Annotated in this window: 105 protein-coding genes and 2 tRNA genes (2 of these 107 only partly in view); 20 read left to right on the top strand and 87 right to left on the bottom strand. The window is 67.6% G+C overall.

Annotation, left to right across the window (positions count from 1 at the left end):
• From AC0J5J_RS02085 to AC0J5J_RS02070, 4 genes are all read right to left on the bottom strand, one after another.
• Window positions 1–441: the 5' portion of a hypothetical protein gene (locus AC0J5J_RS02085; protein WP_474899252.1), read on the bottom strand. The gene continues 111 nt to the left of window position 1, outside the view; the window shows 441 of its 552 coding nt (coding positions 1–441); the start codon lies at window positions 439–441; the stop codon falls past the left edge of the window.
• A 798-nt stretch (window positions 442–1,239) separates the two neighbouring features.
• A tRNA-Ile gene (locus AC0J5J_RS02080) sits at window positions 1,240–1,313 on the bottom strand.
• A gap of 95 nt (window positions 1,314–1,408) precedes the next feature.
• Window positions 1,409–2,758 carry a glycosyltransferase gene (locus AC0J5J_RS02075; protein WP_474899251.1) on the bottom strand — a complete coding sequence of 450 codons (1,350 nt, stop codon included), beginning with the start codon at window positions 2,756–2,758 and terminating at the stop codon, window positions 1,409–1,411.
• A gap of 82 nt (window positions 2,759–2,840) precedes the next feature.
• Window positions 2,841–3,755, bottom strand: a complete 915-nt coding sequence (locus AC0J5J_RS02070) for a DMT family transporter (protein WP_134423215.1) — start codon at window positions 3,753–3,755, stop codon at window positions 2,841–2,843.
• A 40-nt stretch (window positions 3,756–3,795) separates the two neighbouring features.
• Between AC0J5J_RS02070 and def (AC0J5J_RS02065) the strand changes: the two genes are divergently transcribed.
• Window positions 3,796–4,362: a peptide deformylase gene (gene def / locus AC0J5J_RS02065; protein ID WP_134423213.1), complete on the top strand. Its 567-nt coding sequence runs from the start codon at window positions 3,796–3,798 to the stop codon at window positions 4,360–4,362.
• Between the two features lie 17 nt (window positions 4,363–4,379).
• Here def (AC0J5J_RS02065) and AC0J5J_RS02060 read toward each other — a convergent pair whose 3' ends face one another.
• From AC0J5J_RS02060 to recO, 15 genes are all read right to left on the bottom strand, one after another.
• On the bottom strand, window positions 4,380–5,282 hold the full coding sequence (locus tag AC0J5J_RS02060; protein WP_474899249.1) for a sensor histidine kinase: 903 nt from the start codon (window positions 5,280–5,282) through the stop codon (window positions 4,380–4,382).
• A 64-nt stretch (window positions 5,283–5,346) separates the two neighbouring features.
• Window positions 5,347–5,419: transfer RNA gene (locus tag AC0J5J_RS02055), tRNA-Asn, on the bottom strand.
• Window positions 5,420–5,483: 64 nt separating this feature from the next.
• A complete protein-coding gene (locus tag AC0J5J_RS02050) occupies window positions 5,484–6,491 on the bottom strand; it encodes a D-isomer specific 2-hydroxyacid dehydrogenase family protein (protein ID WP_474899247.1) in 1,008 nt (335 codons plus the stop codon).
• The gene (locus AC0J5J_RS02045) at window positions 6,475–7,380 is read right to left on the bottom strand and encodes an ATP-binding cassette domain-containing protein (RefSeq protein ID WP_474899245.1); all 906 of its coding nucleotides are present in this window, start codon (window positions 7,378–7,380) and stop codon (window positions 6,475–6,477) included. The genes AC0J5J_RS02050 and AC0J5J_RS02045 overlap by 17 nt, the downstream gene beginning before the upstream one ends.
• A 5-nt stretch (window positions 7,381–7,385) precedes the next feature.
• A complete protein-coding gene (locus AC0J5J_RS02040) occupies window positions 7,386–9,074 on the bottom strand; it encodes an ABC transporter ATP-binding protein (protein WP_474899243.1) in 1,689 nt (562 codons plus the stop codon).
• Window positions 9,071–10,147, bottom strand: coding sequence for an ABC transporter permease (locus AC0J5J_RS02035; RefSeq protein ID WP_474899241.1), 1,077 nt, complete (start codon window positions 10,145–10,147; stop codon window positions 9,071–9,073). The genes AC0J5J_RS02040 and AC0J5J_RS02035 overlap by 4 nt, the downstream gene beginning before the upstream one ends.
• 1 nt (window position 10,148) lies before the next feature.
• Window positions 10,149–11,237 carry an ABC transporter permease gene (locus AC0J5J_RS02030; protein WP_474899239.1) on the bottom strand — a complete coding sequence of 363 codons (1,089 nt, stop codon included), beginning with the start codon at window positions 11,235–11,237 and terminating at the stop codon, window positions 10,149–10,151.
• A gap of 95 nt (window positions 11,238–11,332) precedes the next feature.
• Window positions 11,333–12,970: an ABC transporter substrate-binding protein gene (locus AC0J5J_RS02025; RefSeq protein WP_134423199.1), complete on the bottom strand. Its 1,638-nt coding sequence runs from the start codon at window positions 12,968–12,970 to the stop codon at window positions 11,333–11,335.
• 171 nt (window positions 12,971–13,141) lie between these two features.
• Window positions 13,142–15,004: a DNA primase gene (dnaG, locus tag AC0J5J_RS02020; protein ID WP_474899237.1), complete on the bottom strand. Its 1,863-nt coding sequence runs from the start codon at window positions 15,002–15,004 to the stop codon at window positions 13,142–13,144.
• Window positions 15,005–15,083: 79 nt separating this feature from the next.
• A complete protein-coding gene (locus AC0J5J_RS02015; protein WP_134423195.1) occupies window positions 15,084–16,334 on the bottom strand; it encodes a deoxyguanosinetriphosphate triphosphohydrolase in 1,251 nt (416 codons plus the stop codon).
• A complete protein-coding gene (gene dusB / locus AC0J5J_RS02010) occupies window positions 16,327–17,499 on the bottom strand; it encodes a tRNA dihydrouridine synthase DusB (protein WP_134423193.1) in 1,173 nt (390 codons plus the stop codon). The genes AC0J5J_RS02015 and dusB overlap by 8 nt, the downstream gene beginning before the upstream one ends.
• Before the next feature lie 45 nt (window positions 17,500–17,544).
• Window positions 17,545–17,685: a hypothetical protein gene (locus AC0J5J_RS02005; RefSeq protein WP_166785446.1), complete on the bottom strand. Its 141-nt coding sequence runs from the start codon at window positions 17,683–17,685 to the stop codon at window positions 17,545–17,547.
• Window positions 17,682–18,341 carry a DsbA family oxidoreductase gene (locus tag AC0J5J_RS02000; RefSeq protein WP_134423191.1) on the bottom strand — a complete coding sequence of 220 codons (660 nt, stop codon included), beginning with the start codon at window positions 18,339–18,341 and terminating at the stop codon, window positions 17,682–17,684. Before AC0J5J_RS02000 ends, AC0J5J_RS02005 begins: the two co-directional genes overlap by 4 nt.
• 136 nt (window positions 18,342–18,477) lie before the next feature.
• Entirely contained in the window at window positions 18,478–19,296 is an 819-nt protein-coding gene (locus AC0J5J_RS01995; RefSeq protein ID WP_134423189.1) for an isoprenyl transferase, read from the bottom strand.
• Window positions 19,293–20,015 carry a DNA repair protein RecO gene (recO, locus tag AC0J5J_RS01990; RefSeq protein ID WP_134423187.1) on the bottom strand — a complete coding sequence of 241 codons (723 nt, stop codon included), beginning with the start codon at window positions 20,013–20,015 and terminating at the stop codon, window positions 19,293–19,295. Before recO ends, AC0J5J_RS01995 begins: the two co-directional genes overlap by 4 nt.
• Window positions 20,016–20,092: 77 nt before the next feature.
• Here recO and AC0J5J_RS01985 point away from each other — a divergent pair, with 77 nt between their 5' ends.
• Window positions 20,093–20,791 (top strand): trimeric intracellular cation channel family protein, encoded by a 699-nt coding sequence (locus AC0J5J_RS01985; RefSeq protein WP_241972595.1) that lies wholly within the window; start codon window positions 20,093–20,095, stop codon window positions 20,789–20,791.
• Window positions 20,792–20,901: 110 nt separating this feature from the next.
• On the top strand, window positions 20,902–21,642 hold the full coding sequence (locus tag AC0J5J_RS01980; RefSeq protein WP_474899236.1) for a hypothetical protein: 741 nt from the start codon (window positions 20,902–20,904) through the stop codon (window positions 21,640–21,642).
• 123 nt (window positions 21,643–21,765) lie between these two features.
• Here AC0J5J_RS01980 and leuA read toward each other — a convergent pair whose 3' ends face one another.
• The 9 genes from leuA to hrcA all read right to left on the bottom strand — a co-directional run bounded on the left by leuA (window position 21,766) and on the right by hrcA (window position 30,800).
• Entirely contained in the window at window positions 21,766–23,538 is a 1,773-nt protein-coding gene (gene leuA / locus AC0J5J_RS01975; protein WP_134423185.1) for a 2-isopropylmalate synthase, read from the bottom strand.
• A 156-nt stretch (window positions 23,539–23,694) separates the two neighbouring features.
• On the bottom strand, window positions 23,695–24,597 hold the full coding sequence (gene era, locus AC0J5J_RS01970) for a GTPase Era (RefSeq protein ID WP_134423183.1): 903 nt from the start codon (window positions 24,595–24,597) through the stop codon (window positions 23,695–23,697).
• Window positions 24,590–25,906 (bottom strand): hemolysin family protein, encoded by a 1,317-nt coding sequence (locus tag AC0J5J_RS01965; protein ID WP_474899234.1) that lies wholly within the window; start codon window positions 25,904–25,906, stop codon window positions 24,590–24,592. The genes era and AC0J5J_RS01965 overlap by 8 nt, the downstream gene beginning before the upstream one ends.
• Window positions 25,903–26,370, bottom strand: a complete 468-nt coding sequence (ybeY, locus tag AC0J5J_RS01960; protein ID WP_474899232.1) for an rRNA maturation RNase YbeY — start codon at window positions 26,368–26,370, stop codon at window positions 25,903–25,905. The genes AC0J5J_RS01965 and ybeY overlap by 4 nt, the downstream gene beginning before the upstream one ends.
• A complete protein-coding gene (locus AC0J5J_RS01955; RefSeq protein ID WP_241972627.1) occupies window positions 26,367–27,383 on the bottom strand; it encodes a PhoH family protein in 1,017 nt (338 codons plus the stop codon). The genes ybeY and AC0J5J_RS01955 overlap by 4 nt, the downstream gene beginning before the upstream one ends.
• Before the next feature lie 67 nt (window positions 27,384–27,450).
• Window positions 27,451–27,825 (bottom strand): HIT domain-containing protein, encoded by a 375-nt coding sequence (locus tag AC0J5J_RS01950; RefSeq protein WP_134423175.1) that lies wholly within the window; start codon window positions 27,823–27,825, stop codon window positions 27,451–27,453.
• A gap of 20 nt (window positions 27,826–27,845) precedes the next feature.
• Window positions 27,846–28,586: a 16S rRNA (uracil(1498)-N(3))-methyltransferase gene (locus tag AC0J5J_RS01945; RefSeq protein ID WP_474899230.1), complete on the bottom strand. Its 741-nt coding sequence runs from the start codon at window positions 28,584–28,586 to the stop codon at window positions 27,846–27,848.
• A gap of 6 nt (window positions 28,587–28,592) precedes the next feature.
• Window positions 28,593–29,711, bottom strand: coding sequence for a molecular chaperone DnaJ (gene dnaJ / locus AC0J5J_RS01940; protein ID WP_134423171.1), 1,119 nt, complete (start codon window positions 29,709–29,711; stop codon window positions 28,593–28,595).
• A 66-nt stretch (window positions 29,712–29,777) separates the two neighbouring features.
• Complete coding sequence (hrcA, locus tag AC0J5J_RS01935; RefSeq protein ID WP_134423169.1) at window positions 29,778–30,800, bottom strand: heat-inducible transcriptional repressor HrcA; 1,023 nt, start codon at window positions 30,798–30,800, stop codon at window positions 29,778–29,780.
• Window positions 30,801–30,967: 167 nt separating this feature from the next.
• On the opposite strand from hrcA, the gene AC0J5J_RS01930 reads away from it, so the two are divergent.
• Together AC0J5J_RS01930 and AC0J5J_RS01925 are read left to right on the top strand one after the other, a co-directional pair.
• The gene (locus AC0J5J_RS01930; protein ID WP_474899228.1) at window positions 30,968–31,414 is read left to right on the top strand and encodes a DUF4870 domain-containing protein; all 447 of its coding nucleotides are present in this window, start codon (window positions 30,968–30,970) and stop codon (window positions 31,412–31,414) included.
• A gap of 38 nt (window positions 31,415–31,452) precedes the next feature.
• Complete coding sequence (locus tag AC0J5J_RS01925; RefSeq protein WP_134423165.1) at window positions 31,453–31,827, top strand: DUF4870 domain-containing protein; 375 nt, start codon at window positions 31,453–31,455, stop codon at window positions 31,825–31,827.
• A 92-nt stretch (window positions 31,828–31,919) separates the two neighbouring features.
• Here AC0J5J_RS01925 and hemW read toward each other — a convergent pair whose 3' ends face one another.
• The 3 genes from hemW to lepA are packed head-to-tail and all read right to left on the bottom strand — an operon-like array spanning window position 31,920 to window position 35,650.
• Complete coding sequence (hemW, locus tag AC0J5J_RS01920) at window positions 31,920–33,146, bottom strand: radical SAM family heme chaperone HemW (RefSeq protein WP_474899226.1); 1,227 nt, start codon at window positions 33,144–33,146, stop codon at window positions 31,920–31,922.
• A 4-nt stretch (window positions 33,147–33,150) separates the two neighbouring features.
• Window positions 33,151–33,798, bottom strand: coding sequence for a DUF1990 family protein (locus AC0J5J_RS01915; protein WP_474899224.1), 648 nt, complete (start codon window positions 33,796–33,798; stop codon window positions 33,151–33,153).
• Window positions 33,799–33,802: 4 nt separating this feature from the next.
• On the bottom strand, window positions 33,803–35,650 hold the full coding sequence (gene lepA / locus AC0J5J_RS01910; RefSeq protein ID WP_134423159.1) for a translation elongation factor 4: 1,848 nt from the start codon (window positions 35,648–35,650) through the stop codon (window positions 33,803–33,805).
• A 107-nt stretch (window positions 35,651–35,757) separates the two neighbouring features.
• Here lepA and AC0J5J_RS01905 point away from each other — a divergent pair, with 107 nt between their 5' ends.
• The 3 genes from AC0J5J_RS01905 (at window position 35,758) to rpsT (ending at window position 38,296) form a co-directional block, all read left to right on the top strand.
• On the top strand, window positions 35,758–37,023 hold the full coding sequence (locus AC0J5J_RS01905; protein ID WP_474899223.1) for an HNH endonuclease: 1,266 nt from the start codon (window positions 35,758–35,760) through the stop codon (window positions 37,021–37,023).
• 144 nt (window positions 37,024–37,167) lie between these two features.
• On the top strand, window positions 37,168–37,914 hold the full coding sequence (locus AC0J5J_RS01900) for an alpha/beta fold hydrolase (protein ID WP_474899221.1): 747 nt from the start codon (window positions 37,168–37,170) through the stop codon (window positions 37,912–37,914).
• A 118-nt stretch (window positions 37,915–38,032) separates the two neighbouring features.
• Window positions 38,033–38,296 carry a 30S ribosomal protein S20 gene (gene rpsT, locus AC0J5J_RS01895; RefSeq protein WP_104100003.1) on the top strand — a complete coding sequence of 88 codons (264 nt, stop codon included), beginning with the start codon at window positions 38,033–38,035 and terminating at the stop codon, window positions 38,294–38,296.
• Between the two features lie 103 nt (window positions 38,297–38,399).
• Here rpsT and AC0J5J_RS01890 read toward each other — a convergent pair whose 3' ends face one another.
• The 8 genes from AC0J5J_RS01890 to AC0J5J_RS01855 form a co-directional block, all read right to left on the bottom strand.
• Window positions 38,400–38,738, bottom strand: coding sequence for a YciI family protein (locus tag AC0J5J_RS01890; protein WP_474899220.1), 339 nt, complete (start codon window positions 38,736–38,738; stop codon window positions 38,400–38,402).
• 56 nt (window positions 38,739–38,794) lie between these two features.
• On the bottom strand, window positions 38,795–39,838 hold the full coding sequence (gene holA, locus AC0J5J_RS01885) for a DNA polymerase III subunit delta (protein ID WP_474899218.1): 1,044 nt from the start codon (window positions 39,836–39,838) through the stop codon (window positions 38,795–38,797).
• A gap of 41 nt (window positions 39,839–39,879) precedes the next feature.
• Window positions 39,880–42,441: a ComEC/Rec2 family competence protein gene (locus AC0J5J_RS01880; RefSeq protein ID WP_474899217.1), complete on the bottom strand. Its 2,562-nt coding sequence runs from the start codon at window positions 42,439–42,441 to the stop codon at window positions 39,880–39,882.
• 105 nt (window positions 42,442–42,546) lie between these two features.
• Window positions 42,547–43,140 carry a DUF2238 domain-containing protein gene (locus tag AC0J5J_RS01875; RefSeq protein ID WP_474899215.1) on the bottom strand — a complete coding sequence of 198 codons (594 nt, stop codon included), beginning with the start codon at window positions 43,138–43,140 and terminating at the stop codon, window positions 42,547–42,549.
• Entirely contained in the window at window positions 43,137–43,997 is an 861-nt protein-coding gene (locus AC0J5J_RS01870) for an endonuclease/exonuclease/phosphatase family protein (protein WP_474899214.1), read from the bottom strand. The genes AC0J5J_RS01875 and AC0J5J_RS01870 overlap by 4 nt, the downstream gene beginning before the upstream one ends.
• A 63-nt stretch (window positions 43,998–44,060) precedes the next feature.
• Window positions 44,061–44,789: a helix-hairpin-helix domain-containing protein gene (locus tag AC0J5J_RS01865; RefSeq protein WP_474899212.1), complete on the bottom strand. Its 729-nt coding sequence runs from the start codon at window positions 44,787–44,789 to the stop codon at window positions 44,061–44,063.
• Window positions 44,790–44,880: 91 nt separating this feature from the next.
• Window positions 44,881–47,463, bottom strand: a complete 2,583-nt coding sequence (leuS, locus tag AC0J5J_RS01860) for a leucine--tRNA ligase (RefSeq protein WP_474899211.1) — start codon at window positions 47,461–47,463, stop codon at window positions 44,881–44,883.
• Between the two features lie 77 nt (window positions 47,464–47,540).
• Window positions 47,541–49,049, bottom strand: coding sequence for an anthranilate synthase component I family protein (locus AC0J5J_RS01855; RefSeq protein ID WP_474899209.1), 1,509 nt, complete (start codon window positions 49,047–49,049; stop codon window positions 47,541–47,543).
• 121 nt (window positions 49,050–49,170) lie between these two features.
• Here AC0J5J_RS01855 and AC0J5J_RS01850 point away from each other — a divergent pair, with 121 nt between their 5' ends.
• A complete protein-coding gene (locus tag AC0J5J_RS01850) occupies window positions 49,171–49,782 on the top strand; it encodes a hypothetical protein (RefSeq protein WP_474899207.1) in 612 nt (203 codons plus the stop codon).
• Window positions 49,783–49,841: 59 nt separating this feature from the next.
• On the top strand, window positions 49,842–50,498 hold the full coding sequence (locus AC0J5J_RS01845) for a DedA family protein (protein WP_134423135.1): 657 nt from the start codon (window positions 49,842–49,844) through the stop codon (window positions 50,496–50,498).
• A gap of 28 nt (window positions 50,499–50,526) precedes the next feature.
• Here the strand turns inward: AC0J5J_RS01845 and cydC are convergent, their stop codons facing one another.
• From cydC to AC0J5J_RS01825, 4 genes are read right to left on the bottom strand one after another with little or no spacing between them, the layout of a single operon-like run.
• Entirely contained in the window at window positions 50,527–52,251 is a 1,725-nt protein-coding gene (gene cydC / locus AC0J5J_RS01840) for a thiol reductant ABC exporter subunit CydC (RefSeq protein ID WP_474899205.1), read from the bottom strand.
• Window positions 52,244–53,899 carry a thiol reductant ABC exporter subunit CydD gene (gene cydD, locus AC0J5J_RS01835; RefSeq protein WP_474899203.1) on the bottom strand — a complete coding sequence of 552 codons (1,656 nt, stop codon included), beginning with the start codon at window positions 53,897–53,899 and terminating at the stop codon, window positions 52,244–52,246. The genes cydC and cydD overlap by 8 nt, the downstream gene beginning before the upstream one ends.
• A 5-nt stretch (window positions 53,900–53,904) precedes the next feature.
• Entirely contained in the window at window positions 53,905–54,921 is a 1,017-nt protein-coding gene (cydB, locus tag AC0J5J_RS01830; protein ID WP_474899201.1) for a cytochrome d ubiquinol oxidase subunit II, read from the bottom strand.
• 9 nt (window positions 54,922–54,930) lie between these two features.
• Window positions 54,931–56,343, bottom strand: coding sequence for a cytochrome ubiquinol oxidase subunit I (locus tag AC0J5J_RS01825; RefSeq protein ID WP_134423127.1), 1,413 nt, complete (start codon window positions 56,341–56,343; stop codon window positions 54,931–54,933).
• 95 nt (window positions 56,344–56,438) lie between these two features.
• On the opposite strand from AC0J5J_RS01825, the gene AC0J5J_RS01820 reads away from it, so the two are divergent.
• Window positions 56,439–56,825, top strand: a complete 387-nt coding sequence (locus AC0J5J_RS01820) for a BlaI/MecI/CopY family transcriptional regulator (protein ID WP_134423125.1) — start codon at window positions 56,439–56,441, stop codon at window positions 56,823–56,825.
• Window positions 56,826–56,859: 34 nt separating this feature from the next.
• Window positions 56,860–57,798 carry a M56 family metallopeptidase gene (locus AC0J5J_RS01815; protein ID WP_134423123.1) on the top strand — a complete coding sequence of 313 codons (939 nt, stop codon included), beginning with the start codon at window positions 56,860–56,862 and terminating at the stop codon, window positions 57,796–57,798.
• Window positions 57,799–57,812: 14 nt separating this feature from the next.
• Here the strand turns inward: AC0J5J_RS01815 and AC0J5J_RS01810 are convergent, their stop codons facing one another.
• The 5 genes from AC0J5J_RS01810 to AC0J5J_RS01790 form a co-directional block, all read right to left on the bottom strand.
• A complete protein-coding gene (locus AC0J5J_RS01810) occupies window positions 57,813–58,604 on the bottom strand; it encodes an ABC transporter substrate-binding protein (protein ID WP_474899200.1) in 792 nt (263 codons plus the stop codon).
• Window positions 58,605–58,735: 131 nt separating this feature from the next.
• The gene (locus AC0J5J_RS01805) at window positions 58,736–59,476 is read right to left on the bottom strand and encodes an ABC transporter permease (protein WP_474899198.1); all 741 of its coding nucleotides are present in this window, start codon (window positions 59,474–59,476) and stop codon (window positions 58,736–58,738) included.
• Window positions 59,473–60,159, bottom strand: coding sequence for an ABC transporter permease (locus tag AC0J5J_RS01800; protein ID WP_474899197.1), 687 nt, complete (start codon window positions 60,157–60,159; stop codon window positions 59,473–59,475). The genes AC0J5J_RS01805 and AC0J5J_RS01800 overlap by 4 nt, the downstream gene beginning before the upstream one ends.
• Complete coding sequence (locus AC0J5J_RS01795; protein ID WP_474899195.1) at window positions 60,156–61,010, bottom strand: ABC transporter ATP-binding protein; 855 nt, start codon at window positions 61,008–61,010, stop codon at window positions 60,156–60,158. The genes AC0J5J_RS01800 and AC0J5J_RS01795 overlap by 4 nt, the downstream gene beginning before the upstream one ends.
• A gap of 92 nt (window positions 61,011–61,102) precedes the next feature.
• Window positions 61,103–61,756 (bottom strand): TetR/AcrR family transcriptional regulator, encoded by a 654-nt coding sequence (locus tag AC0J5J_RS01790; protein WP_134423113.1) that lies wholly within the window; start codon window positions 61,754–61,756, stop codon window positions 61,103–61,105.
• A 234-nt stretch (window positions 61,757–61,990) separates the two neighbouring features.
• Here AC0J5J_RS01790 and AC0J5J_RS01785 point away from each other — a divergent pair, with 234 nt between their 5' ends.
• On the top strand, window positions 61,991–63,016 hold the full coding sequence (locus AC0J5J_RS01785) for an App1 family protein (protein ID WP_474899193.1): 1,026 nt from the start codon (window positions 61,991–61,993) through the stop codon (window positions 63,014–63,016).
• 13 nt (window positions 63,017–63,029) lie between these two features.
• Here the strand turns inward: AC0J5J_RS01785 and AC0J5J_RS01780 are convergent, their stop codons facing one another.
• Genes AC0J5J_RS01780 through hisD form a run of 3 tightly spaced genes read right to left on the bottom strand, consistent with a single transcriptional unit; the run spans window position 63,030 to window position 65,914 of the window.
• Window positions 63,030–64,067 (bottom strand): quinone-dependent dihydroorotate dehydrogenase, encoded by a 1,038-nt coding sequence (locus tag AC0J5J_RS01780; RefSeq protein WP_474899191.1) that lies wholly within the window; start codon window positions 64,065–64,067, stop codon window positions 63,030–63,032.
• A gap of 8 nt (window positions 64,068–64,075) precedes the next feature.
• The gene (gene nrdR / locus AC0J5J_RS01775; RefSeq protein ID WP_474899189.1) at window positions 64,076–64,588 is read right to left on the bottom strand and encodes a transcriptional regulator NrdR; all 513 of its coding nucleotides are present in this window, start codon (window positions 64,586–64,588) and stop codon (window positions 64,076–64,078) included.
• Between the two features lie 12 nt (window positions 64,589–64,600).
• Window positions 64,601–65,914, bottom strand: a complete 1,314-nt coding sequence (gene hisD / locus AC0J5J_RS01770) for a histidinol dehydrogenase (protein WP_474899188.1) — start codon at window positions 65,912–65,914, stop codon at window positions 64,601–64,603.
• Window positions 65,915–65,986: 72 nt separating this feature from the next.
• On the opposite strand from hisD, the gene AC0J5J_RS01765 reads away from it, so the two are divergent.
• Window positions 65,987–66,529 carry a flavin reductase family protein gene (locus AC0J5J_RS01765; RefSeq protein ID WP_134423103.1) on the top strand — a complete coding sequence of 181 codons (543 nt, stop codon included), beginning with the start codon at window positions 65,987–65,989 and terminating at the stop codon, window positions 66,527–66,529.
• Here AC0J5J_RS01765 and AC0J5J_RS01760 read toward each other — a convergent pair.
• The 22 genes from AC0J5J_RS01760 to AC0J5J_RS01655 all read right to left on the bottom strand — a co-directional run bounded on the left by AC0J5J_RS01760 (window position 66,526) and on the right by AC0J5J_RS01655 (window position 91,684).
• The gene (locus AC0J5J_RS01760) at window positions 66,526–67,308 is read right to left on the bottom strand and encodes a lysophospholipid acyltransferase family protein (protein ID WP_134423101.1); all 783 of its coding nucleotides are present in this window, start codon (window positions 67,306–67,308) and stop codon (window positions 66,526–66,528) included. The two genes, AC0J5J_RS01765 and AC0J5J_RS01760, sit on opposite strands and share 4 nt — an antisense overlap.
• Window positions 67,309–67,762: 454 nt before the next feature.
• The gene (gene dnaE, locus AC0J5J_RS01755) at window positions 67,763–71,230 is read right to left on the bottom strand and encodes a DNA polymerase III subunit alpha (RefSeq protein WP_134423663.1); all 3,468 of its coding nucleotides are present in this window, start codon (window positions 71,228–71,230) and stop codon (window positions 67,763–67,765) included.
• A 107-nt stretch (window positions 71,231–71,337) separates the two neighbouring features.
• Window positions 71,338–72,258 carry an RluA family pseudouridine synthase gene (locus AC0J5J_RS01750; protein ID WP_134423097.1) on the bottom strand — a complete coding sequence of 307 codons (921 nt, stop codon included), beginning with the start codon at window positions 72,256–72,258 and terminating at the stop codon, window positions 71,338–71,340.
• Between the two features lie 8 nt (window positions 72,259–72,266).
• A complete protein-coding gene (gene lspA, locus AC0J5J_RS01745) occupies window positions 72,267–72,785 on the bottom strand; it encodes a signal peptidase II (RefSeq protein WP_474899186.1) in 519 nt (172 codons plus the stop codon).
• Window positions 72,786–72,813: 28 nt separating this feature from the next.
• Window positions 72,814–73,443, bottom strand: coding sequence for a DivIVA domain-containing protein (locus tag AC0J5J_RS01740; protein ID WP_134423093.1), 630 nt, complete (start codon window positions 73,441–73,443; stop codon window positions 72,814–72,816).
• Between the two features lie 140 nt (window positions 73,444–73,583).
• Entirely contained in the window at window positions 73,584–73,883 is a 300-nt protein-coding gene (locus AC0J5J_RS01735; RefSeq protein WP_474899184.1) for a YggT family protein, read from the bottom strand.
• An 8-nt stretch (window positions 73,884–73,891) separates the two neighbouring features.
• Window positions 73,892–74,446 carry a cell division protein SepF gene (locus tag AC0J5J_RS01730; RefSeq protein ID WP_134423089.1) on the bottom strand — a complete coding sequence of 185 codons (555 nt, stop codon included), beginning with the start codon at window positions 74,444–74,446 and terminating at the stop codon, window positions 73,892–73,894.
• A gap of 35 nt (window positions 74,447–74,481) precedes the next feature.
• Window positions 74,482–75,189 (bottom strand): YggS family pyridoxal phosphate-dependent enzyme, encoded by a 708-nt coding sequence (locus AC0J5J_RS01725; protein ID WP_474899182.1) that lies wholly within the window; start codon window positions 75,187–75,189, stop codon window positions 74,482–74,484.
• Between the two features lie 13 nt (window positions 75,190–75,202).
• On the bottom strand, window positions 75,203–76,381 hold the full coding sequence (gene ftsZ, locus AC0J5J_RS01720) for a cell division protein FtsZ (RefSeq protein ID WP_474899180.1): 1,179 nt from the start codon (window positions 76,379–76,381) through the stop codon (window positions 75,203–75,205).
• 140 nt (window positions 76,382–76,521) lie between these two features.
• Complete coding sequence (locus AC0J5J_RS01715; RefSeq protein WP_474899179.1) at window positions 76,522–77,625, bottom strand: cell division protein FtsQ/DivIB; 1,104 nt, start codon at window positions 77,623–77,625, stop codon at window positions 76,522–76,524.
• Between the two features lie 13 nt (window positions 77,626–77,638).
• Window positions 77,639–79,036, bottom strand: coding sequence for a UDP-N-acetylmuramate--L-alanine ligase (murC, locus tag AC0J5J_RS01710; RefSeq protein ID WP_474899177.1), 1,398 nt, complete (start codon window positions 79,034–79,036; stop codon window positions 77,639–77,641).
• A gap of 57 nt (window positions 79,037–79,093) precedes the next feature.
• Entirely contained in the window at window positions 79,094–80,182 is a 1,089-nt protein-coding gene (locus AC0J5J_RS01705; RefSeq protein ID WP_474899175.1) for a UDP-N-acetylglucosamine--N-acetylmuramyl-(pentapeptide) pyrophosphoryl-undecaprenol N-acetylglucosamine transferase, read from the bottom strand.
• Entirely contained in the window at window positions 80,179–81,399 is a 1,221-nt protein-coding gene (ftsW, locus tag AC0J5J_RS01700) for a putative lipid II flippase FtsW (RefSeq protein ID WP_474899173.1), read from the bottom strand. The genes AC0J5J_RS01705 and ftsW overlap by 4 nt, the downstream gene beginning before the upstream one ends.
• Before the next feature lie 73 nt (window positions 81,400–81,472).
• Window positions 81,473–83,014: a UDP-N-acetylmuramoyl-L-alanine--D-glutamate ligase gene (murD, locus tag AC0J5J_RS01695; RefSeq protein ID WP_134423077.1), complete on the bottom strand. Its 1,542-nt coding sequence runs from the start codon at window positions 83,012–83,014 to the stop codon at window positions 81,473–81,475.
• Window positions 82,996–84,090 (bottom strand): phospho-N-acetylmuramoyl-pentapeptide-transferase, encoded by a 1,095-nt coding sequence (mraY, locus tag AC0J5J_RS01690; protein WP_134423075.1) that lies wholly within the window; start codon window positions 84,088–84,090, stop codon window positions 82,996–82,998. The genes murD and mraY overlap by 19 nt, the downstream gene beginning before the upstream one ends.
• Window positions 84,087–85,499 (bottom strand): UDP-N-acetylmuramoyl-tripeptide--D-alanyl-D-alanine ligase, encoded by a 1,413-nt coding sequence (locus AC0J5J_RS01685; protein ID WP_474899171.1) that lies wholly within the window; start codon window positions 85,497–85,499, stop codon window positions 84,087–84,089. Before AC0J5J_RS01685 ends, mraY begins: the two co-directional genes overlap by 4 nt.
• Window positions 85,500–87,044 carry a Mur ligase family protein gene (locus tag AC0J5J_RS01680; protein WP_474899169.1) on the bottom strand — a complete coding sequence of 515 codons (1,545 nt, stop codon included), beginning with the start codon at window positions 87,042–87,044 and terminating at the stop codon, window positions 85,500–85,502. It lies immediately after the preceding gene.
• 13 nt (window positions 87,045–87,057) lie between these two features.
• A complete protein-coding gene (locus AC0J5J_RS01675; RefSeq protein WP_474899168.1) occupies window positions 87,058–88,785 on the bottom strand; it encodes a peptidoglycan D,D-transpeptidase FtsI family protein in 1,728 nt (575 codons plus the stop codon).
• A gap of 168 nt (window positions 88,786–88,953) precedes the next feature.
• Window positions 88,954–89,574: a cell division protein FtsL gene (ftsL, locus tag AC0J5J_RS01670; RefSeq protein ID WP_474899166.1), complete on the bottom strand. Its 621-nt coding sequence runs from the start codon at window positions 89,572–89,574 to the stop codon at window positions 88,954–88,956.
• Window positions 89,571–90,524, bottom strand: coding sequence for a 16S rRNA (cytosine(1402)-N(4))-methyltransferase RsmH (gene rsmH, locus AC0J5J_RS01665; protein ID WP_134423067.1), 954 nt, complete (start codon window positions 90,522–90,524; stop codon window positions 89,571–89,573). The genes ftsL and rsmH overlap by 4 nt, the downstream gene beginning before the upstream one ends.
• Before the next feature lie 96 nt (window positions 90,525–90,620).
• Window positions 90,621–91,052: a division/cell wall cluster transcriptional repressor MraZ gene (gene mraZ, locus AC0J5J_RS01660; protein ID WP_134423065.1), complete on the bottom strand. Its 432-nt coding sequence runs from the start codon at window positions 91,050–91,052 to the stop codon at window positions 90,621–90,623.
• Between the two features lie 254 nt (window positions 91,053–91,306).
• On the bottom strand, window positions 91,307–91,684 hold the full coding sequence (locus AC0J5J_RS01655; RefSeq protein ID WP_134423063.1) for a DUF3040 domain-containing protein: 378 nt from the start codon (window positions 91,682–91,684) through the stop codon (window positions 91,307–91,309).
• A gap of 72 nt (window positions 91,685–91,756) precedes the next feature.
• On the opposite strand from AC0J5J_RS01655, the gene AC0J5J_RS01650 reads away from it, so the two are divergent.
• Window positions 91,757–92,869, top strand: a complete 1,113-nt coding sequence (locus AC0J5J_RS01650) for a polyprenyl synthetase family protein (RefSeq protein ID WP_134423061.1) — start codon at window positions 91,757–91,759, stop codon at window positions 92,867–92,869.
• Window positions 92,870–92,902: 33 nt separating this feature from the next.
• On the opposite strand, the gene AC0J5J_RS01645 is transcribed toward AC0J5J_RS01650, so the two are convergent.
• Window positions 92,903–93,247 (bottom strand): DNA-binding protein, encoded by a 345-nt coding sequence (locus tag AC0J5J_RS01645; RefSeq protein ID WP_134423059.1) that lies wholly within the window; start codon window positions 93,245–93,247, stop codon window positions 92,903–92,905.
• A 144-nt stretch (window positions 93,248–93,391) separates the two neighbouring features.
• Between AC0J5J_RS01645 and AC0J5J_RS01640 the strand changes: the two genes are divergently transcribed.
• Together AC0J5J_RS01640 and pknB are read left to right on the top strand one after the other, a co-directional pair.
• Window positions 93,392–94,702 carry a LysM peptidoglycan-binding domain-containing protein gene (locus AC0J5J_RS01640; protein ID WP_474899164.1) on the top strand — a complete coding sequence of 437 codons (1,311 nt, stop codon included), beginning with the start codon at window positions 93,392–93,394 and terminating at the stop codon, window positions 94,700–94,702.
• Window positions 94,703–94,790: 88 nt separating this feature from the next.
• Complete coding sequence (pknB, locus tag AC0J5J_RS01635) at window positions 94,791–96,734, top strand: Stk1 family PASTA domain-containing Ser/Thr kinase (RefSeq protein ID WP_134423055.1); 1,944 nt, start codon at window positions 94,791–94,793, stop codon at window positions 96,732–96,734.
• 197 nt (window positions 96,735–96,931) lie between these two features.
• On the opposite strand, the gene AC0J5J_RS01630 is transcribed toward pknB, so the two are convergent.
• The 3 genes from AC0J5J_RS01630 to AC0J5J_RS01620 all read right to left on the bottom strand — a co-directional run bounded on the left by AC0J5J_RS01630 (window position 96,932) and on the right by AC0J5J_RS01620 (window position 100,060).
• Entirely contained in the window at window positions 96,932–98,302 is a 1,371-nt protein-coding gene (locus AC0J5J_RS01630) for a class II 3-deoxy-7-phosphoheptulonate synthase (RefSeq protein WP_420898522.1), read from the bottom strand.
• A 93-nt stretch (window positions 98,303–98,395) separates the two neighbouring features.
• Window positions 98,396–99,085: a lysophospholipid acyltransferase family protein gene (locus AC0J5J_RS01625; RefSeq protein ID WP_474899162.1), complete on the bottom strand. Its 690-nt coding sequence runs from the start codon at window positions 99,083–99,085 to the stop codon at window positions 98,396–98,398.
• Window positions 99,086–99,112: 27 nt separating this feature from the next.
• Window positions 99,113–100,060: an ROK family glucokinase gene (locus AC0J5J_RS01620; RefSeq protein WP_134423051.1), complete on the bottom strand. Its 948-nt coding sequence runs from the start codon at window positions 100,058–100,060 to the stop codon at window positions 99,113–99,115.
• Window positions 100,061–100,235: 175 nt separating this feature from the next.
• Here AC0J5J_RS01620 and AC0J5J_RS01615 point away from each other — a divergent pair, with 175 nt between their 5' ends.
• Window positions 100,236–102,068 carry an AMP-dependent synthetase/ligase gene (locus AC0J5J_RS01615; RefSeq protein WP_474899161.1) on the top strand — a complete coding sequence of 611 codons (1,833 nt, stop codon included), beginning with the start codon at window positions 100,236–100,238 and terminating at the stop codon, window positions 102,066–102,068.
• Window positions 102,069–102,223: 155 nt separating this feature from the next.
• Here the strand turns inward: AC0J5J_RS01615 and def (AC0J5J_RS01610) are convergent, their stop codons facing one another.
• The 3 genes from def (AC0J5J_RS01610) to AC0J5J_RS01600 form a co-directional block, all read right to left on the bottom strand.
• Window positions 102,224–102,715, bottom strand: coding sequence for a peptide deformylase (gene def / locus AC0J5J_RS01610; RefSeq protein WP_134423047.1), 492 nt, complete (start codon window positions 102,713–102,715; stop codon window positions 102,224–102,226).
• A gap of 77 nt (window positions 102,716–102,792) precedes the next feature.
• On the bottom strand, window positions 102,793–104,115 hold the full coding sequence (locus AC0J5J_RS01605) for a MinD/ParA family ATP-binding protein (protein ID WP_474899159.1): 1,323 nt from the start codon (window positions 104,113–104,115) through the stop codon (window positions 102,793–102,795).
• Between the two features lie 35 nt (window positions 104,116–104,150).
• Window positions 104,151–107,555, bottom strand: a complete 3,405-nt coding sequence (locus AC0J5J_RS01600; RefSeq protein ID WP_474899157.1) for a pyruvate carboxylase — start codon at window positions 107,553–107,555, stop codon at window positions 104,151–104,153.
• 77 nt (window positions 107,556–107,632) lie between these two features.
• On the opposite strand from AC0J5J_RS01600, the gene AC0J5J_RS01595 reads away from it, so the two are divergent.
• Window positions 107,633–108,439 (top strand): ParA family protein, encoded by an 807-nt coding sequence (locus AC0J5J_RS01595; RefSeq protein WP_134423658.1) that lies wholly within the window; start codon window positions 107,633–107,635, stop codon window positions 108,437–108,439.
• Window positions 108,440–108,506: 67 nt separating this feature from the next.
• Here AC0J5J_RS01595 and AC0J5J_RS01590 read toward each other — a convergent pair whose 3' ends face one another.
• The 5 genes from AC0J5J_RS01590 to ku all read right to left on the bottom strand — a co-directional run bounded on the left by AC0J5J_RS01590 (window position 108,507) and on the right by ku (window position 111,896).
• Entirely contained in the window at window positions 108,507–109,058 is a 552-nt protein-coding gene (locus tag AC0J5J_RS01590; RefSeq protein ID WP_474899155.1) for a MerR family transcriptional regulator, read from the bottom strand.
• A 112-nt stretch (window positions 109,059–109,170) separates the two neighbouring features.
• Window positions 109,171–109,869 carry a transcriptional regulator FtsR gene (gene ftsR / locus AC0J5J_RS01585; RefSeq protein ID WP_474899153.1) on the bottom strand — a complete coding sequence of 233 codons (699 nt, stop codon included), beginning with the start codon at window positions 109,867–109,869 and terminating at the stop codon, window positions 109,171–109,173.
• A complete protein-coding gene (locus AC0J5J_RS01580) occupies window positions 109,869–110,282 on the bottom strand; it encodes an FHA domain-containing protein (protein ID WP_134423657.1) in 414 nt (137 codons plus the stop codon). The genes ftsR and AC0J5J_RS01580 overlap by 1 nt, the downstream gene beginning before the upstream one ends.
• A gap of 88 nt (window positions 110,283–110,370) precedes the next feature.
• Complete coding sequence (locus AC0J5J_RS01575; RefSeq protein WP_277613075.1) at window positions 110,371–110,985, bottom strand: CDP-alcohol phosphatidyltransferase family protein; 615 nt, start codon at window positions 110,983–110,985, stop codon at window positions 110,371–110,373.
• Window positions 110,986–111,032: 47 nt separating this feature from the next.
• Entirely contained in the window at window positions 111,033–111,896 is an 864-nt protein-coding gene (gene ku, locus AC0J5J_RS01570) for a non-homologous end joining protein Ku (protein ID WP_474899151.1), read from the bottom strand.
• Window positions 111,897–111,964: 68 nt separating this feature from the next.
• Between ku and AC0J5J_RS01565 the strand changes: the two genes are divergently transcribed.
• Entirely contained in the window at window positions 111,965–114,445 is a 2,481-nt protein-coding gene (locus tag AC0J5J_RS01565) for an ATP-dependent DNA ligase (protein WP_474899149.1), read from the top strand.
• Window positions 114,446–114,581: 136 nt separating this feature from the next.
• Here AC0J5J_RS01565 and AC0J5J_RS01560 read toward each other — a convergent pair whose 3' ends face one another.
• Together AC0J5J_RS01560 and AC0J5J_RS01555 are read right to left on the bottom strand one after the other, a co-directional pair.
• Window positions 114,582–115,034, bottom strand: a complete 453-nt coding sequence (locus AC0J5J_RS01560; RefSeq protein ID WP_134423035.1) for an NUDIX domain-containing protein — start codon at window positions 115,032–115,034, stop codon at window positions 114,582–114,584.
• A 146-nt stretch (window positions 115,035–115,180) separates the two neighbouring features.
• Window positions 115,181–115,343 carry the 3' portion of an adenine phosphoribosyltransferase gene (locus tag AC0J5J_RS01555; protein ID WP_134423033.1) on the bottom strand. 365 nt of this gene lie beyond the right edge of the window, so 163 of the gene's 528 nt are visible here — the last part of the coding sequence; the start codon falls outside the window, past its right edge — the gene reads right to left on this strand; its stop codon occupies window positions 115,181–115,183.

Here is a 115,343-nt window from a genome sequence, read left to right as displayed (position 1 = left end):
GGTCGCGTCCAGCATCGTGTCGATGCGGCTCTTCATCTGTTCCGCGGCTGCCGCCCTGTCATCAGAGGACAGAGTGCTGTCGGAGTCGAGATTGGTCCTGAGCTCCGAGACCATCGCGTCCTTGAGTTCAGAAACCGATTTGCCCTGAGCTTCGGTGACATCCGCGAGGGACTCACCCGACTGCAGCCGCTCCTGCAGCTCCGTCTGGCTCAGACCGAGGTAACTAGCGACTGCGATCATGGGCGAACTCTGTCCGAATCCCATGCCGGCCATGTGACCGGTCTCGTGGTCGCCAACTGTTGACGCGGTCGTCGATGACGCCTGGGGAATCGTCTCATCACCGGTTGAGGCCTGCGCGGCGGTAACACCACCAGTGACAAGCGCCCCGACAAGCCCGAGTCCTGCAATACCAGCGGTCATGTTCTTCCGATTCAATTTCATCAGTCTCAACACCCTTCACGTTCAGCCACCAAGTTGGTGTCTACACACCAGCATGCAGACCGCGCATGAAGCTCCAGCCTCCGAGAGTGTGAAGGTTTGATGAAACGCCCTGACCTGGCTCCAACTGCTCCGCCCAGCCCCCTGCCGAACTGGTGAATCCTGCGGCCGTGCACCTGGCTACCGACCTCAACTCACGGAGCTCGAGATCAAGCAAGATGAGCCATTCACGGGCCGAGAGCACACTAGGGCATCCCCGACCACCCCAACCGGGTCGTGCATGTCATCGACGAGCGGCCAGATCCGTCGGGCGCGGCCGAACAAACGTCACATAAACGTTGTGCGCTTGCCGCCTCAGTGGGTTCAGGAATTCTTGACTCGCCGACCTGCACCAATACCAACGAAATTTCGTTTACTTGAGGAACATCAGCAGGCGCCGCTCAACAACAAACAGTGCGTTTTGGCCGAGAACGCCCAAGTTTTCGGGGCCACCCACGATCCTCGCCAGATCCCCCCAGGCGGCGAACTCCCGGAACGTCAGGCTGGCGGATGCTGCGCGGCCCCATGCGAAACAGCCAACGCAGGATCCGACAGGAGGTCCTGGCGGCCATAACCCAATCAATAAACGGTGCATGTACGTGGGGACCATGGAGTCGGGCCTAAGCCGCGAAGACAAGAGTCCCTGTTCAGTGGGTGTTTCCCTGTCGGGCCGAGAGACTTGAACCCACATCCAAGTACAAAACGATTCGAATCTCGAAACGCATGCGAATTTGAAAGTGCCGATCAACGCATATTTTAATGTAGGGCGGCCGGGACTTGAACCCGGGACCGACGGATTATGAGTCCGCTGCTCTAACCAGCTGAGCTACCGCCCCAAACGCGCATCTGGTAGATGCGCAGAACAACTGTCGGTGATCGAGGAGATCACCGGGTCCCACGATACAGGCCCGCGAATGGCTCGACTGCGCAGCTACTCCCCCGACTGCGCGGCAGCCTCTGATGCCACAGCGTCGATCGTCGGCTCACCGCGATACAGCGACTCAAAGGTACTCAGAGTGCGGTTGATGTCGTGCGCACCAATAAGGCGAAGTGACTCGCGTTTGAGGGCGTCCAGGTCGTCCGGTGCGGCAGTCAACACGGTCGTCAGCTTGTCCGCGAGATCCTGGGCATTACCGGGTTCAAACAGGTAACCGTTCTGGCCGTCGTGCACAAGATGCGGCAGAGCCATGGCGTTGGCCGCCACGATTGGCAGGCCCGAGGCCATTGCCTCCATGGTCGCGATGCTCTGCAGTTCCGCGATCGATGGCATCGCGAAAACAGTTGAGCGGGTGTAGGCGGTCGCCAGCTCGGCATCCGTCACATAACCGGTGAACGTGACCCGACCGCTCAGCCCCAGGGTCTGCGACAGGTTCTCCAGGTTGCGCTTCTGGTCCCCGCCGCCCACGATCTCGACCTTGACGTTCAGATCGGCTGCAAGCAGAGCAATGGCATGAAGCAGCACATCGATCTGTTTCTCGCCGGTCACGCGGCCGACAAAAAGGATGCGATTCTCGGAGCGGGGCGCGAAGCTCGGCACATAGTTGTGAGCATTGATGCCGCAGGAGATGGCCAGCACGCCCTCGAGACCGGTGTAACGCTCGAGGAACTGCGCGGCGCGCAGGGTCGGCGTCGTCACGGCCTCGGCCCGGCCGAAGGTGCGCCGAGCCGCACGCCATGCGCCCTTGATGATCCGATCGTGCAACCCCTTGGGCACCAGGGTGAACTCGAGCATGTTCTCCGGCATGAAATGGTTCGTGCCGATGATACGGATTCCCCGCTTCGCCGCCTCGATCGTTACGGCACGGCCCACCATGATGTGAGACTGGAAGTGCACGACATCCGGCTTGAAGGTGTCGAGGATGCGGCGGGTCTCCCGCGGGATGAACCACGGCAGCGCGTAACGCAGCCAATCGTGCGGGTACCAGCGCCAGCTCTGCAGACGGTGCACGACCATCGGCTGGCCCTCGTGGACCTCGGTCCAGGTGCCGAACTTGCGCGATGCGGCCGGCGCCATGATCTGTACCTCGTGACCGCGGGCCACCATCCCGGCCGCTAGACGCTCAGCGAAGCGCGCCGCACCGTTCACGTCCGGGGCGAAGGTGTCCGCCGCGATCAGGATCCGGAGCGGCTTCTTGGACACCGGCGCACTGAGGGTCGACTCGCTCGGCAAATCGGTCGAATCTGACAAAAGACACTGTCCCAACGTATGTGAGCCGGAGTTCGTCATCCGGCAGGTATTCATGTTTTCGACGGCGCGTACGCTGACGAGGTCTTCTAGCACCTTATTCTAAACCGTTCCCACAAACCCCATTGCGGCAACGGCGCGCCAGCCCCGATGCCAGTTGGGGCGGTCAGGTGATTGGTCAGTCGGTGGTGAGCGGGTGGTATCGGGCCAGCAAGAACACCCCGACGATCGCGATGACACCGGCCACGATGAAGGCGATGGCAGCCCAGGCCGGAGCCTGTTCCACCTCGCCCAGAACGATGATGCCGATCCCGACGGCGATCAGCGGATCAATAACGGTGAGCCCGGCGATCACCAGGTCGGGCGGGCCGGACGAGTAGGCATTCTGCACAAAGTAGGCACCGAGAGCCGCAGCCAACAGCAAACCCAGCACGCAGATCAGGGTCAGCCACTCGAAATTGCCGTTCTGGGTACGGTTGATGACGACCTTCGCCAGGGTCGCGACGAAGCCGTAGAGCACGCCGGCGCCGACGATGTAGAACATGGCTTTGAACCGGCTGCGCAGGAAGACGAAGGCGGCCGCGAAGAGCAGCAGAACGACGCCCAGCACGATCAGGATGGTGATCAGTTTTCGGTCGGTGACGGGCTTGTCCACGGCGGTGAAAGCGGCCACGGTGACGAAGAGGCCGACCCCGCCGACGCACATGGCGATTGCGATCTTCGATGCCCGGTTGACCGGGACCCGCGTGATCCGAGCGTTGAGAATCGATGTGATCACCAGAGCCACGGCACCGAGTGGCTGAACCATGATGATGGGGGCGAAGGCCAGGCTGGAGAGCTGGAACACGATCGCCAGGCCCAGCATGAGCGTGCCGAACACCCAGGATGGCCGGGCCAGCAACAGCATGAGCTGACGCGGATTGAGCCCGCCGGTGACCTCCACGGTATTCGCTTCGACTTTGGTCACCCCGCGGTGCTGGAATTGAGCGCCCAGCGACAGGAAGACCGCGCCCACCAGAGCAAGTGGAATCCCGATGGCCTGACGCGGGTTGATGGCGATTTCCGTTGCCAGGTCGGTCAGGTCAGGGGTCACCCAACGACCCTATCGAGAACCAGCCCGATATCCTTGGTGAATGGCCGTTCGTTCGATAGTTATTTCAGGAGATCCCGTTCTCCACTCCCCCGCTCTTCCCGTCGTGGATTTCGACGATGACCTGCGAGAACTCGTGCAGGACATGTACGAAACGATGGACACCGCGCCTGGCGTCGGCTTGGCGGCGACGCAGGTGGGTGTGCCGCTTCGGCTGTTCACCTACAACTTCCTCGACGACGACGACCACCTGTGGCGCGGCGTTGCGATCAACCCCGAACTGTGGATCACCCCGGTTCCCGCGGGTGAGGCCGACGAGGACGAGGACGTCGAGGGCTGCCTGTCCTACCCGGGCGAGCGCTTCCCGCTCCTGCGCTCACCGTCCGCGATCCTGCGTGCAGTGGACCTCGAGCAGAAGCCATTCGAGATCCACGCCGAAGACTGGCTCGCGCGCATCTTCCAGCACGAGTACGACCACCTGGACGGCACCCTGTACGTGGACCGGCTGGAGCACTTCTATGCGAAGATCGCCACCAAGATCACCCGCAAGCGGGGCTGGGGCGTTCCCGGACTCGGCTGGATGCCCGGCGTCGACAACCTCGAAGACTGATCACCAGGGTCACCAGGTCAGCCGCGGGCGAGATCGACGCCGTGGATGCCGTTGTGAAAGCGCAATGACGGGAAGATCGCCGAGACCGTGAAGCCCACGCCGGGCACGGTCCCCGCGTTGAAGATGCCCCCGAACATCTCGGTGCGCTCGCGCATCTGAGTGATGCCTGCCCCGGAGATGCTGCCACTGAGCGCTTTGAGGTCGTCGTCGATCGTGTACGCGGTGCGGGCGGCGAAATCCGCGGCGTCGGCGCTGTTGCGGCGGGCGGCCGCACGGATGCCGTCATCGGCCACCAGCAGCGTCAGCCCGTCCTGGGTCCAGGTGAACGTGACCCGGGCCTCCGTGCCCACCCCGCCATGGGTGAGCGAGTTGGCCAACGCATTCTGCAGAATGCGGAAGATCGCCAATTCGGCGCCTGGTTTGAGCGGAAACCGTTCACCGGTCTCGGTGAAGTCCACAGTCACGCCGGCATCGCGCATCACCCGGAACAGGTCGCGCGCCGATTGCAGGCCCGGCTGCGGTGTGGCACCGGATTCGCCCTCGCGCACGATCGTCAGCACGCGGCGCATGTCCGCCAGGGCGACCCGGCCGTCCTCGACCATCGCCGTCGCCACGCGAACGGCGCTGGACGGGTCGCTCTCGGCCGTATACCGGGCACCCTCGGCACGGGTGACCAGGCGGGCCACGGAGAGTACGGCGACATCCTGCAACTCCCGGATGATGCCAAGCCGGCCCTGCTGCTCGGCGAGGGACAGTTGAAGGTCGATGCGCATCCGCTCTGCCGCGGTGCGGTCGAAGACCACGCGCCGGGCCCGGAACATGGTGACCAGCCAGAGGGCCAGCAATACCAGGACGAGGGCGATCAGAACGTTGCTCAGATTAAGCCAGGACTCCACGGATGCCGCCTTTGCTGCTGCCACGTCGCACGGGAATGAACGGGATACAAAAAAGGCCACCAGGGGTGGAGCCCTTGGTGGCCTTTCGCTCCCCGACTTGGACTCGAACCAAGAACCTGCGCATTAACAGTGCGCTGCTCTGCCAATTGAGCTATCGAGGAATGCTGCGTTTACAACTCTGCTACTTTATCAAAAGTTGGCGATCTGCCAAATCGAGGCCGGTCGTCAGTAGCCGAGTCGGGGGTCGACGACCCCGACGAACCGCCCGTCTTCAAGGAAAGCACCCACATTGAGTCGAATCCGCTCGGCCAGAAGCGGTGCGGTCATCTCGGGCGTGTCGGCCGAATGCGGCGTGATCAGGCACCTCGGCTCGGTCCACAGCGGATGTCCCGGCGGCAGCGGCTCCGGATCGGTTACGTCGAGTGCCGCCGCCGCGATCATCCCCTCAGCGAGGGCGGCCACCAGAGCGTTGGTGTCGACGAGTGGGCCGCGCGCGATGTTCACGAGCACCGCGTCGGGGCGCATCAACTCGAGCTCGACCTGGCCGATCAGGTGCCGGGTGCCGCCCGTCAGCGCGGCCGCGATCACAACCACGTCGCTCGTTCGGAGCACGCGCGGCAGGTCCGCAGTCTCCACCGTGAGTTCGGCGCCTGGCACCGGTTCGCTGCTGCGCCGAACGACTGTCACGTGGGTGCCGAAAGGCGCGAGCAGCCGGATCAGTTCACGGGCGATCCCTCCGGCGCCGATGACGGTCACGTTCAGACCGTAGAGCGAGCGGCCCTCCGAACGGGTGCTCCACGTGGAGGCTCGCGCACGCTTGGGCAGCACACGCAGCAGAGCCAGGGTCAGGGCGAGGGCATGCTCGGCCACGGGCTGCGCATAAGCTCCCTTCGCGCTCGTCCAGAGCAGGTCGGTGCGGTCCATTCCGCCCAGCACCTCACTGAAGGCGTCGACGCCGGCCCACGGCAGCTGGACCCAGCCGATGCCCGGATGCTTCTCCAGGGTGGCCCGCAGTTCCTCGGCCCGGCCATAGTCCAGCCAGATCAACCCGCGGGTGTCGCCGGAGAGCTCGGCGAGGGTTCCACCGGCATCATGCACGGCACGAGCGAAGGCGTCGCCGGGCCGAGGGAGGATCGTGATCGGGCCCGGGGCCGGCCGGCGCCCCGCCGGCAGCGCCGAAACCTCGTCCGAAAGCACGGCCTGGTGCTGCACGGGCTCAGTTCTCGCTGACATGTTCACCGGGCTCGCTCTCATAGTCGTACTCGTCGTCGTCGTCGCTCTCGTCCTCGTCGCTCGCCGGGTCTCCCAGAAGCGCTGCGGCCAGGCCGGCCACATACGGATGCCGCGGGTCGTCGAACACCTCGTCGATCGTGCCCAGCCCCACCAGGATTCCCTGGTGCAGCACGGCGATGCGGTCAGCCACCCGGCGCAGGACGTTGAGATCGGAGCTGATCACCAGCGCCGAAAAGGCCCGCTCCCGCTGCAACTCGCCGAGCAGGTCGACGACGGCGTCCCGCACGGTGGCATCGACGCCGGCCGTGGGCTCGTCCGCGATCAGCAGCGCCGGACCGAACACGAGCGCCCGTGCCAGGGCCACCCTCTGGCGCTGCCCGTTGCTGAGCTCATAGGGGAACTTGGTGAGCACCGTCAACGGCAGGCGCACCGAGTCGACCATGGTGGCCACCAGGGTCTCCAGCTCAGCCCGGTCGTACCGTCGGTCCCGGTCGAGAACAGGTTCGGCCACGATCTCCGCCACCGTCAGGGTCGACGGCAGCGTGGCCGCGGCGTCCTGAGCCAGATGCCCGACCCCGAACGTGAGCCGGGACAGTTTGCGCCGACGGATGCCGCGCATCCGGTACCCCTGCACCGTCGCCTCTCCCCCGGTGATCTGAGGCCGCACATCCCCGCCGCCGCGCCCCGTGAACGCGGCCCCGGACAGCACCCGGGCCAGCGTGCTCTTACCCGAGCCGCTCTGGCCGAGCAGACCGAGAACCTCACCGGGTTCGAGTCGCAGGGTGAGGCCGTGAACTGCCACGAACGCGCCACTGGCACCGTGGGGCGGGTATTCGATCGTCAGGTCGCTCGTGGAGAAAGCAGGTATCGGTGCGGCGCCGCGGGTCATGATGTCTATCCTGCCGCACGCAACCGGCGAAGCCCCTCCCGACGCAGGGCCTGCTCGGCCGGGTCCGGAACGGGCAGGGATGCGAGGAGCCGCTGGGTATACGGATCCTGGGGCGCGCCGAGCACCTCGGCGCTCGTGCCCTCCTCGACCAGTTTGCCGCGGTAGAGCACCGCGATCCGGTCCGCCACGAGGTCCACGACGGCCAGGTCGTGGCTGATGAACAGCGCTGCGAAGCCGAATTCACGCTGGAGTTCCGCGAAGAGCTCCAGCACCCGCGCCTGCACGGAGACGTCCAGTGCGCTGGTGGGCTCGTCGGCGATGAGCAGGGGCGGTTCCAGGGCGAGCGCCCTGGCCAGGCTGGCCCGCTGACGCTGGCCGCCGCTGAGCTCGTGCGGGTAGCGGTCGCCGTAGGCGCGCGGCAACTGCACGGCCTCGAGGAGTTCGTCGACGCGCTTGCGGGCGGCGACGGCGTTCTTCGCCCGGCCGTGCACGACGAGGGGCTCGGCGACGCAGTCGGCAATGGTCAGCAGCGGGTTGAAGCTCGACGCCGGGTCCTGGAACACGAAGCCGATATCACTGCGGTACTTCTTGAACGCGCGTTCTTTGAAGCCGTTCATCTCGTGGCCGAGGACGGTGAGGGATCCCCCCGTCACGCGGGTCAGACCAGCGATGGCCCGGCCGATCGTGGTCTTGCCGGACCCGCTCTCCCCGACCAGGCCGAGCACCTCCCCGGGACGGATCAGGAAGCTCACCTCGTCAACGGCTGTGAAACCGGCCCGGCCGAGCCGGCCGGGGTATTCGACCCAGAGCCGGTCGGCGACGACGACGGGGGCCTGCTGCTCCCAGTCACGCGTGCGGGCGCTCGCCCGGGCAGCGGCGTGAACGACGCCCTGGCCGACGTGCGGCACGGCCGCGAGCAGCTTCTTCGTGTAGTCGTTCTGCGGGGAACTGAAGAGCGTCTGAACCTCCGCCTCCTCGACGACCTTGCCCTGGTACATCACGGCGACCCGGTCGGCGAGATCGGCAACCACGCCCATGTTGTGCGTGATGAGCACAATGGCCGCACCGAATTCGTCCCGGCACCGGCGCAGCAGGTCGAGGATTTCGGCCTGCACGGTCACGTCGAGGGCCGTGGTCGGCTCGTCAGCGACGATCAATCCGGGGTCGAGCACGAGGGCCATGGCGATCACAACGCGCTGCTTCTGACCACCGGAGAACTGGTGCGGGTAGTAGTCGACACGAGTCTGCGGGTCGGGGATGCCGACCCGGCCGAGGATCTCGATGGCTTTCGCACGCGCCTCCCGGCGCCCGACCTGGCCGTGCGCGCGAATTCCCTCCATGATCTGCCAGCCCACGGTGTACACGGGGTTCAGAGCGGTCGACGGTTCCTGGAAGACCATGGACACGTCCGAGCCGCGCACCTGACGCAGTTGCTTGGTGCTCAGCGAGATGATGTCGCTCTCGCTCGAGCCGTCCTTGCTGCTGAGGATGACGGCGCCCGACGCGGTCGCCGTCTCCGGCAACAGCCCCAGGATGGTCTTGGCGGTCACGGTTTTGCCGCTGCCGCTCTCACCGACGATGGCGAGCACCTCTCCGGGGGCAACCCGGAGGGTCACACCGTCGACGGCGCGCACGGCCCCCGCGTCGGTGGCGAAGGAGATGCCGAGGTCGGTGATGGTGAGTACGTCGGTCATGATCCGGCCTCGAGTCCGTCGGAGGGATGGGTGGCGGCGCCTTCGAGGCCGTTGAGGCCGCCGGGGCCTGCCGCCAGGGTGCCGCCGGGTACGACCGAGGTCTGGGCGACGACGCCGGCCGCCTGGGCGACGGCGCGGCGACCGCGCAGCCGCGGGTCGGCCAGGTCGTTGAGGCTCTCGCCCACGAGCGTGATGCCGAGCACCACGAGAACGATGGCCAGGCCCGGGAACAGAGCCGTCCACCAGATTCCGCTGGTCACGTCCGAGAGCGCCCTGTTCAGATCGAAGCCCCACTCGGAGGCGGCGGTCGGTTCGATGCCGAAGCCGAGGAAGCCCAGACCGGCGAGGGTCAGGATCGCCTCCGACGCGTTCAGGGTGAAGATCAGCGGAAGGGTGCGGGTGGCGTTGCGCAGCACGTGGCGGAACATGATGCGGGTGTTGCTGGCGCCCAGCACGCGCGCGGATTCCACATAGGCCTCGGCCTTGATGCGCACCGTCTCGGCCCGGATCACCCGGAAGTACTGCGGAATGAACACCACGGTGATGGAGATGGCCGCCGCGAAGACGCCGCCGATCAGGTTCGACTTTCCGCCGGAGATGACGATCGACATCACGATGGCGAGCAGGAGGGACGGGAACGCGTAGACGGCGTCGGAGACGACCACCATGATGCGGTCGAACCAGCCGCCGAAGTAGCCCGAGACCAGTCCGAGGAACACTCCGGCGAAGATCGACAGCACCACGGCGACGATGATCACGAACAGGGCGGTCTGGGCACCCCACAGCACGCGGGAGAGCACGTCGTAGCCGCTCACGGTGGTACCGAGCGGATGCGATCCGCCGGGTGGCTGCTGGGCCCCGAAGGCGCCGTCGGCGTCGCGCAGCTGGCTGTACCCGTAGGGGGCCAGCACGGGGGCGAAGATGGCCGTGAGCACGAACAGGGTGGTGATGATCAGCCCGGCGATCAGCATCCCGCGCTGAAGTCCCATGCTCTGCCGGAGCTGGTGCACGACCGGGACGCGGGACCACAGGCTGCGCTTGGGCGTGGTCGCGACGGATGTGAGGTCGCTCATCTCAGTACCTCACCCTCGGGTCGATCAGCGCGGCGATGATATCCACGACGAAGTTGGTCAGGGCGACGATCACCGCGAGCAGCGCGACGATTCCCTGCACGGCGACGAAGTCCCGCGCTTTGAGGAACTCGGAGAGCATGAAGCCCAGGCCCTTCCATTCGAAGGTGGTCTCGGTCAGCACGGCGCCGCCGAGCAGCAGGGCGATTTGCAGACCGATCACGGTGATGATCGGAATCAGCGCCGGACGGTAGGCGTGCTTGCGCACGAGACGGAACTCGCTGACCCCCCGGGAGCGGGCGGCGTCGACGTAGTCGGTGCCGAGAGTGCCGATGACGTTGGTGCGCACGAGGCGGAGGAAAACGCCCGCCGTGAGCAGCCCCAGGGCCAGGGCGGGTAGAACCGCGTGCTCGAGCACGTCGATGAGCACGGCCGGATCGCCGGTCATGATGGCGTCGATCGTGTAGAGGCCGGTCTCATTCGGCAGCAGCTGCATCTGCAGTTCGGCACCGGTGGAGGCTCGGCCGGAGACGGGCAGAACGTCCAGCCAGACCGCGAAGACGAGCTTGAACAGCAGCCCGGAGAAGAACACCGGGGTGGCGTAGCAGAGGATCGCGAAGACGCGCAGGAAGGCGTCCGGGGACTTGTCGCGCCAATACGCGGCGACCATGCCCAGCGGGATCCCGACGATGAACGCGACAAGGAGGGAGTAGAAGACGAGCTCCAGCGTGGCGAGACCGTAGGTCAGCAGGATCTCGGACACCGGACGGTTGGTGCTGATGGTGGTGCCGAAGTTACCCGTGAAGATCTGGCCCAGGTATTCCACGTACTGCACGAAGATGGGCCGGTCATAGCCGGCCGCCGAGATGCGTTCCGCGAGCTGTTCCGGACCGAGTCGGCCGCCGAGGGCGGCCGTGATCGGGTCGCCGGTCGTGCGCATCAGCCAGAACACCATGGAGACCAGGATGAAGATGGTGGGGAAGATCAGCAGGAACCGGATCAGGATGTACCGACCGATCCCGCCGTCCGATGCGGGGCGTTTCTTGCGGCCCGGCGCCCGAGGGGGCGCGGATCGCGTGGTCACAGAGGTCATTCCTGCCTAACGAATGCACTAAGCGGGGGCACCCAGCGCGCACGCTGCTGGATGCCCCCGGCTGTCAGATTAGAGAAACTCTAACGAAGGATGCTCTAACCCTTCGCCAGCGCCGCGTACCGGAACTTGAACGACGCGTCGAGCGTGTCTTCGGTTCCGGTCACATCGGTGCCGGTGACGGCGACCTGGGCACCCTGGAGCAGCGGCACGGTCGACAGCTGCGCGGCGACCTTGTCCTGGATCTCCTCGATGATCGCGGTGCGCTCACCGGGGTCGGTCGTGACGGCCTGCTTGAGGATCAGGGCGTCGACCTCGGGGTCGCTGTAGTGGTTCTTCAGGAAGCCGCCTTCGAGGAAGAACGGGGTCAGGTAGTTGTCGGCGTCGGAGTAGTCCGGGAACCAGCCGAGCTGGTAGACCGGGTAGACATCCGTGGTGCGGTCCTTGGAGTACTGGACCCACTCGGTGGTCTGCAGGTTGACAGTGAAGAGGCCCGATGCTTCCAGCTGGTCCTTCACGAGGGCGTATTCGTCGCCGGACGAGGGTCCGTAGTGGTCGTTGCTGTACTGGAGGTTCAGCTCGACCGGCCCGGTCACCCCGGCGGCGTCGAGGGTGGCCTTCGCCTTGTCGACGTCGGGGGCACCCTCACCGTCGCCGTAGAGGGTCTTGAGGGACTCGGTGGCACCGGTGAGTCCGGCGGGCACGAAGGAGTACACCGGGGTGTAGGTGCCCTTGTAGACCTGCTTGGCGATCTCTTCGCGGTCGACCAGGTCGGCGACGGCCTGGCGCACGGCGAGGGCCTTGGCCGGGTCGGCCTCGGCGGTCTTCGCACCGTAGGGCTGGGTGTCGAAGTTGAAGGTGATGTAGCGGAGCTCGCCGCCGGGGCCGTCGACGACCTTCACCTGGTCGTTTCCACGCAGGTCCTCGATGTCGGTGGCCGACAGGCTGCGGAACGCAACATCGATGTCACCCTGCTGCACTTCGAGCTTCAGGTTGGAGGCGTCGGCGTAATACTTCACGTTGACGACGTCGGTCTTGGCAGCGCCCAGGAGACCCTCGTAGTCCGGGTTGGCCTTGTAGCCGACCAGGTTGTTGAAGTCGTAGCTGGTGATGACGTACTGGCCGGCGAACGCGTTCGCGTCGACGATGTCCTGGTCGGGCGTGAGCTCGGTGGCCGAGAACGAGTCCTCGTCGACGATCGGGCCGGCCGGGCTGGACAGGATCTGCGGGAAGATCTGGTCGTCCGCCTGCTTGAGCGTGAAGACGACGGTGGTGTCGTCGGGGGCCGCGACGCTGTCCAGGTTGTAGAGCAGCGAGGAGGGGCCGTTGTCGTCGGCGATGGCGAGCTGGCGGTCGAACGTGAACTTGACGTCCGAGGAGGTCAGGTCGTTGCCGTTGGCCCACTTCAGGCCAGGCTTGAGGGTGACGGTGTATTCGGTCGGGCTGGTGAACTCGGCGGCCGTGGCGATGTCGGGCTCCACGTCGGGGCTTCCGTAGGGCGTGTTCATCAGGAACGGGAAGACCTGGTTCTGCACGGCGAACGAACCGTTGTCGTAGGAACCGGCCGGGTCGAGCGACGTGATCTTGTCGGTCGTGCCGATCGTGATGGCGTCGCCACCCGAGGTGGTCTCGCCGTCTGTCCCGCCGGCGGAGCAACCCGCCAGGGTCAATGCGGCGGCAGCGACGACCGCTGCGGCACTGAGCCCTCTCGCGCGTGAAGTGGATGAGAATGCCATAGCCGTGAGCCTCTTCCTCTAGGAAACCGATGCCGGGACGCACGAATCGTGCACGGCCCCGCATTGCTGTAGGAAAAGAATTAGCACAGAATGCCCGGTCGACCGGCTCAATGACAGGCATCTTTATCGAGCTGCAACGTGCGCCGGCCCGGTGGGCGAACGCTGGGCGCCCTACTCCTCGCGAAGATTGCGGCGTTCGGCCTCGACCCGCACCAGCTCCCGCTGAAGCGCCACGTACACCTCGCGGTTGGTGGCATCCGCTCGCTGCAGGCGCCCCAGGAGCTCTGCTTTCTGGCGCAGCAGGTCGCTGTGGATCAACGCCACCGTGATGTCGCGCACGTACCGGGCGACCTCGCGTTCGGAGCGTTCGGGCAGGGACGCCATGGCCAGCTCCTTGACCAGGTTCTCCACGGGCGGCGGAACCTCAGCGACGATGCGGTCGAGCCAGTCGGCGGCATCGTGGTGCGGCACGGTGGCCGCGATGGCGTCACGCACCAGGGCCAGAGTGGTGTTCGCGAACGTGGTCTGCACGGCCCGTTGGATCAGGTCGACGCCGACCAGCGTCGGGCGCTGGAGCATGGCCATCAGGCCGTCGCGTTCCATCCGGGTGACCGGGTCGGTGGCCAGGTCGAGCATGGAGAACGGTTGCTCCCGGGGCGCGGGTTCGTCGGCGCCGGTCTGCCGGGTCGTTGTGGTGGTACCTGACGAGCGGGAGCGTGAGACGGCGGCGGAGACGGCCTTGCCGACCTCGCCGAGTTCCATGCCGAGCATGCGGGCCAGCTCGTGCGTGTAGCCGGGGCGCAGGGCCGGGTCGCGGATGTCTCCGACGATCGGCGCCGCGGCGCGGAGGGCAGCCACACGACCCTCCACCGTGTCGAGGTTGTACTGCCCGAGCAGCTGCCGGATCATGAACTCGAACATGGGCTTCTTCGAGTCGATCAGCCGGCGCACGGCGTCATCGCCGCGGTGCAGCCGCAGGTCGCAGGGGTCCAGCCCCTCGGGGGCGACGGCCACGTACGTCTGCGCGGAGAAACGCTGCTCTTCACTGAACGCGCGCATGGCGGCCTTCTGACCGGCGGCATCCGGGTCGAACGTGAACACGACCTCGCCGACCCCGCTGTCGTCACCCAGCACCCGGCGGAGCACCTTGATGTGGTCGACCCCGAAGGATGTCCCGCAGGTGGCGACCGCAGTCGTCACCCCGGCGAGATGGCAGGCCATGACGTCGGTGTACCCCTCGACGACGACGACCTGGTGTCCGCGGGAGATGTCCCGTTTGGCCAGGTCCAGGCCGTACAGCACCTGAGCCTTGTGGTAGATCGGCGTCTCGGGGGTGTTCAGGTATTTGGGTCCCTTGTCGTCGTCGAGAAGGCGGCGCGCCCCGAAGCCGATGGTCTGACCGGTGATGTCCCGGATCGGCCAGACCAGCCGGCCCCGGAAACGGTCGTACACGCCACGGTCGCCACTGGAGACCAGGCCGGACAGGGTGAGCTCCTCGGTGGAGAACCCCTTGCCGCGCAGGTGGTTGGTGAGCTCGTCCCAGCTCTTCGGGGCGAAGCCCACGCCGAACCGCGCGGCCGCCAGGGAATCGAAGCCGCGCTCGCCGAGGAAGGTGCGCCCGACCAGCGCGCCGGGGCTGCCGAGGCGCTCCACGAAGAAGTCGGCGGCCGCCTGGTTGGCGGCGTACAGGCGCGCCCGGTTGGTGTGGTCGGGTGCCTCTCCGGCCCCGCCCTCGTAGTGCAGTTCGATGCCGACCCGTCCGGCCAGTCGTTCGACGGCCTCGCTGAAGCTGACGTGGTCCATCTTCTGCAGGAAGGAGTAGACGTCGCCGCTCTCGCCGCAGCCGAAGCAGTGGTAGAAACCGACCTGCGGACGCACGTGGAAGCTCGGACTGCGCTCGTCGTGAAAGGGGCACAGACCCTTCATCGAGCCGACGCCGGCGGACTTGAGGCTCACGTAGTCGCCGACGATGTCGGCGATGTTGGTGCGGGCCTTGACCTCTTCGATGTCATTTTGTCGAATCAGGCCTGCCATAGCTGAATGTTAGTCCTGCCCGTGTCGGTATTCGGTGCCGTGCTGTCGTTCTGTGCGGTGCTGTCGTTCGGTGCAGGCCTCAGCGCTTCACCAGTCGTTCGTACCAGGCCAGCGCCGACTGGTCGGTGAGGCTGGCGACCTGGTCGACGACGACACGTTTGCGGGCCGCATCGTCGGCGGCCGCGTGCCAGTCCTCCTGGTAGCCCGGGTCGAGATGCTGGTCGCCGGTGGCGTGCAGGGTGCGCGCCAGAAGAGTGAGCACCTGGCGCTGCTCCACATAGATGGGTTTGCGGGTCTGGCGGGTCATCACGAAGGTCGCCACGATGCCCTTGAGCACGGCGATTTCCGCTTCCACCTCCCGGGGCACTTCCACGTGGGCGCCGAATCGGTTCAGGTGCGCTCCCGGGTTCGCCTCCCGGGTGGCGCGCACGGCGGCTCCGCTGAACCGCCCGATCAGCTGGCTCGTCAGGTTCTTGAGCCGGCCCTGGTCGTGCCGGCTGCCGGTCCAGCTCTCCAGCCACGCGTTGAGGGAATCGAGTCGGTTGAAGGCGTCCGCGAGGTCGTCCTCCGTCAAGCCGTCGCCGGTCCACTCGGTCATCGTGGCGAGGAGCTCGTCGTGGTCGGCTCGGCTGCTCAGCAGGGCCACGTCGATGTAGCCGTTCACGACGGCGTCTTCGAAGTCGTGCACGGAGTAGGCGATGTCGTCGGAGAGGTCCATGACCTGGGCCTCGATGCTGAGACGGCGTTCGGGCGCGCCGGTGCGCATCCACTCGAAGGCCCCACGGTCGTCGGGGTAGAAACCGTACTTGGCGCGTCCGCTCGGATCGGCCACCGAGGAGTCGGCCGGCCACGGGTACTTGCAGCTGGCGTCGAGGCTCGCCCGGGTGAGGTTCAGCCCGTAGCTGCGTCCGTCCCTGCCGAAGACCTTGGGCTCGAGGCGGGTGAGCAGGCGCAGGGTCTGCGCGTTGCCCTCGAACCCGCCGATGTCAGCGGACCAGGTGTTGAGCGCCTTCTCACCGTTGTGACCGAAAGGCGGGTGCCCGATGTCGTGCGCCAGGCAGGCGGTGTCGACGATGTCCGGATCCAGGCCCAGCCGCAGGGCCAGTTCGCGCCCGACCTGCGCCACCTCGAGGGAATGGGTGAGCCGGTTGCGCGCGAAGTCGAGCCCGGCGGCAGGGCTGAGCACCTGCGTCTTGGCTGCCAGACGGCGCAGGGCGCTCGAGTGCAGCAGGCGGGCCCGGTCGCGCGCGAAGTCGCTGCGTCGGGAGTCGTGTTCCTCAGGCAGCCAGCGTTCCTCATCGTGACTGGTGTAGCCGGTCTCGTTAGCCACCGCTGGTGTCCCCTTCGCCTTCGGTCAGATGGGCGCGCTCCGCCGACACGAGCTCCTGGGAATCGAGCCAGTGCTCAGGCAGTGAGGTCTTTTTCGGGGTTCCCGCGCGACCGCGCGGGCCCTCGGCGCCGACGCCCGGGTACTCCTGGTCCCCGTCGAGCGTGCCGAGCAGATCGTCGAGCTGGGCGAGGGAGACGACCGAGGCCAGGCTGGCCCGCAGGTCACCGCCGACCGGGTAGCCCTTGAAATACCAGGCCACATGCTTGCGGATGTCCCGGCAGGCCCGCTCCTCGCTCTCGAAGAACTCGGTCAGGAGAACGGCATGGCGGCGGAAGGCATCGGCGACCTGTCCCAGGGTGGGCTCGATCTTGGCGGCCGGGGTACCCGATGCGTCGCCGCGGAAGGCGGCGGCCAGGTCGCCGAACAGCCACGGGCGGCCCAGGCAGCCGCGGCCGACGACGACGCCGTCGCATCCGGTTTCCGCGACCATGCGCAGGGCGTCCTCGGCGGACCAGATGTCGCCGTTGCCGAGCACGGGCACGCTGGTGATGGTGTTCTTGAGGGTCGTGATGGCGGACCAGTCGGCCTGTCCGGAGTAGAACTCGGCGGCCGTGCGGGCGTGCAGGGCGATGGCTGCGACACCGGCGCCTTCGGCCGCTTTGCCGGCTTCCAGGTAGGTGAGATGGTCGGAGTCGATTCCCTTGCGCATCTTCACGGTCACGGGCACGGGCCCCGCGGCCGTCACGGCCGCTTCCACGATCTGGCGGAACAGTCCCAGTTTCCAGGGCAGGGCGGCGCCGCCGCCCTTCCGGGTGACCTTGGGCACGGGGCAGCCGAAGTTCAGGTCGATGTGGTCGGCACGGTCTTCGGCCACCAGCAGCGTGACGGCGTCGGCGACGGTCTTCGGGTCGACCCCGTAGAGCTGGATGGAACGCGTCTTCTCGCTCTCGTGGTGGTTGATCAGGCGCATCGACTCGGTCGTGCGTTCCACCAGGGCGCGGGACGTGATCATCTCGCTGACGTAGAGGCCCGCGCCGAACTCGCGGCACAATCTGCGGAACGCCGTGTTGGTGATTCCGGCCATCGGCGCGAGAACGACGGGCACGTCGAGCGTGAGCGGGCCGATCTTGAGGGGCGCCGGGCGGGTATCGGTTACAGAAGTCATCCGCTCAATTCTCCCCCACGTCGGCACGCCCTGCGAACGGCTCAGTCAGATGCCGCAGGAGCCGCCGCCGCAGCAGCCGCCGGCGTCGGGCTGGCCGAGCAGTTCGATCGTGGGAACGGAGGATGCCTCGGCGGGGGCGTCCGGGGTGGCGGGGGTGATGGTGGTGGTGTCGGATACGGTGCTCATTTGTTCTTCTCCTCGGATTTTTCGGTGTGCGCCTGGCGGAGTGCCTGCGCGAAGGTGTCGGGGTCCTGGGCGCCGGAGATGCCGTACTTGCCGTCGATGACGAAGAAGGGCACCCCCTGGATGCCGTAGGCGGTGGCCTGGGCGACATCGGCCTTGACGTCCGCGAGGAAGTCGTGGGCGGTCAGGGCGCGCACGACGTCGCCCCGGTCGAGTCCGATTTCGGCGGCGAGGTCGGCGAGGTCGTCGATCCGGCCGACGTGGCGGCCGTCGACGAAGTAGGCCTTGAGGAGGCGTTCCTTCATGTCGAGCTGACGTCCGTGCGCCTTCGCGTAGTGCAGCAGCTCGTGGGAGATGACGGTGTTGGTCTGGTGCACCGAGTCGTAGTCGTAGTGCAGGCCGACGCTCTCGGCGATACCGGTGACGCGCTCGAGCATCAGCTCGACCTCGGCGACCGGCAGGCCCTTGCGCTGGCTCAGGTAGTCGACGGGGCTGCCGTCGAAGTCGACCGGGGTATCGGGTGCGAGTTCGAAGCTGTGGTATTCGACCTCGACGTTTCCGTCGAACAGGGCCGCCCCGGCCTCGAACTTGCGCTTTCCGATGTAGCACCAGGGGCACTGCACGTCGGACCAGATGTCTACTTTGATTGTTTCGCTCACGGTGAGGGCAACCGGCGGAGGGTGTGGGTCTATTCCCGGGATCTCGACAAGCTCGATCACCGCGGGCGCTCGAGCACCGCGGGCGCTCGATCACCGCGGGCGCTCGAGCACCGCGGGCGCTCGATCACCGTGGCGGTCAGAGCGTCGGGGTGTCGACGGCGCCGCCGTAGCGGCGGTTGCGGGACGCGTAGAGCTCGATCGCGTGCCACAGGTCGACGCGGCTGAAATCCGGCCAAAGCGTGTCCAGGAACACCATCTCGGCGTAGGCGCTCTGCCAGAGCATGAAGTTGCTGGTGCGCTGCTCCCCCGAGCTGCGCACGAACAGGTCCACGTCAGGCAGATCCGGCGTGTACAGGTGACGCTGGATGGACTTCTCGGTGATGCCGGAGGGCTTGAGCCTGCCCGCGGCGACGTCCTCAGCCAGCGCGCGAACGGCATCCGCGATCTCGGTGCGCCCGCCGTAGTTCACGCACATGGTGAGGGTGAGCACGTCGTTGCCCCTGGTCAGCTGTTCGGCGAACTGCAGCTCCTTGATGACGGATGCCCACAGCCGCGGCTTGCGCCCGGCCCACCGCACGCGCACCCCCCACTCGTTGAGCTGGTCGCGCCGGCGGTGCAGCACATCACGGTTGAAGCCCATCAGGAAGCGCACCTCGTCGGGTGAGCGCTTCCAGTTCTCGGTGGAGAAGGCGTAGACGCTCAGGTGTTTGACGCCCATCTGGATGGCGCCGGCGACCACATCGAGGAGGGCGGCTTCCCCAGCCTTGTGGCCCTCCACCCGCGGCAGTCCGCGCGCGTTCGCCCAGCGTCCGTTGCCGTCCATCACGACGGCCACGTGTTCGGGCACGACCTTCTTCGGCAGGGCCGGCGGGTACAGGCCCGTCCAGTCCAGGGGCTTGAACGGGACCGCGTCCTTATGGGTGAACGGCTTCTGGCCGAAGGGGTTGGGGTTCATCGACTCACGTGCTCCAATGATCGAAGGCCGCGCCCGAGGTGCCACTGCGTGTACGCGGCGACGACTCCGGTGGCCTGTGCTCTGGTTCGGTCGGGGGCGGACTGGGCGTGTTCCCAGTCCCCGGTCAGGAGGGAGCCGAGCAGGGCGATGGTTGCGGGATCGAGCCGGGGCGACCCGGGGGCGGCGCAGTCGTCGCAGACGATCCCGCCGACCTGCACGACCATCGCCGAGTGGGCTCCCACGGCGCCGCACCGGGCACAGTCCTGGAAGCTGGGGGCCCATCCGGCCATGGACAGGGCTCGAAGCAGGTAGGAGTCCAGCGTCAGGCCGGCGCCGTGCTCCCGGCGGGACAGCGACCGCAGGGCACCCACGAGAAGCAGGTATTGCTGCAGCGACCCCTCCGCCTCGGTCAACTTGTCGGCCGTCTCGACCATGGCGCTGGCCGCGGTGTAGCTCGGGTAGTCGGCGGTGATCAGAGCGCCGTAGGAGCCGATGGACTCCGCCTGCGTGATCACGTCGAGGCTGCGCCCCTCGTAGAGCTGCACATCAGCGACCATGAACGGCTCCAGGCGAGCCCCGAATTTGGACGCGGTGCGGCGCACCCCTTTGGCGACCGCCCGCACCTTTCCGTGCTGGCGGGTGAGCATGGTGACGATACGGTCGGCTTCGCCCAGCTTCTGGGTGCGCAGCACGACGACTTCATCACGGTAAACAGGCACCCTAGGATTCTCCCACCCGGAGGGCCCTGCGACGTCCTCCGCGCCGACGGTCGCCCGTTTCAGTGGTTTCATTAGGGGTGCCCTCCACCTCGTTCTTCATTCCCCTCTGGCTCGACCTCACGGCCGTCGCGATCGGAGCGATCCAGGGGGCCATGTTCGCCGGACGGTTCACCGACCGTCGCTTCGACCTGCTCGGGATCGCCCTGATCGGCGTCACCGTGGGGCTCGGCGGTGGACTGCTGCGTGACATCCTGCTGGGCGGTGTGCCGGCCGCGCTGCAGAGCAACTGGTATCTGCCGGTCTGCGCAGGGGCGGCTCTGCTCGGGATGCTGCTGCAGAGCCTGTTCAACCGGCTGGGCCCGTTCATCATCGCGCTCGACGCGGTCACGATCGGGCTGTTCGGCGCCCTGGGCACCAGCAAGGCGCTGGCCGCGGGCCTGCCGGAGATCCCGGCCCTGTTCGTCGGGGTCATCACCGCCGTGGGTGGGTCGGCCCTGCGGGACATGATGCTGAACGTGCCGATCGCGGTGATGCACGTCGGCTCCTTCTACGCGGTGGCGGCCGGAGTCGGCAGCGGCCTGCTCGTGGTGCTGTTCCTGCTGCAGGTGCCCATCACCATCGCCGGGATCGCCTGCGTCGTGGTGACGACGGTCATCCGGGTACTGGCCGCGCGGTACGGCTGGAGCCTGCCGCAACAGCGCGCGATCGGCAGCTGGCCGCGGTGGCGACGCGAGAATATCGTCGCCTTCCGGCGGCGCCGGGGCCGCGGGGCGTGACCTTCGAGGCAGCCTGAAACTGGTGCGACAAACGACGGATTCTGCACTCGCCTTTCACTCGCTCCCGGGTGAGACTAATGAGAAGAACTCACGTCATTTGGAGGATCCTCATGAACATGCTGAAGGGCAACGTGCCCGATTCGATGCCGGATGTGATGCCGGTCCTGTCCCGAGGCAAGCACAGGAACCCGCGCTCCGGCGCCTGTTTCATGGAGTTCGCCTCCTATCTGTCCGGTGAAGCCTGGAGCGACCATCCGGCCTGCACGCATCCCCTTCTCGCCTCCGTGGCCCGGATGGTGAACGACTGCACCTCGGACACCGCCCGGGCCCGGCTGGTCCCGCTGATCCCCTCAGTGATCGGGCTTCGCGGCGACGACGCGCGCGTGCGACTGCTGATCGCGTTGCGCGCGGCCACATCAGCCCTTCCGGTGACCAGCGCTGACCACCAGCGGGCTCTGGCCGTGGGCATCCTCAATTGCGAACGTCACCTGACCGCTCCCGACGGGACGATCCCCGAGGACGTGGCCGAACGCATCCGCGTCTCCTTCGATTCCGCGCCGGACACCGAGCGCTGGGCGCGGGAGTTCATCGCTTCGATGGGGTCCTGGTCGCGGAGCAAGTTCACGGACCGCACGGCGGAGACCATCATCCGGGTGTCGGTGCAGGGCATCGCCGAGGCGTGCGTGCCCGACCCGGACGGCCAGCTCTATGACCTCCTCGCCGGTGCGATCGACGACTGCACGATGGTGCTGAACCCCATGCCCGAGGCCCGACCGGCCCTGCCGACCGCGAAGCCGACCCACGTCGCTCCGGCGCAACGGACCCGGGCGACCGACACGGCGCGACTCTGATCAGAGCATCGTCCGGGCGCAACACGGAATCGCCGTTCCGGCCGAGTGTCTCCCCCAGGGGTGACACTCAACCGGAACGGCGATTCTCAATTCAGGGCGATTCTCAATTCAGGTGCGGAGGGTTCAGGCGGTCGCGTCGGCCAGGGTGCGTGCAGCGGACTCGGCACGGATGCCGCGGTTGACCGCCGAGACGACCGATTTGAGTGACGCCGTGGAGATGTCCGCGTCGATGCCGACACCCCAATAGCGCTTGCCGTTGACGTCGAGTTCGACGTAGGCCGCGGCGAGGGCGTCGCCGCCGGCGGACATGGCGTGCTCCACGTAGTCGTAGAGCGTGATGGCGATTCCACGTTCGGCCATGACGCCGAGGAATGCGGCGATCGGACCGTTGCCCGAACCGACCGCACTGGCGACGCTGGTGTCGTCGCGCAGGTCGACGGACAGCTCCACCGAACCGGAAAGGTCACTCGACGTGCGCGTGGCGTGCAGCTCGAATCGGCCCCACTTCGCATCGGGCGTGGTCTGGCTGGCCGGCAGGTACTCGTCGTTGAAGATCTCCCAGATCTGCTCGCTCGTGACCTCGCCACCCTCCTGGTCGGTCTTGGACTGCACGACGCCGGAGAACTCGATCTGCAGTTTGCGCGGCAGGTCGAGCGCATGGTCGGTCTTGAGCAGGTAGGCCACGCCACCCTTGCCCGACTGTGAGTTGACCCGGATCACCGCTTCATAGCTGCGGCCGAGGTCCTTCGGGTCGATCGGCAGGTACGGGACCGCCCAGACCAGGTCATCGACGCTGCAGCCCTGCGTGGCGGCATCCGCGGCCATGGCCTCGAAGCCCTTTTTGATGGCGTCCTGGTGCGAACCGCTGAACGCCGTGAAGACCAGGTCGCCGGCCCAGGGGCTGCGCTCGGGCACGGGCAGCTGATTGCAGTACTCCGCCGTGCGCTTGACCTCATCGATGTTGCTGAAGTCGATCTGCGGGTCGATGCCCTGCGTGAACAGGTTCACGCCCAGAGCGACCAGGTCGACGTTGCCGGTGCGTTCGCCGTTGCCGAACAGGCAGCCTTCGATGCGATCCGCGCCGGCCAGGTAGCCCAACTCCGCGGCCGCGATGGCGGTGCCGCGGTCGTTGTGCGGGTGCAGGGAGATGAGCACGTTCTCGCGGTGGGCGAGGTGGCGGCCCATCCACTCGATCGAGTCGGCGTAGACGTTCGGCGTGGCCATCTCGACGGTTGCGGGCAGGTTGATGATGACCTTGCGCTCGGGGGTGGGCTCGAGGATCTCGAGGACCTGGTTGCAGACGTCGACGGCGAATTCGAGCTCGGTGCCGGTGTAGCTCTCCGGGGAGTACTCGTAGTAGACCGTGGTGCCGGGAACGGTGGCCTCGGCCGCACGGCACAGGCGTGCACCAGCCAGGGCGATGTCGATGATGCCCTGCTTGTCCTCGCGGAACACGACCTCGCGCTGCAGCACACTGGTGGAGTTGTACAGGTGCACGATGGCCTGCCTGGCGCCGGCGATCGACTCGTAGGTGCGCCGGATCAGGTGCTCGCGCGCCTGGGTGAGCACCTGGATGGTCACGTCGTCGGGGATGGCGTTGTCGTCGATCAGGCTGCGCACGAAGTCGAAGTCGGTCTGGCTGGCCGACGGGAAGCCGACCTCGATCTCCTTGTAACCCATCCGCACCAGCATGTCGAACATGATGCGCTTGCGCTCGGGGCTCATCGGGTCGATCAGCGCCTGGTTGCCGTCGCGCAGGTCGACGGCGCACCAGCGCGGCGCCGCGGTGATGTGCTTGGTCGGCCAGGTGCGGTCGGGCAGTTCGACCCGGAACTGCTCCTGATACGGGCGGTACTTATGGATCGGCATCCGGGATGCGGTCTGGTTGTTCTTCATGATCTGTGATCTCCTCGCGAATGGTGGGTAGCCAACGACGAACTCCGCGACGAGGGAGGCCTCAGATTAGGACTCGTCGCGGCAGCGAAGAAGGAGCGCACCGAAAAACATAAGTGCAGGCTACCACCCTCCGCCGGGAGGATCACCCCCTGGCTTCTAGAAGCCGAGGCGTCCGAGCTGTTTCGGATCGCGCTGCCATTCCTTGGCGACCTTGACCCGGAGGGAGAGGAAGACCCGCTTGCCCACGAGAGGTTCGATCTGCTTGCGGGCGCGCATGCCGACATCCTTCAGCCGGCTGCCCGACTTGCCGATGATGATCCCCTTCTGGCTGTCGCGCTCGACGAACAGGTTCGCGTAGATCTCCACGAGTTCCTGGTCGTCGCGCTCGATGATGTCGTCGATGGTCACGGCGATCGAGTGCGGCAACTCGTCGGTGACGCCCTCGAGCGCGGCCTCGCGGATGTACTCGGAAATGCGCGACTCGAGGCTCTCATCGGTGACCGCGTCGGCCGGGTAGAGCGGGGCATCCGACAGGGGCAGCAGGCGCAGCAGCTCCGCGCTGAGGATATCGAGCTGGATGCGGCTGGTCGCCGAGATCGGCACGATCGCCTCCCAGTCGCGCAGCTGCGAGACCGCGAGGAGCTGGTTCGCGACGCTGGTCTTGGAGGACATGTCGATCTTGGTGACGATGGCCACCTTCCTGGCACGCGGGAAGTTGTCGAGCTGCTCGTTGATGAACTTGTCGCCCGGGCCGATCGGCTCGTTGGCCGGGATGCACAGGCCCACCACGTCAACACCGGACAGGGTGGACTGCACGAGGCTGTTCAGTCGCTCGCCGAGCAGGGTGCGCGGCTTGTGGATGCCGGGGGTGTCGACCAGGATCAGCTGGCCGTTCTTCTGGTGCACGATGCCACGGATGGCGCGCCGGGTGGTCTGAGGCTTCGACGACGTGATCGCGACCTTCTCCCCCACCAGTGCGTTCGTCAGGGTGGACTTGCCCACGTTGGGGCGTCCGACAAAGGACACGAATCCCGCTCGGAATCCATCTTGTTCAGTCATGACCGTTCACTCTCTCATCGTCCGACACTCCGAGGAATGCGTTCTGCGCGTCAATCAGCGCTTGGTCTCGTTCAACCAGCACGGTGCTGATTCGTTTGCGGCGGCCCTCGGTTCGTTCGGCGGTGAGGATCAACCCGCTGGTCTTCGCGACCGAGCCCGCGACCGGGAGCCGGCCGAGCGCCTTGGCCAGCAGGCCACCCACCGAGTCGACCTCGTCGTCGTCCAGTTCCAGGTCGAACAGTTCGCCGAGTTCGTCGACCGGGAGCCGGGCGCTCACCCGGAAGCGACCGTTGCCGAGGTCTTCGACCTCCACGACGTCGCGGTCGTACTCGTCGGAGATATCCCCCACGAGTTCCTCGATCAGGTCCTCGAGGGTGACAAGTCCAGCGATCCCACCATACTCGTCGACCACCATGGCGAGGTGGTTCGACTCGAGCTGCATCTGACGGAGCAGGGCATCGGCCTTCTTCGATTCGGGCACGAACACGGCGGGGCGCTCCAGCTCGCGCACCGTGAGGCTTTCCACGTTGGGTGGACGTTCGTAGACGAGACGGGCCACATCACGCAGATACAGGATGCCCGTGACGTCGTCGACCTCACCGTCGATGACCGGCACCCGGGAGAAACCCTTGCTCAGGAAGAGCCCCATCGCCGCACCGAGCGATGAGTCGGCCTCGATGGTGACCATGTCGGTGCGCGGGATCATGATCTCGCGAACGACGGTCTCGTTGAACTCGAAGATGGAGTGGATCAGTTCCCGGTCGTCCTCCTCGAGCACGTCGAGCTCGGTCGCCTCGTCGACCATGCTGAGCAGCTGGTCCTCCGACGTGAACGTGGCCAGGCGGGTACGCCCGGGCGTGACCCGGTTGCCGAGAGCCACGAGCGCGTTCGCGATCGGCCCGAGCAGCACCCGGAGGAAATGCACCAGAGGTGCGGTCGCGGCGAGCAGCTCCACCGGGTGAGCCCGGCCCACGCTGCGCGGACTGGCGCCGACGAGAACGAACGAGACGGCCGTCATCAGCAGGGAGGACAGCAGCAGTGCCAGCCACAGCTCCTCGATCGTGGTCGCGAAGACGAGGGTGACCAGCACGGCCGCCGTGGTCTCGGCGATGATCCGCACGAAGCTGATCGTGTTCAGGTGCGCCCCGGTGTCCGCGGCGATCGCCGTCAGGGAGCGTCTGGCCCGCGACTTCGCGGCCAGGTCCGAGATGTCGGCCCGGGACTGAATGGTGATGGCGGAGTCCACCGCGGCCATCAGACCGCCGAAGGCGACCAACAGGACGGCCGACGTGAGAAACCACCCGATCATCGGTCGCGAAGTCGTTCCTGCAGGGCGAAGCCGATCAGGATGTCGCGCTGGATGCCGAACATTTCCTTCTCTTCGTCGGGTTCCGCGTGATCGAACCCGAGCAGGTGCAGCACACCGTGCGTCGTAAGCAGGAGCAGCTCCTCGAGGGTGCTGTGCCCGGCGGTTTCGGCCTGCCCCTGAGCCACCTGCGGGCAGAGCACGATGTCGCCCAGGAGGCCCGGAGGGGTGAGGGCGTCTTCGGTGCCCGGCCGCAGTTCATCCATCGGAAAGCTGAGCACGTCGGTGGGGCCGGGCTCGTCCATCCACTGCACGTGCAGCTGTTCCATCGCACCCTCGTCGACGAGCACGATGGCCAGTTCCGCGTCGGGGTGCACATGCATGGAGTCCAGAGCGTAGGCCGCGAGACGCAGGATGGTGGCCTCATCGACCGCTATGGTCGATTCGTTGTTGATTTCGATGCTCAAGAGGATCTCCGTTTCGGAAGGCGTTCGCGGGGAGTGTTGGGGCGACCGGGCCCGCGATTGGCGAATTCACGCGCCTGATCGCTTTCGTAGCGGTCGGCCTGCTTCTGCGCGTCGTACTCGGTCCAGGCGTCGACGATGCGGCCCACGAGAGAATGCCGCACGACGTCGGCACTGGTCAGGCGCACGAAACGGATGTCGTCGACCTGGTCGAGTACGCGGCTCACCAGGCGCAGCCCGCTGGAGCCGGCCGGCAGGTCGATCTGGGTCACGTCCCCGGTCACGACCATTTTCGAGCCGAAGCCGAGCCGGGTGAGGAACATCTTCATCTGCTCAGGGGTGGTGTTCTGCGCCTCGTCGAGCACGACGAAGGACGAATTGAGCGTGCGACCGCGCATATACGCCAGCGGGGCCACCTCGATGGTTCCGGCGGCCAGCAGCTTGGGCACGAGCTCGGGGTCCATCATCTCGTTCAGGGCGTCGTAGAGCGGGCGCAGGTACGGGTCGATCTTGTCGGTGAGACTGCCCGGCAGGAAGCCGAGGCGTTCCCCGGCCTCGACGGCCGGACGGGTGAGGATGATGCGGTCGACCTCTTTGCGCTGCAGCGCCTGCACTGCCTTCGCCATCGCCAGATAGGTCTTGCCGGTGCCGGCCGGCCCGATGCCGAACACGATGGTGTCGGAGTCGATGGCGTCGACGTACTGCTTCTGGCCGAGGGTCTTGGCCCGGATGCTCTTGCCCCGGGAGCTGAGGATGGCCGGGCCGAGGCGTTCGGACGGGCTCGTGGAACTGTCCTCGTGCAGCATCCGTGCTGATGTGCTGACCTCGGATTCGGCGAGGTCACGGCCGCCGCGCACCATCAGCAGCAGCTCTTCGATCAGGCGGCGGGCGGCCTCGACGTGCTCGGTCGCACCGGTGAGGGTGATCTCGTTGCTGCGCACGTGCACACTGACGCCGGGGTGTTCCTTCTCGACGGTGGCGAGCAGCCGGTCATCGGCTCCCAGCAGGCGCACCATGGCGACGCCGTCGACCGTGATGCGCGCCTCGGCCTGGCCGGGCTCGCTCGAACCGGGGAGCTGGGACTCAGCGGAAGCCAAGCGTGCCCTCCTCGAGGGTGCCGCCCGCTGCCTGCGGGGCGAGCAGATGGGCGTGCACGTGGAAGACGGTCTGGCCGACGGTTTCACCGGTGTTGAAAACCAGGCGGAACTGGCCGTTGGACAGTGTGGCGGCAAGGCCACTGGCCACGGCGACGATTTCGGCGAGCAGGCCGGGGTCCCCCGCGGCGAGCTCGACCACGTTGGCGTACTCGGAGGTCTTCGGTGTGATCACCACGTGCACGGGGGCCTGCGGGGCGATGTCGTTGAAGGCGATCACGCGATCGGTTTCGGCGACGATGGTCGCCGGGATCTCGCGCGAGGCGATGCGGCTGAAGATGGACGGTTCTCCGGTGGAAGACATGTCTCTATCTTAAGCGCGCGTTACCAGCGGCCGAGCGTGGCGTTCAGGATGGACAGGGCGGCCGGGCCGGCGGTGGAGGTGCGCAGCACGTTGTCGCCGAGCCGCACCCGGGTGGCCCCGGCTTGTTCGAGCAGCGTGAGCTCCGCCGGGGCGATGCCGCCCTCGGGGCCGACGACGAGCAGGATCTCCCGGTCGTCGGTGGGAGCAGCCTGCGAGGTCAGGCGTTCGGTCGCCGTGGGCTCCAGCAGCAGCATCCGGGTCGTGCCGGCGAGGGCGGCCAGCGCTTTCGTGCTGGCCAGTTCGCCGACGGTGGGCAGCCAGGCGCGGATCGACTGTTTGGAGGCCTCGCGCACGATGCTGGACCAGCGGTCACGGCCCTTTTGGATTTTGGCACCCTCCCAGCGGGTCACCGACCGGGACGCCGCCCACGGGATGACCCCGTCGATGCCGAGTTCGGTGGCGGCCTGCACGGCCAGCTCGTCCCGGTCTCCCTTGGCGAGAGCCTGGACCAGGCTGATGCGCGGGGTCAGCAGTGCCGTCACGGTCACCGTGTCCACCCGCAGGGTGAGCTGGGTCGGCTCCGCGCCGACGACGGTGGCGGAGAGCATCAGCCCGGCCCCGTTCCCGATCTGCAGGTGTTCGCCCGGGCGCACCCGGCTGACCGTGACCGCATGCCGCGCTTCGGCACCGCCGATGGCGACCTGCGCTCCGGCCACGCAATCGGCGGCGCGGAGCGCTTCATCGATGAAGAAATGTGCCATTGACGTCTAGCCGCGGAACCGATCGCGCAGCTTCGCGAACAGTCCCTGCTGGAAGGCGCTGAGCGCGGGCGCGGGGGCCTTGTGCCGGGCCGCGAAGGCCTCGATCAGCTCCCGCTCCTTGTGGTCGAGACGCACAGGCGTGGCCACGTGCACGCCGATCTTGAGATCGCCGCGCCCGTTCCCGCGCAGGCGGGTGACTCCGCGGTCCTTGACGGTGATGACCTCGGCGCTCTGCGTGCCGGCCTTGATTTCCACGTCGATGTCGCCGTCGAGAGCCTTGACGGTGGCGGTGGTGCCCAGGATGGCATCCGTCATCGGTACCTCGAGGGTGCAGAGCAGGTCATCGCCGTCACGGCTGAAGACGTCGTGGTGGCGCACCTTCATCTCGAGGTAGAGGTCGCCGTTGGGGCCGCCGGCAGGGCCGGCCTCGCCGCTGCCGGGCATCTGCAGTCGCAGGCCGGTGTCGACGCCCGCCGGAATGTCCACGGGGACCGTGCGGCGTGCGCGCACGCGGCCCTGGCCCTGGCAGGTGACGCAGGGTGTGGCGATGATGGTGCCGTAGCCGCGGCAGGAACCGCACGGGCTGGAGGTCATCACGTTGCCCAGCAGCGACCGGACGGCACGCTGGATGTTGCCGGTGCCGTGACAGATGTCGCAGGTGACCGGGGCGGTGCCGGGCTGGCAGCAGGTGCCGCTGCAGGTGCTGCAGACGATGGCCGTATCGACCTCGAGGTCGCGGTGCGTGCCGAAAATGATCTCATCGAGGTCGAGTTCGACCCGGATCAGGGCGTCCTGGCCGCGTTCGCGGCGGGACCGGGGACCACGGGTGGATCCTCCGCCGCCGAAGAAGGTCTCGAAGATGTCGCCGAAGTTGCCGTAGTTGCCGTCGAAGCCGCCTCCCCCGCCGCCGCCCGAGCGGCCGTTGCCGCCGCGGTCGTAGTTGTCGCGCTGTTTGGCGTCGCTCAGCACGTCGTAGGCGTGCGTGACCGATTTGAAGCGCTCCGACGCATCCGCCCCCGGGTTGACGTCGGGGTGGAGCTGCCGGGCGAGCTTGCGGTACGCCTTCTTGATCTCGTCGGTCGAGGCGTCGCGTGCAACGCCGAGTACTTCGTAATGGTCAGCCAAAGCTGGCTCTCCTAGGTGTGTTTGGAAACGTGGTGATTCCACGGCCGCTGGGGCCGGTGGTCCTGGTCAATTCTCGCCGAGGAGGCGTGAAAGGTAGCGGGCGACCGCGCGAACGGCCGCCATGTTGTTCGAGTAGTCCATGCGGGTGGGGCCGAGCACGCCGAGGCGGGCCAGGTTGCCTCCCTGGGAGGAGTATCCGCTGGTGAGCACGGAGGTCTCGGCCAGCCCGAAGGGGGCATTCTCCCGGCCGATGCTGACGGAGACGCCGTGCTGGTCGGAAGCCATCTCACCGAACAGGCGCAGGAGCACGACCTGTTCTTCGATGGCCTCGAGCACCGGGAAAATGCTGCCGGTGAAGTCTTCCTCGGTGCGCACGAGGTTGGCGGCCCCGGCCATCACGAGGCGGTCCTGCCGGTTCGCGCCGACCTGGTCGCGAAGGGTTCCCGTGATCAGGTCGACGGTCTCCTGCTGCTCGAACGGGCCGGTGCCGGAGGTGCCGGTCAGGGCGCTGGCGGCCTCGGACATGGCGAGGCCGACGAGGGCCGAATTGAGCCGGGACCGCAGTTCGACCAGAACGGGTTCAGCGAGCGGGCGGGGCAGGTCGACGACGCGTTGCTCGACCCGTCCGGCATCCGTGATCAGAACGGAGAGGAGGCGCGTTTCGGACAGGGGCACCAGTTCGATGTGACGCACCTTGGCGCGGGACAGCGACGGGTACTGCACGAGAGCGACCTGGTGGGTGAGCTGGGAGAGCAGCCGTACGCTGCGGGCCAGAACCTCGTCGAGGTCGGCCGACTGGCCGAGGAAGGTTTCGATCGCCTGGCGTTGGGCTGCGGATAGCGGTCGGAGATCGGCGAGGTGATCGACGAAGAGACGATAGCCCTTGTCGGTCGGGATCCGGCCCGACGAGGTGTGCGGGGCCGCGATGAGTTCTTCCTCTTCGAGCAGCGCCATGTCGTTGCGGATGGTGGCCGCTGAGACACCGAAGGAATGCCGGTCGACGATGGACTTGGACCCGACGGGTTCGCGGGAGGCGACGTAGTCCTGGACGATCACACGAAGGACTTCGAGACTGCGGTCGGACACCATGACTCTCGCCTCCTCCGTGCGTCGTGAGTGCGTCACCGGTTGGCACTCGAAGTATGTGACTGCCAATCATACCGCGACCGGCTGAGGTTCCCCATTGCTCGCCGCTGTTTTGGAGCAGTAGCTTAGGTGTGTAGCACCCCTCCCCCTGTGCACTGAAAGGCACGATCATGAGCAATTTCACCGGTCCCGGATCCGACGATCCGAATCAGGGTCAACGACCGCCGCAGCCGCCGTATCAGCCCGCGGCCCCGGGGCCGTCGGCTCCCCTGTCGCAGGCCGAGGATCGCCAGTGGGCGTCTCTGGCCCATCTCGGCGGCATCCTTATGTTCGCGCCCGCGCTCGTGCTGTACCTGGTGTTCAAAGATCGCGGACCTCTGACCAGCGTCGAGGCCAAAGAGGCACTCAATTTCCAGATCACGCTTCTGATCGGCTACGTCGGCATCAGCATCGTGTCGACGATCATCGGCTTTCTCACCTTCGGCATCGGCAGCGTACTCGGCGGTCTCGGCTGGGTGCTGTACATCGTCGGCGTGGTCTTCTCGGTGCTCGGCTACCTCCAGGCCAAGGACGGGAACCACTACCGGTACCCGTTCGCGCTGCGCCTCGTCAGCTAACCCCGGCACTCAACACTTTTCACTCAGAAGGAGCTCCGATGTCCAATTCCACCCCACCCCCGGCCACTCCGTATTCCGCGCCGGCCCCGCTGAACCCGTCGGATGAGAAGCTGTGGGCCACGTTGATCCACATCGGCGGGATTGTCTTCTCGTTCCTGCCGGCCCTGATCGGGTACGTCGTGTTCAAGGACCGTGGCCCGTTCATCCGCGCGCACGCCGCAACCGCCCTGAACTTCCAGCTCACCCTGTTGATCGCCTACGTGGTCGGCGGGGTCCTGGTCATCGTCTTCGTCGGCTTCCTGATCCTGGCGGCTGCTTCGGTACTGGCGATCGTGTTCAGCATCATGGCCGCTCTGGCCGCAAACCGGGGTGAGTACTACACGTATCCGCTGTCGATCAAGTTCGTGAACTAGGGGTCTCGACAAGCTCGACCACCGGGGCGGCTCGACCACCGCGGCGGCTCGACCACCGGGGCGGCTCGACCACCGCGGCGGCTCGACCGCGATCAGTCGGCGAGCAGGCGCCGCACGACAGCATCCGCCAGAAGGCGTCCTCTTCGGGTCAGTTCGACCGAACCGGAGAGGGCTGCCCTCGCGTCGATGAGCTCGTCGGCGATCAGCCCGGCCACCTCACGGCGCCCGAGCGGACTCAGCGAGTCGATGCGGATGCCCTCGCGGATGCGGGTGAGCAGCAGCACCCGCTCCACCTCCTGGGTGGCGGCATCAAGGGTCTCCCGGCCGGCGGCCGGTGAGTCGCCCGCGCGGATCCGGTCGCCGTAGGCCGACGGATGCTTGACGTTCCACCAGCGCACTCCACCGATGTGGCTGTGCGCCCCGGGGCCCACGCCCCACCAGTCCTGGCTGCGCCAGTAGGCGAGGTTGTGCCGGGAGCGGTGCGCGTCATCCGTCGCCCAATTGCTGACCTCGTACCAGCCGTAGCCGGCCTGAGACAACAGGTCGTCGGCCAGCTCGTAGAACTCGGCCTGCACGTCGTCGTCGACGGGCGCCAACTCGCCGCGCTTGATCTGGCGGGCCAGCTTGGTGCCCTCCTCGACGATGAGGGAATAGGCGCTGATGTGCGTGGGAGCCTGGCGGATGGCGTGCTCGAGGCTGGTGCGCCAGTCGAGCAGGGTTTCCCCCGGTGTGCCGTAGATCAGGTCGAGGGACACGTCGAGGCCGGCCTGGCGGGCCCACTGCACGACCAGCGGGACCCGCTCGGGGTCGTGGGTGCGCTCGAGGGTGGCCAGGACGCTCGGTACGGCGGACTGCATGCCGAAGGACACCCGGGTGAAGCCGGATTCGGCGAGGCGGCCGAGGTAGGCGGCGTCGACGGAGTCGGGGTTCGCCTCGGTGGTCACCTCGGCACCGGGCGCGATCCCCCAGGTGGAGCGCACGGCGTGCAGCATGCGCACCAGGTCGTCGGCCGGGAGCAGCGTGGGGGTGCCGCCGCCGAAGAAGACGGTCGCCGCCGGGCGTGCGGGCACGCCTGACTGCTCCAGGATGCGGCCGGCACCCTCCACCTCGCTGATCGCCTGACCGGCGTAGTCGTGCTGGGAGGCGCCGCGCAACTCGGTGGCGGTGTAGGTGTTGAAGTCGCAGTACCCGCAGCGCACGCGGCAGAACGGCACGTGCAGGTAGACGCCGAAGTCGCGTTCGGCGGCTCCGACGGCGGCCGATGCCGGCAGCAGACCGTCGCGGGGCGCGGGGTCGCCGAGGGGAAGGGCACTGCCCATCCGGCTAGACCGCGCCAATCGGGTGCAGGGCGCGCAGGTAGCGGGCGGTGATCTTGGACTGCTGCCGGCGCACGAGCGGCCAGCCGAGGCGGTAGAGCCAGGTGCTGGGCCGGGAGAACGCGCGGACGGTGAGCCACACCGAGTCGTCGTCGCGCTTGTCGACGACGAAGGCTTCCTCGCCGCTGGCGGGATGCCCGGCCATGGTGCCGTAGGCGAAGCCGACGCGGTCGGGCTCGTCGACCACGTAGACCACGCGCACGGGGGCGTCGATCGTGAAGGGTCCGAACTTGGTGGTGAGGTGGGCGGACATGCCGTTCACAATGTAGGGCGTGCCGTCCTCGGCGAAGATGGCCTCGTCCGGGGCCGACTTCTGGTCACGGACTGCCTGACCGTCGGCGTCGAAGACGAGCCCCGTGTACTGCTGGCCGGTGCCGTCCAGAAGATCGGTGACGGTCATACCGCTGCCGCGCTGCACACCCCACGTCATCAGTGACTTGGAGGCAAGCTGGAAGCGTTCCTCACCGCTGCCGAGGCGCACGGTGCGTTCGATGGGCCGGTAGCCCTTGGGTGGGTAGCGGAGCAGGTCGGGGGCGAGGGTGCCACCGATCGACGCGTAGGTGACGGCGGTATCCGTGAAGGTGGAGCGACGCATCCGTCTACTTCTTCTTCGGGGGCTCGTCGCCGGACAGTGCTGCGATGAACGCTTCCTGGGGTACCTCGACCCGGCCGACCATCTTCATGCGCTTCTTGCCCTCTTTCTGCTTCTCCAGCAGTTTGCGCTTGCGGGAGATGTCGCCGCCGTAGCACTTGGCGAGAACGTCTTTACGGATGGCGCTGATCGACTCGCGCGCGATGATGCGGGCACCGATCGCGGCCTGGATGGGCACATCGAACTGTTGCCTGGGGATGAGCTTGCGCAGGCGCCCGGTCATCAGCACGCCATAGTCGTAGGCCTTGTCGCGGTGCACGATCGCGCTGAACGCGTCGACCTGCTCGCCCTGCAGCAGGATGTCGACCTTGACCAGGTCGGCCTCCTGCGAGCCGATGGGCTCGTAGTCGAGCGAGCCGTAACCCGCCGTGCGGCTCTTCAGGTTGTCGAAGAAGTCGAACACGATCTCGCCGAGCGGCATCGTGTAGCGGATCTCGACCCGGTCCTCACCCAGGTAGTCCATGCCGAGCAGGGTGCCGCGGCGGCTCTGGCAGAGTTCCATGATCACGCCGACGTAGTCCTTCGGCGCGAGGATGGCCGCCTTCACGATCGGTTCCTCGACCTTGGCGATCTTGCCGTTGGGGAACTCGCTCGGGTTGGTCACCGTGACGGACTTCTTGTCGTCGGTGGTGACCTCGTAGATCACGCTGGGCGCGGTGGTGATCAGGTCGAGGCCGAATTCGCGGTCGAGACGCTCGGTGATGATCTCCAGGTGCAGCAGGCCGAGGAAACCGCAGCGGAAACCGAATCCGAGGGCGACGGATGTCTCGGGCTCGTAGACGAGGGACGCGTCGGAAAGCTTGAGCTTGTCCAGGGCCTCACGGAGGGCCGGGTAGTCGCTGCCGTCGATCGGATAGAGACCCGAGAAGACCATGGGCTTGGGCTCGGTGTAGCCGGGCAGGGCGACGGTCGCGGGGCGAAGCGCGGTGGTGACGGTGTCACCGACCTTGGACTGGCGCACATCCTTCACGCCCGTGATCAGGTAGCCGACCTCGCCGACGCCGAGGCCCTTGCTGGGCGTGGGTTCGGGAGACGTGACGCCGATCTCGAGGATCTCGTGCGTGGCCCGCGTCGACATCATCTGGATCTTCTCGCGCGGGTTCAGCTTGCCGTCGATCATGCGCACATAGGTGACGACGCCGCGGTAGCTGTCGTAGACCGAGTCGAAAATCATCGCCCGGGCGGGGGCGGCCGGGTCGCCGACCGGGGCCGGGATGAGGCTGGTGGCCCGGTCGAGCAGTTCGGCGACGCCGACACCGGTCTTGCCGGAGACCCGGAGCACGTCGTCGGGGCTGCCGCCGATCAAGCTGGCGAGCTCCTTCGCGTACTTGTCGGGGTCAGCGGCCGGGAGGTCGATCTTGTTCAGCACCGGAATTATGGTGAGGTCGTTCTCCAGCGCCAGGTAGAGGTTGGCGAGGGTCTGCGCCTCGATCCCCTGGGCGGCGTCGACGAGGAGGATGGCTCCCTCGCACGCGGCCAGGCTACGGGACACCTCGTAGGTGAAGTCCACGTGCCCGGGGGTGTCGATCATGTTCAGGGCGTAGGTCTGGCCGTCGAGTTCCCACGGCATGCGCACGGCCTGGCTCTTGATCGTGATGCCGCGCTCGCGCTCGATATCCATCCGGTCGAGGTACTGCGCGCGCATCGAACGGTCGTCCACGATGCCGGTGATCTGCAGCATCCGGTCGGCCAGCGTGGACTTGCCGTGGTCGATGTGGGCAATGATGCAGAAGTTGCGGATGAACTCGGGCGGGGTGGCGGCCGGTTCAAGCGACGTGAGGGGTCTCGGTGACATGGTCCGGCAATTCTCCCATAGCTGGCTGGGTCCCGGTTTCGCCGCGCGCGGCCGGGCCCGTCGAAGCAGTCGGAGGGAATGTCGATGGTCGCCCGTAACCTTTTGCTATGTCCACTTCGGTTGGCACCACCCAGGAGCAGCTCGGACTCCTTTTCGACGCCGTTGCGGCGGCCGACCGGGTGATCGCACGGGCCTTCGCCATGCGGTCGGCGGCCATCGACGAGGCCCGCCGGTTCAGCGAGGCTCACGCCGGGGAGATTCCGCTCAGCCCCCGCTCCCGGTGGGACCGCGATGAGATCGCGAGCCGCGAGCTCTCCAGCGAACTCGCCGCCACCCTGCGCCTGCCGGAGCCTACGGCCCTGAATCTGCTGGCCGAGAGCCGCGCCCTGGCCGAGGAGCTGCCGGCAACGCGCGAAGCCTTGCAGGAGGGCCTGATCAGCTACCGGCACGCGCAGGTCCTCGTCGGGCAGGCCTGGTCGATCCCCGCGGAGGGCCTGCCCGACTTCGAAGCGGCCCTGCTGCCCGCTGCGCAGAATCTCACCGTGGCCAAGCTCAAGCAAAAGGCGCGGGTGCTGAGAGAACGTCTGCACCCCGAGACCATCACGAAACGGCGAGCCCGGTCCATCCTCGACCGAACCTCATGGGTACAGGCCGAACCCGACGGCATGGCGACCCTGCACCTGACGACCGGAGCCGAAATGGTGCGCTCGATCTTCACCCGTGCGAATGACCTCGCGGCCAGCCTGCAGGGCCTGGAGAAACAGCAGTGCCGGGAGAACCAGCGCACACTCACCCAGCTGCGCACCGACGTTCTCAGCGATCTGCTCATCGACGGGGTCACGCCCACCGGAGTCGGCCAGGGGGTGCGGGCCACCGTTCAGGTCACTGTTTCGGTGATGACGCTCCTCGGCCACAACGAGGAACCGGGCTACCTCGAGGGCTACGGGCCGATTTCTCCCGAGACGGCCCGGGACCTGGCGTCGCGGGCACCGAGCTTCACCCGGATTCTGACCCACCCGGAGACCGGCGTAGTGCTCTCCGTGGGACGAGACAGATACAAGGTCCCCAAACGGATGCGCCGGTTCCTGCGGCTCCGAGACGAGACCTGCCGTTTCGTCGGGTGCAATAGGTCGGCGCACGGGGCCGACCTCGACCACACCCACGACTGGCATCTTCTCGGCCAAACGGCCGTCGACAATCTTGCACACCTCTGCACGGCCAATCACGCCCTCAAATCCGAGACCCGGTGGTCGGTCGCCCAAACGCCCGGCGGCATTCTCACCTGGACCTCACCAACTGGGCGGGACTTCATCACCGAACCGGCGAACCTGCTCCCTACCGGGCCTCCCCTCGAGGAACCGCCGCCGTTCTAAGCGGTGCAGAGGCCTGGTCGAAGCGTGGCGGCTGATCTGCGCGAACCGTGTGCTGTCGCTGCTGATCTGGTGCGGTAACCCGCTCGTGTCTATCATCGGCATCGCCGTCACTCTCTAGAGCCGCCGCTCGCCGAGGAGGAACGAATGTCACGCCCCATCCCGGTTCTCTTCGTGCACGGGATCCGCACGTCGGGCACCATGTGGCGGCGACAGCTCGCCCTGGTGGGCGAGGCCGGGCGTCCGGCACTCGCGATCGATCTGCCGGGACACGGCTCGCGCATGAACGAACCGTTCACCGTGGCCGGCGCCCTGGCCGCCGTCGATGAGGGCGTCGACGCCCTCGGTGGCCGGGTGCTGCTGGTCGGGCTCTCCCTCGGCGGCTACTACGCCATCGAGTACGCCGCCCGCCACCCGCAGAAGGTGGCCGGGCTCGTCGCCGCCGGCAGCTGTGCGCGACCGGCCGGCTGGCCGCTCGACGCCTATCGTCGCCTGGCCCGGCTGATCCGCCGATTTCCCGACCACGGGTTGTGGCTCCACACCACCCTCGTGCGACTGCTCCTGCCGGCAGAGGGGGCCGCCGACACGCTGGCCGGTGGCGTTCCCCTGCAGGTGATGGATGCCGCCCTCGGCGCCACCGGCACCCTCCGCCCGCTCGACAGCCTGGCTCGATACCCGGGCCCGGTGTGGCTGGTCAACGGATCGTTCGACCAGTTCCGGCTGCACGAGCGGCGTTTCCTCGCCGCCTGCCGGAACGGCCACCTCGTGATTGTCCCCCGGGCGTCGCACCTGGTCAGCCTGGCTCAACCGGAGAGGTTTGCCGTGGTGCTGACCGGCATCCTGGATCACGTCACCGCCGACCGCCCCGGACCGATTGTCGACCTGAGCGAATAACTGGTATCGTTTCCTGTTGGCTTGCGTGTTGGGTCCCACCCCACACGATTATTGCCGTACGGCGCCCTCTACCGCCACGCGGCCCATCCGAACAAGAACCTAACGAAAGCGTATAAACGTGGCAAATATCAAGTCGCAGATCAAGCGTATCGGCACCAACAAGAAGGCCCAGGAGCGCAACAAGTCGGTCAAGAGCGAGTTCAAGCGCGCTGTGCGTGCGACGCGCCTCGCGATCGCCTCGGGCGACAAGGACAAGGCTGTTGCCAGCCTCGCCGTTGCTTCGAAGAAGCTCGACAAGGCCGTCAGCAAGGGCGTCATCCACCAGAACCAGGCCGCGAACAAGAAGTCCGCGATCGCCAAGTCGGTCAACGCCCTCGTCTAGTCACCGCCTGACCTGGCTCAGGACCATTCACCGGCCCTGACCCGCGTACACGCGCAAGCCCCCTCCGTTTCGGTGGGGGCTTTCGTGCGTCCGGGCCGTGTTTCTAGCTCGCCGGGTCAAACCCGAACTCGCGGAGCTCCTGCGAGCACCGGCACGCCTGCGCGATCTTCCTCGCCCACTCGACCGCGGCCTCCCGCGTGGGTAGCTCCAACACGGTGAACCCACCCGTGAGGTCGCTCCCCGGATAGAGATTCCTGCTCACTGTCCCGTCGGCGGAGACCAGCACAGGATCGATTCCCTCGTCTATCCCGCCGCCGAACACATAGACACCAGCAGCCTTGGCCTCCTCGATCACCGCGTGGGACTCAGCGACGACGATCGGGAACTCATCGTCGGTGAGCACCATGGCGCCGCTCGGGAAGGAGATCAGGTATTTGGTCATGTCTCGATGGTGCCCGCAGGCGTGCCGGGCCGCAACGGATGCGGATAGGCGCCGGGTCAGCTCTCGCCGCGACGGGCGATCACGCCGATGAGCCGCTCGAGCGCGAAAACGGGGTCGCGCTCGGCACCCTTCACGGCGGCATCCGTTTCGGCCAGTGCCACGACACAGCGAGCCAGACCCTCGTCGGTCCAGTTGCGCAGGTCACGCTGAGCCCGCTCGACCTGCCACGGGGCGAGACCGAACTGGGACGCCAGCTGGGCCGAACCGCCGCGCACACCGCACAGCTTGGCCATGGTGCGGATCTTCATGGCGAACGCCGCCACCACCGGGACCGGGTCGGCGCCGGAGGACAGCGCATGCCGCAGGATGACGAGCGCCTCGCCCTGATGCCCGGCGATCGCCGCGTCCGCCACCTTGAACGCGTTCGCTTCGACCCGACCGCCGTAGTAGCGGTCCACGGTCGTCTCGGTCACCTCGGCGCCGACGTCGGCGATGAGCTGCTGGCACGCCGCGGAGAGTTCGGCCAGATCGCCGGAGAACGCGGCGACCAGAGACCGCAGCGCACTGGGCGTGACCCGCTTGCCGGCCGTCTTGAACTCGGCGGAGGCGAAGTCGTGCCGGTCGGTGTCCTTCTTCAGTTCCGCACAGACGACCTCGACGGCGCCGCCGACGCCGGAACGGATCGTGTCGAGCAGCTTCTTACCGCGCACCCCACCGCCGTGCCGGAGCACCACGTAGGTGTCCTCGGCCGGGTTCTGCAGGTAGTCCAGACACTCCGCGAGGAAGGTATCACTGCACTTCTCCACCGAACTGACGCGGATCAGGCGCGGCTCGCCGAAGAGGGACGGACTGGCCATGGTGAGCAACTCTCCGGGCGCATAACTGTCGGCCTGCACATCACTGATTTCCAGACTGGGATCTTCGAGCTTGAGGAAATCGCGTAACTGCCGGATGGCACGCTCGGCCAGGAAGACCTCGGTTCCGGACACCAGGACGATCGGCGCCGGACGAACCTGGTGCCAGGCCAACTGCGGAATGGCGACCGCTTTCGAGGCGCTGCGGGGTGCGGCCCGGCCGGATGAGGCGGTTCGTGCGGCCACTCGGGAATCCTTCGGTTAGGGCTGTGCGGAATTGCTTAAGACTAGCCGGGGCCGGCGACCGCCCCGTTCTTCTCCCCTCCCTTCTCCCCGCCCTCGACCCGCTCGTTCCAGATCGTCAGCGTTCCGCCGCCCTGCGGGGCCGGCGCGACCACCAGCATCCCCTGCCGGTCGGTGCGCACAGCCTGCGTGCCGGCCGCCTCGAGGGTGGCGAGGATCTCGTCGGTGGGATGTCCGTAGCCGTTCTCGCGCCCGACCGAGATCAACCCCACCGTGGCCCTCAGGTCGGCGTAGAGCTCGGGACTCTGGTCGCCGGAGCCGTGATGGGCAACCTTGACGACGTCCACCGAACCGGGCCCTGACACCCGTCGGAGCGCATCCTGGGATTCCGCACCGAGGTCACCCAGGAACAGGGAACGGATGCCCTTCCCGTCGAAGCCGATCGTCACGCTGCCGTCGTTGCCGGTCTGCATCGACGGTGCCCCGCGCACCGGCCAGAGGATCTCCCAGCGCAGGCCGCCGAGGGTGCCGGTGTCCCCGCGAGCGGCCTCCCGGATCTCGGCCCCGCCCTCGAGGAGGGCCACGTGCAGGCGCTCATCGTCGGCGTTCTCCGGGATACCGACCAACGCCCGGTCGACCCGGCCGATCACCGCCGCGGCCCCGCCGATGTGGTCCAGGTCGTAGTGGGTCAGAACGAGAAGGTCGATCCGCTCGATGCCGAGCGTGTCCAGGCACGCTGCGAGGAGGGCCGGGTCCGGTCCCACGTCGACGAGCGCGTAACGGTCGCGGTCGCGCACCACGACCGCGTCGCCCTGCCCGATGTCGCAGGCGGCGATCTGCCAGTCCTCCGGGAAGGCCACCGCCCGGCCCACACCCGAGCCGAGCAGGGTGCCGGCGTAGCTGCCGGTGGCGAACACCAGAACGGTGATCGCCGCCATCGGCCAGAGCGCAGGGCCCTGCGTGCCACCGTGCGTGCGGTCATCCGTGCGCCCGCGCAGCACGAGCCCCACCACGGCGACGGTCAGCAGCGTCGTCACGAGCACGCCGAGCACCCCACCCAGCCAGGGCAGTCGGCTGCCGGGCAACTCCGCGCTCGTGCGGGCGATGGCCGCAATCCAGGCGGCGGGAAGCCAGGCCAGGTAGAGGACTCCCCCGGCGACGGTGGGCAGCCAGGGCAGCAGCAGGCACGCGATCAGACCGACGACGGTGGCAGCCGGAGCCGCGGGACCGGCCAGAAGGTTCGCGGGCACCCCGTAGAGCGGCAGGGTGGGGCTGAGGAGTACGAGCACCGGCTGGCAGGCCAGCTGCGCCGCCAGCGGGATGGCGATCACCGCGGAGAGCCAGATCGGCAGCCAGCGGCTCAGTAACCGGGTCAGCGGCGCGGCCAGCACGAGCAGGCCGGCCGTGGCCAGCACCGAGAGGGCGAACCCGTAGCTGCGGGCCAGCCACGGATCGGCCGCCAGCAGCAGGATCACGACCAGGGCGAGCAGCGGAACGCCGCGGCCCGGCCGTCCTGACGCGATCCCGAGCAGCAGGATCGTGGCCATCAGAGCGGCGCGCAACACGCTGGGTTCGGGCGTCACGAGTACGACGAACCCGAGCAGGGTGAGCAGCGACAACCCGATCCGGATGCCACGGCGCAGTCCCAGAAATCCGGTCAGCAGCATGACACCCGCGATCACGACGGCGCAGTTCGCGCCGGAGACGGCCGTGAGATGACTGAGCGAACTCGTCTTCATCGCCGTGTCGAGGTCCGCGCCCACGGCGCTCGTGTCGCCGATTGCCAGTCCGGGCAGCAGATCGCCGCCGTCACCCGGCAACGCCGTGGCGGCGGCGGTGAAGCCCGAGCGGAGCCCACCGGCCCAGCCGAGCCACCAGGGCGGTTGCGCGACGAGTTCGGGTGGTCCCCTGCCGAACACGAGCGCGGATGCCGCGTCCCCGGCCGCCGTGAGCCGGAGGGTGGCGTCCACCCGCACGACGCTGCCGATCTGCAGGGTCGCGGCCTCGCCATGCGCAGCCTCCGCGAATACAACGACCGGAACAGACAGCGTGCCCGCACCAGCCTGCCTCTCGGCCCCGGCCGGCTCGATGCCGGTCACGGTGCCCCGGAAGCGTACCCGCGGTGACTCAGCGGAGCCGAAACCTGCCGGTCCGAAGGATGAAGCGCCGAACGACTGCGTCTGCACGGGGATTGACGACACGGTGAGAATCACCGTCAGAGCCTCCTGACTGGCGGCGCTCTCGCGCACGGTCGGCGGCAGGCGATTGGCGCCCGCGACCGTGACGGTCGACGCCACGAGGGCGGCGGCCGCACAACAGACCAGAGCCACTGCCAGTGCCTGTACCTGTGCCTGTGCCTGTGCCTGTGCCCCCATCGGTGGCCGGCCGACCAGGCCCGACCACCGGGAATCGCCGCCTCGACGTGAACCTCGTCGTCTGTGAAAGCTTGCTCGCCACGTCACCAGCCCCAGGCACCCCGCTCCGGCCCACAGGACGGCCTGGCTGCCGGGCGCCGATTCCGGGAACGCGATGAGCAGCCAGGCCGCCAGCCACGCAGACAGGGCCGGAAGCACGAGGCGCAGGTCGATCCCGGTCATGGACTCCATGGGTGGAGGTTAGATGCGCAGGCGCGGCGCGTCCCGGGGTCTCCCGCAGCCTGTGCCCACGTCCGGAATCCGACAGGGTGGGGAGGCGGAGTTGCTCAACGCGGGTCAGTGGGGCAGGGCGCCCTGCTCGACGGACCGCCCCCTCAGGAACGACACGGTGAACCCGGCGAGCAGGGCGCCGGCGCCGCCCCAGACCAGGTCGCCGATCGTATCGACGTAACCGACGAAGATTTCCTCGTCGATGAAGGTGTGACCGAACCATTCGAATATCTCCCAGAGCACTCCGAGGGCCAATCCCAGGGCGGTTGTCATCACGACGGCCGTCAGCGTCGGGCGCGGGAGGGTGGCGGCGTCGGCCAGGACTCCAACCCTCACAAACAGCAGGTAGCACAGCGCCGCGCAGAGCCCATTGGTGAGGAAGTGCATGGGGAGGTCCCACCACCGGGTCGAGATGTAGATCTGCAGCACGCTGCTCCACACGGCCAGGAGCACAACGACGCCGAAGATTATGTCGACGCTCGGACGAACATCCAGAAGACGGGGAAGGAACATGCCGACCGACACGACCGCGAGGCTGACCCCGGCGATCGTGCCCCAGCCGAGGCCGGCAACGACGATACCGAGCAGTGCCAATACCCGCAGCCCGTCGGCGACCACCTGGGCCACTCCCGACGGCGCGCGCAGGAGGGCACGCATCATGGCCGCACCTCCGGCCGGACGGACGCGTAGCGCAGGACCGCCTGCACGGGTTCGTGATCGGAGGCGGCACGCCCCTCGAACCGGGCGGCATTGATGCCCGTAGTCATCACGTCGACTCCACCACCCACCAGGATGAGGTCGATGCGCTTGCCTCCCTCGCGGCTCCGCCGGTAGTTCGAGAAGGTACCCCACTGCGGTGTCAGGCGCTCTTCCGCCGCCTCCCAGGAGTCCCGCAGCGCTCCCTCGGCCAGTAGCGGGCGGTAGACGGCCGCACGCGCATCCGCGTTGAAGTCACCGGTCACGACGATCGCGGCCTCCGGCTCGGCCTCCCGGGAGGCGTCGACGAGGTCCAGGATGAAGTTCGCCGATTCTCGCCTCGACCGCCACGAGAGGTGGTCGAAGTGAGTGTTGAAGGCGTGCAGCCGCGCGCCCGTTGCGGTGTCCGTGAATTCGGCCGACACGACCACGCGCTGAGCCAGGTTGCCCCACGATCGGGAGCCGGCGAGGTGCGGCGTCTTCGACAGAGCCCGTTGCCGCCAATCGGTCAGTTCCAACCGGCGTGCGTCGTAGAACACCGCGCAGCTCTCATCGCCGCCGGAGGCATTGCGGCCGTGGCCGACCCACCGATAGTGCGATCCAAGGGCGTCTGCGACGAAGTCGACCTGGTCGGCCAGCGCCTCCTGCACGCCGAGGAGGGTCGGCTGCTCCGCGTCGAGGAGGCGTCGCAGGAGCTGCTTCCGGTCACCCCAGCGGTCGGGACTCCGCGGCCGGAGCGGAGGGAAGCGCCGACGGATGTTGTACGTCATCACGTGCAGGTCGGGTGCGGTCACCGGACCGATCAGGGCGCCATCCGTCATGCCGCACACGATACGCTCGCCGCACCGATGCGTCAGGTCGCCGCCGTGGCGCCGAGTGCACGCTCACACCGTGACCAGGGTGCTGAGACCCTCGAAGGTCTTCTCCCCGATACCGGTGACATTCCGAAGGTCGTCGACGGATGCGAATGGACCGTTGGCCTCGCGATAGTCGAGGATGCGCTGCGCCATGGCCGGGCCGATGCGCGGCAGGGTGTCGAGGTCGGCCAGGGTGGCCGTGTTGAGGTTGACCAGGGTCGCGGCACCGCCGGCGGCGGCACCGCCGGCGGCGGCACCGCCGCCAGATCCGGCGCCGGCAGGCGGCCCCGGCGGCAGCTCGCCGACCTGCGGCAGATAAAGCTGTTCCCCGTCGGTGAGTTTGCGGGCCAGGTTCGCCCCCGAGGGATCGGCCGTCTCGGTCAAACCGCCGGCGGCGGCCACGGCGTCCATCACCCGGGCCCCGGTGGAGAGTTCGAAGAGTCCCGGGCGCCGCACGGCGCCGAGCACGTGCACGAAGATGATCGCAGCGGACTCCGGAGCCGCCAGGGAATCGGACGGGCCACCGGCGTCGGCATCGCCCTCCGCACCGCCTGTCTGTGCTTCCCCGGAGTCGGACGGCGCCACGATCCGATGCCCGGACTGCTGCCCGACGGCTGACACGACCACGGCCGCGGCCAGCGCGAGGATCAACAGCAGCACGGCGGCGCCCACCCCGATGCGCATGCGCACGGGTGCGCGCCCCCGTGCGCCGGGGGCGAGGCGGTCGAGCGCCGCGACAACCGGGTCAGGCTCCATCCGGACAGGCTAGGCCGGTGCCCGCCTGTTCTCCGGCACGACCGGGCCCGCTGTGGGCGACGCCGGAGGGCGCCGCCCTGGGGAGGCGAGGCTAGACGGAGCGGGTGACGATGCTGACCAGTTTGGGTGCCCGCACGATCAGGTTCACGATCTCGCGGTCCCCGATCCGGCGGATGACCTCGGCCGACGTGCGCGCCAGGCGCTCCAGGTCTTCACCCGAGATCTTCGGCGACACCTCGAGACGGTCCCGCACCTTGCCGTCGACCTGCACGACAGCCGTGACCGACTCCTCCACCAACAGGGTCGGGTCGGCCTTCCGCCACTGCACGAGGGCGACACAGGGCTCATAGCCGAGGTGCTGCCACATGTCCTCGGCCGCGTACGGCGCGAACAGGTTGAGGGCCATGGCGGTGACCTCCGCGGCCTCGCGCACCGCGGCATCCGCGGCGCCGGCGCCCGTGTCGATCACCTTGCGGGTGGCGTTGACGAGTTCCATCAGGCGCGCCACGACGACGTTGAACTTGAATGACTCGACCAGGCCGGGTGCGTCGGCCAGGAACCGGTGCGTGACCCGGCGGAGGGCGGCGTCGCCGGACTTCCATTCGACGCCGGGCGCGCTGGTGACGTCACGGGCGACGCGCCAGGCGCGGGCCAGGAACTTGGCCGATCCGACCGGGGAGACGTCGGCCCAGTCGATGTCGTCTTCCGGCGGGCCGGCGAACGCCATGGTGAGGCGAACCGCATCGACGCCGAACTGGTCGACCTCCTCGGTGAAGTAGACCAGGTTGCCCTTGCTCTTGGACATCTTGGCGCCGTCGAGGATGACCATGCCCTGGTTCAGCAGGGCCGTGAACGGTTCGGTGAAGCTGACGTAGCCGAGGTCGAAGAGCACCTTGGTCATGAACCGGGCATAGAGCAGGTGCAGGATGGCGTGCTCAACGCCGCCGACGTACTGGTCGACCGGCGCCCACTTCTCGGCTTCCTTCGGGTCGAACGCCTTCGTGTCGTCGGTCGGGTTCAGGAAGCGCAGGAAGTACCAGGAGCTGTCCACGAAGGTGTCCATGGTGTCCGCGTCCCGGCGGGCCGGGGTGCCGTCGATCGGGTTGGGCACGTTGACCCAGTCGGTCGCGCCGCCCAGCGGCGACGTTCCCTTGGGCTTGAGGTCGAGGCCGTCGGTGGGCGGCAGCAGCACGGGCAGCTGGTCCTCCGGCACGGGGATCTCCGCACCGTCCTGGCCGTGGATGATCGGGATCGGCGTGCCCCAGTAGCGCTGCCGGGAGATCAGCCAGTCGCGCAGCCGGTAGTTCTTGGCTGCGCGCCCGGTTCCGGCGGCGGCCAGCTGCTCGATCATGCGTTTGACCGCGGTGTTCTTGCTCAGACCGTTGAGCGTGCCCGAGTTGATCAGGCGGCCCTCCCCGGTGAGCGCGATTCCGGTGCGGGCCGGGTCGAGCGACGGGAGCTCTTCCGTGCCGTCGATCATGTCCTGTGTGATCACGGGGATCATGCCGGTGACCGGTGCGGTCGTGTCGACGACCACGATCACGGGCAGGTCGAAGCGGCGCGCGAAGTCGAGGTCGCGCTGGTCGTGGGCCGGCACGGCCATCACGGCGCCGTGGCCGTAGTCGGCGAGCACGTAGTCAGCGGCCCAGATCGGCAGGCGTTCGCCATTGGCCGGGTTGATCGCGTAGCGCTCGAGGAACACGCCGGTCTTCTCGCGGTCGGTGGCCTGACGTTCGATCTCGGTGCTGTTCTGAACCTTCACCAGGTAGTCCCGGAACCGTTCCTGCACGGCGGGTGAGGCATCCGCCACCAGCTCGGCGGCGAGGTCCGCGTCGGGGGCGACGACCATGAAGGTCGCGCCGTACAGGGTGTCGGGGCGGGTCGTGAAGACGCTGATGCGCTCTTCGCGGCCCTCGATCACGAAGTCGACGTCGGCTCCGATGGAGCGGCCGATCCAGTTGCGCTGCATGTTCAGCACCTTGGCCGGCCAGGTGCCCTCGAGCTGGTTGAGGTCATCGAGCAGGCGGTCGGCGTAGTCGGTGATCTTGAAGTACCACTGGGTGAGCTTCTTCTTGACCACCACGGCGCCGCTGCGCTCGGAGGTGCCGTCGGCGAGCACCTGTTCGTTGGCGAGCACGGTCTGGTCTACCGGGTCCCAGTTCACCCAGCTGTCCTTGCGGTAGGCGAGGCCCTTCTTGTAGAGCTGCAGGAACAGCCACTGGTTCCACTTGTAATACTCGGGGTCGCTGGTGTGCAGTTCGCGTGACCAGTCGAAGGATGCCGCGTAGAGCTTCATGCTCTTCTTCTGCTGCGCGATGTTGTCGTAGGTCCAGCCGCGAGGGTCGATTCCGCGCTTGATCGCGGCGTTCTCCGCGGGCAGCCCGAAGGAGTCCCAGCCGATCGGGTGCAGCACGTTGAAGCCCTGCTGGCGCCAGTAGCGGGCCACGATGTCGCCGAGCGCGTAGACCTCGGCATGCCCCATGTGCAGGTCACCGGACGGGTACGGGAACATGTCGAGCACGTACTTGCGCGGGCGGGTGTCGCCGGGATCGTTGGTGCGGAAGGGTTCGAGCTCTTCCCAGATCGGCTGCCACTTCGCCTGGATGGCGGCGAAATCGTAGACTTCTTCGTCGCTGTCCTGGCCGGTGCGGTTGTGCTCGTACTCGTGTGCCACGTGACTCTCTTCGTTGCAGTGGGGATTGCGCCAGCAGGCACAGGGCCGCGCGGAGGCGGCGTCCGTTCCCTAGGTTACTAAACCTGGCCCTGGCCCGTGTCGGCGCCGGCCGGGTGCACGCCGAGGACGGCCAGGAGCGCCGCCGCTTTCAGCCGGGTTTCCTCGATCTCCTCGAGCGGGTCGGACAGCGCCGTGATGCCGCCGCCCGTGCCGATGGACGCCCCGTCCGGGCTGAGCACGATGCTGCGGATGACCATGGCCAGGTCGACCGCGCCGTCCCGCCCGAAATAGCCGAAGGCACCGGCGTAAAGGCCGCGCGGACCGCCCTCCAGCGCGTCGAGGATGGTCAGCGCACTCATCTTCGGGGCGCCGGTCATGGAACCGGCCGGGAACGAGGACGCCACCGCATCCACCCCGGTCAACCCCGCGGCCAGGCGCGCCTCGACCGTGCTGACCAGCTGATGCACGTGCGCGTAGCTCTCCACGGCCAGCAGGTTCGTGACCTGCACGCTGCCGAGTTCGGCGATCCGCCCCAGGTCGTTGCGCATGAGGTCGACGATCATCAGGTTCTCGGCGCGCTCTTTTTCGCTGGCTTCGAGCTCGTCGCGCAGCTGGCGGTCGCGCACCACACTCGAGGACCGCGCCCGGGTGCCCTTGATCGGTTTGGTGGTGACCCGGCCGTCGACCGTCACGGCCAGGAACTGTTCGGGTGAGGCGCTGAGCAGGGCCGTCTCCCCGAAGCGGAGAAGCCCGCCGTGGTGACTGGGGCTGCCGGTGCGGAGGCCGAGGTAGGCGTCGACCGGGTGCGGCCGCACGTCGACCAGGATCTCGTTGGTGAGGCAGAGCTGGTAGGCGTCGCCGGCCCGGATGAAGCTCTGGCAGTCGTCGATCAGCGCGGCGTAGCGGTGCGCGTCGTGCCGCCACCGCGCCGCGCCGATACCGCCGGCTGCGACCGCAGGCTGCGGCGGGACAGGTCGGCTGACGGCTGTCGGGTGTGCCGGCTGCGCCGCGGCGAGGGCCTTGAGCACGGAGTCGACCCAGGCCTGCGGGGCATCCGTCGCCTCGTCAGGACCGCGGCGCACGAGCGCCGTCACGCTGTGCGCCGCATGGTCGAACACGAGCACCCGGTGCACCTCGAGCAGGGCCGCATCCGGGTAGCGCGAGGGGTGCACCGGGGTGCCGAGGGTCTGCGCGGCGAGTTCGTAGCCGAGCCAGCCGATCCAGCCGAGCCGGAAGCCGCCGGCGTTGCTGCGCGCCCGGACGCCGTCGGCGGTGATCAGGGGGGTGGAGGTGTCGGCGCGGGCACCGGCGAGGTCCGCGTGCAGGAAGTCGAAGATCGTGCCGGGTGAGGTCTGGGCCGGCTGCGACGGGTGCACGGCGGACGAGACCGTCACGGTCCCCTCCTGCACCGAGGCGGTCACGAACCGAGACCCGGGCGAGGCAGCGCCGAGGTAGCTGAGTCCGGTCTCGGCGCCGTCGCCCGCGTCCAACCAGAAGGCGTACGGGCTGTCCCGGTAGAGGGCGCCGAAGACCCGGGCCGGGTCCCACCACCCGGGCAGGGGGATGCTGTGGATCGACCCGTTCACGGTCCCAGCCTAGATGCCCCGATTCCGCCGCCGGTGCACCGGTCCGCCGCCCCGGCCGATACGCTTGCCGAACGCCGTCCGTGGTTGTCGGCGTCGACAGACGTCCAGGGGGATTTCACACATGCGCACATCGACGATCACCGCGCGCCTCGGCGCATTCTCGGTTGTGGCAGGAATCGCCGTCCTGCTGTCCGGCTGCACCGCCAGCGCGAATCTCACCGTCGCCGCCGAGGATATCGCGACGGTCGGGGCCAAGGCGCTGAGCACCCAGTGGGACACCGTCGCCACCATGGACTGCGGTGACGGCAGCGTCGACTCGGTCGAGGGTACCGAAGTGGAGTGCACGGCCTTCAACCCGAAATCAGGCCTGGACTACCCGGCCACCGTGACCCTGAAGACGATCGACGGCGGCAAGTACACCGTCTCGGTGGTCACCGGATCGCCCCTCACGCCCGACACCGACGGCGACGAGCCCGTCACCGGCGCCGATGCACCCACCGTGACCGGAGCTGCTCTGGCCGGGATCGCCGCACCGGCCCTCGGAGAGAAGCTGGGCTACGAGCCGGCGATCGACTGCGGGACCGAGCCCATTCCGATCTACCTGGACGCCCGGATCACCTGCGTCGCCACCACCGACGACGGTGTGCGGCACGCAGCCAACGTCGTGGTGACCAGCCTGACCGCGACCGACTACAGCATCGACGTCGCCATCATGGAAGCACCGCTCCAGTAGGTGTGGCGTCGCCGCGGGCGCTCAGGGTCGGTCGGACGTGCTGGCCTAGGCTGTGACACGTGAACGACATCCTCAGCTGGATCCTCGATACGGTCTCCAGCGTGGACCCCGTTCTGCGCACGCTGCTGGCCGGTTTCGGGATGCTGCTGGAGACATCCGTTCTCGTCGGCCTGGTCGTGCCGGGCGATTCCATCGTGATCGTGGCGAGCACGGCGGTGAGCAACGTGGCCGAGTTCCTGGGGCTCGTCGTGGCGGTGATCGTGGGTGCCCTGATCGGGGAGAGCATCGGCTTCATGCTCGGTCGCCACTTCGGACCGTGGATCCGGATGAGCCGTCTCGGTCGCCGGCTCGGGGAGCGCAACTGGGCCCGGGCCGAGGTCTACCTCGCGCGGCGCGGCGGAATCGCCGTGTTCCTGTCGCGGTTCCTGCCCGTGCTGCACTCGCTGATCCCGCTGACCGTGGGCATGAGTCCGATGCCCTATCGCACCTTCATGAAGTGGACCGTGCCGGCCTGCGTGATCTGGGCGGTGGCGTACGTCTCGATCGGATCGGCCGCCGCCGAGGGTTACCGGGAACTCTCCGACCGGCTGCACTTCGCCGGGTACCTCTTCGTCGGTGCGATCACCGTCTTCGTGCTGCTTGTCTTCCTGGTCAAGCGGTGGCTGCACCGGCGTGAGGAACGCCACATGGAACAGCCGGGTCCCCCGGTCGGCTGACCGTGCGCCACGGGTCAGGCACGCTCGGTCAGTGGGCCGGGCCGGGCACGAAAACCCGTGCGGTGATCAGGTCGTCCGGCACGGGCGTGTGCGAGATGAGCAACACCGCTCGGCCGTCCTCCCGGGCCGTGACCAGGATGTCCCGCACGAGCCGGTCGCCCTGCGCCTCGTCGACGTTGGCGGTGGGCTCGTCGACGATGAGCACCGGGAAGTCCGCGAGCAGGGCCCGTGCCAGTGCGATCCGCTGCGCCTGACCGCCGGAGACCAGGGCGCCCCGTTCGCCGACCCGGGCGTCGAGTCCGCCGCGCCGGCTGGCCCACTCGCCCAGCCCGACCCGGTCGAGCACGTCCAGCAGGTCCTCGTCGGTGGCCGTCTCGCGAGCGAAGAGCAGATTCTGACGGATGCTGTCGTCGAAGAGCCAGGGCCTCTGCTCACACAGTCCCACCCGGCTGCGCACCTCGGCCGGGGCCAGCGTGCGCGCCTCGACGCCGTCGAGCCGGTAGGAGCCCGTGTAGTCGAGGAACCGCACCAACGTCTGGGCCAGCGTGGTCTTGCCGGCCCCGCTCGGGCCGGCCAGGTGCACGCGGTCCCCCGGCGCCAGCCTCAGTGTCACGCCGGAGACCGCCGGGGTCGGGGAACCCGGCCAGCGCGCCCCGACGTCGGTGAGTTCGAGAACGGGGCGCGCACCGATGGCCGCGACGACCGCCGCATCCGTCGCCCCGACAGCCGCCTCTTCCGGGATCTCCGCGGGCACCACGGTGGGCACGGCCGAGGCGACGCGCTGGGCGCTGGAGCGCACCTGGCGCCACACACCGAGCGCGAGCGGGATCATGGCGAACACCTCGAACACGGCCATGGGCACGAGCACCACCACGGCGAAACCCGGTCCGCTGATGCCGGCCGGACCGGACAGAGCCGGGATGCCGACCCAGAGTGCGCCAACCGTGGCCAGGCCCGCGAACAGCGACAGCACCGCACCCTGCACGCCCACACCGAGGGACCGTCGGAGCGAGGCCCGGCGCAGCCGGTCGTCGGCGGCCGCGAGAGTGGCGAGACGGGCGTCGAGAGCACCGAACGCGGTCAGCACGTCGAGGTTCTCCACCACCTCGAGCACCTCGTCGGCGAGCGTCCCTCGGAGGGGTGCGAGCTGCCGCTCCGACCGGGCGGACAGCACAGTGGAGGCGATGGTGGCGAGCAGTCCACCGGCGAGCAGCGCGAGCGCGAGGGTGACGCCGGCGGCGGGCAGCACCAACCAGACGCCGACCACGCTCACGATCGCCAGGATCCCCGCCGTGGCCAGCGGCTGAACCACACGCAGCGGGAAGTCCTGCAGGTCGTCCACGTCGCGCACCAGCCGGCTGAGCAGATCGCCGCGGCTCGTACCCCCGAGGCCAGCCGGGGCGAGCGGCAGAATGCGGGCGAACACGCCCAGACGCAGGTCGGCCAGCTGGCGGAACGCGGCGTCGTGACTGGCCAGCCGTTCCAGATAACGGAACGCGGACCGACCGAGCGCGAACGCACGCACGCCGACGACCGCCATCGAGAGGAACATGATCGGCGGTTGCTCCGCGGCACGGGTGATCAGCCACGCCGACGACGCCAGCAGAGCCACCGCGAAGAATGCGCTCAGCACGCCCGCGGCGAGCCCGGGCGCGAAGCGTCGGGCGGGCGGTTGGGCCAGGCGCAGCACGGCGCGCACCTCATCCGGGGCCGCGACCGCCCTCTGCGTGGCGCCGGGACGGTCATCAGACATGGGCAACCTCGTTCAGGGCGACGATCTGGTCGGCGGCGTCCCGCAGGGCCGGCCGGTGGCTGACCACGATCACGATCCGACCCTCCCGCGCGAGCCGGCTCAGGCCGGCCACGAGAGCGGTTTCCGCCGCCTCGTCGAGGGCCGAGCTGGGCTCGTCGAGGACCAGCACGGAACAGTCATGGGTCGTGGCACGGTAGACGGCGCGGGCGGCCGCCACCCGCTGGGCCTGCCCGCCGGAGAGCCCCTGGCCGGCGACTCCCAGAACGGTGGCCGGGTCGAGGTCGCCGGCACCGGCGCTCTCCAGAGAGCGTCGTACGGTACCCAGGTCAACGGATGCGTCGCCGAGCGCCAGATTGTCGGCGATCGTTCCCTGGAACAGCCCCGGCCGTTGCCCGGCCCACGCCAGCCAGGGTCGCGGTGCGCCCGGGGTCTGCACCGCACCGTTCAGCAGGATCCGCCCGTCGTACGGAACGAATCCCTGGAGGGCGGCAACCAGCGTCGATTTTCCGGCACCGCTCGGGCCAACGACCACGGCGAGTTCACCGGGACGGAACACGGCGCAAAAGCCCTGCACCGGGACATCCGTGCCACGCCGGATCGTGACGTGCTCGAACCGGAGCGCACCGGCATCCGCACGACCGAACGAGGCAGCGGCAGCCGGGGCCGAGGACGGCGCCGGCGCCGATGGTGCCGCGCCGTCATCCTCGAGCAGGGCGAACACCTCTTCGGCGGCAGCGAGGCCATCGGCAGCGGCGTGGAACTGGGCGCCGACCTGCCGCACGGGCAGGAAGGCCTCCGGGGCGAGCAGCAGCACGAACAGACCCACACCGAGGGCGAGGCTGCCGTCGACGAGCCGCAGGCCGATCGACACGGCCACCAGGGCGACCGACAGGCTGGCCGCCAATTCGAGCACGAAGCCGCTGAGGAACGACACCCGCAGAACCTTCATGGTGCGGGTGCGGTAGTCCTCGGTGATGCTCTGCACGCGGGCGAACTGGCGACGTTCCCTCCCGTAGATCTTGAGGGTGCCCAGCCCGCCGACAAGGTCGAGGAACCCGGTCGACAGTCGCTGCAGGGAGTCCCACTGCTTGCGCTGCACGGCCTGAGTGGCCTGGCCGATCAGCACCATGAAGACGGGGATGAGCGGCAGCACAACGATGACCGTGATGCCGCTCGGCAGGTCCTGCCAGAGCATCACGAGAACGAGAAGAGGTGTGCTGATCCCCGCCAGCAGGAGCTGGGGCAGGTAGCGGGCGAAGTAGTTGTCGAGGGCATCCAACCCCTGGGTGACCAGGGTGGAGACGCCGGCGCTGGCCCGGCCGCTGAGCCAATCCGGACCCCGCTCGGCAACCCGGTCGAGAACCTGGCGTCGCAACTGGCTCTTCACCTGGGCCGCCCCGCGGGTGGCAGCCACCTCGAGCAGCCAGACCAGCACGGCCCGCACCACGATGACACCGGCCAGGGTGCCGATGGTGCGGGACAGCGTGTCCAGCGAGGCACCCGTCAGCGCGAGGGTCACGCTCTGGCTGAGCAGCCAGGAGAACGCGATGATCGTGACGGTCTGCGCCAGTCCGAGCAGGGCACCGACCGAGAGAAACCACCGGGCGGCGGTCGCATAGCGGAGAAGCCGTGGATCGAAGGGGCGCATCTGGTTCAGTGTACGGCGGACTCGACGTCGGCCGAGACCGTCGTGCGACTGAGGCGCTTACGGAGAACCCAGTAGGTCCACCCCTGGTAGAGGAAGATGACCGGCATGGCGAACAGGGCCGTCCAGCTCATCACCTGCAGCGTGTACGGCGAGGAGGAGGCGTTCTCGATGTTCAGGCTGTTCGCCGCGTCATTGCTCGCCGGCATCACGTCGGGGAACAGGGAGGCGAAGAGCGCCAGCACCGCGAGGGCGATGGTCGCGGCCATCAGGGTGAACGCCCATCCTTCGAACCCGCGCAGGTTGGCGAGGAACGAGGCGATCAGGGCGACGGCGGCACCGGCGGCCAGGGCCGCGGTCGCCAGACTGCCGTAGGCGAACGTGGTCCAGACCAGGAACGAGGCGGCCACCACGATGGTGATGACCCCGCTCTTCACGGCGAGCTTCTGGGCGCGCTGACGGATGTCCCCCTCGGTCTTCAGGGAGATGAACACCACGCCGTGGGTGAAGAAGAGGAGCAGCGTGGTGATGCCGCCGAGGAGGGCATACGGGTTCAGCAGGTCGAAGAAGGAGCCGATGTAGTTGAAGTCGGCGTCCAGCTGCACGCCGCGCACGATGTTGGAGAACGCCACGCCCCAGAGCAGGGCGGGAACGGCGGACCCGATCACGATCATGAGGTCGAAGCGTTTCTTCCACTCCGGTTCCGGCCGCTGGTGCCGGTATTCGAACGACACCCCGCGCAGGATGAGCGCGAGGAGGATCAGCAGCAGGGGCAGGTAGAAACCGCTGAACAGGGTGGCGTACCACTCCGGGAACGCGGCGAACAGAGCCGCCCCGGCCACGATCAGCCAGGTTTCGTTGAGGTCCCAGACGGGCCCGATCGTGTTGATGATGACCCGGCGGTCGAGGTCGTCCTTACCCAGGAAGGGCAGGGACATACCGACGCCGAAATCGAAGCCGTCGAGAACGAAGTAGCCGATGAAGAGTGCGGCGATGACCCAGAACCAGAGAATTGTGAGATCCATCATGCGCTCCTAGTAGACCGTGACCTGTGGCTTGATCTTGCCGGACACCGGGTCGGGTTCCGCCAGCGGGGCAGGCCCCTTCCGCACGGCCTGCAGGATCAACTTGAACTCGACGACGGCGAGGGCGCCGTAGATCAGCGTGAAGGCGATCAGCGAGATCAGGATCTCGAGGCCGCTGACGTTGGGTGACACGCCGTCCTGGGTGCGCAGGAGTCCGAAGACGAGCCAGGGCTGCCGCCCCATCTCCGTGAAGATCCAGCCGACGCTCATGGCGATCAGCGAGAACGGGAAGCTCCAGATCGCGATCTTCCAGACCCAGGTGGCCTTGGGGCTGCGCCCGTTGCGGGTCAGCCAGAGGCCGACCACGGCAACCATGATGTGCGCGATGCCCAGGGCGATCATCCAGCGGAAGGCCCAGTAGGTGATCCAGATGGTCGGTGTGTAGTCGCCGGGACCGTAGAGGGTCTCGTACTGCGCCTGCAGGTTGTTGATGCCTTCGACGGTGCCGTTGAGGGTGTGGGTCGAGAGGAACGACAGCAGGTACGGGATGCGGATCGAGAACAGCTCGCTCACACCGTCGGGGGTGCCGAGGGTGAAGATCGAGAAGGATGCCTCGGCACCTGTCGACGTCTTGTACATCGCCTCGGCCGCGGCCATCTTCATGGGCTGCGCCGCCGTCATGGCCAGGCTCAGGGAGTCGCCGAAGAAGGTGGTGATCGCACCGGAGACCACCATCATCCACATGCCCAGTTTGAGCGCCGGACGCATGGTGTCCTCGTTCTGCTTGCGCAGGAGGTGCCAGGCGGCCACCGAGATGACGAGGCCCGACGACACCATGAAGCAGGCGAAGATCGTGTGCGGGAAGGACGCCAGGGCGATCGGGTTGGTCAGCAGCTCGCCGATGCTGGTCAGCTCGGCCCGTCCGCGCTCCTCGTTGATGCGGAAGGCGACCGGGTTCTGCATGAACGCGTTCGCCGCGAGGATGAAGTAGGCGGAGGCGATCGAGCCGGCCGTGGTCAGCCAGATGGTGGCCAGGTGGAGGCCGCGCGGCAACTTGTCCCAGCCGAAGATCCAGAGTCCGATGAACGTGGCTTCCAGGAAGAACGCCGTGATTCCCTCGAAGGCGAGAGGCGCGCCGAACACGTCACCGACGAAGCGGGAGTAGTCCGACCAGTTCATGCCGAATTGGAACTCCTGCACGATTCCCGTGACGACGCCCATGGCGAAGTTGATCAGGAAGATCTTGCCGAAGAAGTGGGTGAGCTGCAGGTACTTCGCCTTGTCCGTGCGCACCCAGGCGGTCTGGAAGAGGGCGACCGTGAACGCCAGGCCGATCGTGAGCGGGACGAAGAGGAAGTGGTACACGGTGGTCAAACCGAATTGCCATCTCGACAGGAGTAACGGATCCAGCCACTCGTTCATGCGCCCTCCAGCGTCATCGGGTTTCTACACTGTGTAGAACATTACTCTTCTACAGACCGTAGAATTGCGCGGAATCGCCCGCTAGACTCCCCCTTATGGGGAGTTTGGGTGCGCTGGAGCGGCTGTTGATGGATGTGCTGTGGGACTCCGAGGAGCCTCTCGCCGCCACCGACCTCCGGGACCGGCTGCTCACCCCCGCCGCGGCCGCCGCGCGGCGCAAACCGCTCGCCACCACGACCGTCCTCACGGTCCTGTCCCGCCTCGAGATCAAGGGCTTCGTCAGCCGTGACCGTGGGAGTCGACCGCACCGCTACCAGGCCATGTCGACCCGGGCCGAGCACACTGCCGAGTTGATGCACGAGGTGCTCGGCTCGGCTCCCGACCGACAGGCCGCCCTGGCCCGCTTCATCGGAGACGTCACCCCGCAGGAGGCCGCGACGCTGCGCCGGCTCCTTGACGCCGCGCCCGTCGTTCACGAGTGAGACGCCGTCCGCAGGGAAACCGGTCGGAGGCGTCGTGTTCGCCACGGCGGTAATCCTCGGGGTGCTGGCCGTGCTGCTCGCCGGCCCGGTCCCCATCTGGCTCTCCGCTGCAGCCTGGCCGGCCCGCTCCCCCGCCGTGGCCCTGGTGCTGTGGCAGTCCATCGCCCTGGCCGGCGGGCTGTCCATGATCGGCTCGCTGCTCAGTTTCGGGCTGATCCCCTTCGGGGTGAACCTGTTCGACGGCATCCGGTCGCTGGGCGGGCATCTGGTGGCCGGCACGCTGCCGGACGAACCGTCGTTCGTCGCGGTCCTCATGCTCTGCTCAGCCATGATTCTCGGCAGCCACCTGTTGCTGAACCTGGCCGCGACTTTCTCCCGCGCCGAGAGGCAGCACCGACGGCATCGGCACCTGATCGGTCTGCTCAGCCAACCGCTGGCTGACCATTCCGGCACTCGCGTGATCGAGCACGACGCTCCGGTGGCCTACTGCCTGCCCGGCGCGACGCGGTCGGCGACGGTGTTGTCGCGCGGGCTCCTGCAGTTGCTCGACGCCGAGCAACTTCGGGCGGTGATCGCGCACGAACATGCGCACCTGATCCAGAAGCATCACCTGGTGCTGCTCGCGTTCAAATCCTGGCACAGTGCGCTGCCGTGGTTCCCGATCGCCAATCGGGCCGAGAATGCGGTTGCGTTGCTGGTGGAGATGCTCGCCGACGATCAGGCGCGGCGCGTGGTCGACGACCGAACGCTGGCCACCGCGATCGCGCTGGTCGGGTCGGCACATCAGGTGGACCCGCTGGGAACGGATGTCGAACTCGCCGACGGCCCGGACCATCCGTTCGATCTCGTCACGCCCCGTGTGCGCCGGCTGATCTCGCCGCCGCCGCCTCTGCCCGCAGAGGCGGTGCTGGCGGTTGCGGCGTCGGCAGCAACGCTTCTGCTGCTGCCGACGCTGCTCCTGCTCCTCGGCTGAGGGCGGACCGCGCTCTAGAAGAGTTTCGCCTGCTCGAGCCAGGCGGTGGCGATCTTCTCGGCCGAGAGCTCGTCATTCACGCTCTCGGAGTTCAGGCTGACCAGATCCTCGGCGGTCAGGGCGGCGCTGACGGCGTTGAGTACCTCGCCGGCCTTGGCGTCGACCTTGTCGGAGACCAGCGGCACGACGTTGTCGGCGAAGAACAGGCCATCGGGGTCGTCCAGGGCGACGAGGTTGTCCGACTTGATGTTCGGGCTGGCCGTGTAGACGTTCGTGATCTGGATCGCGTTGTCCACCAGGGCCTTGATCGTGAGCGGGCCACCGCCATCCTCGATGGGCGTGAAGCCGGCGATCGGGATGCCGTACTTCTCGGTCAGGGTTGTCGGCCCGTAGGGGCGGGTCTCGAGTTCAGACGGGCCGCCGACGGTGATCGGCTCGGTGACGTTGGTGAGCGAGGCGATGTCGGTCAGGCTGTACTTGTCGGCGAAGGCCTGCGTGACGGTCCAGGAGTTCTGGTCGGTCGCCTCGGCCATGTCCAGCACGTTCAGTCCGTCCGGCAGCTGGTCTTTCAGCTGCTCGAAGGTTTCGTCGGCGGTGCCTCCGGCAGCGTCTGCGTTCAGGGCCTGCAGCAGACTGCCGGTGTATTCGGGGAAGACGTCGATGGCGCCGGACTCGATCTCGGGCAGGTACACCTCGCGCTGACCGATCTTGAAGTCGCGTTCGACCGTGAAGCCGTTCTCTTCCAGCGCCTGGGCGTAGATCTCGGCGATGATCTCGTTCGAGTAGTAGTCCTGCGAACCGATCACCAGGGTTGCTGAGCCCTCGTCAGTATTTCCGCTGTCCAGCGGGTCACCGGACGCACACCCTGCAAGGGCTATGACGGCCCCAACCGCGACCGCGGCGACTGCCGCGAGCCGGCCTTTTCTAGCTGTGAACATTAGTGGGTTCCTTTCGTGATGGCGGGATCCATCCCCGGTCCAGGTCGGGCTGACCTGGAACGGTCGACTGGGGGGCGTCCGGCTGCGACGCCTCTGGGAACGACAAGTCGCTGCACGACGGTGAATATTCCCTCGAGGGTGAGGGCGAGCAGGATGACGAGCAGCGACCCGCCCAGCATCTCCGCGTAGTCGCGGGTTTTCAACCCGGCGAACAGGAATCGGCCGAGACCGAAATCCGCCACATAGGCAGCCAGGGTCGCTGTGGCCACGACCTGAAGGGTGGCCGAGCGGATGCCGGCGATCAGCAGGGGCAACCCCAGCGGCACCTCGACCGTGCGCACGATCTGCGCCTCGGACATCCCCACCGACCGGGCCGAATCGATCACGGCCCGATCGATGACCTCGAATCCGGAATAGGCGCCCGCGAGTATCGGCGGGATGGCCAGGATCGTGAGCGCCACATACGGCGCCCCGAGTCCGATGCCGACCCACAGCGCCACGAGAGTGAGCAGACCGAGGGTCGGGATGGCTCGAAGGCCTCCGGAAACGGCCACGGCCAGACCGCGGCCGCGGCCCGTGTGCCCGATCAGGAACCCGATGGGCACCGCGATCAGTGCGGCCAACGACACCGCCACGAGCGTGAACCCGAGGTGCTCGATGAGGCGCACGGGAATGCCGCCGGGACCGACGTAGTTGGCTGGGTCCAGGATCCAGTTCAGGGCGTCCGCGAAGAGGTTCACGCCGACACCTCCGCGGCACGGGCGACGCGGAGCGCACGACGCCCTGCCGCCGCGAGGAGGGTCCAGGGCAGCAGAATCCGGCCGAGCAGAACGAGCGCCCCGTCGAGCAGCAGCGCCAGTGCCACCGTCAGCACGATTCCGGCGATGATCTCGGCCTGGATGCCGCGCTGGAAGCCATCCGTGAACAGACTGCCCAGACTCTGCGCACCGATCACGGCCCCCACCGTGGCCAGGCTGACGGTGCTGACGGCTACGACGCGAAGACCGGCCAGGAGCACGGGGCCGGCCATCGGGAGCTCCACCTGCCAGAAGATGCTCCAGCCGGAATATCCCACGGCCACGGCGGACTGCCGCACATCCTTGTCCACGGATGCGAGGCCGTCGGCAACGACGCGCACCATCAGTGCAACCCCGTAGAGGGTGAGGGCGATGATCAGGTTGAGCGGGGACCGCAGGCTGGTTCCCACGACGGCCGGGATCACGAAGAACAGCGGCAGCGACGGGATCGCGTAGAGCAGTCCGCTGGACGTCAGGATCACACCGCGGCTGAGCCGGTACCGGTTGGCCAGCCAGCCCAGCGGCACCGCGAACAGGAAGCTGAGCAGGATGGGCGGCACACTGAGCACCAGGTGATCCAGGGTGCGATCCCAGAGCAGGTCGAGGTTCGACCAGATCCAGGTCACTGCGGCGCTCGGTGGTCCGGCGAAGCCTCGCGCCCGGTCGGCGCCACGAGCACGCCGGCCAGGCGACCCTCGGTGTCGACCAGGATGTCCGAGCCGCCGCGCCGTTCGACGTGCAGGGCTCGCTTGCCTCGGTCCGCGCCGACGAAGCTGGCCACGAAGTCGTCGGCCGGGTTCGAGAGGATGTCCGACGGCGACCCGACCTGGGCGATCCGCCCCCCGTCGCGGAGGATGACGACCTGATCGCCGAGCAGGAACGCCTCCTCGATGTCGTGCGTGACGAACACGACCGTCTTGCCGAGCTCGCTCTGCAGCCGGATCAGCTCCTGTTGCAGCTCGGCCCGCACGATCGGGTCGACGGCGCCGAAGGGTTCGTCCATCAGCAGGATGTTCGGGTTGACGGCCAGCCCGCGCGCCACGCCCACCCGCTGCTGTTGCCCGCCGGACAACTGGCTCGGGTAACGATCGGCCAGGGTACGGTCCAGCCCCACCGTATCGAGCAGGGACAGAGCCTCCGTGCGGGCCGTCTTCCGAGGTACCCCGCGCAGAAGGGGCACGGTGGCGACGTTGTCGATCACGGTGCGGTGCGGGAGCAGGCCGGAGTTCTGCATCACATACCCGATGCTGCGCCGCAGCTTCACCGGTTCCAGCGCTGCGATGTCGGACCCGTCGATCTCGATCGTTCCGGCGCTCGGGTCGACCATCCGGTTGATCATGCGCAGCAGCGTGGTTTTGCCGGACCCGGACGACCCCACCAGCACCGTGGTCTGATGCGAGGGCAACGTCAGGCTGAAATCATCGACAGCGAGGGTGCCATCCGGGAACTGCTTGCTCACCGAGCGGAACTCGATCATAGAAATGGCTCATTCCTCGACGGCAGTCGACACGGGGCGGTACACCACCCAACCATCACCCGGCGGCGCCGACCAACCGGATACCGGTATTCCTAGCGAACGTTCGGCCCGTAGTACCCGGCAAGGTAGTCGCGCGTGACGACGCGGCACTCCGCAATGAAGCGCTCGTCGCCCTGAGGATCGGAACGGAACGCGCGGGACAGGATCGAGTCGCCCATCTCCACGGCGACCTCGAGCCGGAAAATCAGCTCGTCACCGCCGACCAGACCGAACTCTTCCACCAGCATTCCGGCCACCCGGCGGGCGAAGTAGCCCGATTCGGAATCTTCAACGTTGGTCGCGCCTTCGCGGTCGGAGAAATGCATGATGCGGAAGCCCGGCTCGGAGCGGTACAGATCAACGAAGGCGGTGATGGCCACGTCGACGATCGCCGACCAGTCCTTCGAAGCGCTGAGCGTGAGTTGCTCGGACACGCGGCGACGGAAGCGCAGCACGGCCCGCTCCCGCAAGGCCTGCAGCACCGCAACGCGGTCGGGGTAATACCGGTACACGGTGCCGATCGACGCTCCCGCGCGCTCGGCCACCATGGCGGTCGTGATGCGGTCGAAGCCCACCTCGTCTACGACAATGGCGGCTGCGTCGAGCAGACCGGACAGACGTGCTGTGCTGCGCTGTTGAATCGGCTCGATGCGGACCTGCTGGGCCGGCACAAAAGGATCCCCACCGAAAAGGTCACTGAGTGACACTTGTCCTCCTTGAGAGTAAGTGACTAATACTAGGGTGCGAATCGGCCTCGCCGGTTCTCGGCGCGCGATTCGGCCCGGACTGGCGGGAAAAACCCGTTTCGAGGCCGGGCGCGTCGCCGGCCCGGGCGCTCTCCGGCGCACACGTGCTGCCGACCACCCGCGCGCGCATGTCAGACTAGGGGGGTGCCGAAGTCGAAGTCTCCTCGAATACTGCCCCCGGGCACGCCAGCAAAGATGATGCACCGTGCCGCCCGGATCGAGGACTGGTTGCACTTCAAACGTGAACGGGCGGCCCGCAAGCGCGGGTACCTGCCCACAGTCATCCCGTATGCGGGCTATGGGTCGACCGAGTGGGTGCGCATCCTGTGCCGGGTGCTCCTGGCCAAGCCGACCAAGGCCACGCCCGCCCTGACTCGCCGGCACTGGCGCTCGGACCGTCGGGACGGAAGCATCCGCGGCTGGCGCAGCTTCACCAGCGTGCCGGTCAACGACGTGACGGTGACCATTGAGATCAACGGATTCTCGCACCGAGTGCAGGCCGACCGCGGCGGGGTCGTCGACACGGTCATCGCCGTGAGCCTCACACCCGGCTGGCACACGGCCCAGCTGCACACGGACGACACCGCCGCCCCGGTCGAGGCGCCGGTGTTCATCGTGGCCCCTGCGGTGACCCGCGGCATCCTCTCCGACGTCGATGACACCGTGATGGTGACCACGCTCCCCCGCCCGCTGCTGGCCGCGTGGAACACGTTCGTCCTCGACGAGCACGCCCGCGTTCCCACGCCCGGGATGGCGGTTCTGCTGGACCGCCTCGCGGCGGAGAACGAGGGTTCTCCGATGATCTACCTGTCGACCGGAGCGTGGAACGTCGCGCCGACGCTGACCCGGTTCCTGTCCCGCAACCTCTACCCCGCTGGCGCGCTTCTGCTCACCGATTGGGGTCCCACCCACGACCGCTGGTTCCGCAGCGGCCAGGATCACAAGCGGGCGAACCTGCGCCGGCTGGCACTGGAGTTCCCAGACATCCGCTGGATCCTGATCGGCGACGACGGCCAGCACGACGAAGCAATCTATAGCGAGTTCCAGCGCGAGTTCCCGGGCAGCGTGGAGGCCGTCGCGATCCGGCAACTCTCGCCCAGTGAGGCCGTGCTGGCCGGACGACGCATGAAAGACGGTCCGGGCGAACCGCGTGAGCGCTGGATGTACGGTCCGGACGGCTCCGCACTGGCCAGCCAGCTCGCCGAACAGGGCCTGATCTGATGCAGCGTCGAGGCTAGGGCGCGGACGAGAGGATGCGGTCGAGGCCCCGGTTGATCTGGCGCGCCCAGAGCGGCCCGCGGTAGAGGAACCCGGTGTAGCCCTGCACGAGCGTAGCGCCAGCGGAGAGGCGCTCGGCCACGTGCTCCGCGGTCTCCACACCGCCCACGGAGATCACGCAGAGCTCGCGAGGCACGGCCTGGCGGATCAGCCGCAGAACGGCCAGCGAACGTTCTCGCAGCGGTGCGCCGGAAAGGCCGCCGGCGCCGGCGGCCACGACCGTGGCGGCATCCGTCGTCAGGCCCGCGCGGGACACGGTGGTGTTCGTGGCGATGATGCCGTCGAGGCCCAGCTCCACGACGAGGGCGGCGATGCGCGTCACCTCGTCGTCGTCCAGGTCGGGGGCGATCTTCACGAGTAGCGGTGTGGCGCCGGCCTCGGCCTGCACCGCCCGCAGCAGCGGAGCCAGCTGGTCGAGTTCCTGCAGTCCTCGCAGGCCGGGGGTGTTCGGCGAGCTGACGTTCACCACCAGATAGTCGGCCAGGGGGGCCAGCAGTGCGGCGCTGACCAGGTAGTCGGCCGTGGCGTCCTCGACCGCGGTGACGCGGCTCTTGCCGATATTGATGCCGAGGACGGGCCGACCGGCAACGGAACGAACGTGCGCCAGACGCACCCGGGCGGCACGGGAACCGGAGTTGTTGAAGCCCATCCGATTGATCACCGCACGGTCAGGGACCAGGCGGAAGAGTCGCGGTTTCGGGTTGCCGGGCTGGGCGACGGCCGTGATCGTTCCGACTTCGACGTGCCCGAAACCGAGCTGACCCAGCCCGATGACGGCCTCGCCGTCTTTGTCGAACCCCGCGGCGACACCGAAGGGAGACTCGAAGCGCAGGCCGAGGGTGTGCACCGACAGGTCCGTGCGCGGTCGCGTGAAGCGGTGGACCAGCCTGCCGACCCCGAGCGCGGGCAGCGCCCGAATCACGGTGAACGCCAGGTGGTGCGCCCGCTCGGGATCGAGGCGGGTCAGAACGATCCTGAAAACGAGCGGGTACACCGGGGCTCCTACAGTTCGGTCGAGTGGACGGCGCCGGCCGCAGGGGCGGCGTCGGAGGCCGTCTCGGTGCGGGAACCGTGCTCGGTGCGCAGCACGGCGATCGCCGCCTCGAAGTCCTCGAGTGAATCGAAGTCCTGGTAGACGCTCGCGAATCGCAGGTAGGCGACCTCGTCGAGTTCGCGCAGCGGCGGCAGGATGGCGAGCCCGACCTCGTTCGCCTTCACCTGCGACGAACCCGTCTGCCGGATGGTCTCCTCCACCCTCTGAGCGAGCAGGGCCAGGTCCGAATCCGTCACCGGGCGACCCTGGCAGGCCTTGCGCACGCCGGCCACGATTTTATCGCGACTGAACGGTTCGACGACCCCGCTGCGCTTGACGATGTTGAGGCTGGCGGTCTCGGTGGTGCTGAAACGCCGGCCGCATTCGGGGCACTGCCGACGCCGCCGGATGGAGAGTCCGTCGTCGCTGGTGCGCGAGTCGATGACTCTGGAATCCGGGTGGCGGCAGAACGGGCAGAACATGGTGTGGCCAGCCTACAGCGCTGTCGTGAAGCGGGCCGTGACGGCGTCACCGTGCGCGGGCAGCGCCTCGGCCGTGGAGAGGGCGGCAATGTGGTCGGCGACCTCGCGCAGGGCCTCCCGGCTGTACGAGACGACCTGCTGCGGGCGGAGGAACGTGTAGGCGCCGAGTCCGGAGGAGAACCGGGCCTGACCCCCCGTCGGCAGCACGTGGTTCGAGCCGGCAACATAGTCGCCGAGGCTCACGGGCGAATGCGGGCCGAGGAAGATGGCGCCGGCGTTCTCGATCAGGGCGAGTACGGCATCCGGGTCGCTCGTCTGGATCTCGAGGTGCTCGGGGCCGAACGCGTTGCTGAACGCGGCTGCGGCGGCCAGGTCGTCCACGAGCACGATCCCGGACTGGCGTCCGTTCAGGGAGGCGGTGACCCGGATGCTGTGGGTCGTGCTCTGCATCAGGTCGACCAGGTGCCGGGAGACCGCGTCGGCGAGTTCGGCCGAATCGGTGACCAGCATGGCCGCGGCCAGTTCGTCGTGCTCGGCCTGGCTGACCAGGTCGGCCGCGACGAAACGCGCGTCGGCGGAGGCATCCGCGATCACCAGGATGTCCGTGGGCCCGGCTTCGGAGTCGATTCCGGTCACACCGCGTACGAGACGCTTGGCGGCGGCGACGTAGACGTTGCCGGGGCCGGTGACGAGCTGCACCGGATCGAGGCCCAGACCCGGGACGCCGTACGCGAACGCGCCGACCGCGCCGGCACCGCCCATGGCGTAGATCTCGTCGATGCCGAGCAGGCCCGCCACCGCGAGGATGGTGGGGTGCACGCGGCCGTCGAAGTCGCTCTGCGGCGGCGACGCAAGGGCGATGGAGGAGACGCCGGCGATCTGGGCCGGAACGACGTTCATCACGACGCTCGACGGGTAGACGGCCTTGCCACCGGGCACGTACAGGCCGACGCGGTTGATCGGCTGCCAGCGCTGCGTGATGGTCGCGCCGTCCGCGATGGTGGTGGTGCAGAGAGGCGGAACCTGGGCGGCACTGGCGATGCGCACGCGACGGATGGTCTCCTCGATCGCCGTGCGCACGGCCGGGTCGAGCCCGGCCAGAGCCTCGCTGATGTGGGACGCGGGAACACGCACCTGGGCCGGACGAACCCGGTCGAGACGTTCCGCCTGGTCGAGGAGGGCTTCCTCGCCCCTGGCCCGTACGTCATCGATCAATTCGGCTGCGACATCACTCGCGGCGGTCACGTCGGTGAGCGCACGGGGTACGGCTGCAAGCAATTCCGCCGGAGTGGGCCGGGTCCCTCGGAGGTCAATAATCTGGATCATCGCGTTCCAGCCTAGCCATCAACTCGCACTGGCCGGGAATAGGCTGAACGTCGAGGAGATTGATCCATTCAGATGAGTGACACCGAAGTACCCCAGACCGGCGCCGTACCCCTGGCCGAAGATCCCAACGCACCCCTGGATCTGGCCGCTTTCAAACACGCTTTCCGGCGTCACGCCGCCGGTGTCGCGGTGATCACCGCGCTGCGGCCGGACGGGATCCCGGTGGGATTCACGGCAACCTCCCTGGCGTCACTGTCGTCGGTTCCGCCGCTGGCCACCTTCAATATGGCCCGGTCGGCCAGCACATGGCCGGCGATCGCCGAGAGCGAGCGGGTCGTCATCCACATCCTCGGGGCGCGGAGCCGCGCCGTGGCCGAGGTCATGTCGGGTCCCGCCGACCAGCGCTTCGTCGGCGACCACTGGCAACCGGGGCCGCACGGTCTCCCCGTGCTCCGGGGCGTCACCTCGTGGATGGTCGGGCGCATCATCGAGCGCACCCTCGTCCACACCAGCGCCGTCGTTGTGGTCAAGATCGAGCAAGGCGGCCTGGGCGAGAACGATGAGGCCCTGCTGTACTACGACCGCACCTACCGCGTGCCCGGCGCCGAGGTCTAGCTTCCGGCCTGCTCCGCCTTGGCCTCGTCCCGCAGGCGGCGTCGCTCGGCCTCGACCACGGCGGCCTCCTCCGGCGTGGGGGCCGTGCCGCCCAGGTGCCGGGGCTGCCACCACTGGCCGCTCCCATCCACCGGGTAGGCCTTCTGCAGGCCGTCGACGAGCCCCTGCAACGTCTCGTGCAGCGCCGCGGTCAGAGTCTGTGGGTCCTCTCCCTCGGCAACCGTGAAGGGCTCGCCCACGGCGAAACGAACCGGCACGCCGAACACCTCGCGCAGGGCCGGCTTGTGATTCTTGGTGAGCACGCGGTGACCACCCCAGACGGCGATCGGGATGACGGGGACCCCGGCCTCGGCGGCCATCCGGATGGCACCCGATTTCAGCTCACGCACCGTGAAGGACGCGTTCACGCCGCCCTCCGGGAAGACCCCGAGCAGCTCTCCTTCTCTCAATGCGGCCACAGCCTGGGCGTACGCCGCGGCGCCGGCCTTCATATCGACCGAGATGTGCCGCATGCCCCGCAGCAGCACGCCGACGAGCTTCTGGTCGAAAGCGCCTTTTTTGGCCATGAAGCGGATGTGGCGCCGGTTCTTGTGCCACAGCATCCACTCGACCAGGGCGAAATCCATGTAGCCGAAATGGGTGATGGCGAGCACCGCTCCCCCGGTGTCAGGCAGATTCTTCAGCCCGGTGACGGACGGCTTCAGCCGGAGCAGCCCGAAGACGGTCCGACCCGCCAGAATCGCCGTTGCGTACAGAGGTTCCCGCGTGCCTGTGCTCATACCTCAAGGCTACGACCTGTGCGCGATTTTCCCCGACGCGATCCACGCGGTTCCGCACTTTCCACGTGTTTCCTCTCGAGGCGCACATTGTGGAAGCGGGCGCACGTTCTAACGTGCGCCCGCTTCCACAACCTGCGCCGCGACCCACGGGCTCCCCGCGGGCTATCGTGTCCGCATCCACGCAAGACAATGCGAGGAGCGGCATGGACCCCGAGCTGATCAGGGACTGGGGCGACTTCGCCGTGGCCATGGCGGCGGTCGACTCCCTCGTGCTCATCGTTGTGACCCCCGGTCTCCTCCTCGTGCCAGGGCAGGCCGCGCCAGTCCTCGGTGCCGAACTGATCGTCGCGGTGTCGCCGGTGATCGCCCTGCACACCGTGTCGGTTCGATGCTGGAGGCCTGGGTCCTCGTGGTGGAGATCCTCCGGTAGCCCCCGCACAGTTCGGGCAAGAAACTAGGTCAGGCAGTTCGGCCCGAGCAGGCTCTTGAGCTCCCCGAACAGATCGGCGCTGACCTTCACCTGGTGGGGCAGTTCGAAGACCCGCGCCACAGTGCCCTTCACCAGCTTGAGTCGCACCTCCGACTCTCCGATATGGCGCGTGATGACCTCGCCCAACGCCGTCACGGTGTCGGTCGTCGCCCGCGACTCGGCCAGGGTAATGGTCAGCGTTCCCGTATCGGCGGCCTGGCCCAGATCTGGTGCGAAGATGCTGTACGCGTGCAGGTTCATGCCGTCATCGCGCAGGCTCACCCGGCCCCGCACGACCACGACCGAGTCGCTGATCAGGTCGGGCGAGAACTCCTGGTACGCCTTGCCCATGAACATGACGGCGATTTCGCCGCCGAAGTCCTCGACCTGGATGATGCCGTACTGGTTGCCCGACTTCTTCGCGATCCGGTGCTGCACGCTCGTGATCAGCCCGGCGATGGTGACCGTGTCGGCATCCTGGGTCTGCTCCGACCCCACCAGGTCCACGATGGTCGTGCTGGCGTGCTTGGCCAGCGGGATTTCCAGCCCGGCCAGCGGATGGTCGGACACGTACAGGCCGAGCATGTCGCGCTCGAGTGCGAGCTTTTCCTTTTTGCTCCACTCGGGTCGGTCAGGGACCTGCTCGGTCTCCTGCGGGTCGTCGAACAGGCTGTCGAAGTCGAAACCGACCATGCCGTGCTGTTCGTCGCGCTTGATCTTGACCGCGGATTCCACCGCGCCCTCGTGGATCTCGAACATGGCCCGGCGGGTCGATCCGAGCGAGTCGAAGGCGCCGGCCTTGATCAGGGACTCGACCGTGCGCTTGTTGGCCACCGGAATCGGCACCTTGCGCAGGAAGTCGTGGAATGACTCGAACGCGCCCTTCTCGGTGCGGGCGGCGCGGATCGCGTCGACCACGTTGAAGCCCACGTTACGCACCGCGCCGAGCCCGAACCGGATGTCCGTGCCCACGGCGGCGAAGTACCCGATCGATTCGTTCACGTCGGGCGGCAGCACCTGAATGCCCATCCGTCGGCACTCGTTCAGGTACAGCGCCAGCTTGTCGCGGGAGTCGCCGACGCTGGTGAGAAGCGCGGCCATGTACTCGGCCGGGTATTTCGCCTTGAGGTAGGCCGTCCAGTAGGAGAGCACCCCGTAGGCGGCCGAGTGGGCCTTGTTGAAGGCGTAGTCGGAGAACGGCAGCAGGATGTCCCAGACGGTCTTCACGGCCTCCATGGAGTACCCGTTGGCGACCATCCCGCCGGAGAAGCCCTCGAACTGCTTGTCCAGCTCCGACTTCTTCTTCTTGCCCATTGCCCGGCGTAGCAGGTCGGCCTGGCCGAGGGAGAACCCGGCCAGCTTCTGCGCGATCGACATGACCTGCTCCTGGTACACGATCAGGCCGTAGGTGGTGCCGATGACGTCTTTCAGCGCCTCCTCGAGTTCCGGGTGGATCGGGATGATCTCCTGCTGCCCGGTCTTGCGCAGCGCGTAGTTGGTGTGGGAGTTGGCGCCCATGGGGCCGGGCCGGTACAGCGCGATAACGGCCGAGATGTCCTCGAAGTTGTCAGGCTTCATCAGCCGCAGCAGCGATCGCATGGGACCGCCGTCGAGCTGGAACACTCCGAGAGTGTCACCGCGGGCGAGCAGTTCATAGGCGGCCGGGTCTTCGAGGCCGAGCTCTTCGAGCACGGGGCGGTGCCCGCGGTTCACCGCGATGTTGTCGAGCGTGTCATCGATGATGGTGAGGTTGCGCAGCCCCAGGAAGTCCATTTTGATCAGGCCGAGGGCCTCCGACGCCGGGTAGTCGAACTGCGTGACGACCTGGCCGTCAGCTTCGCGCTTCATGATCGGGATGATGTCGATCAAAGGGTCGGAGCTCATGATCACGCCCGCCGCGTGCACGCCCCACTGGCGCTTGAGGTTCTCCAGGCCGAGGGCGGTGTCGAAGACGGTGCGGGCCTCCGGGTCGGACTCGATCACGGCGCGGAAGTCAGCGGCCTCACGGTAGCGCGCGTGGTCCTTGTCGAACATGCCGGTCAGCGGCACGTCCTTGCCCATGATTGCCGGCGGCATGGCCTTGGTCAGCTTGTCGCCCATGCCGAAGGGGAAGCCGAGCACGCGGGAGGCGTCCTTCAGTGCCTGCTTGGCCTTGATCGTGCCGTAAGTGACGATCTGCGCGACGCGCTCCTCGCCGTACTTGTCGGTCACGTAGTGGATGACCTCGCCGCGGCGGCGCTCGTCGAAGTCCACGTCGAAGTCGGGCATGGAGACGCGGTCGGGGTTGAGGAACCGCTCGAAGATCAGTCCGTGCACGAGAGGGTCGAGGTCGGTGATTCCCATGGCGTAGGCCACCATCGAGCCGGCGCCCGAACCACGCCCGGGACCCACCCGGATGCCCTGCTGCCTGGCCCACATGATGAAGTCGGCCACGACGAGGAAGTAGCCCGGGAACCCCATCTGGATGATGATGCCGATCTCGTAGTCGGCGCGCTTCCGCACCTCGTCCGGGATGCCGTTCGGGTAGCGCTTGGCCAGCCCGATCTCGTTCTCCTTGACGAACCAGCTCTCCTCGTTCTCCCCCTCGGGGCAGGGGAACCGGGGCATGTAGTTGGCCTTGGTGTTGAACTCCACCTGGCACCGCTCAGCGATCAGCAGGGTGTTGTCGCAGGCTTCCGGGTGGTCGCGGAACAGGTGCCGCATCTGCGCGGCGGTCTTCAGGTAGAACTCGTTGGAGTCGAACTTGAAGCGGTTGGGATCGTCGAGTGTCGAGGCCGACTGCACGCAGAGCAGGGCCGCATGAGCCGTCGCATCATGCGCGTGGGTGTAATGCAGGTCGTTGCTGGCCACGAGCGGCATCTTCAGCTCACCGGCGAGTTTGAGCAGGTCGGTCATGGTGCGGCGCTCGATGTCGATGCCGTGATCCATGATCTCGCAGAAGAAGCTCTCCTTGCCGAAGATGTCCTGCAGCTCCCCAGCGGCCTTCTTCGCCTCGTCGTACTGGCCGAGGCGTAGTCGGGTCTGCACCTCGCCACCCACGCACCCGGTCGTGCCGATCAGTCCCCCGGAGAACTCCGAGAGCAGTTCCCGGTCCATCCGGGGCTTGAAGTAGTACCCCTCCAGGCTGGCTTTCGACGACAGGCGGAACAGGTTGTGCATGCCGGCCGTGGTCTCGGACAACAGCGTCATATGCGTGTAGGAACCGGCGCCACCGACGTCGTCGCGGTTCTGGCCGCTGGTGCCCCACCGCACCCGGGTCTTGTCCCGCCGGTTGGTTCCGGGGGTGATGTACGCCTCCGTGCCGATGATCGGCTTGATGCCGGCCTCGGTGGCGGTGCGCCAGAAATCGAACGCACCGAACATGTTGCCGTGGTCGGTGATGGCGACCGCGGGCATCCCCTGCTCGATGGCCGCGTTGATGAGCGGCTTGACCCGCGCCGCGCCGTCGAGCATCGAGTACTCGCTGTGCACATGCAGGTGCACGAAGGAATCCTTCGATCCGCCCGACTTATTCTGAGAGGACAAAACGGCTCCGTGGTGTTGGAATTGGTCGCTACGGGTCAGGCGTCGCGCAGCACGTCGAGGGCGTGCGCGAGGTCGGTCGGGTAGTCGGTGGTGAAGGTGACCCACTCCCGGGTGTCCGGGTGGTGGAAGGCCAGTTGCTTGGCGTGCAGCCACTGCCGCGTCAGGCCGAGACGCGCCGTGATGGAGGGATCGGCGCCGTACATGGCGTCGCCGACGCACGGATGCCGCTGGGCGGCCATGTGCACCCGGATCTGATGGGTGCGTCCTGTCTCCAGGTGTACCTCCAGCAGCGACGCCGACGGGAATGCTTCGAGCGTCTCGTAGTGGGTGACGGAATCCTTGCCGCCCGCGATGACCGCGAACTTCCAATCCGACCGTGGGTGGCGGCCGATCGGGGCGTCAATGGTTCCCGTGCTCGGATCGGGGTGCCCCTGGACGACGGAATGATAGATCTTCTCGACCTCGCGGTCGTGGAAAGCACGCTTGAGCGCCGTGTACGCGGTCTCCGACTTGGCGACGACCATCAGGCCGCTGGTACCGGCGTCGAGGCGGTGCACGACCCCGGCCCGCTCGCTCGCCCCGGAGGTCGCGATGCGGTAGCCGGCGGCGGACAGCGCACCCACCACGGTGGGACCGGTCCAGCCCACGCTCGGGTGGGCCGCGACCCCGGACGGCTTGTTGATGACCACGATGCTCTCGTCGTCGTGCACGATCGTGAGGTCCGGGACCGCGATAGGCACGATCGCCAGGGCTTCCCGGGGCTGCCAGGACACTTCCAGCCAGGCTCCCCCGTGCAGCCGGTCGGATTTGCCGACCACGACACCGTTGAGGGTGACCCCGCCGGCCTCGCAGACATCAGCGGCGAAACTGCGCGAGAAGCCGAGGAGCTTGGCGATTCCGGCGTCGACGCGAACTCCGGCGAGGCCGTCCGGGAGAGGAAGGGAGCGTGTTTCCATGGGGAGAATCAGGGTGCTATCTGGGTGGGGGTGGCCTCGGACGAGTCCGACGCGTCGGCGCGGCGCCCGTCGAGACCGATCCCGCGGATGGTCAGGTACATGAAGATGATCATGCTCGACACGATCGCCATATCGGCGACATTGTAGATGGCGGGGATCAGCCAGGGCGTGGAGATGAAGTCGATGACATGCCCGAGACCGAAGGACGGCTCCCGCAGCAGCCGGTCGGTCAGATTTCCCAGAACCCCACCGAGCAGCAGCCCGAAGACCACCGCCCAGGTCAGTGAACGGATGCGCCCGGCGAACCAGACGAGGAGTCCCACCACCGCGACGGCGATGATGGAGAATATCCAGGTCATGCCGGAAGCCATGGAAAAGGCGGCGCCCGGGTTCCGGACGAAGTGCATGTGCAGCACGTCTCCCAGAACCCGGACGATGTCACCCTCGGTCAGCGTGCTGACGACGAGGTACTTGCTGATCTGATCCAGAGCGTAGATCCCCATGGCCACCACGGCCAGGAGGATCAACGCACCGTGGCGCTTCTTCGTTGGAACCCTAGGCGCCAAAGCTCTGGTAGCTCGGCTTCGAGGCGTTGCTCGCCTCGACCGGCGACGTGGCGTCGAGGTCGTGCAGCTGGGTCTCGATGTAGCTCTTCAGCTTCTGGCGGTACTCACGCTCGAAGGTGCGCAGGTCATCGATCTTGGTCTCGAGAACGGAACGCTCCTGGTCGAGAACGGTGAGCTGGGCGCGCTGCTTGGCTTCGGCCTCGGCCACGAGACGGGCTGCGGTGGCGTGGCCTTCGGCGATGAGTGCATCGCGCTTCTCGGCACCCTCCTTGACGTGCTCCTCGTGCAGGCGGCGCGCCAGCTGGAGAAGGTTCGTCGTGCCGGCGGTCTCGTCGATCGGCTCGGCGACGACCGGAGCGGCCACGGGTGCGGCAACGACGACGGGAGCCGCAACGGGCTCCACGACGGCCTCAGGGACCGGTGCGGACTCGAGAACAGGCTCAGCTGCGCCGCCACCGGAGGAAACGCGAGCCTTGAGCTCTTCGTTCTCCGCAGTCAGTCGCCGAAGTTCAACGACGACCTCGTCGAGGAAGTCATCGACCTCGTCCTGATCGTATCCTTCGCGAAACTTAGTCGACTGGAACCGCTTGTTGACTACATCTTCCGGAGTTAGCGCCATGGCTTTCCACCCTTAAAACTTAGATTGCGAACATTTGTTTGCGTTCAACCAACGCTATCAAGGTCCGACGACGAGTCGAACCGCGTCAGCCCAGCACGCCGTCGGACCAGAATACATGCCAAGCCCGGGACGAACGGTATCTACAGGCGCATGAACCCGGTGATCGACATCGAGACGATGACACAGAGCATGGTGATGCTCCAGCCGAAGTCAAAGGCGATCGGCCCCACACGCAACGGCGGCAACAGCCGACGGAAGAACTTGATGGGCGGATCGGTCAGCGAGTAGGCCAGCTCGATCAGGACCAGCAGGAAGCCCTGCGGCCGCCAGGACCGGTTGACGCTGCGCACGAGGTCGATGATGAACCTCCCCCACATCACGAAGAAATAGAGCAGGAGCGCGTAGTAGGCGATCGTTCCGATCACGTTCACGAGGAACACGGTGGGGGCTACGACTGTGCGAAGAAGGACGCCTCGGCGTCGGAGTCCTCCGCGGCGTTGTCGCCGGACACGACAACGTGCGACGGGGAGAGCAGGAACACCTTGGCCGTGACGCGCTCGATCTTGCCGTACAGACCCTGCGACAGGCCGCTGGCGAAGTCGATCAGGCGTCGCGCGTCGGCGTCGCTCATCTGGGACAGGTTGATGATGACCGGGATCCCGTCACGGAAGGATTCTGCGATCACCTGGGCGTCTTTGTACTGGCGCGGGTGGACGGTGAGGATTTCATTCATGTCTGAGGCAGCCACATTCTTGGGAGCGGAGGTCTTGCGCAGCGGTGTCACCGGGGCGCGACCGGTCGAAGCGGATGCGCCGTTGGAGTGCGAAGACGAAGTGTGCGACGGGGTCGCAGCGGAGTGGGGAGCGGCCGGTTTGGACGCCGCAGCGTTGGACACCGTCGAGTGGGGGCCCGTCGACGCAGGCGCAGCAGCAGGCGCCTCGTACTCGAGTTCCTCGTCTGCCAGACCCAGGTAAACCATGGTTTTCTTGAGCGGGTTGGACATCTCGACCTCCGTGTTGGTGATTCTACTTATTCAGATTAACCGGATACCGGGCGATTCCCGGTGATTGCTGTGCCAATTCGAAGGTGTGTCGCTCCCTCGGCGATCGCCTCCGCGTAGTCCTGCGACATGCCCATGGACAGGGACGTGGCGCCAGGCGCCAGACGCCGCGTGCGCTCGCCCAGTTCTCTGACCAGGGCGAAGGCGCGACGCGGCGGGATGCCGATCGGAGCGACAGCCATCAGCCCGAGCAGACGCAGCCCGCTCGTGCCGAGCACCCGCTCGACCAGCGCATCCAGCTCTGCGGGGACCACGCCGCCCCGGGCCGGGTCCTCCGTCAGGTTGACCTGCACGAAGCAGTCGATGCCGGAGTCCTCCGAGGCGAGCGCATCGACGAGCGAGACGCGATCGACGGAATGGATGACGTCGGAGTAGGCCCGCACCTGCCGGGCCTTCTTGCCCTGCACCTGGCCCACGAAATGCCAGGTCAGGTCGAGCCCGGCCAGGCTTTGGGCTTTCCCCTGCGCCTCCTGGTGCCGGCTCTCGCCGAAGTCCTGCACGCCGAGGGCTGCGAGCTCCTCGATCAGGGAGACCGGCTGGAACTTGGTCACCACGATCATGGTGAGCTCGGATACGTCCCGCCCGGCCGCCGCAGCCGCGGCAGCGATCCCGGAACGAACCGTGCTCAGTCGCTCCGGGAGTCCGCCACCGGCAGGCTGGGCGTCGGGCAGGACGGTATCACTCATCGTGGTGCAGCGATTACTTCAGGAAGTCCGGGATGTCCAGATCGTCCGGGTCTTCTTCGAAGGCCGGGTCGGCGACGGCCGCACCGGGCTCGACGCCGGACCAGACCGACGACGCGGAGGCATCCGTGTACGGAACCGCTTCGACAGCACCGGTCGCCGCAGCGCCCGTTGCGCCTGCGCCCGCAGCAACGCCGGCGGCAACCAGGTCGGCACGACGAACCTCGACGGCCTTCGCGCCGGGCTCACCACCGTCGAATCCGGCGGCGATGACGGTGACCCGCACCTCGTCGCCCAGGGTGTCGTCGATGACGGCACCGAAGATGATGTTCGCTTCGGGGTGCACGGCTTCCTGCACCAGGCGCGCGGCGTCATTGATCTCGAAGATGCCGAGGTTGGAGCCACCCTGGATCGAGAGCAGCACTCCGTGGGCGCCGTCGATGGACGCCTCGAGCAGCGGCGAGGCCACCGCCAGCTCGGCCGCCTTGATGGCCCGGTCGGCGCCGCGGGAGGAACCGATGCCCATGAGCGCCGAACCTGCCCCCTGCATGACGGACTTGACGTCAGCGAAGTCGAGGTTGATCAGGCCCGGGGTGGTGATCAGGTCCGTGATGCCCTGCACACCGGCGAGCAGCACCTGGTCGGCGGTGGCGAAGGCCTCGAGCATGCTGATTCCGCGGTCGCTGATCTCCAGCAGCCGGTCGTTCGGCACGACGATGAGGGTGTCGACCTCGTTCTTGAGCGAGGCGACGCCGGCTTCGGCCTGCGCCTGGCGGCGCTTGCCCTCGAAGCCGAACGGCTTGGTGACGACACCGATGGTGAGTGCGCCGATCGACTTGGCAATGCGGGCGACGACCGGCGCACCGCCGGTGCCCGTTCCACCACCCTCGCCGGCCGTGACGAAGACCATGTCCGCCCCGGCCAGGGCCTCTTCGATTTCCTCGGCGTGATCCTCGGCGGCACGGCGGCCGACCTCAGGGTCGGCGCCGGCGCCGAGGCCGCGGGTGAGGTCGCGGCCCACGTCGAGTTTGACGTCCGCGTCGCTCATCAGGAGCGCCTGGGCATCCGTGTTGATGGCGATGAACTCGACGCCGCGGAGGCCGAGCTCGATCATGCGGTTGACGGCGTTGACACCGCCGCCACCGATTCCAACAACCTTGATGACTGCGAGGTAGTTCTGATTTGTTGTTGACACGTCCGGCCTCCGGTGGAACCCTAAACCTCTACTCGAAGTTTAAAGTTATGCTGAGTATGCAATTCCTGTTTAGAAAGTTATGCGCCAGCCGATCAGGCTTGGGGAGGCGCGCCCGCGTGTCGCGAAGATCCGCCAAGTTCTCAGCGAAGAACGGCACTGTCCGGTGACGACACGTCGTACTCGCCCACGCTGCCGACCGGATTGGTGACGATCAGGGCAGCGAGCACGACGGCCTTGAAGTCGCTCCGCTCGGCACTCCCCCAGACGACGCGCGCCCCACCCGCCAGGGTCAGAGTCACGTCGTCTTTCGTGGCGGCGGTGACCGTGTCCAGCGACGAACGGATGTCCGCCGGCAGGGCGGCGATCACGGCGGTCGCCGCCCGGAAGCCGGCGCTGCCCACCCCGGCCCGCGCATCGATGGTCGCGTACCCGGCGGGGCGTTCCGCACTGCTCTGGATGACCACCCCGGCAGCGTCGACAAGGTCGAAACCGGAGGCGGTCACGAGGGCGCCGATGGGTTCGCGCTCGACGATGCGCACGACGAGGGTGTTCGGCGGGCGGCTCTCGGTGACATAGCTCTGGATCAGTGTGAAGGCGGACAGTTCCTGCTTCACCTCGGCGAAGTCGACGAGCGGGAGCGGGGTGCCGAGCTGGCCGTCGAGTGCAGACTGAATCTGCTCTGCCGGCACCCGATTCGCTCCGACGACTTCGATGGTGCGCAGAGCCATCAGAGGCGAGAACGTGCCGAGCAGCACGAAGGCGACCAGGGCGGCCACGATGCCCAGGGAGCCCAACCAGACGTTGCGACGGCGGCGGGACCGCCAGGTGAAGCGCCGCACTTCCTCACGCTCGTAGAGCTTGCGAGCACGGCGCGCCGCCCGAAGCTTGCGCCTCGCCCCGGCCGGGGTCAGCGGCGCCGGAAGCGGCTCGGGCGGCAGCGTCGTGGACGGCGCTCGTAACGGCGATACGGGCGCGACGGATCCAGGGTGTGCCGGAAGAGTGATCGGCTCAGTGGTCGTCTGGTCGACCGATTTCGCGCCACCGGGTTTCGCGGTACCGGGTTTCGCGGCACCGGGTTTCGCGGCGCGCGTCCTGGCGGCTCCGATTCTCGGTACGGCCGGCTTGGCCGCGGCCGGCTTGGCCGCGCCCGTCTTGGCCGCGCCCGTCTGGGGATCAGACGTCCCCGCGGGGGTCGGCTGGGCCGGACCCCGCGACTGAGCGTCGTAGCCCTGGGGCCGCTTCATGCGCGGCTGCGGGTCATCCGCGCGCCTGGGTGAGCGAGGCGAGGAGCTGGGGCACGATCCGGTACACGTCACCGCAGCCGAGGGTGACGACGAAATCGCCGTCGCGGGCGATCTGCGCCACGTAGTCGGCGGCTTCCTGCCAGTCCGGCACGTAGACGACCTTGGAGGCGTCCGTGAACTTCTCGGAGACCAAGGCGCCGGTCACGCCGGGTTCCGGGTCTTCCCGAGCGCCATAGACGCCGAGGACGATGGTCTGGTCCGCCGTGGTCTCGAGTGTCTGGGCGAACTCCTGCGCGAACAGGCGCGTGCGGCTGTAGAGGTGCGGCTGGTGCACGGCAATGATCCGGCCGGTGCCGACCACCGTGCGTGCGGCGGTCAGCGCCGCCGCCACCTCGGTCGGGTGGTGGGCGTAGTCGTCGTAGACGCTCACCCCGCCGACGGTGCCGTGCAGCTCGAACCGGCGCTCCGTGCCGCCGAACTCCGAGATGGCGGCCAGTGACGCCTCAGGGTCGAATCCGAGTCCCACCAGCACGGCGAAGGCGCCGGCGGCGTTCACGGCGTTGTGGCGGCCCGGGATGCGAAGGGTGGCGAAATAGTCGTGGCCGGCCCAGGCCACGCCGAAGCGAACGGGTCCGTCGGTGACGACCGAGTGCACGCGCACGTCCGCCGCGGCATCCTCGCCGAAGGTGATGACCCGTTTGGCGGTGAGCTTCTTCGTGACGCTGACCGCCCCGGCGTCATCGGAGGAGATCACCACGAATTCGGTGGACTTCTGGGCGAACTCGACGAATGCGGCCTCGAACGCCTCGAGCGATCCGTAGTGGTCCAGGTGGTCGGGGTCGACGTTCGTGACCAGGGCGACAGCCGTGTTGTAGAGCAGGAACGAGCCATCGGATTCGTCGGCTTCCACCACGAAGAGATCGTCGGTGCCGGCGGCCGCGGACACGCCGAGGGACTCGATCACGCCGCCGTTGACGAAGCTGGGGTGCGTGCCCAGACCGAGCAGGCCCGTCACGATCATGCCGGTCGAGGTGGTCTTGCCGTGGGCGCCGGCGACAGCGACGAGCCGGTGCTTCTCGATCAGCCAGGCCAGGGCCTGGGATCGGTGCAGCACAGGAAGCCCGCGTTCGTTCGCAAGGACGTATTCCGGATTGTCCTGCCAGAGTGCCCCCGTGACGACCAGGCTGTCGGCGGTGCCGACATTCTCGGCGGCGTGGCCGATGGCAATGTGTGCGCCCAGTTCCCGTAGGGCCAGCACATTGTCGGATTCGCGCACATCCGACCCGGTCACGGTGTGACCGGCGGCGAGGAAGAGCCGTGCGATCCCGCTCATCCCCGAACCGCCGATGCCCACGAAGTGCACCGTGCCGAGGTCACGGGGAATGGTGAGGTTCAGGTCGGGCTTGATCACGGTTGCTGGCTCTTCTCAGTTGGAGACAAATGCTGGTGTGCGCACGCGAGTGCGCTCCTACGTTAGCCGCTGGCGCTGCGGTAGAGCCGCAGCGATGAAGTCGGCCATCCTGGCCGAGCCGTCCAGACCGCCGGCGGATGCAGCGGCGACGCCCATCCGGCGCACGCGATCCCGGTCGGTGAGCACCGGGATGAGCTCGGCCTGAACCCAGGCAGGCAGGAAGTCCGCGTCGTCGACGAGTATCCCTCCCCCGGTGCCGACGACGTCCGCTGCGTTGAAGCGCTGCTCGCCGTTGCCCACGGGATACGGCACGTATACGGCCGGGATGCCGAGAGCGCTCAGTTCGCAGACCGTGCCGGCCCCGGCTCGCGACACCGCGAAGTCGGCGACCGCCAACGCCAGGTCCATCCGGTCACAGTAGGAGACCACGCGGTAGTGGGCAAGGTCGGGGTCCTGCACCTCCGACCGGTCTCCCGTGATGTGCAGCACCTGCCAGCCGGCGTCGATCAGGTGCGTGGCCGACCCGACGATGGTGTTGTTCAATCGGCGCGCACCGAGCGAGCCGCCGGTGACCAGCAGGGTGGGCCGGTCGGCGTCGAGGCCGAAGAAGGCCAGGGCTTCCGGGCGGGCCTGCGCCCGGTCCAACCCCGCGATCTCGGGGCGGAGCGGCATGCCCACCACGTGGGGGTGGCGGATCCGGGTGCCGGGGAAGGCCACGCCGACGTGTCCGGTGAGCCAGGCACCCAGCCGGTTCGCCAGACCTGCCCGGGCGTTGGCCTCGTGGATCACGATCGGCACACCGGCACGCCGAGCCGCCAGGTAGGCCGGTGTCGACACGTAGCCGCCGAAGCCGACGACGACGTCCACGTTCCGGTTGCGGATGAGGGTGACCAGATCACCGACGGCCCGGTTGAGGCGGGGCACGAAGGTCAGCGCCTGACGGTTCGGCCGGCGTGGGAACGGCAATCGCGGCGTGAAGACGAGTTCGTAGCCGCGGGCCGGAACCAGCCGCGCCTCGAGGCCTTCGTGGGTGCCGAGAACGATCACCGTGGCATCCGGTTGCCGGCTCATAATGGTGTCGGCGACCGCCAGGAGCGGGTTCACGTGGCCGGCGGTGCCGCCGCCGGCGAGCAGATAGGTGGTCATTCGTCGTCTCCAGATGGTGCGGTGCGGCGCGCGGTGGTCGGTCGGTCGCCCCGGGTGAACGACAAGACGATCCCGATCGCGCCGAGCGTGGTGAGCAGGGCGGTTCCTCCGGCGGAGACCAGCGGGAGCGGGACGCCCAGGACCGGGAACACCCCCAGGACAACGCCGATGTTGACGAAAGCCTGGCCGATCAGCCAGACCAGGACGGCGGCCGTCGAGACGCGGGCCTGCATGCTGGTGCTCGTGCGCATGATGCGCAGGAAGGCGACGGCCAGGAGGATGAACATGAACAGAACGACGATGGCGCCGATCAGTCCGAGTTCCTCGCCGATGATCGCGAAGATGTAGTCGTTGTCGGCGGCGGGCAGCCAGGACCACTTCGCCTTGGAATTGCCGAGCCCCACCCCGAAGACACCGCCGCTGGCGAGTGCCCAGGTGCCGTGCAGCGGTTGCCAGCACGCCGCCGAGATGGGACCGTCGAGTTCGTCGCACCCGGCGCCCATGAAGCTCAGGATGCGCGTCATCCGGTTCGAGCTGGTCACCGCCATGAGCAGCGCGAGCACCGCTCCCACGGCGAGGGGAACAGCCAGCATGCGCAGGCGCACCCCGGCGAAGAACAAAGCACCGAAGAGGATTCCGGCCATGATCATGACCGTTCCGAGGTCCCCGCCGATGAGGACGAGCATCACCGCGCCGCCGCCGACGCCGAAGACCGGAATATACACGTGTCGCCAGTCGTCGAGCTTGTTCTGCTTCTGCGAGAGGATCACGCCCAGCCAGACGACGAGGGCCAGCTTGATCGCTTCGGACGGCTGGAACTGGACTCCCGCGATCGACAGCCAGTTGGTGTTGCCGGCCACCTCGTACCCCAGCGGCGTGAAGACCACCAGGGCCTGCATCAGGCAGGCGACGATGAGCATCGGCCAGGCCACGCGCTGCCAGAACTTCAGCGGCAGGTGGCTGATCATCAGCATCAGGGGAACGCCGATCAGGGCGAATCCACCCTGCCGCAGCACCGTGCCGAAGAATCCCGTGTTCTCCAGGTAGGAATCGACGGACGACGAGGACAGCACCATGATCAGGCCGAAGACGACGAGGAACAGTGTTGTGCCCAGCAGCAGGAAGTAGCTCGTGGATTCGACCTTGAACACGCGCCCGAAGTGGATGCGGGTCGCGGAGCCGGCGACCGCGCCCGCTTCCGCGGACGGGTCTGCCACGGAATCGACCGAACGCGGCCCAGTCGTGTGGGGCGCAACCGGTTTCGGCGCGACAGGCTTCGGCGCGACCTGCCTAGGCGCCGGGGGCCTGGGCGGAGTCTTCATCCGCCTCACCTCCCAGGTGTTCGTGCACGGCGTCGGCGAACAGCCGGCCCCGCTCTGCATAGTCTCGAAACTGGTCCATGGATGCCGCAGCCGGGGCGAGCAGCACCACGTCACCGGTTTCGGCCAGGCCGGCCGCACGACGCACGGCCCCCGGCATCACCTGTCCAGTGTCGTCGGACTCGATCTCGAACACGGTCAGTTCGGGCGCGTGTCGCCGGAATGCGTCCCGCAGCACCGAGCGGTCCCGGCCGATGATGACGGCCCCGCGCAGGTGACCGACATGCCGGGCCACCAGGTCGTCGACGTCAACGCCCTTCAGCAGGCCGCCGACCAGCCAGACGACGGAATCGAAGGCGGTGAGCGAGGCATCCGCCGCATGCGGGTTCGTGGCCTTCGAGTCGTCGATCCAGCGGATGCCGGCCGACTCCGCCACGACCTCGATCCGATGCGCGTCGAGACGGAAGGAATCCAACGCATCGTGGATCACGGCCGGGGAGACGCCGAACGACCGGGCCAGGGCGCTGGCCGCCAGGATGTCCGCCAGCAGGTGCGGGGCGCTGAGCCCGCGGGCCCGCAGCTCGGGCACGGTCGTGATCTCGACCGCGGTCTCGAACCGATCCTCGTGGAAGGCACGGTCGCAGAGAATGTCCTCGACCAGGCCGAAGTCGCTGGGACCCGGCACGCCGAGCCCGAAACCGATCGCCCGGGCACCCTCCGCCACGTCGGCGTCCTCGACCATCCGCATGGTCACGGCGTCCGCCTTGTTGTAGACGCAGGCCACCCTCGTGTTGGCGTAAACGGTGGCCTTCGCGTCACGATAGGCCTCGGCAGAGCCGTGCCAGTCAAGGTGGTCGTCGGCGATGTTGAGGCACACGCTGGAAAACGGCGTGAGGGAGCCCGGTCCGGTGCGGGGCAGGTGGTGCAGTTGATAGCTGGAGAGCTCGACCACCAGCACATCCCAACCCTGCGGATCGCGGACGGCGTCGAGAACGGGCACACCGATGTTGCCGCACGGCGCGACACGCAGGCCGGCGGCGGCGATCATGGTGGCGGTGAGCTGCACGGTCGTGGTCTTACCGTTGGTTCCCGTCACCAGGATCCACTCGGCGGCCGGGCCGACCTTGTCGCGCAGCCGCCAGGCCAGCTCGATATCGCCCCAGACCGGTATGCCGGTCTCCGCGGCCCAGACGAGGAGGGCGTGGTCGGGGTGGTAGCCGGGCGACGCGATGACCAGTTCGGGGCGGTGACGGATCAGTTCGTCCGGGACGACGCCCGCGGCGTCCTGCACCAGTCCGGCCCCGATCACGTCGAGCAGACGGATGGTATCCGCGGGGGCGTTGCCGGCCACGACGAGCACGTCTGCGCCCAGTTCGGCGAGGGTGTCGGCTGCCGCGAAGCCGGTCACGCCCAGGCCGAGGACGGCCACCCGCAGGCCGGACCAGTCGGCGTGCCAGCTGGTCAGAGAGTCCAGGCGCACGGAGTGACCGTCGGTCACTGGCTCGTCAGCCATTCCAGGTAGAAGGTGCCGACGCCGGCGGCCACCAGCAGACCGCCGATGATCCAGAAGCGCACCACCACGGTGACCTCGGCCCAGCCCTTGAGTTCGAAATGGTGGTGAATCGGGCTCATCAGGAAGATGCGCTTGCCGCGGGTCACCTTGAAGTAGGCGCGCTGCACGATGACGGACCCGGCCTCGATCACGAACAGGCCACCGATCAGCACCAGCAGCAGTTCGGTGCGGCTGAGAATGGCCAGCGCGGCGAGGGCGCCGCCGATGGCCAGCGACCCGGTATCGCCGAGGAAGATCTTCGCCGGGGAGGTGTTCCACCACAGGAAGCCGATCAGGCCTCCGACGATGGCGGCGGAGACGATGGCGAGGTCGAGCGGGTCCCGCACGTCGTAGGACCGGTAGAGGTCCGCCACGTCGGCTCCGCCGTAGCGGGCCTGGTTGGACTGCCAGAAGCCGATCACGATGAACGCGCCGATCGAGAGGATGGACGACCCGGTGGCGAGCCCGTCGAGCCCGTCGGTGACGTTGACGCCATTGGAGGTGGCGGTCACGATCAGACAGATCCAGAGCACGAAGAGCGAGATGCCGACGATCGTGCCGAGCTTCATGAAGTCCAGCGGCAGGTCACGCAGGAAGGAGATCTGCGTCGACGCAGGAGTGACGCCGTTGACGTTCGGGAACTGGATCGAGAGCAGGGCGAAGGAGCCAGCGACGATGACCTGGCCGGTGACCTTCGCCCAGCCGCCGAGACCGAGGCTGCGCTGGTTGCGGGTCTTCAGGAAGTCGTCGACGAAGCCGACCAGGCCGAGGCCGACCATCATGAACAGCACCAGCAGGGGCGAGATCGGAATGTGCGTCCCGGTGATCCACATGGCCGAGAAGTAGCTGACCACGGTTCCGACGATGATGATGATGCCACCCATGGTGGCGGTTCCGCGCTTGGCGTGGTGGCTCTGCGGGCCGTCGTCGCGGATGAACTGTCCCCAGCCCAACTTGTGGAACAGCCGGATGAACAGCGGCGTCAGGGTCAGGGTGAAGACGAGGGAGAAGGCACCCGCCATCAGAAGCGCTCTCACGAGAACCACTCTCCCAGACGGTCGCCCAGGAAGCGCAGGCCCGCGGAATTCGATGATTTCACGAGTACAGTGTCTCCCGGTTGCACGGTGTCACGCAGCAATTCGAAGGCCTCGTCCGCAGATTCGACGAATGCCGATTCTCCGTCCCAGGACCCCTCGTTGATCGTGCTGATGTGCATGCGCCGCGCCGCCCGCCCGACCACGATGAGCTGGGAGATGTTCAGGCGTACGGCGAGCAGCCCGACGCGGTCGTGCTCTTCACCGGCCAGTTCGCCCAGTTCGCTCATCTCGCCGAGCACGGCGATCGTGCGCCGGCCGGGGATGTTGATCTGGGCGAGGGTCTTCAACGCCGCCGTCATGGAGTCGGGGCTGGCGTTATAGGCGTCGTTGATCACCGTCACCCCGTCACGACCGCCCAGCACCTGCATCCGCCAGCGTTCGGCGGTCTGCACGGATTCGAGGGCCGAGACGATGTCGTCGATTCCGACGCCGAGCACCTCGGCCGCGGCGGCGGCGGCCAGGGCGTTCATCACGTGGTGCTCGCCGAGCACACGGAACGCAACCGGACGCTTCTCCCCCGAGGCCAGCTGCAGGGTGAACGTGGTGCCCCGCGCCGAGGCGTGCACCTCGGTGGCGCGCACACCCTCATCGCCGTATTGGCCGAACCAGACGATCCGGGCCGCGGTGTGGGCGGCCATACCGGCGACGCGCGGGTCGTCGGTGTTCAGGATGGCGACATCCGTCTCGAGCAGGTCGGTGACCATCTCGGTCTTCGCCAGAACTGTGGCCTCGATGCCGCCGAACTCGCCGGCGTGAGCGAGCCCGACCTTCAGCACGATGCCCACGTCGGGCCGCGCCATGCGGATCAGCCGGGCGATCTCGCCCCTGCCGCTGGCACCCATCTCGGCCACCAGGAACCGGGTGTCCTGGGTCAGTTCGAGCATGGTCAGCGGTGCGCCGACCTCGTTGTTGAAGGATGCGCGCGCGGCGACGGTGGGTCCCACCCGCTCGAGCACCGCCCGGATCAGGTTCTTTGTGGTGGTCTTGCCGTTGGACCCGGTGACGGCCACGATCTTGAGGTTGCCGGCCGCGCGGACGCGGGCCACGACGAACGTGGCCAGGTCGCCGAGGGCGGTGACGGCATCCGGCACCACGATCTGGGCCACAGGGAGGTCCAGGTGGCGTTCGACGAGCAGCAGGGTGGCGCCGCGGTCGACGGCGGCCGGGGCGAAGAGGTGACCGTCGGTCACCTCGCCGGGCTTGGCGACGAAGATCGAGCCGGGCACCGTGTCACGCGAGTCGGTGTGCACCATGCCGTCGGTGACCGAGTCAGCCGTGAGGTCGCTGCCCTGCAAGTGCAGGGTGCCGTTGACGGCAAGGGCGATCTGTTCGAGGGTGAGAGTGATCATCTACAGCCACCCCGCGTCTCGCAGCGCCTGACGGGAATCGTCCCGGGCGGAATAGGGAATCTTCACGCCGGCAACCTCGTGGTAATTTTCATGGCCTGGTCCCGCGTACAAGATCGCGTCGCCTTCTTTCGCTAGGGAGAGCGCCGTTCGGAACGCCGTCCGGGGGTCCGGCACCTCGTGGAACTCACCATCGGGAACGGCCTCCCTGGCCGCGGCCAGCAGGGTCGCACGGATGGCCGCGGGGTCTTCGAACCGGGGGTGGAAGTCGGTGACGACGACGACATCCGCTCCGCGGGCCGCGATGGCGCCCATGTCGGCCCGTTTGGTCGTGTCGCGGTCGCCGTCGGCGCCGAAGACCATGATCAGGCGGCCGGGGGTGAACTTGCGAATGGCGGCGAGGGTGTTCAGGAACGCGTCCGGGCTGTGCCCGTAGTCGATGTAGACCAGCGGCCCGGTGTCCCCGGAGATGCGCTCGGCACGGCCGGGGATGTACACGTCGATGCCACCGTCGCGGTCGAGGCAATGGGCGATCGCCTCGAGGTCGTAACCGGACTCGACCAGCAGCAGGATGGCCAGGGCCGCGTTGGCGGCCATGAACCAGCCCACCAGGGGCACCCGGGTCTGCAGCCGGCGGCCCTCCGGTCCCTCGAGCAGGAACTCGGTGTACAGGGCGCTCTCGGAGACGATGGACATGTGCCAATCGGCTGGGGTCGCCGGATCGCTGCTCAGCGTGGTCACCGGGATGCGGCACTCGTCGACGATCCGACGGCCCCAGTGGGAATCGACCGTGATGACGCCGCGCTTGGACCGGTCGGGCTGGAAGAGCTCGAGTTTGGCCTGGAAGTACTCGTCCAGGCTCGCGTAGTCGTCGAGGTGGTCGTGGCTGAGGTTCGTGAACCCGGAGACGTCGAAGACGAGGCCGTCCACGCGGTGGCGACTCAGCGCCTGGGCCGAGACCTCGATGGCGACGGCGCGAACCTTGGCTTCCCGCATGCGGGCGAGCAGGGCGTGCAGTTCGGTCGCCTCCGGGGTCGTCAGGGAGCTCACCACGGCGAGGTCGCCGATGCGGCGCTCGGCCGTGGAGGTGAGACCGGACACGACGCCGAGCTGATTCAGCAGGGCGAAGAGCAGGTAGACCACGCTGGTCTTGCCGTTGGTGCCGGTGACGCCGAACAGCGTGGCCGGGTTCGCGTCGGTGCGGTAGATCCACGCGGCGACGGCTCCGAGAGCGGCGCGGGCGTCCGGGGTCACCAGGATCGGCAGGCCGGACTCGACCGCCAGGATCGCGCCAGCCTCGTCGGTCAGGATCGCGACGGCGCCTGATTCACGGGCGCCGGCGGCGTAGGACGCGCCATGGCTGGCCCGTCCGGGAACGCCGACATACAGGTCTCCGGGTTGAACGGTTCGGGAGCTCAGGCTCACGCCGGTGACCTCGAGGCCATCAACGTCGCCGTGCACATACAGTTCGAATTCATCGACCAGTCCCGACAACGATCTGGGGACCGGATGCTGAGGACGGAGAGCCGAGGGTGCCACTTCGGTCACGGGGCTCGCTTTCTTACCAGGTACCGGGGAGCGCAGGCGCGGTGGCGCCCGAAGGAACTGCCCGGTACTTCTTCAGCACCTGACTCATGACCTCCTGGAAGATCGGAGCAGATGCGGCGGAAGAATTTAGTTTAACAGGATCGGCGAGGCTGACCGAAACGACGTACTGCGGATCGTCGGCGGGAGCGAAGCCGGAGACCGACACCAGGTACCCCTTGGTGTAGCCGCCCTGACCGTCGGGCATCTGCGCCGTTCCGGTCTTCGCGGCGACCCGGTAGCCCGGAATCTCCCACGTCTTGGCCAGCCACGCCTTCTGGTAGACCATCTCGAGGATGTCGGCGGTGTCGCGGGCCGCGGTGGCCGAGACGACCGGCGTGCCGACCGCTTCCGGGACATCGGTCATGGTTCCGTCGGCGTGGCGGCAACCGGCGATCAGTTGCACGGGCATCCGGACGCCGTTGTTGGCCAGGGTCTGGTACATGCTCGACACCTGGATGGCCGTGGTTGTCAGACCCTGACCGAACATGGTGGCGTACTTGGTCTGGTTGTCCCAGTCCTCATAGGGATGCAGGATGCCGGAGTCCTCGGCGAGGAACCCGGATTCCGTGGTCGACCCCACACCGAACTTGGTCATGTAGTCGTAGCGCTGCTGGTCGCTGATCAACTCGCCGAACTTGGACATGCCCGTGTTCGACGATTCGATCATCACACCTGTGAGGGTGAGGTTCAGGTCGGCGTGGCCGGAGCTGTCGTTCACGTTGGCGCCGTTGGGCGGCAGGTACCGGTACGGCGCAACGACACGGCTGAGCGGGGTGGCCGCGCCCGCGTCGAGAACGGATGCCGTGGTGAGCGCCTTGAACGTCGAACCGGGCTCGAAGGAGGCCGTGAACGCCCGGGACCCGCGGTCATCGGGGTTGGCGGTCCCGTTGACGTTGTTGGGGTCGACCGAGGGGTAGTCGGCGACGGCGACGAGCTTGCCGGTCTTGACCTCCTGCACCACCACGTTTCCCCAGGCGGCGCCCGTCGCGATCGCCTGCTTGGCCAGCGCCTGCTGCACGAACCAGTTCAGGTCGGAGTCGATGGTCGTGACGACGTCACCACCGTCCTTGGCCGTCTTGGTGGTGACGGTGCTCTGCGGCAGGCGCACGCCGTCCGCACCCTTCTCGTAGGTCTCCGTGCCGTTGGTGCTCGCCAGGCAGGAGTCCTGGCCGAGCTCGATTCCGGCCTGCGCCTCTCCCCCGGACGAGACGAAGCCGACCAGGTTGCCGGCCACGGCGCCGTCGGGGTAGACCCGGCTGGGGTTCTTCTCGGCGTACATCCACGGAATGTCGAGCGCGTCGATGGCACGGAACACCGACACGTCCACGGCCCGCACGACGACCGCGTAGTCGGAGTCCTTGTCGGCGGCGAGGGCGTCGGAGATGATCGTGAGGATCTCATCGCCGGTCTGCCCGGTCAGGGCAGCCACCTCCGCGACCGCCTGGGCGAGAGTCACGGTCACGTCGCCGGTGTCGGTGGTGCGTTCGAATTCCTTGGCGTTCCGCGGTGACAGGGTGATGTTGTAGCGCATCACCGTGCCGGCCAGGACGACCCCGTTGGAGTCGACGATGTCACCGCGGGAACCGTAGACGGGCTGCTCGACCGAGCGATTGCCGAGCGAATCGGCACTGAGGGTATCGGCACGCACCACCTGGATGTCGACGAGCCGTACCACGAACACCGTCACGAAAAGAAGCAGCATGACCATCGTCGCTGCACTTCGGCGCCGGCTCGACCGGGTGCTGGGGGGCCGGCTGCTGCTCGTCACCTGCGAATCCTGACTGCGGCCTGGGCCGCGGGTGTGGAACGTTCTGGGAACGGACGTGACGGGACGAATCGGGTGGTGGACGCCACCCGGGGAACGAACCGGCTAGCGGGTCGTGGGTGTCGGCAGAGCGTCGGGCACAGCTTCGGGCACGACAGTGGGCACGGATGCCGCGGCGACCGGTTCCGCCGGTTGGCTGGCGGCCGACCCGCCGAGGCTGGCGCCCTGGCCGGTGTTCTGCGGCAGTTCTGTGATCAACGGTACGCCGGCGAGCAGCGCATTCGGCACCAGGCTCGCCGTGCCGGCCTGGCTTCCGATGGCCGAGGCCGGGGCGCCGCGCACGGCGCCGTCCGAAAGTCGCAGGAAGAGCGGGTTCGAGTTGGTGACCATGCCGAGCGCTTCAGCGTTGGCAGCCAGGCTCTGCGGCGAGGACACCCGGACGAGGTCTTCGGTCACGCTTTCGGCCGTTCGACCGAGTTCGACCTGGCTGGCCTGCAGCCGGGACACCTCGTACGCGGACTGGGAGATCCCCACGCTGAGCAGCAGCTGAGCGATGACGATGACAGCCACGCCCGTGACGGCCGAGAGCGCGTAGACGATCTTCGGACGCGCCTTCTGCTGACTGCGCGGGGACACGATCTCGATGTGACGAGTCGGCTCCGCCGCGGCTGGGCCCGGGATGTTCTCCCAGGTGGGTCGTAGGACGCGGGCGAGGTTGTCGCTCATGAGGCTCTCCTGAGTCTTTCGGCGGCGCGAAGACGAACCGGCGTTGCGCGCGGGTTGAGTGCTTTTTCCTCGTCCGAGGCCAGTTCGGCACCCCGGATCAGAAGTTTGAACAGCGGTTTGTGTTCGGGGAGTTCGATCGGCAGGCCGGCGGGGGCGGTGGAGCCGGATGCCTTCGCCAGGGTCTTCTTGACGATCCGGTCCTCGAGGGACTGGTAGGCCATCACGACGATGCGTCCGCCGACGGCGACCGACTCGAGCGCGGCCGGGATGGCCCGTTCCAGAACCGCGAGTTCCTGGTTGACCTCGATGCGCAGGGCCTGGAAGACCCGCTTCGCCGGGTGCCCGGCGCGCTGCACGACGACCGGCGTCACGGCGGTGATCACGGCGACGAGCTGGGCCGACCGCACGAACGGGGTGGTCTCCCGCGCCTCGACGATGGCCTTGGCGTAGCGTGCCGCCAGCTTCTCCTCGCCGTACTCGTGGAAGATCCGTCGCAGTTCCTGCTCACTGTAGGTGGCAAGGATGCGCTCGGCCGTCAGATCGCTGGTGTTGTCCATGCGCATGTCCAGCGGTGCGTCCTTGGAGTAGGAGAATCCACGCTCGACCCGGTCGAGTTGCAGCGACGAGACGCCGAGGTCGAACAGCACGCCGGCCACCTCGGGGATGCCGAGGCCGTCCAGAGCGTCCTGGATGCCGTCGTACACGGTGTGCACCAGGTGAACCCGGTCGCGAAACGGTTTCAGCCGTTCCTCGGCGATCGCGAGAGCGTCGAGGTCCCGGTCGAGTCCGACCAGGACCAACTCGGGGAATCGCTGCAGGAACGCTTCGGCGTGGCCGGCCATTCCGAGCGTGGCGTCGACGAGAACAGCGCCCGGTCGTTCCAGCGCCGGAGCGAGCAGCTCGACGCAGCGGTCCAGCAGTACTGGGGTGTGGATGTCGTTGATGTCCATAGTCCCGGGTGGTTCCTGATTCCTGATCCCCATCCATTCGTCTCTGGCACCGGGGAAGTGTGTCAGGCGGAACGGCTGGGAGTCAGGCGTCAGGAGCTACATGAGTCCCGGAATCACCTCCTCGGCGATGTTGGCGAATGAGTCTTCCTGCCCGGCAAGGTAGGTTTCCCACGCGGTGGTGTCCCAGATCTCGACCCGGGTGCCCACACCGATGACGGTCAGGTCCCGGTCGAGCCCGGCGTAGCTGCGCAGGTTCGCCGGAATGGTCACCCGGTTCTGCTTGTCCGGCATCTCGGCGCTCGCACCGGAGAAGATCAGCCGGTTGAAGGAGCGCGCACCCTGGTCCGTGAGCGGTGCCCGTGAGAACTGCGTGTAGTACGCCTCGAACTCCTGAGTCGTGAACACGTACAGGCAGTTCTCCTGGCCGCGGGTCATGACGATTCCCGGAGACAGCTCATCGCGGAACTTCGCGGGAAGGATGACGCGCCCTTTTTCGTCGAGCTTGGGAGCATAGGTGCCGAAAAACATCTATCCCCCCTCTCTTCCGGCCAAGGTCCAGATTGTGCTCCACTTTACTCCACTTTGATCCACTCAGTCAGGAAATAGCGAGAAAACTCGAGAAACATTCTCTTGAACGCCTTATAAACACTGGGAAGCATAAGTGGAGGGAAATTCGTCACTTGAGGTTGATCCGCGTTGTTTTTGGGCACAAAAAAAGGGCCGATCGGATGATCGGCCCTACAGTCAGTGACGGGTGGAGCGAGGTGGTGCGAAGTGGAGGTTTACTGCTGGCCGTCCTGGCGACGATCCCAGCGTTCGTTCATGCGATCCATGAAGCCACGGTCCGGGGAGCGCTGCTGAGTGGGCCGCGCGCGGGGGGCTGCGGACATCCGCTTGGCGTTCTTGCTCGGAGTGGTCGCGATCAGCACGCCGGCGAACATGATGATGAAGCCCAGAACACCCAGCCACAGCTGCTGAATGGCCACGCCGGCGATGAGTGCGCCGATACCCGCTACCGCGGCCAGAACCCCGAGAGAAATCGAACGGTAGTTGGGTCGCAGGGAGGTCCCTCCGACGTTCGCCACGAAGTCTGCGTCGTTGTGATAGAGACCGCGCTCCATCTCTTCGAGGAGTCGCTGCTCTTGTTCCGAAAGCGGCATCTCATTCCTCCTGTTTGGGATCGCGCTGTGCTACACCGAGTCTAACCCCGCCGAGATGGCTAGGCTAGGCAGGTGGCGCAAAGCAATCAAGTGATCGATCTGGTTCATTCCCGCATCGACGAATTCCTCGAAACCCGTCAACCAATTGTGACCGCTATCGGCGCGGATCTCACGCCACTGGTGGACTTCTCACGGCAGTTTCTCAGTGGCGGCAAGCGCTTCCGGGCACTGTTCTGTTACTGGGGCTGGCAGAGCGTCGGAGCCGGTGTCACGGCCGGTGATGCCGGTGTTTCCACGGTCGTTTCGGAGCCGATCATCTCTGCCGCCGCGGCCCTGGAGATCTTCCACGCGGCCGCACTCGTGCACGACGACATCATCGACAATTCCGACACCCGGCGCGGAGCCGCCTCCGCCCACAAGCTCTTCGAGGGCATGCACGGCCAGAGCGGCTGGGCAGGCAGCCAGATCGAGTTCGGGCGGGCCGCCGGCATCCTTCTCGGCGACCTTCTCCTGGGCTGGAGCGACGAACTGCTCGACGAAGGCCTTGCGGCAGCCCCGGACGCGTCGGCAGCACTCCGGGCGCGGGCGGAATTCAACCGGATGCGCACCGAGGTCACCGTGGGCCAGTACCTCGACATCCTCGAAGAACGCGCCTGGCTGACCCAGCCCGAGGCGGAATTGTTCGACCGGGCGCTGCGCGTCATCGTGTTCAAATCCGCCAAGTACAGCGTGCAGGCGCCGCTCCTGATCGGCGCGGCACTCGCCGGCGCCGGACCGGAGCACCTCGACGCCCTGCGCGCCTTCGGGCTGCCGCTCGGAGTCGCCTTCCAGCTCCGGGACGATCTTCTCGGCGTGTTCGGCGACGCCGCAGTCACCGGGAAACCGAGCGGCGATGACCTGCGTGAGGGCAAACGCACCGTGCTGATCGCGCTGGCCCGTCCGCAGCTGTCGGACCCGGCGCGCGCCGAACTGGACGCACTGCTCGGCGACCCTCAGCTGACGGAGGCGCAGATCGGCGTGTTGCAGCAGACGATCATTGAGAGCGGTGCCGTCGACCGGATCGAGGAACTGATCGTGGCAAGCGTGGCCGAGGCCCTCGACGCACTGGAGGGCTCACCGATCAGCGACGCCGTCACTGCGAAACTGGAAGAGCTCGCCGAGACGGTGACCCGCCGCACGTTCTAACGCGCACACCTCAGCGCGCACGTGCCGTCGGCATCAGGCGAGCGCCTGAGCCACCCGGCGTACTTCGGCCTTGCGTCCGGCCAGGAGAGCCTGGACCGGGGGCACACCAAGACTGTCGTCGACCTCGAGGAGCCAGCGCATCGCCTGCTCGTCGGTGAAGCCGTCATCGGAGAGCACGATCAGTGTGCCGCGGAGTTCGGGCAGCGGGACCCCGTCCCTGATGAAGGACGCCGGAACCTGCAGCGGGCCGTTGTCACGGCGGATGGCAAGCAACTGCTTGTCGTCGATCAGCTGGCGCACGCGGCTCTGGCTGACGCCGAGCAGCCGAACGAGGTCGGGGATGGACAGCCACTCTTGATCTGAAAGCGATTCGGTCACGATTCCAGCCTCCCATGATTCCGGAGACTGGACAAACTCCTGGCCCGGTTTCGCGCGTGGTGTCGCCCAGAACGGGGGCCACCTGATTAGCTGGTGGGGTCAACTGTGTCAGCGTCGCTGTCGCACGCACTCGACGGGAGCTGAATGTCGGCACGATCCAGCAGAAACAGCAGCAGGGCCACACCATCGACCACCGAGGGGCGCCACCGTCACACGGCATCGACCGAGCGGCGCGGCCTGGGCCTGCTGGTCACGGTGCCGCTCGTTCTGATCAGCACGATCGCGATCAGCCTGAACCTGGCCTCGCCGGCGGATGCGGCCACCAGTGCCAAGAAACCGCTCAAGAGCAAGAGTCTGCTGCCCGGCGCCGTTCCGGCCGTGCTCCCGACGAACGTGTCCGCCGCCACGGCGCCGACCCAGTATCAGGTCGTCGAAGGCGACACCGTGAGTGCCGTTGCCGGACGGTTCGGCCTTTCCACGGCATCCGTGCTCGCCCTCAACGGACTGGGCTGGTCCGCGGTCATTTTTCCCGGCCAGACGCTGACCCTGTCGGCGCAGGCGGCCACACCGGCGCCGGCCCCCGCACCGGTTGCGGCGGAGATCACCCGGTATTTGATCCAGAGCGGTGACACGCTCTCCGGTGTCGCCGCCGCCCACGGGTTGCCCCTCTCCGCGCTGCTGCAGGTGAACGGCCTCGACGCGAGCAGCATCATCTTCCCCGGTCAGGCCGTGGTGCTGCCGCCGGGCAACGCTGCAGAGCCCGCCCCGGTCGCCGCGGTCGCGGCGGTCGCGGCGGTGCAGAGCAGTGCCGGAACGCACACGATCATGGCCGGCGAGACCATCGGCGGCCTCGCGGCCGCTGCGGGGGTGTCGGTGCAGTCCGTGCTCGACGCCAACGGCCTCGGCTGGTCCAGCATCATCTACCCCGGGCAGGTGCTCAGCATGCCGTCCGGATCCTCCCCCGCGGCTCTTCCGATCGATCCGGCAGTCCTGATCGAACCGGTTGCGCCGGCGCCGTCGCCGTCGGCCGAGGTCGGCCGGGTCACGCCCCTCACCGAGGAGATGCGGCGCCACGCCGAGATCATCATCGCCAGTGGACGCACAGCGGGTGCCGCCGACGCCGGCATCGTGATCGCCCTGGCCGCCGCGGCCCAGGAATCCGGACTCCGCAACGTCCAGCACGGTGACCGCGACTCCCTCGGGCTGTTCCAGCAGCGGCCCAGCTCCGGCTGGGGTTCCCGCGACGAGGTCCTCGACCCGGTGCGAGCCAGCCTCGCCTTCTTCGGCGGCCCCGTGAACCCGAACCCGGGCGTCACCCGCGGGCTCCTGGATGTGCCCGGATGGGAGTCGATGACGGTGACCGAGGCCGCCCAGGCGGTGCAGATCTCCGCCTATCCGAACCACTACGCCAAGTGGGAAACGTCCGCGCGGGCGTGGCTGGACGAACTCGGCTGAGGCTCATCGGCATCCGTTCGACCCCGAAAACCCTGACTTTCGGGTGTCCCGGCGCGAGGAACGGCTCGACGATCCCTAGAATCGACTAGTGAGCGATACCCCTGCCGATCCGATGGTCGGCCGTCTGATAGACGGCCGCTATCAGGTGCGCTCGCGAATCGCCCGCGGCGGGATGGCCACGGTCTACCTCGCCACCGACCTGCGCCTCGAGCGCCGGGTGGCGATCAAGATCATGCACGGCCACCTAGCCGACGACAACACGTTCAAGGCCCGGTTCGTGCAGGAGGCCCGTTCGGCCGCCCGCCTCGCGCACCCCAACGTCGTCAACGTCTACGACCAGGGCCAGGACGCCGACATGGCCTACCTGGTGATGGAGTACCTGCCCGGCATCACCCTGCGCGACCTGCTCAAGGACTACGGCCGCCTCACCAGCGAACAGACCATGGACATCCTGGAGGCCGTGCTCTCCGGACTCGCCGCCGCGCACAAGGCCGGGATCGTGCACCGCGACCTCAAGCCGGAGAACGTGCTGCTCGCCGACGACGGCCGCATCAAGATCGGCGACTTCGGTCTCGCCCGTGCGGTCAACAACAACACCGCGACCGGCCAGGCCCTGCTCGGCACGATCGCCTACCTCTCCCCCGAGCTGGTCACGCGGGGCATCGCGGATGCCCGCAGCGACATCTACGCCCTCGGCATCATGACCTACGAGATGCTCACCGGCGAGCAGCCCTATGTAGGTGAAGCACCCATGCAGATCGCCTACCAGCACGCCAACGACACGGTGCCGATGCCGAGCGTGCGCGTTCCGACGATTCCGCACGAACTTGACGAGCTGGTGCTGTGGGCGACCGCGCGCGACCCGGAACAGCGCCCGCGCGATGCCCGCGTCATGCTCGACCAACTGCTCGACCTCGACACGTTGGTGCGCCCGGCCCCCGCCGCAAGCGGCCTCGCGTCGACCATGGTGATGCCCGGCGGGCTGACCACCGCGGTGGCCGAGGCCGACACACAGATCCTCGGTGCCGCTCCGCTCATTCCCGCCGGCGGGGTGAACGACACCCCGGCCGAGGCCCCGGCCAATAGCACCGTCCTGACCGAGAACGCACGGAAGCGCAAGCACCGCGGCTACCTGCTGTTCGCGCTCGTGCTCATCCTGGCCGCACTGGCCGGCGGAACGGGCTGGTACTTCGGCAGTGGACCCGGCTCGGACGTTCCCGTTCCGTCCCTCACCTCGTCTTCCCCGGAGAACGCCACCAGCCAACTGACGGCGCTCGGGCTGGAGGTGGCACTCGGCACAGAATTCAGCGGAACCATCCCCGCCGGCCTGGTCTCCAGCACCGATCCCGACTCGGGCACCCGCGTCGACAAGGGCAGCACGGTGACCCTCCTCGTCTCTCAGGGTCCCCAGCCGATCACGCTTCCCGTTCTGGCCGGGCTGTCCAGCGACGCCGCGGCCGCGGCCGTCACAGATCTGTCGGCAGGCATCGGCGCAACCGATTCCATCTTCGACGACACCGTGGAATCCGGCCTGGTCATCTCGGCCAGCCGCGAATCGGACGGTGGCGACGTCTCCCAGGGTGGTGACTACTTCCAGGGCATGAACGTCAACCTCGTGGTGTCGCTCGGACCCGTGCCGGACGTTTCCGGTGAGACGGTAGACGATGCGACCGCGATCCTGTCCGACAAGGGGCTGCTGGCCACCTCCGGCGAGGAGCTCTACAGCGATTCCGTCGACGCCGGCGACGTCATCCGCGCCGCTCCCGTGAACGAGGGACCGGTGCGGGTCGGCGACACGTACTCCCTGACGATCTCCCGAGGCCCGGAACCGGTAGTCATCCCCGACGTCGTCGGCCTGCCGTGGAACGAAGGCAAACAGGCGCTCACCGATCTCGGCTTCAAACTGAGCTACAACCTCGGAGCGGACGCGATCGCCGCGCTCCTCAACGTCGCGACCACGGATCCCGTGGCCGGCACCGCCGTCGAAAAGGGCAGCACCATCACCCTCAAACCGACGAACCCCTTCGGCTGACCCCAGCGCCTGCCCCAGCGCCTGCTCCGCAGCGCCTGGCGCCCAGTGCCTGCCGCGCAGCGCCTGGCGTCGAGTGCCGGCCCACACCAGCCTGCACGACGCGAGAGTGCCCGTTCCGGCCCAGAGTGACCAGTGGAACGGTCACACTCGACCGGAACGGGCACTCCGGGCCGGAACGGGTACGGAGGTCAGGCGGTTTAGCGGGCGGCGAGTTCTTCCGCCACCAGGAAGGCGAGCTCGAGCGACTGCATGTGGTTGAGGCGCGGGTCGCAGAGCGACTCGTACCGGGTGGCCAGAGCCGCCTCGTCGATGTGCTCGGACCCGCCGAGGCACTCGGTGACGTCGTCACCGGTGAGCTCCACGTGAACGCCGCCGGGATGCGTGCCGACGCTGCGGTGGGCTTCGAAGAAGCCGCGCACCTCGTCGACGACGTCGTCGAAGCGACGCGTCTTGTAGCCGGTCGGGGTGGTCACGCCGTTGCCGTGCATCGGGTCCGTGACCCAGAGCGGCTTGGCGTCACTGGCCTTGACGGCCTCCAGCAGCGGCGGGAGGGCGTCGCGCACCTTGCCGGCACCCATCCGCGTGATGAACGTGAGGCGGCCGGGCTCGCGGTTCGGGTCGAGCTTGTCGATCAGGCGCAGCATGTCGTCGGTGGACGTGGTCGGGCCGAGCTTGACCCCGATCGGGTTGCGCACCCGGGAGAGGAAGTCGACGTGGGCGCCGTCGAGGTCACGCGTGCGCTCCCCGATCCAGATGAAGTGCGCGGAGGTGTTGTAGGGCGTGCCGGTGCGGGAGTCGATCCGGGTCATCGGACGCTCGTAGTCCATCAGCAGACCTTCGTGGCTGGTGTAGAACTCCGTGCGGCGCATGGCCTCGAAGTCCGCTCCGCACGCGATCATGAACTTGATCGCGCGGTCAATCTCCTTGGCCACCTTCTCATAGCGCTGGTTCGCCGGGTTGGCAGCGAATCCCTGGTTCCAGCTGTGCACCTGGCGCAGGTCGGCGAACCCACCCTGGGTGAAGGCCCGGATCAGGTTGAGCGTGGACGCAGCCGTGTGGTAACCCTTGACCAGACGGGCCGGGTCGGCCTCCCGTGATTCGGGCGTGAAGTCGTAGCCGTTGACGATGTCGCCGCGGTAGGCCGGCAGGGTGACGCCGCCCCGGGTCTCGAAGTCGCTGGAGCGCGGCTTGGCGAACTGGCCGGCCATCCGACCCATCTTGATCACGGGCATCGACGCGCCGTAGGTGAGTACGACCGCCATCTGCAGTACGGTCTTGACCCGGTTGCGGATCTGTTCCGCCGTGGCCCCGCTGAAGGTCTCGGCGCAGTCACCGCCCTGAAGCAGGAAGGCGTGGCCGCTGGCGGCCTCGGCCAGGCGGTCGCGCAGGATGTCGACCTCGCCGGCGAAGACGAGCGGAGGCTGCGTGGACAACTCCGCGGATGCCGCGGAAACCGCGTCCGCATCGGGCCAGGTGGGCTGCTGCTTGATCGGGAGGGTGCGCCAATAGTCCAGGCCGGCAACCACAGATCGATCTGCGAGGACGACGGGTTCGGTGGGGTCTACCACGGGACTATTCCTTTTTTTCTGGTGCGGCACGCAAGATACCGCGAACCGCACTGTGGGGCTGGGGCCTGCTGGCCCCCGGACAACCCCTTGATTCTATCGGGTCAGGCTGGCCCGCTTTTCTTTCACACTCGTCGCGTAGACGTCCACATACTCCTGCCGGCTGAGCTCCTGCAACTCGTACATCAGCTCGTCGGTCACCGACCGGAGCACGAACCGGTCGCCCTCCATGCCGTCGAACCGGCTGAAGTCGAGGGGCTGGCCGATCACGATGCCGATCCGGCGCACCTTGGGAATCCGGGTGCCGGTCGGCATGGCCTTCTCCGTGTCGATCATCGCGACGGGGATGACGGGAACCTCGGCTTCGAGCAGCATCCGTGCCACGCCCGTGCGGCCGCGGTACATCCTGGCGTCCGGGCTGCGGGTGCCCTCCGGATAGATGCCGAGCACCCCGCCGGAGCCCAGTACGCGCAGGCCTGTGTTGAGGGAGTCCTCGGAGGCTTTACCGCCCGACCGGTCGATCGGCAGCTGGCCGGTGGCCTTGAAGAACTGGCGCGTCGCCCAGCCTTTCAGCCCCTTACCGGTGAAGTACTCGCTCTTGGCCAGGAATACGACCCGCCGCGGCACCACCAGGGGCAGGAAAACCGAGTCGATGAAGGACAGGTGGTTGCTCGCCAGAATCACACCGCCCTCTTTGGGGATGTTCTCGAGCCCGACCACCCAGGGTCGGAAAATTGCCAACAGCAGAGGGCCGATGACAATGTTTTTCATGAGCCAGTAGAACATCGTTGCTCCCTCGGTAACCCGGAAAGCCTACTGCGCGAAGACGTGTTTCCGCGCCAGGTCGGCCGCGCCGACGACTCCGGCGTCGTTGACGAGCTGGGCGATCGCGAATTCCGCCTCCGGATGGTAGCCCCTTGCGGGCAGGTTTTCGAGGTAAGCGGCGCGGATCGGCTCGAGCAGCAGGTCGCCGGCAGCGGCCACTCCCCCGCCGAAAACGAAGATCTGCGGGTCGAGCACGGCTGCGAGGCTCGAACAGGCCGCGCCGAGCGAACTGCCCAGTTGGCGCAGTGCGGCGAGGGCTCCGTTGTCGCCCTCCTGGATCAGGCGGCCGACCTCCTTGCCGGTGAGCTTGCCCTTGCGCTCACGAGCCGCGGCGAGGCCCAGGCCGATTCCACCGGCATCCGCCAACTCGGTCGCGATCCGAAGCAGGGCGCGCCCCGAACCGTATTGTTCGATGCAGCCGTGTGCGCCGCAGCCGCAGAGACGGCCACCCGGAACCACACGCAGGTGCCCGAGTTCGGCGGCACAGCCGAACCCTCCGCGGAAGAGGCGGCTGTTCGACACAATCGCCCCGCCCACGCCGGTGCCGATGGTGAGGGTGACCATGTCGCTGTAGCCACGGCCGGCACCGAAGACGAATTCGGCCCAGCCGGCGGCGTTGGCATCGTTCTCGATCAGGATCGGCATGTCGAGCCGGGCCTCGAGAGTGGCCCGGAGCGGCTCGTGCCGCCAGTTGACATTGGGGCCGTAGTAGACGGTGGACTGCGCTGCGTCGATGAATCCGGCAGCGGCGATACCGGCGGCCACGACCTCTTCCCCGGCGGCGAGGTCCGTGATCATCGCAACGACGGCGTCCTCGATGCCACGGGGATCGGTGGCGGTGGTCGGCCGCCGGTCAGACCGGAGGATCGTGCCGGATTCGTCAACCAGAGCCGCGGCGATTTTTGTGCCGCCGATGTCGATCCCAATGGCGTGCACGGCAGACTTCTTTCGTTGAGGGGCTGGAGGAATCGCGCTACCGGGCGTACAACCGAGCCGGTGCGACCCCTCTAGAGTGTAGTGAATCACAGCACCGCCAGGCGAAACGTACGCTCCCACGTACCAACGTGGATAGAGTGGGGCAAAATGCCCGCCCGGTACCAGAGGAGTTACCGTGAAACAGTTCGATCTGCCCGCAATTGTTCCCGCAGACCCGCAAGCCAATGTCACCGACCTCCTGGTCGATCGCCTCGCCGAGACGCCAGACTCCGTGCTTTTCTCACTGCCGAGAAACGGAGCCTGGATCCCCGTCACCACAGCTGAGTTCCACGCCCAGGTTGTTGCACTGGCCAAGGGTCTCGTCGCAGCCGGTATCCAGCCCGGCGACAAAATCGGTCTGATGTGCAAGACCCGCTACGAGTGGACGCTGATCGACTTCGCCACCTGGTTCGCAGGCGCCGTTCTCGTTCCGGTCTATGAGACGAGCTCGCCCAAACAGATCCAGTGGATCCTGGGCGACTCGGACGCCGTGGGTGTGATCGTCGAGACCGCCGAGCACTTCTCCCGCTTCGACGAGGTGCACCCCGAGCTCCCCACCGTGCAGAGCGTGTGGCAGATCGACCTGGGTGATCTGGACAAGCTCGTGGCAGCTGGATCCGATGTCCCTGATGACGAGATCGAGCGCCGCCGTGCCCTCGCGATCGGGTCGGACATCGCGACCCTCATCTACACCTCGGGTTCCACCGGTCGACCCAAGGGCTGTGTGCTCACCCACGCGAACTTCGTCGAGACGTCCCGCAACGCCGCGGTCGCTCTGAACGAAGTCCTCACGGACAAGAACGGCGCCTCCACGCTGCTGTTCATCACCACGGCGCACGTGTTCGCCCGGTTCATCTCGGTGCTCTGCGTGCACGCCGGCGTGCGTGTCGGCCACCAGCCGGACACGCGCAAACTGCTCGAGTCGCTGGGCACCTTCAAGCCCACGTTCCTGCTCGCGGTCCCCCGCGTCTTCGAGAAGGTGTACAACTCCGCCGAGCAGAAGGCTCTGGCCGCGGGCCGCGGCAAGATCTTCGAGGCGGCCGCGCAGGCCGCCGTCGACCACTCGATGCTGATCGACCAGGGCAAGAGCGTTCCGCTGATGCTGAAGATCAAGTTCGCGCTCTTCGACCGGCTCGTGTTCAGCAAGCTGCGGGCGGCCATGGGCGGGAACGTGAAGTACGCGGTCTCCGGATCCGCACCACTCGGCATGCACCTGGGCCACTTCTACCACAGCCTGGGCATCAAGATCCTCGAGGGCTACGGCCTCACCGAGACCACCGCCCCCACGACCGTGGGACTGACCACCAAGTTCAAGATCGGTACCGTCGGACCGCCTCTCCCCGGCGTCTCCGTTCGGGTGCTGGACGATGGTGAGATCGAGGTCAAGGGCGTCAACGTCTTCAAGGAGTACTGGAAGAACCCCGAGGCCACCGCGGCGACCTTCAACGATGGCTGGCTTCGCACCGGTGATATCGGGGCCATGGACAGCGACGGTTTCCTCACGATCACCGGACGCAAGAAGGAGATCATCGTCACCGCCGGCGGCAAGAACGTCGCCCCGGCGGCGCTGGAGGACCCGATCCGGTCCAACCCGCTGATCGGCCAGGTGGTCGTCGTGGGCGACCGCAAGCCGTTCATCGCCGCATTGATCACCCTGGACCCTGACATGCTCGCGGTCTGGCTGAATAACAATGGCGAGGATGCGGGAATGTCGTTGACCGAGGCATCCGTCAACCCGAAGGTGCTCGCCGAGGTGCAGCGCGCCGTGGACCACGCCAACGACCATGTCTCGCGGGCGGAGTCGATCCGCAAGTTCACGGTGCTGACGACCGAGCTGACCGAGGATGACGGCTACCTGACGCCGAAGATGAGCATCAAGCGGGACGTGATCCTGCGGGACTTCGCCAGTGTCATCGAGGCCATGTACCTCGGCGCCCCGGTAACCGGGGTGAATCCGGTCAAGGGCTAGTCGTCGGGAGTGGTGGTCGGGTCTCGACAGGCTCGACCACCGTGAGGGCTCGACCACCGTGCGTGGTCGGGTCTCGACAGGCTCGACCACCGTGCGTGGTCGGGTCTCGACAGGCTCGACCACCGTGCGTGCTCGACCACCGTGAGCGACCCGGATCAGAACCAGGTGGACTCGCGGATCTCCTTCATGGCGGACCGGCGATTCTCCTTGTCAAGCCGGTCCAGGTAGAGCAGGCCGTCCAGATGGTCGGTCTCGTGCTGCAGGGCCTGGGCCATGATGCCGGTACCGGACAGCTCGACGGGGGCGCCGTCGAGGTCGGTGCCGGCGACCCGGGCGAACGGGTAGCGGCGGGTCGGGTACCACAGTCCGGGCACCGAAAGACAGCCTTCGTCCACGAGCTCGGGCTCGCCCGACACCTCCACCAGCACCGGGTTGAGGATGTACCCGATGTCTCCGTCGACGTTGTAGCTGAACGCGCGCAGGTTGACGCCGATCTGGGACGCCGCAACGCCGGCCCGCCCGGGCAGGCGCACGCTGTCGACCAGATCCTCGACCAGGCTCCTTGCCCGTGCGTCGATCGTGGTGATCGGGTCGGAGACGGTCTTGAGGACGGGATCTCCGAAGAGACGGATCTGGCGCTCAGGCACAGTGGCAACTCCAAGTCTGTGGTGCGGGGGTGAAACAGGGCGCGCTGCATTGCGGTGCAGCGGGAACCGGTGTTCGATCAGATGCTGCGGTCAGCGGGCAGCCCCTCGACCACCAGGGCGGCCAGGGTGCGGGCGGCCAGCCTGGTGATGGGTTTGAGGTCGTCGAAGGAGATGACGCTGCCGGCGGCGAGCTGCGGGTCCCAGGGAATGCGGACGATTTCCCGTACCCGCGACCGGAAGTGCGACTCGATCTCCTCGAGTTTCACCAGGTTCGTGCCCTGCGTGGCCGTGTTGAGCGCGACGATGGCGTTCTGCACCAGGTCGCCGTAGCCGTTGGCCTCGAGCCAGGTCAAGGTCTCGGAGGCCAGCCGGGCTTCGTCGATGCTGCCGCCGGAGACGATGACGATCGAGTCGGCTCGCTGCAGGGTCGCCCGCATCACGGAATGCACGATGCCGGTGCCGCAGTCGGTGAGCATGATCGAGTAGTACCGCGCGGCCAGGTCGGCGACGACGTTGTAGTCGTTCTCGTCGAATGCCTCGGACAGGAGCGGGTCGGTGTCGGATGCGAGGATGTCGAGCCGCGTGGCGTCCCGCGACACGAGCGCGGAGAAATCGGTGAATCCGCCGATGGCAGCGGCCTTGGTCACCACGTCGCGCACGGTGGAGCGGGTCTGCTTCGGCACCCGCTCGGAAAGGGTGCCACGGTCGGGATTGGCATCGACCGCGATGATACGGTCTTCCCGCGCGTCCGCGAGAGCCATCCCGAGGAGCGCCGTGACGGTCGTCTTGCCGACCCCGCCCTTGCGCGTGAGGATCGGCACGAACCGGGTGCCGCCCGCGAATTCCTTGCGAATGCGTTCGTCGAGTTCCTTGTGCGCACGCACCCTGGCTGAGTCGCCGAGGTTGACCAGATGCAGGGTGGCCCCGAACACGAAGCTGTTCCAGGCACCGCGGGGCGGCGGCTTGGTGCGGCGGTTGACGGCCAGCAGGCGGTCCGGAGTGAGCTGTGAAGCGGACTCCGGAGCAGGGCCGGCATTCAGGCGCAGGCTCTCCCGCCGGGACTGACCGGCGGCATCGCTTGCACCCGACCCGGTGAGGGACCGCACGGCGCCGGTGACGGCGGCGGAGGACCGGTCGGCGCGCGGCACGGCCGGAGTCCTGATCTCGACTGTGTGCGTGACCGACGATCCGGACCCGGCACGGTGGGACGCACCCCCCGCCGTACCGGGCAGGGTGCGGGCTGGTGCGTCGTTCCGGCCACTCAGGTTCTCCGGCAGGGCCGCCGCCAGGTTCACGATCGTGTGGGGTGGCAATTCACTGTGGTACTCGTCGCCCGCCGGGACAAGATTCTCGGCGGGTTCCCGACCGGGAACCTCGGCGCCTGTGCGCTTATCGGACAAAAGATCAGTCCCTTCGTCGATAGATCGCGTCAAGCCTAGCGTGGACGCACCACCACGAGCAGATCACCGGCATCGACCTGCTGAGTGCGCGGCACCGCCAGCCGTTCGACGTAGCCCGCGATGGGCGAGGTGATGGCGGCCTCCATTTTCATGGCCTCGATCGAGGCCACGGCCTGACCGGCTTCGACGGTGTCCCCTTCCTCGACCTGAAGGGTGACCACGCCGGAGAAGGGCGCAGCGACCTGGCCCGGCCGGTTCGCATCCGCCTTCTCGGCCACCTTGGTGCTGACGGTGATGCTGCGGTCCCGGACGAACACCGGACGGAGCTGGCCGTTGAGGGTGGTCATGACGGTGCGCATGCCCTTGTCGTCTGCCTCACTGATGGCCTCGAGTCCGACGTACAGGCGCACGCCCTTGTCGATTTCGACGGCATGCTCGATGCCTTGCTGGAGACCGTTGAGGTAGTCCACCGTGTCCAGCACGGACAGATCGCCGAAAAGTTCCCGGATCTGCTCGAACTGGCGCGTGGGCGCCGGGAACAACAGCTGGTTGAGCATGGCCCGGCGGGTGAGGCTGTCGCTGTTCAGGGCGGCACGCTCCTCCGTCGTGAGCTCGGTGACGCCGACGCGCACGGTGCGGCCGGCGAGCACCTTGCTGCGGAACGGCTCGGGCCACCCGCCGGGCAGGTCACCCAGCTCCCCCGCCATGAAACCGATCACGGAATCGGGCACGTCGTAGTTCCCGGGGTTCTCGGCGAAGTCGACCGGGTCGGCGCGCACGGCGGCGAGGTAGAGGGCGAGGTCACCGACCACCTTCGACGACGGCGTCACCTTCGGCACCCGGCCGAGGATGTCGTTGGCTGCGGCATACATGTCCTCGATGAGTTCGAAATCGTCGGCGAGGCCGAGGGCGACCGCCTGCGTGCGCAGGTTGGACAGCTGGCCACCGGGGATCTCATGCTTGTAGACACGACCGGTGGGCGCGCGCAGCCCGGATTCGAAGGGGTGGTACACGCGACGCACGTCTTCCCAGTACGGTTCCAGGTCGCAGACGGCCTGCAGTGAAATACCGGTGTCCCGGTCCGTGTGGGCGAGGGCGGCGACGAGGGAGGACGCCGACGGCTGGCTGGTGGTGCCGGCCATCGGGGCACTGGCGACGTCGACCGCGTCGGCGCCGGCTCGGCTGGCGGCGAGCAGGGTGGCGAGCTGGCCACCGGGAGTGTCGTGCGTGTGCACGTGCACCGGCAGGTCGAATCGCTCCCGCAGCGCCGACACGAGCTTCTCGGCTGCGGCCGGGCGCAGCAGGCCGGCCATGTCCTTGATGGCGAGGATGTGCGCGCCGGAGTCCACGATCTGCTCGGCGAGCCGCAGGTAGTAGTCGAGGGTGTACAACTTCTCGGCAGGGTCGAGCAGGTCCCCGGTGTAGCAGAGGGCGACCTCGGCGACGGAGGTGCCGGTCGCCAGGACGGCGTCGATGGCCGGTCGCATCTGCGAGACGTCGTTGAGGGCGTCGAAGATGCGGAAGATGTCGACGCCGGTGGTGGACGCCTCGCGCACGAATGCGTCCGTCACCTCGGTCGGATACGGGGTGTAGCCGACCGTGTTCCGGCCGCGGAGCAGCATCTGCACGTTGATGTTCGGCAGGGCCTCGCGCAGCGAGGCCAGGCGTTCCCAGGGGTCTTCGCCGAGGAAGCGCAGCGCCACATCGTACGTCGCGCCGCCCCAGGCCTCGATCGAGAGCAGCTCCGGGGTCATCCGGGCCACATACGGGGCCACGGCCACGAGGTCGCGGGTGCGCACCCGGGTCGCCAGCAGCGACTGGTGGGCGTCGCGGAAGGTGGTGTCCGTGACCGCCAGCGCGGTCTGCGCGCGCAGGTCCGCGGCGAAGCCGGCCGGGCCGAGCAACTGGAGCCGCTGGCGGGAGCCGGCCGGGGCCGGCACGGAGAGGTCGAGCTTCGGCAGCTTTTCGGCCGGGTTCAGCAGTGTGATCGGCACACCGTTGGGCTTGTTGACGGTGACATCGGCGAGCCAGTTGAGGATCTTCGTGCCGCGGTCCTTGGACGCGCGGCCGCGGAGCAGCTCAGGTCGTTCGTCGATGAAGGAGGTGCTCAGGTTGCCGGACGCGAAGTCAGGGTCATCGAGAACGGCCTGCAGGAACGAGACGTTCGTGGAGACGCCGCGGATGCGGAACTCGGCCAGGGCGCGCTTGGACCGTGTCACGGCGGAGGAGAAGTCCCGGCCGCGGCAGGTGAGCTTGGCGAGCATGGAATCGAAGTGCGGGCTGATCTGGGCGCCGGGGTTGATCGTGCCGCCGTCGAGGCGGATGCCCGCGCCGCCGGGCGAGCGGTAGGTGGTGATCTTGCCGGTGTCCGGACGGAACCCCATGGTGGGATCCTCGGTGGTGATCCGGCACTGCAGGGCCGCGCCGCGCAACACGATCTTGTCCTGCGTGAGTTCGAGGTCGCGAAGGGACTCGCCCGCGGCGATGCGGATCTGGGACTGGACGAGGTCGACATCCGTCACCTCTTCGGTCACGGTGTGCTCGACCTGGATGCGCGGGTTCATCTCGATGAACACGTGCTGACCGGCGCGTTCGCCGATCGTGTCGAGCAGGAACTCGACGGTTCCGGCGTTGACGTAGCCGATCGACCGGGCGAACGCGACGGCGTCGGCGTAGAGGCGCTGACGGATCTCGTCGGAGAGGTTGGGGGCCGGAGCGATCTCGATGACCTTTTGGTGGCGCCGCTGCACGGAACAGTCGCGCTCGAACAGGTGCACGGTCTCGCCGGTGGCGTCGGCGAGGATCTGGACCTCGATGTGACGCGGCCGCAGCACGGCCTGCTCGAGGAACATGGTCGGGTCGCCGAAGGCGCTGTTCGCTTCGCGCATGGCTTCCTCGAGCGAGCTGCGCAGTTCGCTCATCTGGGCGACACGGCGCATGCCGCGCCCGCCGCCGCCGGCGACGGCCTTGGCGAAGATCGGGAAGCCGATGTCCTCGGCCGCGGCGATCAGTTCGTCGACATCGCGAGAGGGGGCGCTGGACTTGAGCACCGGAACGCCCGCCTTGATGGCGTGCTCCTTCGCGGTGACCTTATTGCCGGCCATTTCGAGCACGTGCTCGCCCGGCCCGATGAAGGTGATGCCCGCCTGGCGGGCCGCGAGGGCCAGCTCGGGGTTCTCTGACAGGAAGCCGTAACCGGGATAGATGGCATCGGCACCGCTCTCCCGGGCGACCCGGATGATCTCACTCACCGTCAGATAAGCACGCACCGGGTGCCCCGGCTCACCGATCTGATAGGCCTCATCGGCCTTCAACCGGTGCAGGGAGTTGCGGTCCTCGAACGGGAATACCGCAACGGTTTTAGCACCCAGCTCGTAGGCAGCCCGAAAAGCCCGGATCGCGATTTCCCCGCGGTTGGCAACAAGTATTTTCGTGAACATGCAGACCTTTCAAGCGTGACGCCGCGCGCAGCCGACGGTTAGGTTCTCCAAGACTAGTGAAGGTAACGTATCTACTTGTGCACGTACTAAGCGTTAGCTCCCTCAAGGGAGGAGTAGGCAAGACCACAGTGACCCTGGGTCTGGCGTCTGCTGCCTTCGCCCGCGGCGTACGGACCCTGGTTGTGGATATCGATCCGCAGTCGGATGTGTCCACCGGGATGGACATCGAGGTCTCCGGCCACCTCAACATCGCCGATGTCCTCGCCTCCCCCAAGGAAAAGGTCGTGCGCGCCGCCATCGTGCCCAGCGGCTGGACACGTGGCCGCCCCGGAACCATCGACGTGATGATCGGCAGCCCCTCAGCCATCAACTTCGACGGCCCGCACCCGAGCATCCGCGACATCTGGAAACTCGAAGAGGCCCTCTCGACGGTGGAGAAGGACTACGACCTCGTGCTGATCGACTGCGCACCCTCGCTCAACGCCCTCACCCGCACGGCGTGGGCGGCCAGCGACCGGGTCGCCGTGGTCACCGAGCCCGGCCTGTTCTCCGTGGCCGCCGCCGACCGCGCCCTGCGCGCGATCGAGGAGATCCGGCGTGGCCTGAGCCCCCGGCTCCAGCCGCTCGGCATCATCGTCAACCGCGCCCGGGTCGCGTCCCTCGAGCACCAGTTCCGGATCAAGGAACTGCGTGACATGTTCGGACCCCTCGTACTCAGCCCGCAGCTGCCGGAGCGCACCTCACTGCAGCAGGCTCAGGGCGCCGCGAAGCCGCTGCACACCTGGCCCGGCGACAGCGCCCAGGAGATGGCCCGCTATTTCGACCAGCTGCTCGAACGCGTGCTGCGCACGGCCCGGATCGGCGAGTACGCCGAACAGCGCTAGTCGCCCTCGGTCGCACAACGCCGGTCGCAGGCTGAGCCCGGCCGGACGCTCAGCGACGGCGGAGCGTTCAGGACACCTTGCGATTGCCTCGGCGCACAGAGAGTTCGTCTGTGGGGTCGACGGGCAGAGTGTCGAGTTCGACCAGGCTGGTCTCGACCTCGCGGAGCACCTTGCCCACGGCGATGCCGAAGACACCCTGGCCCCGGCTGACGAGGTCGATCACCTCATCGTTCGACGTGCACAGGTAGACGCTGGCACCGTCGCTCATCAGGGTGGTCTGGGCCAGGTCACTGACACCGGATTCGCGCAGCTGGTTCACGGCGGTACGGATCTGTTGCAGTGAGATGCCCGTATCGAGCAAACGCTTCACGAGTTTCAGAACCAGGATGTCCCGAAAGCCGTAGAGACGCTGGGAACCGGAACCGGCCGCGCCACGCACGGTGGGCTGAACGAGTTCGGTGCGGGCCCAGTAGTCGAGCTGACGGTAACTGATTCCGGCGGCCCGAGCCGCCACGGTACCGCGATAGCCGGAATTATCATCGAGCTCGGGCATCCCGTCGGTGAAGAGCAAGCCGAGTCCGTAGCGAGCGGCATCGTCACGCTGATTGAGCTCGCTCATACGTTTGCCTCTCGGGTGGGACTGCGATTCGAATGATCGCTGCATCTACGCTACCGAGGTCACGGCCCCGATCAACGACATCCGGTCGAGCAAATTGGCGTGTCGGGCTCGTCTACCTGGTCAGGCGACCCAAGGCCGACCTGATCAGGCTACCGCGGATCACCTCGAGCTGCCCGGCGATCTCGACGGCCATCTCGGCCGCCTTGGCCCGGCTCGACGCATCCTTACGGCGGGAGAGGGGAACAAGTGCGCTCTCGATCAGACCGAGTTCACGTTCGGCGGCACCGCGGAATCCGCGCAGGTGCCGGGGCTCGATGCCGCTGCGCTGCAACTCGACGAGGGCTCGCAGCACGCTGAGCGCATCTTCTCCGTAGAACTCGGCCGGCAGGATGATCGACGCGGACACGGCGTCGTGCAGCAGCGACGCTGAGGCGTCGGCTTCGCGCAGAAGTTCGTCGCGGTCGAGGCGGCGCACAGTGGACAGCATCGACGGTCCCGGCGTCACTCCCCCGGGCAGCGTGGGCGAGAGACCCGCGTCGAGGTCGTCGAGGTAACTCCGGATCACCTTCAGCGGGAGGTAGTGGTCGCGCTGCATGGACAGGACCAGGCGCAAGCGGTCAAGATCGCCGGCGCAGAATTTGCGGTACCCGGATTCCGTGCGCGCCGGAGAGACCAGCCTCTGCTCTTCGAGGAACCGGAGTTTCGAGGGGGTAAGATCCGGGAATTCGGGCGTCAGGCGCGCAAGAACCTGACCGATGCTGAGAAGTGACGTCGCGCCCGTCGCTCTGGCCTGGGCGGCGGACGCGGGCACTACTCGCTCGCCAGAAGCTTGAGGTCGTGGCGCGAGGCGTAGAACGTCAGCCGGAACTTGCCGACCTGGACCTCGGCTCCGTCGTGCAGCAGCGCCTTGTCGATCCGCACCCCGTCGAAGTACGTTCCGTTCAGGGACACCAGGTCCTTCACCTCGAAGGTCGTGCCGCTGCGCAGGAACTCCGCATGCCGACGGGAAACCGTGACGTCATCAAGGAAGATATCCGCGTTGGGATGCCGGCCGACCGTCGTCACGTCCGCATCGAGCAGGAACCGGGCACCCGAATTCGGGCCCCGACGCACAATAAGCAGAGCCGAACCGGACGGGAGAGCCGCGATGGCTTCCTGTTCCTCGACCGTCACGTCGCCGTCGATCGATGCCAATTGGGCAGCGAACTCCTGGCCGAACGTCATCGTCGTATCGGTGTTGGAATAGTTCTCGGGCGCGACTTTGCGTTGGGGTTCATTCGTCTTTTTGGAATCAATCACCGTACACCTCCTACTACTCCAGCGTATCGGATGGACGGGGCGGATTTACCCGCGGGAGACGAATAACCCGGGCTGTTTCGACGGCGTAGATTATGCCCGCCCACCAGTAAAGAAAAGCGCCCCAGAGTCCGAACGCCCACCCCAGCGGGAGGGACCACCACGACACCGCGGGGAAGGCCTCCCCCAACATGATCATCGGCAGCGCATAGAACAGGCAGAACGTGGCGACCTTGCCGAGCTGATGCACGGGAAGAGGCCCGAATCCGTAGTTCGCGAGCACCACGCCGAGGCCGAGCAGGAACACGTCGCGGCCCACGATCACCAGCACGATCCACCATGGAACGAGGTCGCGCCAGGCCAAGCCGAGGAGGGCGGCGAAGATGTACAGCCGATCCGCCGCCGGATCGAGAAGCTGACCGAGCCGGGTGATCTGGCCGAAGCGGCGGGCCAGGAAGCCGTCGAGGAAATCGGTGAGACTGGCGACCGCCAGGACCAGGAGCGCCCAGGCATCCTCGCCCTGAACCAGGACGACCAGGAAGACGGGGACCAACGCCAGTCGGAGCATGCTGAGCAGATTGGGCACGGTGAGCACTTTCGAACTGACGATCGTGCTCTCTGCCCCTGTCACAATCCCCGAGTCTACCGACGCGCCGCCCGAAGAGGAATGCGGCCTCGTCAGCGGCCCGCTGCCCGTTTTCGATTCTTGCCGGCGGGTTTGTCGGGTTTCTCCGCTGTTGCGCCCCCCGCCGTGCTGCGGCTGCGCTCCACACTGCGCCGAAGGGCATCCATCAGGTCGAGGACCTCTCCACCGCCCTCCTCCCCTGCCCCGGGTTCCCGGCCGAAGGTGAGCTCCGTGTCGACGGCGTCGCCTGCGGCGAGCTTCGCCTCGAGCAGCTCCCGGAGCTGGTCCTGATAGTCATCCCGGAAGTCCTGCGGAGAGAAATCAGCGGCGAAGGAATCGACCAGGGCGGCCGAGAGTTCCAGTTCCTGGGCGGAGATGCGCACGGACTCCTCCAAAATCGGGAAGTCGACGGCCCGCACCTCGTCCCCCCACAGCAACGACTGCAGCAGCAGCACGTCGCCGCGGACCCGGAGCGCGCCCAGACGGGTCTTCTGCCGCAGAGCGAACCGCACGATCGCGGTGCGGTCGGTGGCCTCGAGGGCGCGGCGCAGCAGCACGTAGGCCTTGGACGAGCCGGACGGTTCGAGGAAGTAGCTGCGCTCGAACATGATCGGGTCGAGCTGGTCGCTCGGCACGAACTCGACGACCTCGATCTCCCGGCTCCTCTCCGCCGGCAGCGTGCGCAGGTCCTCGTCGGTGATGACGACTGTCTTGTCGCCGCTGTCCCAGGCTTTGTCGATGTGCGCGTAGTCGACGACCCGGCCGCAGCGCTCGCACCGGCGCTGATAGCGGATGCGCCCGCCGTCGGCGTCGTGCACCTGATGCAGGGCGACGTCGTGGTCTTCGGTCGCGCTGTAGACCTTGACGGGCACGTTGACGAGACCGAACGTGATCGCGCCCTTCCAGATCGATCTCATTCCTCCAGTACACACCCGGCGCGCCGAGGGGGCTAGGCACGCTGTGACGGCAAGAGCATGCTGGTGCCATGAACGAGAGGCCGGACTCCCTGGACTCCCGCCAGGTCGTCAGCGTCGGCGGCCATCGGATCACGCTCACCCACCTCGACAAGGTGCTCTACCCCGAATCGGGAACCACGAAGGCGGATGTTCTGCAGTACTACGCCTTCATCGCCGACGTGATGATTCCGCACACCGCCAACCGCCCGGCAACCCGGAAAAGGTGGGTGCACGGCGTGGGCACCGGCGACGAACCCGGACCCGTCTTCTTCCAGAAGAACCTGGACCAGTCGACGCCGAGCTGGGTGAAGCGCCGCTCGATCACGCATGCGAATCACGTGAACGAGTATCCGCTGGTCAACGATCTCGCGACTCTGACCTGGCTGGCGCAGATCTCCGCCCTGGAGATCCACGTTCCGCAGTGGCAGTTCGGCCGCGGCGGAACCCCGCGCAACCCGGACCGGCTCGTACTCGACCTGGACCCCGGGGAAGGGGTCACCCTCGACGAGTGCGCGGAGGTCGCCCGGCTGGCCCGGGCCATCCTGCGGGGCATGGGCCTGGACCCGCTGCCGGTCACCAGCGGAAGCAAGGGCATCCACCTGTACGCCCCGCTGGACCTCACGCACACCGCTGCCGAGGTATCCCAGGTCGCGCACGAACTGGCCCGGGCGCTCGAGGCGGACCATCCGAACCTGATCGTCAGCGATATGAAGAAGGCGCTCCGCCCCGGGCGGGTGTTCGTGGACTGGAGCCAGAACAACGCCAGCAAGACGACCATCGCCCCGTATTCGCTGCGCGGCACGCTGCATCCGATGGTGGCCATGCCGCGGACCTGGCGCGAACTCGCCTCCCCCGGGCTGGCCCAGGTCGACTACAAGCAGGCGATGCACCGGGTGCAGCGCAGCGGTGACCCGCTGGCCGCGCTGCTCGAGGCCCATTCCGGACGCCGGGCCACGGATGCCGGCGGCGCCGCTGACCGGGCGGGAGCGGATGCCGGAGCGCTGGCCGTCTATCTCGGCAAACGAGACGCTTCCCGCACCCCGGAGCCGATGCCGACGGGTGCGCCGTCGGCATCCGCCGGTTCCTCATTCGTCATTCAGGAACACCACGCCCGCAACCTGCACTTCGACTTCCGGCTCGAGCACGACGGGGTGCTGGCCTCGTGGGCGCTGCCCCGCGGGGTGCCCACCGATCCGGCCCGGAACCGGCTCGCGGTGCGCACCGAGGACCATCCGCTCGAATATGCAGCATTCGAGGGCGAGATTCCCGCCGGAGAATATGGGGCGGGGAGCGTGAGCATCTGGGACCAGGGCCACTATGACCTGGAGAAATGGCGGGACGACGAGGTGATCGCCGTCTTGCACGGTGAAGCAGGCGGCGGGCTCGGCGGCACGCGCCGATTCGCACTGATCCGCACGGCGGGCTCCGGCAGGGGCGACCGGAGTTGGCTGATCCATCTGATGAAGACACGACCTGCCAGGCCGGCCGGAGCGGTGGGCACCGGGGCGGCGGCGGGGACCACCGCTCGGACCGGGCCCCGCACCCGCTACGGGCCCATGCTCGCCACGCCGGGTTCCATCGCCGCCCTGCCCGCCGAGGACGATTGGAGCTACGAGATGAAGTGGGACGGCATCCGCGCGCTCGCCTATCTGGCGGCCGACGATCCCGACCAGGCCGTGCACCTGTTCACCCGCAACGGCAACGACGTCACGCAGGCGTACCCGGAGCTGGTGCGGGCGTTGCCGGGGGCTGTACCGGCCGACTCGGCCGTGCTCGACGGAGAGATCGTGGCCCTGGACGCCGGCGGACGGCCGGACTTCGGTCTGCTGCAGACGCGACTGGGACTGACCGATCGCCGTCAGATCGAGGCGAGCGAGGCATCCGTACCGGTGCAGTTCCTGGCCTTCGACGTGCTCGAACGCAACGGTCAGCCGCTGCTGGACCTGGCGTACACGGAACGGCGCCGCGTGCTCGAGGAGATCGTGACCGGAACCGGCGCGGTGCAGGTACCGCCGGTTTTCACGGGCGATTCCGCCCAGGCCCTGGCGGCCAGCCGCGAACTCGGCCTTGAAGGGATCGTCGCCAAGACCCAGGCCGGGCGCTACGAGGCCGGGCGGCGGTCCCGGTCCTGGATCAAGATCAAACATCATCGGAGTCAGGAGGTGGTGATCGGCGGGTGGCGGCCGGGCAATGGGCGGCGACGGGAAACCCTGGGATCGCTGCTGCTGGGAATTCCGCACGGTGACGCACTGATCTACATCGGCCGGGTGGGCTCCGGGTTCCGGGACCGTGACCTCGACGACCTCCGGACGAGGCTCGACCCGATCGCCGCCGCGGAGAACCCCTTCACGGACATTCAGGATGCCGACTCCCGGGATGCAGTCTGGGTGCGCCCGATTCTGGTGGGCGAGGTGGAATTCGCCGAGTGGACGGTGACGGGGAGACTGAGGCATCCGGTCTGGCGCGGCTGGCGGCCGGACAAGTCACCGGCCGAGGTGGTGCGGGGTTAGGGGGGCCGGGTTTCGACAGGCTCAACCACCGGGTTTCGACAGGCTCAACCACCGGGTTTCGACAGGCTCAACCACCGGGTTTCGACAGGCTCAACCACCGGGTTTCGACAGGCTCAACCACCGGGTTTCGACAGGCTCAACCGCCGAGTCGGGCGAGCAGGGCGGGCCAGCTGGCGGCGAAGCCCGGATGCAACGGCAGCGCGTCGACCTGGTGGGTGGGCACCCAGCGCAGCGCGATGCTCTCCTGGTCGCTGATCACGGGCTCGAAACGCTCTGTGGCACGCACCACGACCGTCGTGTAGGACCAGAAACCGAGGTCGAGCACGGAGCTGAACTGCACGGAGACCAGCTCCGGGGGCACGCCGGCCTCCTCGCCGGCCTCCCGGAGCGCCGCCTCGAGGGCGCTCTCGTGTTCATGGCGTGCACCGCCGGGCAGCCCCCAGGTGTCACCCTGATGGCTCCAGAGCGCGCGGTGCTGGAGAAGCACCCCCAGCTCTGTGTGGTGCACGAGCAGGCCGGCAGCGCCGTAGAGCCCCCAGAATTTGCGGCCGTCGGGCCCGTACACCCACCTGTCGCCGTTAGTGCTCATGGCTCAAGCATGCGCCACGTCCCCGGGAAAACACACTGTGTTCCGGCGAGCATGCGGCTCGCGGCGCAGGTTGTGGAAGGTGGCGCACGGTACAACGTGCGCCGGCTTCCATAGGGTGCGCCACGACGGGTGGACGGAGGGGGAGGCTAAAGGGCGACGATGGCGTGCACGGGGGCGTCGCCGAGCCGGGTGCGACCGACCAGTTCGGTGAGCTCGAGCACGACGCCGACGCCGGTGAGACGGTAGCCGGCGCGCTCGACCAGCCGGGAGGTCGCGGCGATCGTTCCGCCGGTGGCCAGCACATCGTCG

The sequence above is a fragment of the Cryobacterium sp. TS_SC_7 genome, from assembly GCF_056156285.1.
This window is presented reverse-complemented; position numbering and strand designations above follow the sequence as displayed.

Coding starts and splice junctions, on each gene's coding strand:
- def (WP_134423213.1), top strand. CDS start 3,796: ATGGCCGTTCGTTCGATAGTTATTTCAGGAGATCCCGTTCTCCACTCC.
- AC0J5J_RS02050 (WP_474899247.1), bottom strand. CDS start 6,491: ATGTCAGCGAGAACTGAGCCCGTGCAGCACCAGGCCGTGCTTTCGGAC.
- AC0J5J_RS02045 (WP_474899245.1), bottom strand. CDS start 7,380: ATGACCCGCGGCGCCGCACCGATACCTGCTTTCTCCACGAGCGACCTG.
- AC0J5J_RS02040 (WP_474899243.1), bottom strand. CDS start 9,074: ATGACCGACGTACTCACCATCACCGACCTCGGCATCTCCTTCGCCACC.
- AC0J5J_RS02035 (WP_474899241.1), bottom strand. CDS start 10,147: ATGAGCGACCTCACATCCGTCGCGACCACGCCCAAGCGCAGCCTGTGG.
- AC0J5J_RS02030 (WP_474899239.1), bottom strand. CDS start 11,237: ATGACCTCTGTGACCACGCGATCCGCGCCCCCTCGGGCGCCGGGCCGC.
- AC0J5J_RS02025 (WP_134423199.1), bottom strand. CDS start 12,970: ATGGCATTCTCATCCACTTCACGCGCGAGAGGGCTCAGTGCCGCAGCG.
- dnaG (WP_474899237.1), bottom strand. CDS start 15,004: ATGGCAGGCCTGATTCGACAAAATGACATCGAAGAGGTCAAGGCCCGC.
- dusB (WP_134423193.1), bottom strand. CDS start 17,499: ATGACTTCTGTAACCGATACCCGCCCGGCGCCCCTCAAGATCGGCCCG.
- AC0J5J_RS02005 (WP_166785446.1), bottom strand. CDS start 17,685: ATGAGCACCGTATCCGACACCACCACCATCACCCCCGCCACCCCGGAC.
- AC0J5J_RS01995 (WP_134423189.1), bottom strand. CDS start 19,296: ATGAACCCCAACCCCTTCGGCCAGAAGCCGTTCACCCATAAGGACGCG.
- AC0J5J_RS01980 (WP_474899236.1), top strand. CDS start 20,902: ATGAACATGCTGAAGGGCAACGTGCCCGATTCGATGCCGGATGTGATG.
- leuA (WP_134423185.1), bottom strand. CDS start 23,538: ATGAAGAACAACCAGACCGCATCCCGGATGCCGATCCATAAGTACCGC.
- era (WP_134423183.1), bottom strand. CDS start 24,597: ATGACTGAACAAGATGGATTCCGAGCGGGATTCGTGTCCTTTGTCGGA.
- AC0J5J_RS01965 (WP_474899234.1), bottom strand. CDS start 25,906: ATGATCGGGTGGTTTCTCACGTCGGCCGTCCTGTTGGTCGCCTTCGGC.
- AC0J5J_RS01955 (WP_241972627.1), bottom strand. CDS start 27,383: ATGGTGCGCCTGCTGGGAGCCGATGACCGGCTGCTCGCCACCGTCGAG.
- AC0J5J_RS01950 (WP_134423175.1), bottom strand. CDS start 27,825: ATGTCTTCCACCGGAGAACCGTCCATCTTCAGCCGCATCGCCTCGCGC.
- AC0J5J_RS01945 (WP_474899230.1), bottom strand. CDS start 28,586: ATGGCACATTTCTTCATCGATGAAGCGCTCCGCGCCGCCGATTGCGTG.
- hrcA (WP_134423169.1), bottom strand. CDS start 30,800: ATGGTGTCCGACCGCAGTCTCGAAGTCCTTCGTGTGATCGTCCAGGAC.
- AC0J5J_RS01930 (WP_474899228.1), top strand. CDS start 30,968: ATGAGCAATTTCACCGGTCCCGGATCCGACGATCCGAATCAGGGTCAA.
- AC0J5J_RS01925 (WP_134423165.1), top strand. CDS start 31,453: ATGTCCAATTCCACCCCACCCCCGGCCACTCCGTATTCCGCGCCGGCC.
- hemW (WP_474899226.1), bottom strand. CDS start 33,146: ATGGGCAGTGCCCTTCCCCTCGGCGACCCCGCGCCCCGCGACGGTCTG.
- AC0J5J_RS01915 (WP_474899224.1), bottom strand. CDS start 33,798: ATGCGTCGCTCCACCTTCACGGATACCGCCGTCACCTACGCGTCGATC.
- lepA (WP_134423159.1), bottom strand. CDS start 35,650: ATGTCACCGAGACCCCTCACGTCGCTTGAACCGGCCGCCACCCCGCCC.
- AC0J5J_RS01905 (WP_474899223.1), top strand. CDS start 35,758: ATGTCCACTTCGGTTGGCACCACCCAGGAGCAGCTCGGACTCCTTTTC.
- AC0J5J_RS01900 (WP_474899221.1), top strand. CDS start 37,168: ATGTCACGCCCCATCCCGGTTCTCTTCGTGCACGGGATCCGCACGTCG.
- AC0J5J_RS01890 (WP_474899220.1), bottom strand. CDS start 38,738: ATGACCAAATACCTGATCTCCTTCCCGAGCGGCGCCATGGTGCTCACC.
- AC0J5J_RS01880 (WP_474899217.1), bottom strand. CDS start 42,441: ATGGAGTCCATGACCGGGATCGACCTGCGCCTCGTGCTTCCGGCCCTG.
- AC0J5J_RS01875 (WP_474899215.1), bottom strand. CDS start 43,140: ATGATGCGTGCCCTCCTGCGCGCGCCGTCGGGAGTGGCCCAGGTGGTC.
- AC0J5J_RS01870 (WP_474899214.1), bottom strand. CDS start 43,997: ATGACGGATGGCGCCCTGATCGGTCCGGTGACCGCACCCGACCTGCAC.
- AC0J5J_RS01865 (WP_474899212.1), bottom strand. CDS start 44,789: ATGGAGCCTGACCCGGTTGTCGCGGCGCTCGACCGCCTCGCCCCCGGC.
- AC0J5J_RS01850 (WP_474899207.1), top strand. CDS start 49,171: ATGCGCACATCGACGATCACCGCGCGCCTCGGCGCATTCTCGGTTGTG.
- cydC (WP_474899205.1), bottom strand. CDS start 52,251: ATGTCTGATGACCGTCCCGGCGCCACGCAGAGGGCGGTCGCGGCCCCG.
- cydD (WP_474899203.1), bottom strand. CDS start 53,899: ATGCGCCCCTTCGATCCACGGCTTCTCCGCTATGCGACCGCCGCCCGG.
- cydB (WP_474899201.1), bottom strand. CDS start 54,921: ATGGATCTCACAATTCTCTGGTTCTGGGTCATCGCCGCACTCTTCATC.
- AC0J5J_RS01825 (WP_134423127.1), bottom strand. CDS start 56,343: ATGAACGAGTGGCTGGATCCGTTACTCCTGTCGAGATGGCAATTCGGT.
- AC0J5J_RS01820 (WP_134423125.1), top strand. CDS start 56,439: ATGGGGAGTTTGGGTGCGCTGGAGCGGCTGTTGATGGATGTGCTGTGG.
- AC0J5J_RS01795 (WP_474899195.1), bottom strand. CDS start 61,010: ATGATCGAGTTCCGCTCGGTGAGCAAGCAGTTCCCGGATGGCACCCTC.
- AC0J5J_RS01785 (WP_474899193.1), top strand. CDS start 61,991: ATGATGCACCGTGCCGCCCGGATCGAGGACTGGTTGCACTTCAAACGT.
- nrdR (WP_474899189.1), bottom strand. CDS start 64,588: ATGTTCTGCCCGTTCTGCCGCCACCCGGATTCCAGAGTCATCGACTCG.
- hisD (WP_474899188.1), bottom strand. CDS start 65,914: ATGATCCAGATTATTGACCTCCGAGGGACCCGGCCCACTCCGGCGGAA.
- AC0J5J_RS01765 (WP_134423103.1), top strand. CDS start 65,987: ATGAGTGACACCGAAGTACCCCAGACCGGCGCCGTACCCCTGGCCGAA.
- AC0J5J_RS01760 (WP_134423101.1), bottom strand. CDS start 67,308: ATGAGCACAGGCACGCGGGAACCTCTGTACGCAACGGCGATTCTGGCG.
- dnaE (WP_134423663.1), bottom strand. CDS start 71,230: ATGCTCGACGGCGCGGCGCGGGTCAAGCCGCTCATCAACGCGGCCATC.
- AC0J5J_RS01750 (WP_134423097.1), bottom strand. CDS start 72,258: ATGGAAACACGCTCCCTTCCTCTCCCGGACGGCCTCGCCGGAGTTCGC.
- AC0J5J_RS01740 (WP_134423093.1), bottom strand. CDS start 73,443: ATGGCGCTAACTCCGGAAGATGTAGTCAACAAGCGGTTCCAGTCGACT.
- AC0J5J_RS01730 (WP_134423089.1), bottom strand. CDS start 74,446: ATGTCCAACCCGCTCAAGAAAACCATGGTTTACCTGGGTCTGGCAGAC.
- AC0J5J_RS01725 (WP_474899182.1), bottom strand. CDS start 75,189: ATGAGTGATACCGTCCTGCCCGACGCCCAGCCTGCCGGTGGCGGACTC.
- AC0J5J_RS01715 (WP_474899179.1), bottom strand. CDS start 77,625: ATGAAGCGGCCCCAGGGCTACGACGCTCAGTCGCGGGGTCCGGCCCAG.
- AC0J5J_RS01705 (WP_474899175.1), bottom strand. CDS start 80,182: ATGACCACCTATCTGCTCGCCGGCGGCGGCACCGCCGGCCACGTGAAC.
- murD (WP_134423077.1), bottom strand. CDS start 83,014: ATGGCTGACGAGCCAGTGACCGACGGTCACTCCGTGCGCCTGGACTCT.
- AC0J5J_RS01685 (WP_474899171.1), bottom strand. CDS start 85,499: ATGATCACTCTCACCCTCGAACAGATCGCCCTTGCCGTCAACGGCACC.
- AC0J5J_RS01675 (WP_474899168.1), bottom strand. CDS start 88,785: ATGCTGCTTCTTTTCGTGACGGTGTTCGTGGTACGGCTCGTCGACATC.
- ftsL (WP_474899166.1), bottom strand. CDS start 89,574: ATGAGCGACAACCTCGCCCGCGTCCTACGACCCACCTGGGAGAACATC.
- rsmH (WP_134423067.1), bottom strand. CDS start 90,524: ATGGACATCAACGACATCCACACCCCAGTACTGCTGGACCGCTGCGTC.
- mraZ (WP_134423065.1), bottom strand. CDS start 91,052: ATGTTTTTCGGCACCTATGCTCCCAAGCTCGACGAAAAAGGGCGCGTC.
- AC0J5J_RS01655 (WP_134423063.1), bottom strand. CDS start 91,684: ATGCCGCTTTCGGAACAAGAGCAGCGACTCCTCGAAGAGATGGAGCGC.
- AC0J5J_RS01640 (WP_474899164.1), top strand. CDS start 93,392: ATGTCGGCACGATCCAGCAGAAACAGCAGCAGGGCCACACCATCGACC.
- AC0J5J_RS01625 (WP_474899162.1), bottom strand. CDS start 99,085: ATGTTCTACTGGCTCATGAAAAACATTGTCATCGGCCCTCTGCTGTTG.
- AC0J5J_RS01600 (WP_474899157.1), bottom strand. CDS start 107,555: ATGTTCACGAAAATACTTGTTGCCAACCGCGGGGAAATCGCGATCCGG.
- AC0J5J_RS01590 (WP_474899155.1), bottom strand. CDS start 109,058: ATGAGCGAGCTCAATCAGCGTGACGATGCCGCTCGCTACGGACTCGGC.
- AC0J5J_RS01580 (WP_134423657.1), bottom strand. CDS start 110,282: ATGACGTTCGGCCAGGAGTTCGCTGCCCAATTGGCATCGATCGACGGC.
- ku (WP_474899151.1), bottom strand. CDS start 111,896: ATGAGATCGATCTGGAAGGGCGCGATCACGTTCGGTCTCGTCAACGTG.
- AC0J5J_RS01565 (WP_474899149.1), top strand. CDS start 111,965: ATGAACGAGAGGCCGGACTCCCTGGACTCCCGCCAGGTCGTCAGCGTC.
- AC0J5J_RS01560 (WP_134423035.1), bottom strand. CDS start 115,034: ATGAGCACTAACGGCGACAGGTGGGTGTACGGGCCCGACGGCCGCAAA.